The following is a 115343-nucleotide window of genomic DNA, read 5'->3' on the forward strand; positions in this document are numbered from 1 at the left end:
AAACTACCAGAACGAAGACGGAACTATTACAGTACCGGAAGCCCTTGTACCTTATATGGGTGGCCAGACCGTCATCAAATAACGGATAAACCTCTATCACTGTTCAGTGATGGAGGTTTTTTGGCATAACGACACCGTAAAAAGGTTAATAATAAAAAAAGAGATTTTGCGACTTTGCACTTGAATATAAAAAATATATCTGATATATTAAGTATATCATATAAATCAAATAAGAAAGAGGTAATTTAAATGACAAACTTCAAATTAGATCCCGTACACAGTTCAGTTGCGTTTTCAATCAAACACTTAATGGTGTCAAAAGTAAAAGGAGAATTCTCAGAATTCAGCGGTGAGCTGAGCGGTGACGTGAATGACGTTTCTTCATTACAGTTCAAAGGTGCCGTAAAAGTTAATTCAATCAACACCAAAAATGCTGATCGTGATGGCCATTTAAAATCAGCAGATTTCTTCGATGCTGAACAGTATCCTGAAATTACATTCGTCTCTCAGTCAATCACTGATTCATCTATTACCGGTGACTTAACAATCAAAGGTGAAACACATGAGGAAACATTTGACCTGGAATATAATGGTGTCTCAAAAAACCCTATGACAGGTGGAGAAGTAACAGGCATCATCGTGACTGGTAAAATTGACCGTGAAAGATACGGTTTAACTTGGAACCAAGCACTTGAAACAGGTGGCGTAATGGTCGGCAAGGAAGTTAAATTCGAAGTGGGTGCAGAATTCACGATCGAAGCATAAGAAATTTTCTTTAAGCCATGCAATCGCATGGCTTTTTTGTCGTGAAGTGACATACATTGAGCAATCGTACTAATAGTTGTAAAATAAAAGGTATGAAATTTAGCTGAGGAGTTTTTAATTTGAAGATTGATTTACTGAAAACAAGTGTCACTACGCTTATCTTGCTGGCTGTCACTTTGCTGATACACATAGTGCCAGGTCTGATTATTCTGCTCGCGCCGTTCTCGCTTATTCCGGGAACATACCTCTATATGAAGAGTCGTCCTTCCTTCTATGTGATGACCGCGATGATAACGGTTGTGTCGATGATCTTCACTTCCATCATCGCCTTCCAGCTTATTCTCGCTATACTGGTTATGAGCTATGTGCTCGGGTATCTGCTGGCAGGACGCGCTTCACGTGAGATCATGCTCTTTATCATGACGGTTCTGCTCAGCATGTACACCCTGCTCTCCATCATCTTTCTCCAGCTGGCAGGTATGATGCCAACGACAAAGGAATGGTTCAGCGAACTGAAAGAGACTTACGGTATGCTGGTCAAAAATGAACTGGAAGCTGGCACAGTGACTAAGGAAAGTGTCGCCTTGTTCAATTCATCGCTCGATGCGATGCAGATACAGGTTCCCGGTCTAATTGTTCTCAGTCTGTTCCTGCTCATCCTGCTGACCCTGGTCATCACGCTACCCTTACTGCGTAAATTCAAGATTGCGACACCGAATTTCCGACCGCTTTATTTCTGGGAATTTCCGAAAATAGCACTCTATCTTTATTTTGCAGTGAGTATCATCAGCTGGTTTCTGACTCCTGGAGACGTCGTTCTTCTAGGGATAGTCGCTAACTTAAAGTATGTGTTAGAATGGATTATGTTCATTCAAGGTTTGTCACTTCTTAGTTTCTTGCTGAAAATCAAACGAATTCCAGCTGCATTCGGTGTGCTGCTCTTTATTCTGGCGTTTCTGCTTGCGCCGGTGACACAGTTATTCGGTGTACTGGATTTAATTCTCAGAATGAAAACTAAAATCAAACCGTAACAGGAGGCAGAAAAATGGACCGCAGATATATGAGACAGACTTTGGTTACGCCGTTTATCGTCATGAGTATTCTGGTCATCATTCTGATTGGACTGCTTTTTACTGTGCATCCTCTTATGGCAGGACTGGCCAGCTGTATTGTCATCTTCATCATGGTGATGACGGGACTCATGCTCAAAAAGAGTCTGATTCGCAGTGAGTTCTATTTCGATAATATTGCGGTGAAAGTAAGTAGAGGCAATACTATTGCCATCAATGAGATCCCGGTCGGTATGATCCTGCTGGATGATACTGATAAGGTCGAGTGGTATAACCAGTTTATACGTGAGAAAATCGACCGTCCCATACTGTCAGACTCCATCCACGAAATCTTTCCCAATCTACTGAATCAGTTAAAGATTGCGGGTGTGAATGAGGTTCAAGCCCAGTATAAAGAAACAAAGTTCAAAGTTCGTTATGCTGCAGAGACGCATATCCTCTATTTTCTCGATGAGACAGAACGCGTTGAAACATTTGAAGTCTTTGAGGAATCCAAGCCGGTCGTAGGTATGCTCTTTCTCGATAACTATGATGAGATCACCCAGAATATGAGTGACGCCAATCGCACAGAGATGAACAGTATGATGACGAACGAAATCAATCAATGGGCTGCAGAGAATCATATCTACATGAAACGGTTCTCATCAGATCAGTTCGTTATCTTTCTGAATAACCGTATCCTTGCTGAACTGGAGGAGACGAAATTCAATCTGCTGGACCGTATCCGCGAGAAAAGCCGTGACAAGAAGACACACCTGACACTCAGCGTCGGTATCGGCGAAGGGACGGATGACCTGATTACACTCGGTGAACTGGCACAGTCCAGTTTGGACCTTGCACTCGGTCGGGGAGGTGACCAGGTGGCAATCAAGAATACTTCAGGCGGCGTGCGCTTCTTCGGCGGCAAGACCAATCCGATGGAGAAAAGAACACGTGTCCGTGCACGGGTCATCTCACATGCGCTCCGTGATATTCTGATCGAAGGAGATAACGTCATCATCATGGGGCACAAACGCCCTGATATGGATGCAATCGGCGCTGCCATCGGTGTGGCCCGGTTCGCCCGCATGAACAATCTGAATGCGTATATTGTTCTCAATTCCTATGATATTGATGAGACGCTCAGCCGGGTGATGCTTGAGATTGAGGAGAAACCCGAACTGAAGGAAGTCTTCATAACATCAGATGAAGCATGGTCACTGATGACGAATCGCACGACACTAGTCGTTGTTGATACGCATAAACCGAACATGGTGATCGATGAGAATATACTGAACAAAGCATCACGTAAAGTCGTCATCGATCATCACAGACGGGGGGAGGATTTTATATCGAGTCCGCTTCTTGTCTATATGGAACCTTATGCAAGCTCAACTGCTGAACTGGTCACAGAGTTACTCGAATACCAGCCGGAAGAGCATAAACTGACACGACTCGAGTCGACTGTGATGCTGGCCGGTATCATCGTCGATACACGGAACTTTACACTCAGAACCGGTTCTCGTACCTTTGATGCAGCAAGCTATCTTCGTAGTCACGGAGCGGATACGATTCTCTGCCAGCATTTCCTGAAAGATAATATAGAGACCTATCTGCAGCGCAGCGAACTGATCAAGACCGTGCAGCTTGGTCACGATGGTATCGCAATCGCGAATGGTGATGATCTGACGATTTATGATCCCGTGACCATCGCGCAGACTGCGGATGAACTTCTCAGTATTAATGGTGTTGAAGCAGCCTTCGTCGTGGCTCGACGTGCAGATGATAAGATCGGTATCTCGGCGCGATCACTTGGCGAGATCAATGTACAGCTCGTGATGGAGGCTTTAGGGGGCGGCGGACATCTGTCCAATGCCGCAACACAACTAAGCGGTATTTCAGTGGAGACGGCTATTCTGGACCTGGAAGATGTCATCGACGAACAATTTAAAAGGAGTGAAGGATAATGAAAGTTATATTTACACAGGATGTTAAAGGTAAAGGTAAAAAAGGTGAAGTAAAAGAAGTACCTGTAGGGTATGCGAATAACTTCCTCTTAAAAAATAAATACGCAGTAGAAGCAACACCCGGGAATCTTAAGCAGCTTGAAGCACAGAATCAGCGTATCGAGAAAGATAAAGAACAGCACCTGCTCGATGCACAGAACTTGAAAGAACAGATTGAACAACTTGAAGTAGAAGTAAAAGCTAAATCAGGTGACGGTGGACGTCTGTTCGGTTCAGTGAGCACTAAACAGATTGTTGAAGCCTTGAAAGAACAGCACGGCATCAAACTGGACAAACGGAAAATGGATCTGCCGGACGGCATCAGAAGCCTGGGCTACACAGATGTACCCGTTAAACTGCATAATCAGGTTTCTGGCACGCTGAAAGTACACGTCACAGAGATGTAAGAAGGAGGCGCATAGATGGAAGAATATAATTCACTGCAGATGCCGCATCATATGGAGGCAGAGCAGTCTGTCCTCGGTGCCATTCTGCTGGATCCTGAGCTTCTGATTCCAACACTCGAGAAGCTCTTGCCGCAGCATTTCTATCGCAGAAGTCATCAGCATATCTTCCAGGCTATGCTCTCTCTGTCAGAAAAAAATTCAGAAGTTGATATCGTGACACTGACGGATCAGATGACAAAAGAAGGCACACTTGATGAATCAGGCGGTCCTCAATATCTGATCGAGCTGTCAAGTGTCGTACCGACAACACGCAATATTGACTTCTATACCGATATCGTCTTCCATGATGCTGTCAAACGCCAGCTTATCAATGTCGCGGACTCCATTGCAAAGGACGGATATAACAATGAGCTGGAACTGGAGTCACTTCTGAGTGACGCTGAGAAGCGGATCATGAACATCTCCTCTGACCGTGGTACGGATGGTTTCCAGAATATCCGGGACATTCTGCAAGTCGTCTTCGAGAATGCGGAGAATCTGGACCGCAATCAGGGACAGACGCCTGGCATTCCGACGGGTTACCGTGACCTCGATAAGATGACAGCGGGTTTCAACCGAAATGACTTGATCATTATCGCGGCCCGCCCTTCTGTCGGTAAGACAGCCTTTGCGCTGAATATCGCGCAGCAGGTCGCAACGCATGATAATAATTACTCGGTCGCTATCTTCTCACTTGAGATGGGCGCGGATCAGCTTGCCACCCGTATGATCTGCAGCACCGGTAACGTAGATTCGAACCGGCTGCGTACAGGTACGATGGAGAACGAGGACTGGAACCGGTTCACGGTGGCTATAGGGAAGTTATCACGCACGAAGATATTCATCGATGACACGCCGGGCATCCGTATCACGGATATCCGGGCCAAATGCCGGCGTCTGAAGCAGGAATACGGTCTCGATATGATACTCATTGACTATCTGCAGCTTATCCAGGGCTCAGGGTCACGCAGTTCAGATAACCGTCAGCAGGAAGTCTCTGAGATCTCCCGTATGCTGAAGTCACTGGCGCGTGAACTGGAATGCCCAGTTATCGCCCTCAGCCAGCTGTCGCGTGGTGTTGAGCAGCGTCAGGACAAACGTCCGATGATGAGTGATATCCGAGAATCCGGTTCGATTGAGCAGGATGCGGATATTGTTGCCTTTCTGTACCGGGATGATTATTATAACCGAGGAAATAGTGAAGACGGCGAAGAAGTCATGGATGCCGGTGTACAGGATGAGAATGGTGAGATTGAGATCATCATTGCCAAACAGCGTAACGGTCCGACAGGTACGGTGAAACTGAACTTTATGAAGCAGTACAATAAGTTCGCTGATATCAGCTATGAATATGACGGCTTTGAGGCCTGATAAGATGAAGTAAAGACGTACATTACTATTGATTATTATATAAATGTACGTCTTTTGTTCTGTTTATGCTTCATTACTGTAATGGATGTCTGTATAGGATGACTTCAGATAAATACGCTCAAATACTGATATCATCAGGTTAGACTGTAAAAATCACCGTCATTCAGCTTCGGCTTCATGTTAAGAAATTTACATTTTAAACGTTCGGATTTCGTTTGATTTTTAGCGCATATATTGTTAAAATGGCTAAGGTTATTAAATTTGGAGGTGCACGAATGTCATCTATCGTAGTTGTTGGTACACAATGGGGAGACGAAGGTAAAGGTAAAATCACAGACTTCTTAGCAGAGCAGGCAACAGTTATCGCAAGATTCTCAGGTGGTAACAATGCAGGACATACCATTAAATTCGGCGGAGAAACATACAAGTTACACTTAGTGCCGTCAGGAATCTTCTATTCAGATAAATTATCAGTAATCGGTAATGGGGTCGTTGTGGACCCGGTTGCTTTACTTAAAGAACTTGATGCATTGAATGAACGCGGTATCAGCACAGATAACTTACGTATCTCAAACCGTGCACAGGTGATTCTGCCTTATCATCTGAGACAGGATGAGCTGGAAGAGGAGAAACGCGGCGATAACAAAATTGGTACAACGAAAAAAGGCATCGGTCCTGCTTACGTGGATAAAGTTCAGCGTATCGGCATCCGTATGGCTGATTTATTAGACAAAGAAACGTTTACAACGATGCTTAACCAGAACTTAGCAGCGAAAAACGAACTGTTCGAGAAAATGTTCGGTGCTGAAGGTTTCACTTTCGATGAGATCTTTGAAGAATACTATGCAGCAGGCCAGCGTTTAGCTGAGTATGTAACTGATACTTCAAAAGTCCTTGATGATGCATTCCATGCAGACGAAAAAGTATTATTTGAAGGTGCACAGGGTGTGATGCTTGATATCGACCACGGAACTTATCCGTTCGTGACATCAAGCAATCCGATAGCAGGTAATGTGACAGTCGGTACAGGTGTCGGTCCGACATTCGTTGACCGTGTCGTCGGTGTATGTAAAGCCTACACATCCCGTGTCGGTGATGGTCCGTTCCCGACTGAATTATTCGATGAAGATGGACATCATATCCGTGAAGTCGGCCGTGAATATGGTACAACAACGGGTCGTCCGCGCCGTGTCGGCTGGTTTGACTCAGTCGTGCTGCGTCACTCACGTCGTGTAAGTGGTATCACTGATTTGTCAATCAACTCAATCGATGTCTTAACAGGACTTGATACAGTGAAAATCTGTACAGCTTATGAGCTTGATGGCGTAGAGATCACGGAATATCCGGCGAACCTGAACAACTTAAAACGCTGCAAACCGATCTTCGAAGAGCTGCCAGGCTGGACAGAAGATGTGACAGGATGCAAAACGATGGAAGAACTGCCGGATAACGCACGTCGTTATTTAGAACGTATTTCAGAACTGTGTGACGTGAAGATCTCGATCTTCTCTGTCGGTCCTGACCGCACACAGACAAATCTGCTGGAAGATTTATGGCAGAACTAAAAAAAGAGCCTTCGGGCTCTTTTTTTAGTGGATATCGCGTTTCTTGAAGTGACCGCCTTTGACTTCCGATACATTCCCGATGGCCACGAATGCAGATTCATCATAATGATTGATGATATCTTTCAGCTTGTACTCCTCAAGTCGTGTAATGACGACAAAGATGACCTTCTTGTCCTCTCCTGTATAGGCGCCTTCACCGGATAGGTACGTTACACCACGACCGAGCCGTGCATTGATGGCATCACCAATTTCTTCATACTGATCACTGATAATCCAGACCGATTTTGATTCATCAAGTCCCAGCTGGATGATATCAATCGCTTTGAAGGCGATGAAATAAGCGATAACTGAATACATCGCGGATTCCCATGTAAAGACGAAGCCTGCGATAATAAATATAAAGAAATTGATGACCATCACAATTTCACCGACAGAGAACGGTGTCTTACCACTGATCAGAATGGCGAGAATCTCAGAACCATCCAGTGACCCGCCGTAACGGATGACAAGACCGACGCCCACTCCAAGTATGGCACCGCCAAAAATAGTAACGAGGAACTTCTCCTCAATAAAGGGTGGAACCGGATGTAAAAAAGCTGTGCCTAATGATAGGATGATGATTCCATAAAGGGTGGATAATGCGAAGGACCGACCAATCTGCTTATAACCGAGGAAGAAGAACGGTAAGTTGAATATAAAGATGAAAAGTCCAAGTGGTAAACCGATCAAATGACTGGTGATGATTGAAATGCCGACGATTCCTCCATCAAGGATGGCATTCGGTACTAAAAATAATTCAAGTGCTACAGCCATAAGGAGTGCGCCGATAGTAATCATAATAAAACGCTTGATTTTCTCTTGGAGCGGCAGCTTCTTATGGATTTTTTCCATGGATATATCTGACATAGCATCCCTCTTTTCATATTAATACTTCTATTATACTATAAATGACTAAATTGAAATTTCAGAATGCTCAAAAATCAATATAATTTAAAATTTTTTTCGAATTATAGTTGTCAAATGATAAATAAGCATGCTATAATCAATCTTGTGCTAAAAAAATTACGGCCCCTTGGTCAAGCGGTTAAGACACCGCCCTTTCACGGCGGTAACACGGGTTCGAATCCCGTAGGGGTCACCATTCAAATAGCTTTAGGTCCCGTGGTGTAGCGGTTAACATGCCTGCCTGTCACGCAGGAGATCGCGGGTTCGATTCCCGTCGGGACCGCTCTTAAGACATGCAGTTACTGCATGTCTTTTTTTGTTTTAATTCAGTAGATAGAAATAAAGACTTAAAAATGGTAAATTAGAAGATAGTAGATGAAACTCTAAAGAGAAGAGGTTGCATATGGCGCGAAAAATAGTCGTAGTGGATGATGAAAAACCGATTGCAGATATTCTGGAATTCAATCTGAAAAAAGAAGGTTACGATGTACACGTCGCTTATGACGGTGATGATGCAGTTGAGCTGATCTATGACGTGCAGCCGGATATCGTCTTGCTTGATATCATGCTGCCAGGTCGTGACGGGATGGAAGTCTGTCGTGAAGTCCGCAAGAAATACGATATGCCAATCATTATGCTGACAGCAAAGGACTCAGAAATCGACAAAGTACTCGGCCTTGAACTCGGCGCGGATGACTATGTCACAAAACCCTTCAGCACACGTGAACTCATCGCCCGTGTCAAAGCGAACCTGCGTCGTCATTATACACAGGCGCAGTCAGAAGAAAAAGAAGAAACAAACGATATCGTCATCAAGGACATCACGGTCTATCCGGATGCCTATTCCATTAAAAAGCGCGGTGAAAGCATCGAACTCACGCACCGTGAGTTTGAGCTGTTCCATTACCTCGCACGACATATCGGTCAGGTGATGACACGCGAACACCTGCTTCAGACGGTCTGGGGTTATGATTACTTTGGAGATGTAAGAACGGTCGATGTAACCATCCGTCGTTTAAGAGAGAAGATTGAAGACGATGCTTCACATCCTGAATACATCGTTACTCGGCGTGGTGTGGGCTACTTCTTACAGTCACAGGAAAAATAATGAAATACATTCAATCCCTCATAAAAAAACTTCAATCGCTTCATATCAAGCTCGTTGTTGTCTATGTGCTGCTGATTATTATCGGTATGCAGATCATCGGCCTCTACTTTACTAATAATCTGGAAAAAGAATTGACCGAAAATTTCAAGGATAATGTGGAACGTCAGGTCAAACAGGTCGCTTATGACATCAACGAAGCCTATACAGAGAATAACGATGACAATACAGAGCGGAAGATACAGTCTATCATCGATGACTACACTTCGCGGTCAGGTGTCGGTGAAGCGCGGTCTGATATTGACGAAATCCGTTTTATCAATTCGAACGAACTGATCATTGCGACGAGTAAAGTCTCGGATAATGTCTCAATCGATCAGAAGAACAAGGATACACAGATTCAGAAGGCACTGTCCCTTGGGCAGAGCAATGACCAGGTGCAGCTGAAAGAAGAAGGGTCCAATAAGAAACGCGTCTGGGTGAAGAATGAAACAATTAAAGCGGGTGATGAGGTCGTCGGCGTCATTCATGTTGAATCAAGCATCGAGACCGTCTATCAGCAGCTTGATAAGATCAACCAGATCTTTATCATCGGTACCGGCCTCTCGCTGCTGATTACCGTGCTGCTCGGCTTCTTCATTGCGCGTACCATCACGAAGCCGATCTCTGATATGCGGAATCAGGCGCTTGAGATGTCGCGAGGGAACTATACAAACCGCGTAAAAGTATACGGTAGCGATGAAATCGGTGAACTCGCACTGACCTTCAACAACCTCGCCAAACGTGTGCAGGAAGCACAGGCCAATACGGAGAGTGAGAAACGGCGTCTTGATTCTGTCATTACTCATATGTCAGACGGCGTCATAGCGACTGATAGGCGAGGACGTGTACGTATTGTCAATGATATGGCACTGCGTATGCTGTCTCTCAATCACGATGAGATTGAAGGCCGTCACGTGCTGGATGTCCTGAAGATGGAGGAACATTACTCGCTTGATGAGCTGCAGGAGAACAGCGGTGGCGTCATTATTGATATCGATGGTGAGTACCCGCTGATTGTCCGTGCCAGCTTCTCGACCATCATTCAGGACACGGGCTTTATCACCGGTTATATTGCGGTGCTGCATGACGTCACTGAACAGCACCACGTGGAGAATGAACGCCGCGAGTTCGTCGCGAACGTTTCGCATGAGTTACGTACACCTCTGACGTCGATGAGAAGTTATATTGAAGCGCTGGAAGAAGGTGCATGGCAGAACCCTGACCTGGCACCTCAATTTCTGAGTGTAACGCGCGAGGAGACGGATCGTATGATTCGACTCGTCAATGATCTGCTGCAGTTGTCTAAGATGGATAACTCGAATGAATCACTGAACCGTGAGCTGATCGATTTCAATATGTTCATTCATAAGATCATCAATCGTTTCGAGATGAGTGAAGGGAAGTCGGCAACATTTGTCCGTGATATACCGAAAGCAGGAATATTCGTTGAAATCGATCCGGATAAGATGACGCAGGTATTTGATAACGTGATTTCAAACGCGCTGAAGTACTCAAAGGGTAAGAAAAAAGTGGAATTTCATGTGAAACAGAATCTGCTGTTCAACCGCATGACGATTCAGATCAAAGATAACGGGATCGGTATTCCGCTGACTAAAGTGGATAAAATCTTTGACCGTTTCTTCCGTGTCGATAAAGCCCGGACACGGAAGATGGGCGGTACAGGTCTCGGACTTGCTATCAGTAAAGAAATTGTCGAATCCCACAACGGCCGAATATGGGCGAACAGCCAAGAAGGACACGGGACATCAGTCTATATCACCCTGCCTTGTGAACTTCTGGATGACGGTGATTGGGATGTATAAGGATATGATCAAAAGCATCGTACTGATTATATTGGTCTTCAGCAGCATGATACTGACCTATCAGATATGGAACTTTAAGCCTGAGCTGACGAACGTCGATAGCCCGGTCCAACAGAAGAAGACGATCGGTCCACGCTTTGTTGATAATATCAAGAACATTTATATGCCTTACCAGGAAATCTCCTATAAGGAAAGCAGTATCAAAGGAACGACAGACAGCCGTATGATTATGGACGTCACTGACTATTTAAGTGAGAGTAAGATACTCTCTGCTTATCAGATTGATAATAATGGTAAGTTTCAGGCCAAGGATATCGGCGGCAACTTCACTATCTTTGACTTCACAGTTGATATCCCACAGACGATGTATATCACGAACATTCTGGATATGACCTACAAATCAAACGATACACACACATTCAAACGGATTCTGATCGACAGTGAAAGCCGAAACAGCATCAACCTTTATTTAGTCGGTAAAGATAAGGTACTTAAAATAGAGACCGATGCAAAAAGTGAGCCGTTCAATGAACTGGTCAAGCAGCAGAGAAATGAGATGGTGAACTACTCCGGTCTGGTGACGAATGAGAATACATCAAGCGATAAAGCACAGCTGTATATGCCGGCGAATGCCAAAGACATCAAAGCCTACCGGTTTATCGCAGACCGCATCGATGTCAGAGATATCAATGATGCAGTACTGGATGATCAGGATAATATCATCGAACGTGAACGCAAGGAAGGCACCACCTTTTTTAGTAATACGGGTGTCGTGTCAGTCAATGCGAATGATATCTATAAATATAACAACCTATCTGAAGCGAATGAAGCAAGAACATTGCCGCGCGAGACGCTGGTCAAGTCATTTAAATTCATCAGCAGTCACGGTGGCTTCACAGATGACTATCGTCTCTTTGATATCGAGGACGATATCAGAACCATCAACTACCAGATGTTTCTAAGCGGCAGACCGGTCTTTAACAAAGACGGTCTGTCTGATATCTCTGTCATCTGGGGTAAGAATGAGGAGTATGAGTACAGACGCGGCCTACTGTCAACCAGTGTCGCTGTCCCTTCTACACAGGAAGTGGAGAAGCTGCCAAGTGCTGAGAAAGTACGATTTGACATCGCCTCGTCCCGGAGCTATCAATTCGAGAAGGTGAGCAATATGCTGATCGGCTATGAGATGAAGAAATCAGCAGACAGCGAGATTCAGGCGAATCTGCTGTTTGAACCGTACTGGTATATCGAATATAATGGCAAATGGCTGAAGTATGACAGAGGGAGGCTGAAGTAGTGGATTGGAAACATGCAAGTTCACTGTTTATATTCGTTTTTCTGATCATCAACATCTGCCTTGGATTCCTGTACTATCAGAAAGTTGAACGCTCAAACAAGATTGATACAGCAAATGAAAAAGTACTGTCATTTGTAAACGAAAATATCAAGCTGCCGAAAGAACTGCCGGAGGCTGATGGTGTGAAACTGAACTATCTGTCAGGACGCAGCAAGAAATTCATAGCGGATAACACAAAACGTCATGATACAGTCATCAAAGACCGCATTGCCACCAATCTGCCGCTCGGTGAAATAGAGCCGAACGCACTGATAGAAGATCTGGGACCCTTCATGGAAAGTGTCCCTTATCGTGGCAAGGAATATGTCTTCAGTGGAATTGACCGCAAGAACAGACGACTTATCTACGAACAGACATTCAATAAATATCCGATACTGAGTAATGATACTGCTAAAGTGGTCATCAACTATAACGATGTAAACGAAGCGTACAGTTACGAGCAGTCTTATATTGAGAACCTGCAGGAAGGTATCGGCAAGAACAACAAGAAGAAGCAAGTTGTAGAACCGAGACGTGCTCTTGAAATTCTGTATTATCAGAATGAACTGAAGCCGGGTGATGAGATCACAACAGTCAGACTTGGCTACTACTCTGTCGTGCCGAATATCGAAGGACAGGTCCTGAAACCCACATGGCAGGTCGCCGTCCTGCATGAGAACGGCAAACGTGAAACCTTCTATGTGGATGCACTGAATCCACAGGAACCGATACTGAAGTAATAAAAGAGAGTGATAACATGATTAAAATGTCCGTACTGGCAAGCGGCTCAACGGGGAACGCGACCTATGTCGAAAGCGATAAAGGTTCGCTTCTGGTCGATGTCGGTCTGTCAGGTAAGAAGATGGTTGAACTGTTCGATCAGATCGACCGCAAAATAGAAGATCTGGATGGCATCCTGGTGACACATGAGCATGTCGACCACATCAAAGGACTCGGTGTCCTTGCACGAAAGTATAAACTGCCAGTCTATGCCAACGAGAACACCTGGAAAGCGATTGACCGTGCAGATAAGAATATTCCCCAGGACCAGAAGATGATCTTCAATCCATACGAGACAAAAAGTATCGCAGGCTTTGAGATCGAATCATTCAACGTCTCACACGATGCGATAGACCCGCAGTTCTACATCTTCCATAACGACTACAAGAAGCTGACGATGATCACAGACACAGGCTATGTGTCAGACCGTATGAAAGGCATGATACATGGTAGTGACTGCTTTATCTTCGAGAGCAATCATGATGTCGATATGCTTAGAATGGGACGCTACCCGTGGAAGACGAAACAGCGTATCCTGAGCGACATGGGACACGTCTCAAATGAAGACGCGGCCTACGCGATGCGGGAGGTCATCACCGGCTCGACAAAACGTATCTACCTCTCCCACCTATCGCGCGATAACAACTTGAAAGAACTCGCGCGAATGAGTGTGGAACAGGTATTGAATGAGCATGATATCGACACGCAGAATGAAGTGACGCTGCACGATACGGATAAAGCCATTGCGACGAAGATTTATGAACTGTAGTTTACACAATTTACAGTAAGTTCACACAATTCTGTGGGTAACTATGAATAACTTTGTGGATAGAAATAAAGTTATCCACAATTGAATAAGATGTCTTGGAAACAAAGCATCTTTTTTTATGTTTATACATTAATATTTGGAAGAAAAAATGCAGAAAAAGTCAAAATACGATAAAATGAGGCTTGTGAAATGTTAACAAGTTAATAACATGTGGATAACTAGGATAAGTCATACATAAAGGATGAATATATATGAAGATAACAATCATTACTGTGGGTAAGTTGAAAGAGAAGTACTGGAAGCAGGCTGTGGATGAGTACGTGAAGCGACTCGGTGCTTATACGAAGATGGAACTGATAGAAGTGCAGGACGAGAAAGACTCAGACAATATGAGTGACAAGGATATTGAAATCGCGAAGCAGAAAGAAGCGGAGCGTATCCTGTCAAAAATCAAAGACGACAGCTACGTCTATACACTGGAAATCGAAGGCAAGCAGCTGAATTCAGTCGAATTATCACGACATATCGAGAACAACATGAACATGGGCAAAAGCCACCTCACCTTCATCATCGGCGGCTCAAACGGCCTGCATAGTAGTGTCAGCGCCAGATCCAATTATAAACTCTCCTTCAGCAAAATGACCTTTCCTCATCAGATGATGAAAGTGATACTGTTGGAGCAAGTGTATCGGAGTTTTAGGATTATGAAAGGGCAAGATTACCATAAATGATGAGGTTTTTAACAATCTTCAATAACATTTTTTGAGTACACTTTACATAAATTATTGAAATAGAGAGTGTGATTTTTATGACGATACTAGAAACAGAACGTTTGATTTTAAGAGAATTACGAACAGAAGATAAATACTCTCTTTCTAAAGTATTGTCTGATTATGACTCTATGTAATACTATGATCATCCGTTTAATGAGCATGAGGTTGAAGAATGGATTAAGTGGAATATCGAAAATTATGCTACATATAATTGTGGTCTATGGGCGGTTATTCTGAAAGAAGATGGAACTTTTTTAGGCGACTGTGCTATAACAATGCAAAATATTGATGGAGAGGTTCTACCCGAGATTGGATTTCATATTATCAAAGAATACTGTAATAAAGGTTATGCATCAGAAGCGGCAAATGCATGTATGGAATATGCTTTTAATGTTTTGGGGTTTGAAAAGATATATTCATATTCAACTATAGATAACTTGCCATCTCAAAAAGTAGCACCAAAAATAGGAATGAAAAAACATAAAGTATTTGAAAAGAACGGGTTACAACATGAGTTATTAAGGTTATGTTGTGTCTATATTTAAGAAAAAATTTATAGAAGGGGTATGACTTATGAATAAAATAAAAATTATCATTTACTGGCTAATTTTCCTTGGTATGTTGACAATCAATTATCTTTCTTCATTCAATGTTGGTAATGAAGCAGACAAATATCAGCCACTGATTCAGCCTGCAGGATGGGCATTTTCCATTTGGGGGCTAATTTATGTGCTGTTGTTAGTATGGTTGGTTCTTCTTACAATTGATTTATTTAAAACAGATTATAAAACTTCTTTTGGCTACTGGCCAGCTGCAAACTTTGTTCTGAATGCTTTATGGATTTACGTATTTTCAGAGTATTCTAAATGGCTATCCACATTAGTGATTATAGGGTTATTAATTACTTTAATAGTACTTTACAGAAAAGTTCAATATCGAAGTTATGATAAAATTGTCTTTGGTATTTATTTTGCCTGGACTACTGTTGCCACTATAGTTAATATCTTCAACTGGGTGAAGTCAAGTGGAACGTCGACAGTATTCAGCTTAAATGAACTGACATGGACGCTAATTATGTTGATAATAGCTACATTACTTGCTGTATATATTTCTGTAAAATATCGTGATTTTATTTATCCGATGGTTTTTATCTTTACTTTTATTGCAATCAGTATAGAAAATGGAATTAGTAAGGATGTTCTAAGTATTGTTATAGGAATTTGCATAACTATACAGTTAATCGCAGTTATCTATACCATGGTTAGAAACGTGAAAATCATTAGAAGCTAAACATATTATTTGAATATAATCATAATTTATAAAGATAGCGAAGACATACAGAACACCTCTAAATTTGAAATCAATCAAATTTAGAGGTGTTTTATAATGAACTAAAAGAATGTGGAAGAGGCCACCAAGCTCTACTCGAATGCGAATGAAGAGACCGGACTCGTCTATCCGACCTATAAAGACGCGAAGAAGAAGTTCGAGAAGACTAACCGTGAACTTCAATCATTCATCAAGAACCATCCGAATATTGATGAACATACAGATGAGTCTGTCCAGATTGAGTATGTTAAAGCCTATCAGAAGAGCATGAAAGCTTTTGAGGAGCTGATCACCTATGATGAATTCAATGATGATATCCAAAGTGAGAAAGCACTTAAGGATAAGATGTCTACATTGGAGAACCATCGAGGCAACTATGAGAATGTGAAGGCACATCTGAAAGAGCGATTGACAGGTCCAGAAGATAGTGCGACATCACTGAGTGAGATAGAGTTCTTCTCAGATGACAATAACAAGATGTACAACATTGATTCATCTTATATCGATCAGCTGTTAGGGAACTACCAGGCAGATAACCTGACCATCAGAGATGAGATTGAGAAGGCTCTTCAGAAATTGAATAAACCGGCGCATGTCAGAATGGTCTATCAGAATATTCTTGATGAGATTGACCGAGAGAAGAATGAGATGAAAGAAGATATCTTCAGTCTGAAACGTAATTTCTTTTCACGTGAAAAAAATCAGATTATTGCTGAATTTGCGGAAGAATATAAAGTAGAACTATATGAACTTCATTCATCAGCAATACAGTATACGGCAGGTGCTGATGAGATTCCGAACATGAAGAACGTCATGAATAAGATTGACTTTGAATCTTACAAGAAAGAGCATCCGGAGGTCAATCCTTTTAAATATCGTCAGATGATGAAGTCAAGATGGAAAGAAGTACTGAACACTGAGATTATTCCACTGGAAGATGAATTACGTTAATGTAATATTTAGGCTAATTACTTTTTAAGTAGTTAGCTTTTTTAAAAATGGAATAACAAAAGGAGATAAAATAATGAAAAAACTTTTTAAGTGGCTAATTATAATAATAGTAATTATTATTGGATGTTCTCTACTCTTTGCAGGACTTAAAGGGGGATTTGAAGCTATTAACCAAAAAAAAGCGAGTAGTAACTTTTTCTTAAAGGGCGATAATCGTTACTATATAAATAATGATAATAATGCTGATATAAAACCAGGTAGATATAGAATTAAGGGAATAGGACGAGGCACTATACGAGTAGGAGATAAAGGCCAATTTATCAATGATGAATACTTGATAGATGAAAAAATTGAAGATGAAAACAGTGAAATTTACGCTATTCTACCTAAAGACGCTAAACTTGATATTATTGGTTTAGATGAAGTGGAATTAAAGCCTGTACAACAGTTTAAAGACATGAACTTTACAGATTTAGTCCCAGGTTTGTATATTGTAGGAGATGAAATAGAGAAAGGTAATGTGGAGATAGGTGCTGATGACTACGCATTAGCCCTCATAGATATTTATGAAAGTAATGGAAGTAGAAAAGATGGAGCATTAATAATCAGTCCTTTACGGTCTGATTATGAAAAAATGATGGAAGACTCAAATAAAATAATGCTCGATATTCACACTCATTATGATACTAGTCTCTCAGAAGGAGATATTGTAATTGTGAAAGGCGGAAGTGTCTATTTACGTCAATCTTCTAACTAGTGAAATTTAGATTTAATGAGAATAAATATAAAAATATTGGAATAAATCATTAAGAATTATTAAAAATAGGAGAGTTTATATGAAGCATTGGATTATTCCATGCAATGTTAAGGCATATGATGTTAAAAGTGCTTTTGAAAAATTAGATGTCCTAGATTGGAAGCAAAGTAATAATTTAAAGTCAGCCATGATTGGTGATATTGTCTTGATTTATCTTTCAAGTCCCTACTCATATGTCAAGTATGTATGTGAAATAGCTGCCGTAAATAAACCCCGAGTTACAATTGATGATAGTGATTTTATTATAAAAGGCGACAATTATGAAAAGTATGGTAATTATATGGAGTTAAAATTGATTTCAGAAATTGACGACACTATGTTGACGTCTCCAATTTTGAAACTGAATGGAATGAAAGGCAATGTTCAAGGACCACGATCATTAAAAGGTGACTTGTTAGACTTTGTCTTGGAATGTATAGATCCGTGTTTAAATAGTAAAATTACCGATGAGTCGAAACTTGAAAATACTGAATATAAGGAAGGAAAAATTATCGTTCAATACGGAACTAAGTTTGAACGTAATCCTAAATTGAGAAAAAAGGCGATTGAACTTCACGGAGTGACATGCAAAGTATGTGATTTCAATTTTGAAAAAGCATATGGAAAGTTAGGAAAAGACTTTATTGAGATTCATCATATTAAACCTATGTATCAAATAAGAGAAGAGATTGCAATGAATCCTGAAACTGATTTAGTTCCACTTTGTTCGAATTGCCATAAAATGATTCATAGAAAAATAAAGAGACCGTTAACTATCCAAGAATTAAAAGAAATAATAGATGTTGAAGGAAAGGAGTAACACTTTGATGAATAGTATTGAAGAGTACTTTGACTTTCTCAGTAACGTTCCTGACATTAAAAAAGAAGATATTTCGGAGTCTATTGCCAAAATATTTGATGTTGAATCTAAGGAGAACACAATCAGTAACTGGCTATCATTTCTTTTGGATTCTAATAGATATAAGGATGATGGCCCTTTAAAAGCATTACTTGGTTTATTTTTAGAAGCAAATCAATTTGAAGAAACTGATACAGATACTGTAATAGTTTCAAGAGAATATACTTTATTAAATAGAAGAAGAGTGGACTTATTAATAGAGACTGATGATTTAATAATCGGTATTGAAAATAAAATATTTTCGTCTATTCACAATGATCAGTTGAATGATTACTATGATAAATTAAGAATTCAACATGAGAAAAATGATAGAGATAGAAAAATAATGACAGTATTGTTGGCTCCGAGTTGGAGTGAAGATGTCATACAAACTAGAATGAAAGATGTTAAACAAATTGTCGTTACATATGAGGAGCTTGCAAATGCTTTCGCCGAAATACCGCAAAAGAATATAGAGTATAGAAATTATTTTATACTAAATGAATTCGTCAAATATGTAAATGACTATATTAGAGAGGGAGCGATGGAGTTAAATAATGAATGGGCTGTCTTCAATAGTAAGCATTCAGCAGAGCTAACTGAAATCGTAAAGAATGGTGAACAGCAGTTAGAAATTCTATCGAATAAAATAGAGAAGACATTAAATGACGTGGGAAATAAGATTTTCACATCTTCAGAACAGCAAATGGATAACTTTCATGTGTACAAGAAAGTGACGTCTAAAGCTTTTTATTTTCAACTTTTCCATACTACCTGGGAAAAATACAAAATTCATTATGAGATCGGTGCAGGTGATTATGAATCAAGAGGATTTATACTGCCTGCCATACTCCACCTTTTAATTGATGTAGAAGATAAAGAAACAAGAACAATGATGAACAGTAATCCTGATGTGTTTACTGACTTTAAGCATATACAAATTCATAACCGTATAAAAGAATTTATTATTGATTATTCAAGTCAAGAAGCTTTTAATGCTACATTTCAAAATATAGAGAATGAGTTATATAACTGGCATAAAAGTAATAAAGATGCACTGTTAAATGTTATACCTAGTATAAAAGTGTAAGGCTCATGATTAGTGCAATTAGAATACTTCATATTTGAATAATGATAAAGCAAGAACATTTAAGCCATGACATAAGAATAAGATATCAATGTTTTATTGATATCGTTTTTTAGCAATATCACTAGTAAGGGCAGGCGTATCACAAATAATGCGGTTTATAAAACATATAAAAGAAGCTATCCTTAACATGGTTAGCTTCTTTTATGTGATTAATTAGAATTATATCCAAATTGTCTGCTTCCCAATGCTTCTTTCCAGTAACTTTCTCTTTGCAACACTAATTTGTCATCAACTTTCCCGTTATAGTTCTCCAGGATTGTATATTGAAAATACTGCTTAACATACTCAAATCCTTTTTCTTCTACAAGTGCCACTAACTCCTTATTACCTCCATGGCCATTGCTGACATAATTAGACCACCTCGTCAGCAACATCTGACTGTTACTTGTTGCAGATCCCACATAGAGTTTACCGTTATATGTATCAGTGATGAGATAGACGGCCTTCTGGTTTTCGAGCGCAGCAATCCAGTCTCTCTTACCACGCAGAATGATGGTGGCTAACTGCTGATAAGATAATTTGACTTTATCGTATCCTGGAGAATCATCCCCATCGAATGTAGTAGGAAGTATCTGCTGAACCACTAATTCTTTATGTAACCCTTCATAAAAACGACCTTGAGATTGAAAGGATTTTCTGAACTTTATAATGACACGACCATAATATTGAGAATATTGTTCTAATTCTTCACCTGCATAATTGACACCATTTAGTACACCGAGTTCTTTAACTACTCTTTTCACAGTTGATAATAGCCAAGTATCATATGATAAACGGACCAGACATACAGCGATCTGTCCCACTCTAAAATACCGTGTTTTTGTGCGCCAGAAAAGCCATTGATTATTTAGTAAATCTGGGTTTTCTTTAAAGAGATCAATGGGGTTTTCAATACCATTCGATTGATTAAATTTTATTTTGACATTCTTCATCTCTTCCTCTGAAAAGCCGAGTAAGTCATTAAGCAATATTTGTCCCACGCTGTAACTCTCCTTAAAATCTTTATTAACTAGATAATAACAAAACTCCCGTTATGTGAGATAATTTAATTGAATATTTCTATAAAATGTATGATGATTCTCTGATTCTTTAGCGTTAAAATGAGTAACAAAAAATATACTGGAAAGATTGATAGTTGTGAAAGTTAAGTGTTTTGATCTTTGTGAGGAGTTATGGACTAAGTCTAGAACTGCTTATATTACAGAACATGAAGCTGAGTTCGAAAGCCTCAAGCAGGCTATCAAGGAACATGATATACCTATGCCGACATCTAAGTATATGTATCAGTATAATAAAAGAAATGTATTACCTAAAGATAAGATTACAGGCGAAAACTATGATATTGAAATACAGGACAGACAAAGTGACATAATTAGCATAGATTGTAAGGATGTATTATTGAAACTATGAAATTTGAAACTAAATAAATTAGTTATTCTATATCTCATTACAAATATAATAAAAATCCTATGCTACCTGGAGGAATATAATGAAAATAGATGAAATCGTCATACCGCAAAAGATAGCAACTCATATTAAAAATCAGAACTATACAAAAGATACTATTGGCCGATCTCATTCATCTGTTATTTTATTTGACAATTATGTATTGAAGATAGAGTCATTGTCATTAGAGTCAAAAAATGAATTGATTTTAATGAAATGGTTAAAAGGACGTTTACCTGTTCCTGAGATAATTGCACATTGTGAAGAGGATGGTTATAACTTTTTACTGATGTCTCGACTACAGGGTGATATGCTGTATGAAGTTGATAGTTCTATTGAATTATATGTCAAGTCCTTAAAACAACTGAAAGAAATAGATTATAGAGACTGTCCGGTTGATAATCGCTTGGAGCACTATCTGAAACAAGCACAGTATAATGTTGATAATGACTTAGTGGATTTAGATAATGTTAACCCTGACACATTCGGACCAGAGGGATTTAAAGATTCTCAAGACCTCTTACAATGGTTGAAAGATAATCAACCTGAAGAGGAGCTAAGTTATTCTCACGGTGATCTGTGCATGCCCAATATCTTAGTGAAAAATAATGAGATAATAGGATATATTGATTTAGGACGTGGTGGAATCTGTGATCGTTATCGGGATATTGCACTTTGCTATAGAAGTTACCTCTATAATACAGAAATAACTGAAGAGAAATTACAAAGTAAACTTGAACAGCTTTTAGATTTTAAATTAGATATGGAAAAGATAAGATACTATATCTTAATAGACGAACTCTTTTAAATGAGGAGATGGAGATAAGTTATGAATATTGAAGAAAAACTATTTGAAGAAGCGAAATCATTCATTATGAAGCGTTTTCCCGAAGGTTGGGGAGGAGCTGCTGCAATGTACTCTAAAAATAAACAGATTTATGTTTCCATTGCTCCCGAAGTAATAAATGCCTCTACAGAATTATGCATCGAAACAGGCGCAATTTTACAGGCGCATAAAAATGATGATGTTATTACGCATAGTATCTGTGTGGTCAGAGATGATGAAAATAGTGAATTTAAAGTGCTGACGCCATGTGGAACTTGTCAAGAGCGATTACTATATTGGGGAAATAAAGTAAGTGTTGCAGTCACGAATAACGAAAATAAACTTCATTATAAAACCTTGCGGGAATTACAGCCCTATCATTGGACGAACGCTTATGAAGATATCGAGTATAAACAAAATTGAAATTAAAAATGTAAAGAGGAGAACAATATGAAACTAAGGAGAGCTAGTGTCGAAGAAGCAGAAAAAATCTTGCATATGCAAATAGAGTCATTTCAAGAGTTATTGGATAAATATCAGGATTATGATACTAATCCAGCAAGTGAAGATATAGACATAGTAAAGCAACGGCTGAATCAAAATTATACCTATTTTTATATTATTACTGATAATAAGGAGGAAGTAGGCGCAATCCGAGTGGTGGATAAAAAAGATGGCAGTAGAAAAAGAATTTCTCCGCTTTTTATTTTGCCTCAATATAGAAACAAAGGCTTAGCGCAGAAAGCGTTGCAAGAAGTGGAAAGAATGCATGGTATGAAGCACTGGCAGCTGAATACCATTCTTGAAGAAGAAGGCAACTGTTATCTGTATGAAAAACAAGGATATATTCAGGATGGGAATCGGCAGATGATTAATGAAGGAATGACGCTTGTCGACTATATTAAAGATTAGAATTGAGTATCAGGAATTATATTCTTATGGGAGGAACCAATGATTGATATTTTGATAGAAAGGGAAAGTAAATTATTTTCTTATGAGTTCTGTAATAATATTGAACAAATAAATAATATATTACATCAAGATTTTATGGAATATGGGACAAGTGGTCGTATCTATAACAAACAGCAGTGTATTAATTTTCTAAAAGATTTAAAAACTGATAGAAATATCGAAATACATCATGCAAGTTATCGTGAATTAAGCGATAATTCATGGATTCTTAATTATATTTCTAAAGACAACGACAATAATATTGTCAGCAATAGAACTTCTATATGGATCAAAGAAGAAAATACTATTCAGTTATTATTCCATCAAGGAACTGAAGCTTTTTCTTAAGATAGACACATTTATGTATTTAATACCAAAAGCCTCAACATCAAGAGAAAATGTTGGGGTTTATCTATTATAAGATTCATATGCTTTTAATCTCCACACTAGAATGTAAGCAATTAAAAGGCGAAGTGAGACATGATGAAAAACCGCACTCTTAGCTGATACGCTCAGGCTTATCATAAATGATGAGGTTTTTGATGTAACAAAGCTTTAGAAATGTTATTGGAAAAAATATTAAATCTCATTAGATTCTATGTTGATACTAAGATTTATTAATCTTTTTCGTTTGTCAAAATAAGCTAGACAACTTCTCATCTTCGATGAAACTCATAAATACTTCCAATGGTGTCCTATAACCAAGAGATTTTCTAGGTCGATTATTTAGCGAATGTGCAACTTGGATAATATAGTCATCCGTAACTGTGTTGAAATCCATATCTTTGTCCAGGCCATTTCTCCTGAGCATTCCATTTGAATGTTCATTTAGACCACGCTACGAAAGTGTCCCTGGATCAGCAAAAAAGATAGATATATCGTGCTGGTTACTGATTGACTTCCAGCTGGAAAACTCTTTACCGCAGTCGAATGTAATGGATTTAAAGAGACGATAAGGTAAAGCCGGAAACATACTGTTTAATGCTTTTTCAATGTCGGATGCCTTGCGACCTTCCGGTCGTAGGGTGATGATCATCTTAGAAACACGTTCAACAAGGGTGATGACTGCGCTGCCATGACGACGACCGACAATCGTATCTCCTTCAAGATGACCGAACTCTCTATCAAAGTCAGGAAATTCAACTGTTCTTTCTGAAATGTAAAGTCTGACGACCTCTTTTCTCATGATGACCGTTAGGTTTTCTTTTCCCTTTCATTGGAAGTGATTGAACAGGAAGAATATCTTCCCGGAACATTCTGTACAGAGTTTTAACAGAACAGCTGATAGATTCTTCATTTCTGCCTATGATTGTGTCAGGTGTTCAGCCGTCGGCTATCTTTTCGCGAGTATAACTGATCTGATGCTTAGGAAGGACGATCTTACGTCTTCCGCAACGGGATTTTCTTTTCTTATAGTTCTGATAGAATTCCAGTGCAGATATACCTGCTTTAAATGCATTAATTACATTATAGACGGTCTGTCTTGAACGCTTAATTCTCCAGCAGATCTCACTGACCGAAATTTTCTGGTAGTAATATGATTCTATGAACGCAAGTTCATCCGTGGTAAGATGTGTATAGGCCATTTGTGCTAACTCCTTATGTTTTCTTTGGACGGAAATACATATTGAGTTTAGCAGAGAAGGCTTTTTTAGTTGTCTAGCTTAATTTTACAATCGGTGTTATATAAAATAAATATAGTTATAGTACATGCTAATATACACATTAAGTTTAATTATACTTCAAAATTTACTTAATGATATACAGATATTTATCGCTTCAATAATCTATCACCTCATTTTCTTGCTTATCATAGCAAAAAATATAACAGCTGAGTGTTTTCTTGCAGATATAAAAAATTTTAATAGAAAATATGATCATTTGCGCCAATGATACCACCATATACATGAATATATAAAAGACCGCTTCTTCTAACGGAGAAACGGTTGTTTTTATTATCATGATTAACTAATCTTAAATCTACCTTAAAAAGGAAGGAAATCTATTTACTATAATTTTGAAATATTTTACTGTTATAAAGTAAAGAGTGTATACTTATCTAATTAAAGAAATCGTATATTATAAAAATGGGGGTATTGCTATGAAACGAAAAATACTTTGGCTGTTCTGCACATTGTTAAGTCTGATTTTTTTAGTTAATACGGTCAGTTTTTGGTTGGAAAAGGAAGCAACAGAAAAAGTGATTCAAGAGGCACTCGACAAAAGAGGGTGGATAGATAGAAATGAAGATCTCAGTTATAACACGAAGTTTGGTAACTGGGAAATGTTTGTCCGTTATGATTCATTTCCTGGGGAACAGTATGTTTATCAAGTGGACAAAAAATTGTCAGTCAAGGATAAGATACAGTCACTATTCGGTAAGCATCTTAATTATGACATCTTTGGAGAGGGTCATTGTGATGAACATGTGAAGTGCGAAACAAAGCGTAAAAATCAGAAATATAAGAAACGACTTGAAAACGATGCAAAAGGTGGTATGGTACATAACCGTTCTACTGGACTTGGTTCTTATAGAGAAGGAGAGTGGTTAAAGCAAAAAAAATAAGCTGCTAGGATACAGTATATAAATAAATGACCGCTTCTTCACACAGAAGAAACAGTCATTTTTGATTATTTGATTAACGAATCTTTCTTCTTCCATCGTGGTGAAACAAAACCTACATAGACAATCGTAAACAACAAAAATGACCAGAATAAAATGTTCATAAAAGAGAATCCGACCATTGCTAAACCGATTTGAGTCACAATAAATACACAAAGGAACTGCAGCAGCAGTAACTTAATAATTTTAGATGACATAATTTCTTCTCCAGTCTTGATTTAAAATCCGAATATTGTTTTATAGCGATCCTGTAAGCGACCATCCAGTTCTCGCATTTCTTTGTTGCTCATACTATCTTGACCGCTCAGTACTGAGATAGTCATTGAGTCATACATAAGTGGAATCCAGATGAGCAACATCATAACGAATGTTGCAATCAATACTGGAATAGTATCTAAACGTTTCAATCCATCAATGAATTTGCTGAAAGCGCCGGATGCATTGTTTTTTAGGTCCTTATCTTCAGCGAACTGTTTTGATTTTGTGACGTATGTTTTTGCTTTCTCATCAAGCTTTGTGTCTCTGATTTCATCCTGCATTATCTTTTTATAGTCAGCCATTATTATCCTCCATTTATTGAACTTCTTCGGGTGATACCTTATATTCGTAAATCTTATCTTTGAAAAATCTTTTATCGATAATCTGAAATGCTATACCGACTACGGACGACATATGACGTTCGGTAAAGAGATTTTCATTAATAAAAATGTCACGTTTGTAGATTTAGGTGGTATTGAAATCGAAGATCATGTGTTGATCGGACCATCGGCTAGAATCATTTCAGTCAATCATATCGTGGACCCTGCAAAGCGTCGCGGATTTGTCGTAAATAAAGTGGTCATTAAAAAATGCCTGGCTAGGTGCAAATGTTACTGTGTTGCCTGGTGTGACGGTTGGAGAGAATTCTATCGTTGCAGCAGACTCAACGGTTACAAAAGATGTTCCGCCAAATACGATTGTAGCAGGCACACCAGCGAAAGTGATTAAAGCAATTGAATAGAAGCTGATTCAATAAATACACTTGTGGTGATGACGCATCCAGAGATTAATCATTCACTGGTTAATCGGATATGGAACGATGCTTTAAAGGACCAATATATTGAATGTGTAACGCAATCATTTATGTTCAAAAAAAGACCTCAAATGAGGTCTTTTTTATAGCGTGTCCGCATCATATACTTTTCTGTTCATTGCGACGATATCTTTATGCTGCATGTCAGGTCTGAAATGATTCATTACTTCATCACGATGAATCGGTGCAGCAGCTTTGTCCGCTAGTTGTAATGCACGTTCTAATTGTGACTTATTAAGTTCAGTACAATATGCAGGAGAACCTGGTTGATGTCTCCAGGAGTTGTTTAAATCTCCATTATCAACCACATCAATGCCGATTGCATTAATCATTTCTGCAATTACATCTTTATGGCTTTGGTTATCTCCAGAAATCGCCATGGCCATTTTTGAACCATCAGCTGATGTAATAGTTTGTAGTGTCCTTGCAAGCAAGTTGTTAAATGCTTTAATAACAGGTTTTTCGATTTGCTCAGCTATCCAGACACTTTCAACTTTGCCATCTTCAATAGGCTGGATGTTGCCATCTCTGAATGGGTAATAGTTTGTAGTATCGACGATGATAGTATTATCATCAAGTTGTGATAATTTTTCTTTAATTGTAGGTACAACATGGAAAGGTAGAGAGATGATTAACACATCAATATTTTGAATCACTTCCTCAAAAGTTACTGCTTTACCTTTAAAGTCTTTACCTTCTAATTTTTTAATCGATCTAGCGTCAGCAATTTTAACGTCATGTCCTGTGTTAAACAAATGTTGAGAGAGGGTTGTGCCGATTGGCCCAGCACCGATAATTCCTATGTTCATATTCATTCTCCTAGCTCATATTATTTCTTAACGATTATATTAATAAGTCAATCCATATTCATACGACACGCCTAGATGGTCTCTTAATGTTTCGCCTTCATATGTTGTATGGAATAATCCACGTTCCTGTAAAATAGGCACCACAAGTTCTACGAAATCTTTAATACCATCATGTGAGGAGTCAGGGACTATTGAGAATCCATCTGTCGCATCGGCTAGATACCATTCCTCCAAGAAGTCAGCTACCATTTCAGGTGTACCGACAACAACTGGATGGTAGTTAATCACACCATTCGCGAGTACATCTTTAACTGACATGCCTGTCTTTAATAATTCGAATGCTTTTTCTGAACGAGGGTCCATGGGTGATGGGTACATTTGATTGATTAAACCTTGAGGTAACGGTTTTGTGATATCTATTGTATCGACACTCAACCCTAAACCGACCATATATCCTAAATATTCAACATGATGGGCTGTTTCTTTCGGCGCGAATTGCTGCATCATATAGCGTCGTTCCATTGCTTCTTCTTTTGTCTTACCAATTGAGAACATAAATCCTGCAAACATTTTAATATCATCAGCTTTACGGCCATGAGCTTCAGCACTTTTACGCAACATCATGCGGTGGAGCTTAGCATCTTCTTTCGTAAATGGATTGGCATAAACGCCTGAAGCGAATCGACCGGCTAGTTCCAGACCTTTATCGCCACCGCCTGCTTGAAAGATAGGGGGCTGCCCTTGAGGCGATGCCGGAATGGGTAAGGGTCCTCGTGTTTGATAGTGTTTACCTCGGTAGTTGGCAAGTTCAACTTTTGACATATCTACATATTCACCCGTTTCCTGGTTATGAATATAAGCATCCTGACCAAATGTCCCCCATAGTGTCTGGACAGCTTCAATGTGTTCTTGAGCCATTTCATAGCGAGTATCACGATCTGGCAGGGGTCTTCCGAAGTTGGCAGCAGCTTCATGATTAGAAGTCGTCACAGCATTCCACCCCATGCGTCCGTTACTGATAATGTCTAATGTCTTTAATGTACGTGCTAAGTTATAAGGTTCAGTATATGTGGTTGAATAAGTAGATACGAGTCCGATATGACTTGTTTCACGTGCAACAGCAGCTAACGCGATTGTCGGGTCCATCGGGTGCATCGGAGAATTCGTTGATAGATCATTCGGTAATGCGGGTGTATCAGCAATAAACAGCGTATGGATTTTACCTTTTTCAGCCATTTTCGCATTTTCCACATAATAATCCATATTCGTATAGGCATCTGCCACAGCACCCGGCATACGCCACGTCTTAAATTCACCACCATATCCTGATACCATCTGTAAAGCTAGTTTCATCTTGCCATCTCTTTGATTAATGGTCATAATAAAGCTCCTTCTTTGTTTGAGTTATCGTAGTATAAATTATATACTGATAGATAAGTTTGAGAAGACGGCAATAAAATATGAGTAAGTACTATTTTTAGTACTATTGTATGAGGACGAGGTTTGAATGGCGAAAATTTGTAAGTATGGATTTGATGATACAATGATTGTAAATAAGAGAGACTTGTACGGGATTGGATTCACGCAAAACCTGCTATCCGGACGGTGGAAATACTTTATTTTATGGTTTTTAAAAGATGAGAAGAAACGCTTTAGTGAAATTAAAAAGTTTCTATCCGGTATTTCGCAAGGATCACTTACGAAACAATTAAAGGAATTAGAAAATGACGGCCTTATTCATCGTGAAGTATATCCGGAAGTACCGCCACGTGTGGAATATTCATTGACTGAAATGGGGATGGAAATTTTACCGATATTAAGAATGATGGAATCATACGGCAAGAAACATGGAGAACAAGCCGAAGATTATTTGTCATGATGAGCGTTTGACTTAGCGTTCACTAAAAATGATGAAATAAATTATGAGAAATATCTTCGTCTCAATTGATCCATTCAAGCTTACCATAAATAAAACTAAGTACATTCGTTTTGAATGTACTTTAAATAGTTATTTTAGAATCACTAACTGCCACATTTATCTTAATTAGTAAGACGAAAGAAGAACCCATCCAATAGATTTAATAAATGAGGTAAACTTATGAGAAATAACTATTTAAGTGAGTTTATTTTTATTGAACATATTCCAGAACCCGCTGACATTATATTAATTCCTGGTAGTACTGAAATCGCTCTTGCAAAAAAAGCACTCGAACTTTATCGAAAGAGATATGCTGATTGTATTCTTATCAGTGGCGGATATAATAAAAAACTTGCATATAAACAAACTGAAGCTGGTTTTCTTGCAGAATATCTTTATGAAAATGGAATTTCTCCTTCTGCTATTTATTTGGATCATTTTGCTCAAAATACACAACAGAATGCGGAATTTAGCAAGAACATATGTAATAAAAATAATTTGGGTATAAAAAAAGTAATAATAATCTGTAAAAATTACCATGCTAAACGATTTATATTGTCTTACCAAAGATATTTTTGCAATGATTGCAAGTTTATTATCATTCCAGTAGTTGATAGTAGAAATATTTCTAAGTCGACCTGGGAGAGTACCGACAAAGGGAAAGCGCTAGTCTATTCAGAGATTGAAAAAATAAAAAAGTATTTTAATCAATATCCAAATTGCTGATTCATAATTAAGGCCAAGACATGAAGGAGTACTAGTAGTGAATATAATTGAAATTAATAATTTGTCTGTAAACTTGGATTTGACAAAAGATATTTATGAATTTCTAAATGAATACTATGGAGAAGAAGTAGTTTATGACTGAGATAATAAATATTTATCATGACAACTATAAGTTCAAAGGAACGATGGAAAGACGAGAAGCTCATCAAAATGAAGAGTGGCATGAAACTTTTCAATGTATTTTCATAAATGATGAATATATATTTTTGCAAAAAAGAAGTTTGGTTGTCAGAGATTATAAAGGTATGCTCGATGTAACAGTGGGCGGTCATTTACTCAGTACTGAGATAGTCGAAGATGGTGTTCGTGAGATTGAAGAAGAGATGGGCATTAAAGTGACTTTTGACAGATTGAACTTCCTTTGTACGATTCCTGAAGAGTTAATAACTCTTAGTATAGTTGATAAGGAATTTATTAATGTCTATACTCTCGAAATTTCAGAAGAAGAACGTAAAAAAATTAACCATGATACTGAAGTTGATCAATTGATAAAAGTAAACAAGATGGATTTTTATAATCTTTGCTTAGATTATTCTAAAATCTGTGTAGGCTATCAAATATCTAATGATGAAGAATTTATATTTACTAAAGATGATTTTTTACCTTATAGCAGAGCTTATTTTGCATGTCTAGGTGTATTATTAAACAAAATCTAGCTGAATCATTCAATGAATAGTCAAAAAAGACGGAGGTATTATGAAAGTATATCTTCTGAGACATGGACAAGATACATTAGACAAAAGAGGGGGATGGTCCAATGAACCATTGACTTCAACTGGTGTAGAACAAATTGAAAAGGCAGCTTATTTATTGGAAAGTATAAAATTTGATGCTGTAATCAGTAGTGATTTACTAAGAACAGTTGAAACTACTGCGATTTTAAGGAGTTTATTAAATTTAAATAATATTAGTTATTGCCGACAACTTCGAGAAGTAAATAATGGATTATTAGCTGGAATGGATAATAAAGTTGCAGAGAAAAGATTTCCGAATCTTTATTGGAATACTTTGAAATGGGATGAACAATATCCAGAAGGTGAGAGCCCTAAAGAATTCTATGAAAGAATCCAGCAATGTTGGAATAGAATTATAAAAGAAAATGACGATAAAACTACTATTTTGATTGTGGCACATTCAGGTGTATTCGAAGTTATTCAACATCTTATCTATAGAACAGATTACAGCAACAAAGAACAAAGTTATAAAATAAAGACAGGAGAATTTGTAGTTATAGAAAGTGAACAAATCTGACCAATAAAACTGATTAAGGCATTTTTCTCAACTAATTTCTATGAGGATAGATGAAACGATTTCATCAATTTCTTTCTCACTAGTATCAATCACGTGATATATCTCTATTTGATCAAAGGCTTTAAGACATCTCTCGATTTGTTGATGGGGCCATGAACCTACGTTGTCACCACGTTCAATTAACCTGTTTTCCAGAGTATCTCTGTCTGCTACTAATAAGAATTTTTTAATAGCAGCAGAATCAACGTCTTTAGTTATTTCATAGAAATAGTCTTCATTTGTTATAGTCATAGGAATAATAATGATTCCTGTATATTGTTGTAGAATTTTGTTTAACATTATACGATTAATCATTCGCCATTCATAATGATCTTGAAAATCTGAACATTTTATATCCTCAGGTATAATGTGATTGATATAAATTCCTGCATGCTCAGGGTCGAAAAGATGAGAATTAGGAATAGCTTTTAATAGTGCATTTGCTACTGTCGTTTTTCCTGCTCCAAAAGCGCCATTCAGCCAGATGATTCTTGTCTTATTTATCATGTTAATACTCCGTTAAAAATATTTTATATTCTTCAACGTCTTGTTTTCTATCTCATAGCTGTATAGATCAGGCATTTTCATTCGTTTCCAGTCTTCAAAACCAAATTCTCCGTCTGTCAGGTAATGAAATAGGACTGCAAATGCTGTTCCATGTCCACAAATGATGATATCACTTTCTATATTATTAGTTATCCCTTTATAAGCAATTAACAATCGCTCAGCAACTTCGTTTAATGATTCTCCATTCAGTCTTTTATAATCAAAATCTTCCCATTGCTGTTTAGAATAGCAAGAGAAATCATCTATCCAGGATCCGATTTTTCTCTCATGTAAATCGTTCACCTGCTGGATAGGTAAATTTAACTTGTCAGCAGTAGGTCTAATAGTCTCGATAGTTCTAAGATAGGGACTGCTGTAGATAGTATTAATATCTTTTTCTGTGAAGAAATATTTAAGTTTTTCTGCATCTTCATATCCTTTCACAGTTAACGGTGCCTCCTGATCCGTGTGGATAGTAGTATCTCTTTCTGCATGTCTGACAAAATAAATGATAGCCATCAAAATCACCTCAATTGTATAAATTCGTTCCACAAGAAACGTTATAATAATCATACTATTTATACTTTATCTATTATAAATATTATCGAAGACTCGATATTTAGAAGCCTTGTAATAACTACTATATTAAGGAGGGATTAATAAGGAGTAAAGGAATATTTTTAAACATCAAGCCGGAATACACTCAATTAATTGAAGTTGGAGAGAAGCCGTATGAGCTGAGAAATTTTAATCCTAAATATGAGATTAGTGAATTTTATATATGAATCAGCACCTCTGTCATAGATACATATATGGCAGTAGTAGGAAAGCCGATATAGCTGGAAGGTTATTTAAATTACTTTTTATGATAAAATATTTTTAATCTACTAAAGGGTGATTATAATGAGTAACGAAGTGCTAAAAGTATTAATTGATGAAAAAGCTTCAAAAATCGTTGAATTAACAAAGCATGAGCCAAAGACTACAAAAGAATTAGCCAAACTTCTGAATGTCAAAAATTCAAATTTATATTATCCTATCAAGAAATTATTAGAAGTGAATGCACTGAAAATTACAGAAGAACGCCAGATTAAAAATATGACCGAGTACTACTACTCGAGTGCTCATTTAGCTAATGAAGCTATTAATTTCGATTTCCCTTTTATTACTGAAAACTTCGACCAACTTGTCGCTTTAAACATGCTTAATGTCAATAAAGTGTTTGATGCTATGGCTTATGATATTGAAGCTAATATGGGGAAAACTGAAGAAGAAATAAAAAACTTGGATGAACCTAATACTGCTACGTTCTCAAGTATGGAAGTGAATATTCCTTATAAAGAATGGATTCATTTACTAGCCGAGATGAGAAAATTGGTAAGTGATTATAAAGAAAAATATGAAGATGAGACACTTCCTTCTTACTCTATTTATCTTGCTAGCTGCAAAAATATCTCAGAAGACAATGAATCTAAATAAGTTCATTGTCTTTTTATTTTATTGACAAATTACTATTTATCGTTAAAATATATTTTAACGATAAATAGTAATTGGAGATGATATTGTGAAAAGTAAAGATTACCTGTTAATAGGTCGTTTGATTTCTTGTTTCGGAGACTCTCTTTATTCTGTTGCTATTATGTGGTATGTATTTGAAGTTACGAAAGATTCTTTAATAACTGGTCTTGCATCATCAATATTAATGCTGCCTATGGTCTTTTCAGTATTTGCTGGTCCTATTATTGATCACTTCAATCGTAAATACTTAATGTTAACAGCGCAATTTGCACAAATGATATTAATGGCCACTATTGCTCTATTGTTTTATTTTGAATTAATGCCTCTCTCTTTGCTTATTTTTAGTTTCTTTATCATTGGTATGCTTGAAATTTTTGAAGGAAATGCCGAGCATGCTCTTTCTCCAACCATAATGAATGAAAAAGAACTCGTGAGATTTAACAGTATAGTTGTAACAGGGAATCTATTAATCAGTTCTATCGCTAAAGTTGTCTGTGTATTTATTATACTTTCGGCAGGCATCGAGAGTATCTACATCATTAACTTTATTACTTTTTTATTTGCAGTGTTATTATTCTTTAAAGTGAAATATAAACATGAAGCACAAGGGGCCTTCAGTCCAAAGAAATATAAAAAATCTATAGTAGAGGGCATCAATTACTTTAAACGATTTGGTTTAATCTGGTTAGCTTTCCCTGCTATGATAGCCAACTTTACAGGTGCAATGAGTCAGGCTATACTGCCTGCCTTTACATATGAAATAGGAGGAGATCACGCATATGGATATTTCCTTACATCTTCAGTGATCTTTGGCGCGATAGCTTCTTTGCTAACACCTAAATTAAAAAATATAGATATCAATCTAAAAATTATTATTGCCCCTCTACTATCCGGTTTATTCATATTTCTATCAGCTCATTTTGATTATTATTACTTATCAATAATAATGTATGGACTGTGTGCACTGCCTCTTGTAATCATGAATATCAGTACTTCTACTTATATCCAGACTCATGTAGACAACCAGATTCTTTCACGAGTCGGAACTATTATTAATGCTATCTGTACTGTTGTAATGCCTGTGGGTGCTATACTTGGCGGATGGCTAGGAAAAGCTACAAGTCCTGAAGTCCCCTTGTATATCACAGCGCTTGGTTTTTTTATCCTCGGTTTCATCTTTATGATAAGAATATCAAGGGGTAAGGACGTAATTGCCATACCCAAAGATGCTCAGTATTAATATGTTCTATTAAAGCAGATAAACACTGTCTGTGCAGCCCGTATTATTCAGAATGATCTCAGAGTAAATGGGACCATAATAATCCATATAATGATGCTAGTATGATTACAATAGATTCAAAAGATAATAAACGAATTGCTAAAAGTCTTTCACTCGAAGGTATGGATGTAACAAAGAAACAATAAAACAAATTCTTGATGTTATAAATAAAAAGCAAAATATTACGAATGAGCTAATTCGTAATATTACATTCAAATAATGAAATATAAAGCAACTTTTCAAGATGAATATCTTTTAACTTCTAGTTTGCTTGGTGCAGCAACAATAGGGAAATTAGAGCAACTTGAGAAAGTTGCTTTTTATATTTCAGAAGGACTGTTGCATCTGGAATAAAAGGTATTTTAACTAGTTGGTTAAGCATTCTACACTTCGTAGAGTGCTTATTTGTTTTTCTTCTACATCTGCTAGATCGCTAAAGTGTATAGTAAGAGTAATAATTGTTTCAAGGAGGTCACCTCAATTGGAAATCAATAAAGCGATTAAAGAAAATCGTATGACAAAAAAACTAACGCAAAAAGAACTAGGGGAATTGTTGAGTGTTTCTGATAAAACAATATCTAGTTGGGAAACTGGGAGAACATATCCTGACATTTCTATGACCATAAAACTAGCAGAAATATTTGATTTATCTCTAGATACTTTTTTAAAAGGAGACGATGAAATGGTTAAGAAAATTGATAAGGATTTACGTTTCAAGAATATTTATAAGTATCTATTAATAATGAGTGGTTTATCAGTAGTAGGATTATTTATTCTCTTCAGTGTCTATCAGAATAAGAATCAGATGATAGATCGAATCAATCCATTAATGGAAACTCAAATTGGTTACGCAACGTTGCCGAGAGAAATTACTTATAACAATGGAAAAACGTACGAAGAGAATAGCGAAAAGCCTCAGTATCCAGATCCATATAAAGACATTATCGTTTTAGATACGCCTTTTGGTGATACAACGACTTTAACTTTTTATGGTGGTAAAGCACCTGAGGGGAGAAATTATGCGATTGTTAAGCATAAAGGACAATATGTAGAAAAAATAGCATTTATCAAAAAAGAAACAATACCAGAAATATACCAGCAATTTATGGTATCTAAAGATTTTGTTGGAACACCGTATTAAGTATATATTGCTGGGGAAATAAAAAAATTTAAATAACTTAATTGGCTGTGATTATGACTAAAAAAGATAACCAGCAGAATATAAACGAAAATAACTGTAATATCGATCGATACGCTCAGAGTTATCATAAATAAAACTAAGTACATTCATTTTGAATGTACTTTAAAAAGGTATTTTAGGATCATTAACTGTCAAAATTATCTTTATTAGTAAGACGGAAGAACAACCTATACAATAGTTTTAATAAATGAGGTAAACTTATGAGAAATAACAACTTAAGTGAGTTTATTTTTATTGAACATATTCCAGAACCCGCTGACATTATATTAATTCCCGGTAGTACTGAAATCGTTCTTGCAGCAAAAGCGCTGGAACTCTATTAAAAGAGATATGCTGATTGTATTCTAATTAGTTGTTAGATTTGCTTGTCGATAAAATAATAGTGATTGTGGTATAATATTACTATTAGGAGGCGATGATATGATTACAATTGATTCAAAAGTTAATAAACAAATCGCTAAAAATCTTTCACTTGAAGGTATGGATGTAACAAAAAAACAACAAAAACAGATTCTTGATGTTATTAATAATAAGAAAAAAATTACGAATGAATTGATTCGTAAAATTGCATTTAAGTAATGAAATATAAAGCAAATTTTCAAGAAGAATATCTTATAAATTCAAATTTACTCGGTGCTAAAACATTGAATGAATTAGAACAGCTTGAAAAAGTTGCTTTTTATATTGCAGAAGGGTTAATGGAACAAGAAGGATACGAATTTTTATTTCCATTAACAATAAGTTCAATTAAGTTGTTACATAAAAAGTTATTTGAAAGAGTATATAGTTTTGCTGGGGAATTTAGAGATGTAAGTCTTATGAAAGAATGTACAAGGTTTTGTGAACCACAATATATTAATACGAATTTAAATTTATTAATCAATGAGTATAGGTTAGAAAATGAATGGTCAGATGTAAAAACTGCCGCAGAGAAATTGGCATATTTCAAAACAGAATTGAATATGATTCATCCATTTCGTGAAGGTAATGGGAGAACCATAAGAATAATCATTCGAGAAATGGCCAAGCGAAAAGGGTTTGAATGGCGTACTGATTTATTAGATAGAGAAAATTATTTAGATGCTATGAGAATATCAAGTTGGGATGAAAAGCTCTTAATAGTAATATTTGAAAATACATTATTCCCGTCAGATTAAATAATTGAAGATAAGCAACATTTGTATTCTTGATAAAAATAAGGGAAGTCCTACCTTGTTGCGTCTAACTACGCAGATAGAGCCGAAAGACATGTCAAATTGACGTGTCTTTTTTAATTTTATAAAAATGCAATCTTAAATGTTATTTACAAAGAATGCGTTATTTTCTTCTTAAGACCACGCATTTTTTATTAAATTTTAACGAATTACAGAATAGAGATAAACATCATATATAATACCATATTATGTAGTCTTTTCTGACTCACTCACATGTTTTATTAAGGCTTTTAATTGATCATTAACCGTTTCATCCTGGAACCATCCGTCTGCTCTTTCAATACGTTTATTGTAACTAATGAGCAGCTGCCATTCTTCCTTTAAGTCAGCGCCCATAATACGTAAATGTCTGTTCAATGCTTCAAAAGCATGTGTTCCGATGGGTGAATGTATTACAAATGCAACGGGTTTATGCATCAATGTTGCTTCAGATAACATCCATTCCAGCGCATTCTTCAGGATAGCGGGTACACCGCCCATATATTCGGGACTGACGATGACGACAAAGTCAGCAGCGTTGATTTTATTTCTCATCTCGTTGACGATCTCATAATGATTTTGATACGCCGTCTGCGGATTAAATAATGGTAAGTCCTTCACTTCATGAATCACTTCAAATGTATGTCCGTTATTGACGAGTTCAGCACCGATTTTTTCAAGTACTTTTAAATTGGTTGAAGCTGCATAAGGATTACCGCTGATTCCTGCTATTTTCATTTTTTCATCTTCCGCATATTATAATGTCATTTATTTAGACCTTAATTGAAAGTAGAACATTAAACAAGGAATTGATGCTGATGACACAAATTCATTAGTCATAAGTAAAAGATATGGATACTTTTTCTAACATGATACATAGAACGAGTGCTGCACGTGCAGATTGAAGGGTCAGCTATCATCCAATATGGTAAAGTAGAAATATTAAAAATTATGTTTATAATCAAATAGTGCATAACTGTTATCGTATTTAACTTTCAGTAAACAAGCAGTGATATAAGACTATAATACGTTTCTTTGTAGTCTGATCATATACAGAAACTCCGATTTCTCTTCATGAGAAATCGGAGTTTTTGTTAGGCTGGTACTTCTGCACGTTTGTCGCTATGCTTGCGCAGTACAGCAGCGAGTAACGTAATCACCATACCGAATGTTGCAAGGCCGGTCATAACGATGATCGGTGTATTGAGTGTCAGATCTTTATGGAGATATATCAGTTCACGTAAACCATCGACATAGAAACCAAAAGGAATCCAAGTCAGGACATAGGTCTGGTAGAAATCATTCAGCATTTGTTTAGGTAACGTCAGCATCTGCATGCTGAAGAATAACAGCAGCACAAACAGCGGAATGGCTTTCATGCCGAGCCATGACATGACTCCAAGGATCAGCATAATGAAGCCGAACATTGAAATTGCGATGAATATCGTTGTCTGCGTGATGTTTGGCATATAGAAGTCGAGAACTTGCGTGATAAACCATACGCCGAGCACACTTGAGACAATGGCCGCTAAAGCCGCCATCGCAAACTGCATGAATGTCGCTTTCAGGCGTTCACCTTGTGTCACAAGATGTGAAGTACGGAAAGCAAAGAATAACACAACTGCTGATACAAGTGAACCCATCCAGATAGGTGTGAAGAGCAGCATGCCGCCCATACCATTTCCCTGATGGTCGTGAATTTTGTTCATTGTTGTATGTTTCACTGTCACAGGATTCATCAGTTGGTCCATGTGATCAGCTGATACTTTAATTTGATTGTCGGACAGATTTTTTACAGCCTGTTTGCTTAACATGATATTGATATTGTTACCCATACTAGACAGCATTTTGTCACTAATCTGTGCCGCCTGTACTGAGGCACCTTGATTGATAATAACTTCCAGCTGACCTTTTTCAACAATGATCGGTTTTAGCAGGTCTGCGTTCTTTTTCTGCATTTCTTTCATTTTCGCCTGCATCTGCTGGACGATGACTTGTGCCTGCTGCGGCGAGATGACGCCACTTGCGACTTTAGCTTTTAAATCAGTCTGAGATTTTTTCGCCTGCGCCGCTGCTTCAGCTTTTTTCGCAGTCTGTATTTCGTGACGCATAGCGCTTGTGGCATTCTCAGTGAAGTTCGCTGGAATTACAAGAGCACTGTAATATTTGTTGTTGTCAAAACCGTCTTTCAAATCTTTCTCGCTCTTTACAGTGACAAAATCAACTGTTTCATTTAAGTCTTTGTTATCTTTAATTTTATCGGTAAAAGTCTCGCCGATGTTCATCTGCTTACCTTGAATCAGCAGTCCTTTATCCATATTGACGACAGCAATCGGCAGGTCTTTTGGCTTCGGATTGAAAGCTGGGGAAAAAGCTAATGACATAATCCAGATGAGCAGTGAGCCGGTAATAAGCGGTAAGTAAAATAGTTTATTTTTTAAAATATTCATATGTTTTCTCCTTATTGAACATAATGTTGATTAATAATTACAATGTATATTATAATTCGAATAATAAAGAACACAATAACCAATAATATATAATGTGATGATTAGTGAACATTTCATTATTATATGTTTGTTATCTTCAGAAAGAAGGAAAAATAATGTTAGACAGACGCGTCAGAAAAACAAAAGAAAGTATTAAACATGCTTACTTCAGCTTATTAGCGGAGAAACCATTCAAAGATATCACGATCAATCAGATTACAGAGAAAGCAGACATCAACCGCGGTACTTTCTATCTGCATTATCTCGATAAGTTTGATTTACGTGATCAGCTGGAAGATGAAGTGATGCGTGAACTGGAGGAAGCACTGCAGGACCGCAAATATCCTCAAGTTGATGTTAATCTGGAGCAGCACTCAACACAGCTGATTGAGATCATCCTGCAGGTCATCATCAATCATAAAGAATTTTTCAATGTGACGTTAATCAATCAAGATGCAGGACTGCCGCAGAAATTTTCACGTATCATCAGAAGTTATGTACAGAGTAACATTGATCTGCCTGAGCAATTGAACATCGTGCCCATTGAATATTACTTTGCTTTTATTGTCAATGCACAGACAGGGCTGATTAAAGAATGGGTGAAAAATGGCATGCAGGAATCAAAAGAGAATATAGCCAAGTACGCATTCACACTTGCGTATAATGGCCCGCTTAAACTTATGCACCAGCACTTAAAGGAGCAACAGCACTAAATCAATAAGCCGGTTATCATTGATGGATGTTGATATAAGGAGGATTTTATGAAGAATATATTGATTACAGGTGTCAGTCGCAAAGGCGGAATCGGTGCGAATTTAGTCCATCGTTTCTTGAAGGAAGGCTACAAAGTTTATGCGCATGGTTCAAGTGACTATGACCAGAAGATGGGTTATGCTGATGCTGGAGATTTGTATCAGGGTCAGTTTGTTCGCCTGAAAGATTGTGATCTATCTATAGCGGACAACGTACAGTCACTCATTAATGAATTAGCGTCATACGAAATATCACACATGATCATTTGTCATGCTTATAGTACACAATGTGGGCTTGACGACTGGAATGCAGAAGAGATTAATAAACATCTGACAGTGAATGTAACAGCTGCTATGCTGCTGATTAAACACTTCAAGGCACAATTACAAGCAGAAAAAGGATGCATTACTTTGTTCACGTCAGGTCAACACCTAGGACCGATGACTTCTGAGATTCCTTATGCAGTATCAAAAGCAGCTGTCACAAACCTAGGCATGCAAAGCTCATATGCACTGGCACAACGGAATATCAGAGTGAATGTTGTTAATCCAGGGCCGACAGATACAGGCTATATCGAGCAGAACAGTGAAGTCTATCATCAGATTTCGAATCAATTCAATGACAAACGCTGGGGGCAGCCTGACGATATTGCTAACTTAGTATTATTCCTGCACAGTGATAAAGGCCAGTGGATTACTGGTCAGCTGATTAACAGCGAAGGCGGGTTTAATAGATATCTTTAATAAGAAAGAAGCGTATTGAATTTATAATTCGGTTACATCTTTCGCTGTAATATCTTTAATCACCTTTATTTCCAGCAACACACCGCCAGTTCAATTCAATAAAAAGTAAATAGTTATAAAATTAATAATTTTATTCCAATTCCTCACTTTACATATTATGATATAATTATATATAAAAATTAGAATATTGTAATATTTCTGTTAAATTAAATCATGGAGGTGTGGTGATTAATGAAGGGATTAGTTGTCCTCATCATATTACTGATATTTATAACAGGCTGCAGCCAGCATAAGGAACATGCTAAAGTTCAAAAACAACAAGAAGAGGTAACAACTGAGCAGACCGAAAAAGCAGAGAAAACTCCTGCAGTTAACAGAGCATTAACAGTAGAAGACTTATTTATTCAGCCGCACTTTGTGATTAAAGATTTTAATGTTAAAACAGCAAATAACAATGTGCAGTACATTATTAAATATGTTATAGATCCAAGTGCTAATAATTACATAGAAAAACATCATCCAGTGCTATATTTAAATATTTTGTATCCGGATGAAATACTAAAATCCAGTCATAAAAGCACGTCGAAAACGCTTAAATTAACACCTACTGCTGGTGATGTACTGGACAAGGAAATGATTATAAATGATACGTTTAAACCGGAATTTAATGTCAATACATTAACAGCTTCTTCTCATCAGCTGCAGTTACAAATCTTTAAAGAAAATAAACAACTGATACATGTGTTCGAGAATCTAAATGATTATAGACGTCACTAGTATTGTGAGTGGATCCATATGAAAGATACACGTTTCATTTCATCGATAGTTGTAAGTAATCATATATTTTTTAAATAAAATATTAGAGGTGACGAGATAATGATAAAAACAGCATGTAAAATAAAAACTTTTAATTTTAGAATCGTTAATTTTCCAGGTGAGTTAATATTAGATACAACGAGCCAATTAATTATTTTTAATCCATTATTAGAAGCAGCAGTTAATTCTCACAGCATTCCGATTGATGAGATTGAAACATATCGATTTAAAAAAAGTATATTAAAAAGTAAATTTGAAATATATTATCGTTCAGAGTGGTATACATTTACAGATTTTACTGATGAAAATTATTTAAAGATTATCAGTTATTTAGAAGAAATAAAAGATGAAAGACATTTGAGGATGACATAATAGGAGTGGATATACATGCTTTCATACAAAGTTGATGATGAAATAGAGCTTGCTCTCCCTCGTCCGGAAATAGATGGTCCGGTCGTCTATCGTTTGATTGACAAACAGCGTGATTATTTGAAAGAATTCCTGCCGTGGCTTGATCATCTTCAAAACGAAGAAGAAGAGATTATTGCTTTTAAAGAAATGATGAAAAATTTCGGTGCAGGAAAGTCGGTGACTCTCGTTATCCACTACCAGCAGAAGGCAGCCGGAATGATTGATTTTCATAACATTAATCCATCTAATCGGTCTGCTGATATCGGTTACTGGTTGTCTGAAGACTTGCAGGGCAAAGGAATTATGACTAGAGCCGTGACTGGTATGTGCAGTCTTGGTTTTAACAGCTTTAATTTCAACAGAATTACTCTGACAATAGAGTGCGATAATCTTCCAAGTCAAAAAGTAGCTGAGAGAAGTGGGTTTATGCTGGAAGGAAAGCTGAGAAGTTATTTGAAAAATAGAGATGACTATAAGGATGCTTACTTTTATTCACTGTTAAAGCATGACGGCCAGTCCAGTTAATGGGCTGGCTTTTTCAGTTGTATTGAAAGACGAGTGCATGGTTGATTGTAATGGGTGTTAATCATGGCGGCATCGTTTATAATGATAAGCAGTGGAAAGAAGAGCTTCACAATATAATAAACAAAATGAATTAATAGCACGGTCATCATCTGACCGAAAGGACGTATATAATGAACAGAAGAAATGGCAGTGACGCCACATGGGAAGTACACGAAGCAACAGAACTGCTCAAATTTTTATTTGAAGTAATGCCGGAGAGAAGTAAGAAATCAGTCAAAACTGTGCTTGGAAGAGGGCACGTCTTTATCAATGACTAATCAATCAGTCAGTTCAACGCATCACTTGCACCGGGGGATATCGTCGAAATCAGGACGAGTGCAGTGAACAAGAAAGCGAAAATCAAAGGGATTGAAATACTCCATGAAGATGCAGACGTCATCGTAGTGAACAAAGAAGCGGGGCTGTTATCTATTGCATCAGAAAAAGATAACGAAAACACAGCATTCCGCCTGCTGTCAGACTACGTTAAAAGAGCACATCCACAGAACCATATATATGTTGTCCACCGGCTTGACCGCGAGACGTCCGGTGTCATGATGTATGCGAAAAACAAAAAAGTGCAGCAAGTGCTGCAGAACAACTGGAAGCAGTTAGTAAGTGAACGGACTTATATCGCGCTTGTAGAAGGCCGCATGACAGAAGATGGGACTATTACAACTTGGCTCACTGAAGACAAAACGTTGACCATGCATTCCAGCAAAACTCCGAATAATGGCAAAAAGGCTGTGACGCATTATAAAGTGCTGAACACCAATCGCACGCAGACGTTATTGAAAGTCAATCTGGAGACGGGACGCAAAAATCAGATCCGGATCCATATGAAAGAGCTCGGGCATCCGATTGTCGGTGACAAAAAATATGGAGCTGTGACAAACCCGTTCAGACGTATCGGCTTACATGCAAGCGTTCTTGCATTTACACATCCGACGATGAATAAAGTAATGCGCTTTGAGGCAGAACTGCCGAAAGTGTTCAAGATGTCGTTTAATAGATAAAAACGGTTGAGAAACATATTGATAATAGGATGAACAATCATTGTTACAGACATAAAGATAAGAAAAATAAAGGAGAAAACTTATGAAGAATCAAGTGATTCATAATAGTAAAGCGTATGACATATTTGAACTATTCAAACAAAAAGGGTCTTTAAAACAAAGGATGGCAAGAGTAATTGATTACTTGAAACATCTTCATGACAAACAAAATGATCTATAATTATATAGTTGTAAACATGAGTCCTGTGTGTTTAATTACGAACTGCTAAAAGAGTGTTATCAAAATTAGGAGGTCTTTTATGGATAATTTTGAACGATTTATTTCGACATTCAATCAGCTGCATGAAGCAATGAAAGATGAAACGAAGCGGGATGACAGTTTTGGCTCATTATTTTACCAGCTGAAAGAAAAACATCCAGTAGTGAAGGCGTTTAAAGATGAAATTGATCTCGCAAGGCAGTTAAGAAACTTACTGATTCATGAGAAAAAAGATGCATTTAATATCGCAGAACCAACGACTGAATTTATCAATCAACTCGAGTCGATTCGTCAACAAATTGCGAATCCTGCAACGGTAAAACAATTCAATAAACCAGTGGTGTGTTTAAATATTGACGATTCGTTAGTGGATACACTCGCTCATATTAAGCAGCATCAATTATCACAATATCCGATATTTGATGGTCAGCGTTTTCTCGGTATTTTGACAGACAATGGACTGACGAACTGGCTGGCTTCAGTATCGACTAAAGGAACAATCAACTTGATGGATTACCGAGTGAGAGATGTTCTCCCAAATGATGAGAAAGGTGCCTCGTTTATCATCGTTAAAAATGACATGCCGTTACACGAAGTAGAGCAGACGATGATAGATGAAATTAATACAAAAGGACATTCTAAACTGGTCATTTTAATTTCCGATTCTGGAAAAGTAGAAAAACCACAAGACATTCTAGGGATTATCACGCCTGGGGACATGCCCAAAGTGTTAGAACAATTATAAGGAGAAGTTATGGCATATGAAGTAAAGCATTTAGAAGAATTGACTGTAGTTGGGGAAAAAAGAAGTTATGACAGTATCGAAGATGCACAGCAGAAGTCACAGCAGTTCTGGACTGGATTTAAGCAGTCAGATCAACGCGCGCGCTTAACAATTGAAGCAGATGACCAATTTCAAGGATTTTTCGGTATATATTTCCCTACTGATAACGGGGTCGATTATATGATTGGAGTGAGTTCTGCACGGGAAACGTCAGAATGGACTTCTCATCACATTCCAGCAGGTAACTATTTAGTATTTGAAGCAGGAAGACCCGTTTCACGTGAAATTCAACGCATTACTAACGAGGCTTATGAAGTGATTATACCTGCTTCCCAGCATGATTTAAGAAATGCTCCAGAATTTGAATACTATCCCTTCGGTAATGTCACAGCAGCTGACTATACAGCTGAAATGTGGATACCGGTTGAATAACGTAAAGATGAGATTAAATCTCATCTTTTTTATTTGCTGAATGATAATAAAATCATTTTAGCAGTTGTTTTGTTTTTCATCATTGATAAATAAGCTTATACCATAATAAGCAAATGATTTGAAATTGATAGGGTTTTTAGTATAATAATTATATCAAGTATAAAATATATATAAAGGTGGCTAGTTTTATGGCTCAATTAACAGGTATTCACCACGTAACAGCAATCACAAGCAGTGCCGAAAAAATTTATGATTTCTTTAATGATGTACTCGGTATGCGACTCGTCAAAAAAACAGTCAATCAGGATGATATTCAAGCCTATCATCTTTTTTTTGCTGATGATATCGGAAGTGCAGGGACAGATATGACCTTCTTCGATTTCAATGGCGTACCTCAAGGACAACATGGGACAAATGAATTACATCGTACTTCTTTCCGTGTACCAAGTGATGCAGCATTGGAATACTTCTTAGAGCGTTTTAAAAAATTCCATGTGAAACATGGCGGTATCTCTGAGATGTTTGGCAGAAAGGTACTGCCATTTGAAGACTTCGACGGCCAGTTATATCAGTTGATCTCTGATGAGTATGACAGCGGTGTCGCGCCAGGCACACCTTGGCAAAACGGACCGGTTCCAATTGAATTGGCTATTTATGGGTTAGGTCCGGTTATCATTAAAATCAGTCAGTTCGTTGCATTCAAGGAAGCATTTGAGACAGTTTATCAGTTCAAAGAAACAGCAACTGAAGGTGATATGCACTGGTTTGAAACGGGAGAAGGAGGTAACGGTGCTGCTGTCATTATTGTAGATGACTCAACAAGCATGATGGCTCAGCAAGGTGCAGGTAGTATACACCATATCGCTTTTCGTGTGCCGGATGAAGCAGAATTGCGAGAATGGATTAATCGTATTGATAGTTTTGGTCTGCCGAATTCAGGTTTTGTCGACCGGTTCTTCTTTCAATCCCTTTATGCCAGACTTGCAATGCCGATTCTATTTGAAATTGCGACAGATGGCCCTGGTTTTATGGGTGATGAACCATATGAAACATTGGGCGAGAAATTATCATTACCACCGTTTCTTGAATCAAAACGTGAAGAAATTGAAAGTGAAGTTCGTTATATCGATACAATTAGAAGTAGATAGGAGGAGTAAAGATGCAATACATTATTAAAAATCAAGAGAATCTGGCTCACCCTCATACACTGGTGATGCTCCACGGAACAGGCGGCAATGAATATGATATGCTGCCAATCGCGGAGATGGTAGATGCAAAAGCATCTGTTATCAGTGTGAAAGGGACTGTTATGGAAAACGGTATGTCTCGCTTCTTCAGACGATTGTCAATGCATCAGTTTGATGAAAAAGACTTAGTAGAGCGTACGCATGAACTGAATCAGTTTGTATTAGACACGATAATGGAAAATAAATTGAAGCAAGATAAAATTGTTGCAATTGGCTATTCAAATGGTGCTAATATCGCTGCAAGCTCACTGTATCATACAAATGAATTATTCAATGCAGCGATTCTGTTCCATCCGAAGGTGCCGCTCAGAAATATTGATCTTCCAGATTTAACAGGTAAACAAGTATTCATTGGCGCTGGAACAGGTGATCCATATGCATCTGAAGAAGAGATTAATGAACTTCAGGAGACACTTGAACAAGCAGGAGCTGAGGTCACTGTCTTCTGGCATGACAAGGGGCATTCGTTAACTAGTGAAGAACTAGAAGCGGCTATTCAGTGGTATCAATCTTTATAAAATATTTAAGGACGCAAAAACCCATCTAACCGTCTAGACTAAGACTGACAGATGGGTTTTTGAGTTATTGCTGCATGTAGATAAGAGAGATATAAATTACAGTCTCAATATAATTCAGTAATAATTATAGTATAATATTCTATTTTTAATATGCCATCTAAAGAGAGAGGAGCATTATTATGCATATTGATCCATTAAAGCAGAAAGAACGTGATAATTATAAAATGATGATTGGCTCTATTATTCCCAGACCGATCGCATTTATTACTTCACAGTCAGAGGAAGGGGTCGTGAATGCAGCACCTTTTAGTTACTTTAATATTGTAACGGCGAATCCTCCAATGATTGCTGTCTCCATTCAGCGTAAAGAGGAAAAGATGAAAGATACTGCACGGAATATCATCAATAACAAGGAATTTGTCGTCCATATTGTGTCTAAATCATTTATACGGGAAGTCAATAAGACTGCAGCGGCACTACCTTATCATGAATCAGAAATAGAACTGACTGATCTTCAACTGACTGAAAGCAAGAAGATAAGTGTACCCACTGTGGAAACAGCGAAAGTAGCTTTTGAATGTATCCTGGAGAAACATGTGATACTGGGTGATGAAGAAAAAGCAGTCGATCATATCATCGGACGAATAGTGAACTTTAATATTGATGACGAGCTGATTGATAATTACAGAATCGATCCCTATAAACTGGCGCCTATCAGTAGGCTAGCCGGTCACAATTACAGTGAACTCGGCGAGATCTTTGCATTGGAAAGACCTGAATAACCAGTCAGACTCTAAAAGGTATGCATCGGATTTCCATAGGACAGAAGTGGTATTATTCGCTGAGGATTACATTATTACTATAAAGGGTGGCATAAATAATCCAGATAGATGGTGTGGACCATGAGTTAAAACGATTGCAAGAATTAAATCGTTAAGAATGATAAGAAATGATTGAATCAGTAAAGCCAATACCCGTATATTTTAAAAGCTGGTATTGGCTCTTTTTATTTCTTGATTTTTTTCAATACGGGAAAGAGTACCATAAAAAGAATCGGCAGCATGATAATAACCCAGAAATAATATTCCATTACTATTCTCCAGTCCAGTATGACTTCTGTTCCACTCCAGTATATACCGGCTATCAGTTTTTTATCAATAGGAAGGGGCTTTGGTGATGATAAATAAAAAAGGCTGTAGACATGAGCTCTTGAAGAGTAAGTCTATAGCCTTTCATATCATCTTAACTGTTTTTCTGTTTCATCTTTCCGCCAGCGATACCGGCAATAGCCATACCCAGCAATACTGTCCAGAAGATAATCTGCCACTGCCATGAGTGCGGAAATTCGTGCGGCAGGATACCGATTTTATCGTGTGCAAGGACAAGAACGAACAACTTCACGCCGACCCAGCCGACAATGGCAAATGCTGCGAGTTCCAGTGACGGATATTTCTCGAGGATTGCGACGAAATAATTCGCGGCAAATCGCATCAACACGACCCCGATGATACCTCCTGTGAACATGACAAGGAACTGACCTAAGTTCATGCCAGCAAAGTCAGGACCGACCTCTGGGAGTGTGATCGCAATGGCGATGGCTGCCAGCATGGAATCGATTGCAAATGCGATGTCGGCAAGTTCAACTTTCAGCACGGTCATCCAGAAGCCATCTTTTTTAGCGTTTGAGGCTTCTGCTGCTCGTTCGTCTGGCGAGGCATTCTTATGTTTGAAGTAACTGCGTATATTCTTGATCGACATAAACAGCAGATAAGCTGCACCCAGCGCCTGAATCTGCCAGTAGTTAGCAAGGATACCGATGATAAACAGGGAGATGATACGGAATACAAATGCACCGACTAAGCCATAGAATAGGGCTCTCTTTCTCTGTTCGGGTTCAAGATGCTTAACCATGACAGCCATGACGATAGCATTATCAGCCGCAAGCAATCCTTCTAAAATAATCAACACGACAATTACCCATAAATAGGCGAATAAAATACTTGGATCCATTCACGGAACCTCCTTAAAATTTTCATTAAAAAAGACCCATACCAAATAAATTTGGCAAAGGTCTCACTAGGCACATAGCCCTATAACCCCGGAAATAAAATTATTTCGTAATGACGAGATTATACTAGAGTTACTCCCCTTCGACAGCAGTCGTGGGTATTTAATTACTATGATTGTAACATGAAAAAGTTCATTTGAAAAGGAGATGATAGTGCTTTAAACTATAAAGTTCTGAAACATAATGATATAATAACTATACTTAATATATTTATTATACTTAAGGAGTGAGTGAAGTGAAAACGAAAGGCATCCATCACATTAGTGCCATTGTCGGACATCCTCAGGAGAACGTCGATTTTTATGAAGGAATCCTGGGTTTAAGGTTGGTTAAGAAAACTGTTAACTTTGATGATCCGAAAACCTATCATCTGTACTTCGGTACAGATGCGGGAACGCCGGGTTCAATTATCACTTTTTTTCCGTGGCCAGGTGCAAGACAGGGACGGATTGGTACAGGACAGGTAGGCGTGACAGGCTATGCGGTTCCGGTCGGAGCTTACGATTTCTGGAAAGAACGCTTAGAATCTTTTGATATAGAAGTTCATGAAGAAGAACGCTTCGGTGAAAGATATTTAACATTTGAAGATGTTCATGGCTTAAAACTTGAAATCGTTGAACGTGAGAAAGGTGACAGTAATCCGTTCCAGCATGAGGCTATCCCTCTGGAATATGCAATCAAAGGTTTTGCAGGAGCTGTCCTCTATTCGTCAGATATTGAAGCGACTGATAAAGTGCTCACTGAAGAATTAGGCTTAGCTAAAAGAGCTGAAGATGAGACTTATTTCAGATATGAGGCGGAAGGAGAGATGGGTAATATCGTCGACATCAAAAAAGAGGTTAATGCCAGAGGATTAATGGGTGCTGGGACAGTCCACCATATTGCATGGCGTGCACAAGATGATGCTGAACAGATGATGTTCTCGAATCAGTTGAGAGCTGATGGTTATCACGTGACAGATATCAAAGACAGAAACTATTTCAACGCTATTTACTTCCGCGAACACGGAGAGATATTATTTGAGATTGCGACAGATTCACCAGGTTTTGCGCACGATGAGCCTTATGAAACGATGGGTGAATCGCTCATGCTACCTGCTCAGTATGAGCCTCATAGAGCACAGATAGAGGCGAACTTGATTCCGATTCATACATCAAAAAAATAGGTTATACTGTTATATAAATCGCGATGCTTATGGCTGTCAGTAAGGAGAATCTTATTTTTCTATGTATTGCTCAAAGAGAGGCGTGTTATCATGCACATTGATCCTCGCCTATCAGCAGGATTGCCGGCAGAATGATAGTACGCTTGTTAAGATATTCAGCATAGAAAGACCTGCATAAAGTCATGATAATGCCCTGATCGGCAAAGATGCAGAGAGAAGATAATAAGTATGATAAACATATTTAAAGTGAAAACGGACAGTCTTTCAATTGAAAGGCTGTTTTCTTATTCAATAGAACGCCTGCTTCCTTGTCATAAGACTTCATATCTTTATGTAAGCGCTTAAATTAAATATTGACAATATTCTGACAAATTAATAAAATATTCATTAGAGTGAATATTAATTAATTGGGGGGGTAGAGAAATGAGTTCATTGGATTATGAGAAAATCTCAAGAGATAAAGATTTTATTGCACTGCAGCATCATCGTAATCAATTTATTTTTCCGATAACAGTATTTTTTGTTTTAGCCACATTATTATTTCCGATTTTAACAGGTTACACAGATATTCTGAATAAAGAAGCTTTCTGGAATATCTCCTGGGCGTGGATTTATGCACTCGCACTCTTCATCATGGTCTGGACACTCGTGACACTCTATATGAGCCGCGCCAAGACATTTGATCAGGAATCTGAGCGTATTGTAGAACGTTATAAGGGGGGCGCTCAATCATGAATATCACGGTTATTGTTATGTTCCTCTTTTTCGTCAGTTTGACTTTGCTCATTACTTTCTTTGCTTCGAAACGTACTAATTCTGCAAGTGATTTCTATACAGCAGGCGGGGGCCTGACAGGCTGGCAGAATGGTCTCGCGATTGCAGGTGATTATCTATCTGCCGCAAGTTTTCTGGGCATTGCAGGAGCTATCGCATTATGGGGATTCGATGGCTTCTTCTACAGCATCGGTTACCTGACTGCCTATCTGGTTGTGTTATATATTGTGGCGGAGCCGTTACGTAATCTCGGAAAGTACACGCTTGCCGATATGATTGCCGCACGGTTTGAACTGAAGAAAGTACGTGCAGCAGCTGCCGTCTCGTCCATCACCATCGTCATCTTCTATATGCTGGCACAGCTCGTCGGTGCAGGGGCATTGATCCAGTTATTATTCGGCATTCCCTATACAGTGGCAGTCATCATTGTCGGTATTATGATGACCATCTATGTGCTGTTCGGCGGCATGACGGCAACAAGCTGGGTGCAGATGGTCAAAGCGGTGCTGCTGATGATCGGGACGGTGATTATCTCAGTCATGGTTCTGGCGCATTTCAACTTCAGCATTTCCGAGATGTTCGGTGCAATGAAGAACATCAAGTCAGCAGATTTCAAAGGGGAATTCATTAATCCCGGCTCGAAAGGCAGTTCGCCGCTTGATAATATCTCCCTGATTATAGCGTTATTATTCGGGACAGCAGGGCTGCCGCATATTCTTATGCGCTTCTTCACGGTAAAAGATGCGAAAACGGCACGTTCCTCTGTGATGTGGGCGACCTGGATCATCGGTATTTTCTATATTCTGACCATCTTCCTTGGCTTTGGTGCTGCTGCACTGCTGACACGTGAAGAGATCATTGCAGCGAATCCAGCCGGCAATATGGCCGCACCGCTGCTCGCTGACAAGTTAGGCGGCGACTTCCTGATGTCCTTTGTCTGTGCCGTTGCTTTTGCGACGATCCTCGCTGTTGTTGCGGGACTGGTCTTGTCCGGTGCTTCAGCATTCGCACATGATATTTACGGTGAAGTCATCAAGAAAGGAAAGGTCACGGAACGTGAGCAGATGAAAGCAGCGAAACTGGCATCACTGGCTGTGGCTGTCCTTTCCATCATCTTAGCTCTGTTCGCACAGAATATGAATGTTGCGTTTCTGGTGTCACTCGCCTTCTGCGTGGCAGCGAGTGCGAACTTACCCGTTATCTTCTTCACGATCTTCTGGAAACAATTCAATACGCAGGGCGCACTGACAGGCATCGCGGTTGGCTTAGTGACATCACTCATCCTTGTGATCTTAAGTCCGAATGTCATGAATCCGGCAGGGACGGCCTTTATTACGGCGAACCCACTTTTCCCGCTCTCCAATCCGGCTATTATCTCCGTACCGGCAGGCTTTCTCGGGGCATTTCTCGGGACGTTCCTCGGCAAACAGGAGTCGCTGGAGAAATACAGAGAAGTACAGGTGAAATCCATTACGGGCATCTCGACTTCAGATGTCACACACTAACAGAAACGACCGTTATGAGCGGTCGTTTCTGTCGTTTATTGTCTGAATCAATGCTGTTATCATTTCTGAGTAAAAAAAATTATTAAAATAAGTAAGCATAACATTTCTTTACACGAACATACGTTCTCATTTACACTGAATGTAAATGGGGTGGAAGCATGTATGACTATTATCAATGTAGTGCTCGTGATGTACTTTGTGTGGATCTTAAGAGTTTCTTTGCATCGGTCTCTTGTATCGACAAAGGACTGAATCCACTGACCACTAAACTCGCCGTTGTCGGCGATACGAAAAGGCAGGGCTCTGTCGTCTTAGCTGCAACACCGCCTCTGAAGGCGCTTGGCATCAAGACAGGATCGCGGTTATTTGAAATACCGCACCGGCGGGATATCTACATCATCAATCCTTCCATGCTGAAATATATAGAGGTATCCAGCCGGATCTCAGGTATTGCTCTTCGTTATGTGGCTCCTGAAGATTTCCATCAGTACAGTATCGATGAATTCTTCATGGATATCACAGATTCCTACCATCTTTTTGCACAGTCACCTTATCAGCTGGCAAGAATGCTGCAGCAGGAGATTTACCGGGAGACACAGATATTCAGTACGATTGGCATCGGCTCTAATCCGCTGCTGGCTAAGCTGTCGATGGATTTAGAGGCCAAACGCTCACATGACGGCGTCGCTGAATGGCGCTATCATGATGTGCCGCAGAAACTGTGGGATGTTGAGCCGCTGACGGAGATGTGGGGCATCAACCGGCGGACAGAGATGAAACTGAACAAGAAAGGAATCTTCAGAATCGGGGACCTCGCGAATTATCCGGTAGAATACCTGAAGCGGGATTTCGGCATCATCGGTGTCGACCTGCATCTACATGCGAACGGCATCGATGAAAGCCTCATCAGAAAGCCACATATCATCAAAGGGAAATCATATGGCAAGTCACAGATATTGATGCGGGATTATCGGTTCCATGAACTGAAGACCGTTATCAGTGAACAGATAGATGAAGTGTTATACAGAGTCAGAGAGAAGAACCTCTATCCGACGACAATTGCTTTCACAGTAAGCTATGCAGACGGCGGGGGTCTACATAAACAGTTCACGAAGAAGGATTATTTCACGTCGACCATGCAGATTGTAAAGCTGATCTGGCAGCATTTAGAAGAACATGCAGAGACAGACCGGCTGTTCAGGACAGTCGGCGTGTCATTCAGCAATCTGCGGGACAGTCGTATCAGACAGATGAATCTCTTTGAATCAACTGAAGAAGTGAAAAAGGAAGTGGTGGAAGACTATCTGGACCAGCTCAGACGAAAATACGGTAAAGATGTAGTCATGCGGGCATCCTCTTTATCGGATAGCGGGACAATTAAGTCAAGAAAAGGCCTTTTAGCAGGTCATAAAGGCTAAGCATATGACAAGAAAGACATATACGAGCTACTGCCTGCCCACTGTCTCATGACTATTCCTCCTTAAAACAAGCTAAATAGAGATAATTATTCTGATAAAGTTAAATAGATGATTTTAATTGAATAAATATCTATAAATGATATAATAGTATAATTTTAAGGGGGGATAAAAAGTGTTTAAATATTTTCAGGCGCTGCTTAAGCACCCATTTCTGCTGGTGGCGTTAACCGTCTTATTATTTTTACCGATCATCTATAGTGCGGTCTTTATTTATTCGATGTGGGATCCCTATGGTCAGACTGAGGACTTGCCGATTGCGATTGTCAATCATGACGCAGGTGCGCCGAGAATACCTGATCTACGACTCAATACAGGAGAACTGGATTAGAGGCTGGTAGATTGCCTGTCGAATAACTGATAAAAAACCGTAAAATCATTTCGATTTTACGGTTTTTGGTATCTTCTATTCTATTCAAGGTTGGCATGTTTGCCGTACATGGTATTTGAATCCAGCTGTTTAATCTCCATAAAGCGTAGAATCACTGCATCAAAGAATAAGAGCATCGTCTGTTCGAAGAGGGAACCCATCGGCTGGATAGTCTGATAGCTGCCTGCTGATCCATCTTTTGTTATTCCTGGCAGCTGAATGATTCTATCAGCTATTGTGCTGATGGTCGATTGCGGATTAATAGTGACTGTAACAACTGTACCGCCCAGTTCCTTTGCTTTTTCAGCGATAGGAATCAGTGTACGTGTCTCACCTGAGCCGGAACAGACAATCAGGAGATCACCTTGCTCTAAGTTAGCCGTGACGGTTTCACCGACCACATAAGCATCAATGCCCATATGCATCATTCTCATAACGAATGCTTTGCCTGCCAGACCGGACCGCCCAGCACCGGTCACAAAGACTTTCTTGGCGTTCAGCAGAGCTTCCACCAGCTGATCGGCTTCAGAATCAGAGATTAGAGTGGCCGTCTGCTCCAGTTCCTTGATGATGAGTGATAAATAGTCAGTCGTCTTCATTCTATGATTAACCCTGTTTGATCAGTTCGTGCATTTGACGTGCTGTCGCTGCTTTATCTTCCTGAGAAGTAATGCCGCCACCGACAATCACTAAATCTGGTTTCTGTTCGATGACCTCAGCAAGTGTTTCTGATTTAATTCCACCCGCTACTGCTGTTTTGGCATTCTTAACAACACTTTTAATTGTTGCCAGATCTTCGAATGAGTTTTTGCCTAACGCCTGCAGGTCATAACCTGTGTGAACACAGATATAATCCACACCTAACTCATCGAGCTCTTTTGCGCGAATTGCGATATCTTTGACAGCAATCATATCAACCAGAATTTCTTTGCCTTGTTTTTTTGCTTCTTCAACAGCACCGCGAATCGATTCATCTTCTGATACGCCTAAGATGGTGATGATATCTGCACCTGCTTCAGATGCCTGACTTACTTCATAGCCGGCTGCATCCATAATTTTTAAATCAGCCAGTACAGTCAGGTCAGGGAATGTTTCTTTAACTTCCTTTACCGCTTTTAAGCCTTCATTGATGACGACAGGTGTACCGATCTCTACTATATCGATATGGTCCTGTACTTCTTTGATGACTTCAATTGCGCCTGGAATATCGACGAGGTCTAATGCGAGTTGTAATTTCATTTATATAATCTCCTTTTATGATGAGTGTTATCTTGTATCTTCAGCATAAAGATCCATTAATTATGTGCTATGCCTATAAAGACACTCTACCATAATAACAGCGATTCTAAACATGTTATGCTTCTTACTGATAAGAGAGAGACTGAAGATTATTTAAAGGCGAGCATAAAAGGCTTCGGTATTTCTGATTCAAACCGCAGCTGCTGACCGGTTATAGGATGATTGAATGCGAGAACATGCGCATGTAAACCGATTCTGCGGAACGGATTGGTTATAGCACCGTATTTCTTATCACCGACAATCGGATGTCCCAGTTCTTTCATGTGAATACGGATCTGATTTTTACGGCCCGTTTCCAGATTGACTTTCAGCATCGTCTGTTTACGATTAGTCTTAAAGATCTCGTAACGTGTCGTCGCCTTTTTGCCATGGTTTTCAGTTTTGCTTGAATGCATCGTCAGTGTCTTGTCTTCAGTCAGCCAGCTGGTGATGCTACCGTCTTTTTCTACGCGTCCCTCCACAAGGGCAATGTACGTACGTTCAGTGACGATACGTTTCCAGTTGTTCTGCAGGGTCTGCTGCGCCTTTTTATTCTTAGCGAATACCATGACACCTGACGTCTCGCGGTCAAGGCGGTGAACGATAAACACCATATTTCTTGGATATGACTGCTTCACATAATCTGACAGATAACGGTAGACTGTTTTATCATTTTCATTAGTTGTGGAGATAGAGAGCAGACCTGCATCCTTTTCTACCACGATCACATCGCTATCTTCATGCAGAATCTTGACGCCGCGAAGCTCTGCTTTCTTATTAGGTGCACTTAAACGGATCGCGACGGTATCACCTGGCACGACTTTATCATTGAACTGGCTGGTCGAACGGTCATTGATGAACACCTGTCCACGCGCGAGAACCGCCCTCACTGATTTCTTACTTCTATCCGGCATCACTTCGAATAGGAACTTTAATAGTTCATTTTCTTCTTTGACAATCCACTGTTCATTGTTTTCTCTTGAGTTTTTCATATTAACATCCTTCTCTTTGATTCCCTCAAGCATAGCACAGGCAGTAGGGATTATAAATAAAATTGAAAGACTGCACACTATCATGGCAGGTAGCGAGATGTTCGACGTGAGCGCCATCGAAAAGATGATGAGAGTCATAGGCCCCCGTGAACTCGAGCAGCACTAGGCAGTGACAAAATCCTATCATGAGAGTTCGACAACGATTAATCCCGCAGTTATCGAGGGCGGCATCCCGACGATTCTATACATTCTTGAGGGATTGGCATCAGCATCCTGTAAGTGCAGCAGAATAGGGGTATATAATAGGAGAAGATAAGGAGGAATGAAAATGTTTCACGTTAAACAGTTGACAGTCAATGACGTCAACTATGAAATAGTAGATGAAGGACAAGGCATGCCGCTATTACTACTGCACGGCTTTCCAGACTCTAAAAAACTGTGGTATCAGATGATTCCGGAACTTACAGAACAAGGTTACCGCGTCATTGCGCCTGATTTAAGAGGTTACGGCAATACCGATATGACGGTTTCCTATAAGATAGAAGATTCAGCGAGAGACATGTTCGACTTATTAGCATACCTTGACATTACAAATGCGCATGTCATCGGTCATGACTGGGGCGCATTTCTTGGCTGGTATCTGGCCGCCCAATATCCGACTTTAGTGGATAGTTATGTGGCGTTAAGCGTGGGCCATCCAAATGGTTACTTAAGAGGAGGTGGAGCTAGACAGATGATGAAGGGCAGCTATATCGGTTTATTTGTGACGCCAGGTATTTCTGAAAAACTCATTTCAGCAGGAGACTTCAGGATACTTGGAGAGATGGCTGAAAATGAAAGACTGCGGCAGAACTGGTATATGGATCTGGCGCGACCAGGCAGACTGACTTCAGGATTAAACTGGTATCGACATAATATATCAGCGATACTGGGCAGTAAGCTGGATTCGGTGATGGTTCCAGTCATGGGAATCATCGGTAAGCAGGACCCGGCACTGACAACAGCTCAGATGAAAGCATCTGAACGATACGTCTACTCATCATTCGACTATCACGAAATTGATGCGGGACACTGGATGCCGGAGACTCATCCGGAAGTCATCACGAAATTAATTCTCGACTTCCTATCGCTAGCTGATCTGAAGAAAGTATGAACCGCATTACTTTGTAATCTGGATACGAAGGAGTAGCCTTCATCAGTCATTTCATCAAATCTGTTGAGCTGTGCATATTTAAACGATCATTTATAATGATGAAATCCCTTGTATTGAATCTAGATGCGTATTACTGTCTCCAACCCTTATAAAGGACTTTACTGTACAGAAAATAAAGTTTTAGAATATTCCGTTTAAAATCGCACGTTGAAATATTTTTATGTAACACCAGTGGGCCCTTATTATAATTATATTTTCAGTTTTCTGACACTTATACTATAATGGGATGATAATTATCTGTGACTCTTTAAAGGGTGAAAATCTCGGTAATCAGATAGTTGAATACATCTCAGGAGGAATTGTTATGAAATCTAAACTTACTTTTAAAGAGAATCTATTTATCGGTTCTATGTTATTTGGTCTGTTCTTCGGGGCAGGCAATCTGATTTTCCCGATTCATCTCGGGCAGACAGCTGGCTCAAACGTTTTTACTGCAAATTTAGGCTTTCTGATCACAGCAATCGGTTTACCGTTTCTCGGCATAATAGCAATCGGTATATCGAAGACAAATGGTCTATTTGATATTGCTAACCGTGTGAACCGGTCTTATGCGTATATCTTTACGATTCTGCTCTATCTTGTAATCGGACCCTTTTTTGCGTTACCCAGACTCGCTACCACCTCATTTGAAATCGCCTTTGCATCATCTCTTCCAAAAGAATCAATCGGCTTCTATTTAGCGCTCTTCAGTGTAGTTTTCTTCTTAACCGCCTGGTTCTTCGCTCGTCGGCCCTCAAAGATTCTTGATTATATCGGTAAGTTCTTAAATCCTGTCTTTTTAGTGTTGTTAGGTCTTCTGATTCTACTTGCAATGATTCGTCCGATGGGTGATGTGAGCGGCGCTGCTGTGTCACCTCATTATCAGGATTCTGTCCTGTTAAAAGGATTTGTCGATGGTTATAACACACTTGATGCACTCGCATCACTGGCGTTTGGTATTATCATCGTCACAACCATTAAGAAACTGGGGATTACAGATCCTAAAGTGATCGCTAAAGAAACCATTAAATCCGGGCTGATCAGTGTAGTGCTGATGGGTCTGATCTACACGCTTCTTGCCTATATGGGTGCAATGAGTCTTGGGAAGTTTGAGGTCAGTGATAACGGTGGTATTGCACTCGCCCAGATTGCAAACTTCTATTTAGGAAAATACGGAATTATCTTACTGTCTCTTATCATTATCGTTGCATGTCTGAAAACAGCGATTGGCTTAATCACCGCATTCTCAGAGACGTTCGTTGAGCTGTTTCCGAGTCAGAAATACATTATGTTCGCGACAGTCGTCAGTATTGCTGCCTTTATCATTGCAAATGTCGGATTAACACAGATCATTGCTTATTCCGTTCCGGTGCTGATGTTTTTGTATCCATTAGCCATTGTACTGATTCTCTTAACGCTGTTCAGCGGTCTCTACCAAGATTCAAATATCATCTATCAGACAACGATTTACTTTACGTTAGTTGCAGCACTCGTAGATGGTATTAAAGCAAGCCCTGAGTTCTTAGTGAACACCGGCTTTGCTCAAGGACTCATAGCATTAGGTGAAAAGTATCTGCCGTTCTTCTCAATCGGCATGGGCTGGGTCGTACCGGCATGGGTCGGCTTTATCATCGGCTTTATCATTTATAAAATACGCAAACCTGTTCGCGCTGCATGACGGTTTATCTGAAACGACTTACCTTAAGGGGATAAGTCGTTTTTTATTCCAGTAACGTTCAGCCTCTCCTGGTTCATCTCAACCACGTCCGGGATGAGCCATCATAATAGGCAAATGGAGTTGAAGTCTGCGGGTCATGACTTCATTTCAACCGGATAGCTATCGTCTGTCCTACCTGGATTGAGCAAACTGTCCATGTACTTCTGTTGTTTCATAAACATTGATGAAACAGTCAGGGTCTGCTTCTTTTGCGACACGTATGGCCTCCTGTAATTCATAACGCGTCAGCACCATCATAATCATCTGCGTAGGTTGTCCAGTATAACCGCCGTAAGAATCACTGATAGTCATGCCACGCGTGATAGAAGCTATAAGAGCCTGTCTGACTGCCTCACCTTTTGAAGTCACGATATTGATAGTCAGTTTGATATGAGAAGTGAAGATGGTGTCAATCGCTTTGCCGGTAATATAAATAGATAATAACGTGGTCAAGGCATTACTCCACCCTAAGAAGAATCCGGAACATAGGACAACAATGCCATTCAGGATGGTCATGATCATACCGATTGAAATATTGCTCTGTCTTGAGATGATCATCGCAATAATATCCATGCCACCGGTAGTCCCTGAATACTTCAGGATAGTACCGACACCAATGCCACAGAGTACACCACCGAATATCACATCAACTACTGGCTCTGAAGAAATTTTAGTGATCGGGATGAGAGTCAGAAAGATTGATATAATACTGACACTCAGAATAGTCTGTAACATGACTTGTCTGGGTAAATTCATAAAACCCAGTATGAGAAGAGGCAAGTTGATGAGCAGGTTGACCAGTCCGGTATCCCATGACGTCAATAGATGAATGAGAAGCGCTGCACCGCTGAGCCCTCCACTGAGAACGTTATGAGGGAGTAAAAAGAGATTAAAGCTGACCGCAATGATTAAAGAACCGATGACTGTAACGAGTAACTTGAATATAAAATGATCTTGTAAGCGCATTGTACAGCTCCTTAGTAAACAATAATGATAATATTATATCAGAGTCACTGTGCGAAGGGGGATAACGATGAAAAACAATGAGGTGATTTATTGAAGGTGAATCGTTATGTTTTATTGATTTTAGGGGTATTCTTTTTATCTTCCTCTGCTATTTTCGTTAAATTAGCCGCAGCGCCGCCTGGTATTACGGCTTTCTACCGTATGTTGTTCTCATGCTTGCTGTTATTGCCATTTGCTGTAATGAACAAAGGTATCAGGGAAGAAATCAGGGGGATTGACCTGAGGAGAGGGCTGCTTATATTTACAGGCGGAATTCTGCTTGCTGTGCATTATATCCTGTGGTTCCAGTCCCTTGACTATACATCAGTCGCAAGTTCCACAGTCATCGTGACGCTGCAGCCATTGTTTGCCGTGATAGGTGGTTACTTCCTCTATCATGAACGGCTGAATCCGAAAGCGGTTCTTGGCATTGTTATTGCAATCATCGGCTGCTTTGTAATCGGTTATCGTGATATGCGGCTCAGTACCCTGGCACTGATAGGTGATAGTCTGGCGTTGATTGCAGCGGCAGTCATTACTGCCTACTTCTTTATCGGACAGGGGATACGTAAGGAATCTGGCCTCATCGTATATTCTGTTCTAGGTTACGGCAGCAGTGCGTGTTTTCTTTTCTTATACTGTCTTATTCAGGGGAATGACTTTATTCATTATAGTTCTGAGACATTTCTGTACCTGATTGCGCTCGCATTGTTTGCGACGATACTGGGTCAGACTATATTTAACTTTCTGCTCAGATGGCTGAACACAACTGTAATTTCGATGGCCATTCTGGGAGAGGTCATCGGCACCTGTCTGCTGGGGTATATCTTTTTGCATGAGAGGATTTCAGTCACACAGTTTATCGGCATTGCAATTATTCTGTTAGGGCAGGCGGTTTTTATTTTATACAGCAGAGAAACGAAGAACCCGTAAAGTCTATGACTTTACGGGTCGTTATTAACGATTGGTTATCGCATGTTTTTCTTTATATTTTAGCCAGAAGGGTGCTAAGCATATGATGATAACTAGCAGGTAATTCAGGTTACCGAGTATCGGATAGACTTTGCCGACCAGCTGGGTGAAGCCGACAAAGCTTAATGCGAAACCTGCGATAGTGGCAAGTGTATAAAAGATTTTAAATTCCTTTGTATTTACAGGCTTAAAGCGCGCTGCAAATGAATAGAACATCCCGATGGCTGTATTGAAGATCATACCGAATACAATGACGGACATCGCGATACCCAAGATCGGCGAGATTTCATTGACGATGCCAAGCATCGGGAGCGGTAAATCTTTTACGACGTCAATCTGAGAGAAAATAGCTAAGTGACTCAGTATAATCATCACACCTAATACTAATCCGCCGACAAGACCACCGGTAGCCGCAATCTTACGGTTCTCTTCAGCACCGCCCATCACGATAGCCATCGCTGCGCCTAAACCGATATTCATCGAAACATAGTTAAGAGCTGAGACAATGAAACTTGAGAACGGTGATTTCACGTCTGTTGCAATATGGTTAAGCTTTTCAAAAGGGACATCTAATGTCATCAGACAGTAAACTGAGATGATGAGTAAGAAGATGATAAGGAACGGTGTGATATTGGCAATCAACTGAATGACTTTATCTACATTCATCATACCGCAGATAATGACAATGATAGCCATCAATAATGTACCTACGTATGAAGGCAGTCCAAACTGCTGTTCTAAGTTAGAACCGGCACCTGCAAGCATCACAACGCCGAAACTGAAGAGCGTGATAATCAGGACGATATCAATAATCCATGCCAGTATTCGGCCGATGACCGGATAATCTGTAATCTCTTTAATGACGTTCTGATGGTCAACTGCTTTGTACTTACTACCTAGCCATACTAAGTTCATACCAATATAACTGAATAATAGGGTCGAAATGATGGCTGCAGCAATTCCCAGCATCCCGTAACTGGTAAAGTACTGGAGGATCTCCTGACCCGAAGCAAATCCTGCTCCTACAATAATTCCAATAAAGGCACTACTCATGATCAATACTTTTTTCATACAATCTCCTTTTCATTATCAGAACTTCAATCATATGATTAGATATGTCAGAAAATTCTGTTCATGCTTTTATTTTAACTTAAATAGGATAATTTTTTAAGGGGTTATGGAAATTAAATGAATGATATTGCAAATGTAATTCTTTAAGTGCATAAATAGGAAGCATTAAGACAGCAGATGCGGTGCCAGTTAGTAAACCGGGTTTTTCTCAGTGTGACGATTTCGTTATATTACTGAATATCATGAAGGAGATACGATTATTCTTATAAGTAATGAGAGCAGGGCAAAATAAAAAATTGATAGAATAAGGAGGATGTAATGAAACGTTTCGTCTATGCTGTATTATCAAGTCTATTGCTTTACAGTATTCTCTGGGTGCTCGATCAGTTCTTTCAGACAACAACAGCCTTACTACTGCTTAACGTTGATTTTATATACAGCAACCTGCCTTTTGTGCTGGAACTCTCACTGCACGTACTGGTAGGCATAGTTGTTTATTATGTGTTGAGTTCTTTTTATCGCTATATCACTCTCTATCAAATTTCATTCATTATATGTCTGGTGGTCTTTGCCGGGCTTTATTTTCAGTTGACACATCTCGCGGTCACAGATGTATTAACGCTTTCAATCAATGGGTATATCATTTGGCTGATAGGACACTTTTTCTACTTGATGGTCGTTCATCTATTGATCAGAAGCGGATAGCTGAAGAAGATTCAGATTATATTTATAATTTCTCTTCTTGCTTAAAAGGGAAAGTGGTAAGATAGAGGTGTCTTTATAATGTTAATTTTTTCACAAAAATGGAGGTCATTACATGAAAATTGAAAAACCGGTCAAAACAACAGAGGAAACATTTAGTAACGCCGAGAATATCGCTGATATTCTCAACCAAGTCGCAACAAAAGAAGCTTCAGCAGATCATGAACCAGGTCGATTTATGCTGAAGTCCATTATATCTGGCTTTCTGCTCGCTATCATGGCCGTATTCATGCTGGCAGTTAAAACGCAGTTTGAAGGTGCGAGTCATGGTCTTATTAATATTTTAGGTGCACTTGCTTTTAGTATCGCTCTCATTATGATTGTACTGACTAAAGCGGAGTTACTGACGAGTAACTTTATGTTCTTTACAGTAGGCTTATATTACAGAACGGTCTCCATGAGTAAAGTCGCTAAGATTTTTGCTCTTTGTTTCTTAGGAAATATCATCGGTAGTTTTATTTTATTCGGACTGATGACAGGGACTAAAGTTATGACGCCTGAGATGGTCGCAGCTTTAACAAAAACGGTATCAGCCAAAACCGTTGAGGCTACTTGGTTAGCTATTATGATCAAAGGTATTTTCGCCAACTTCTTCATCAATATCGGTATTTTCATTGCGCTTCAATGTAAGGAAGCATTAGCAAAAGCATTCTTCATCGGTATCGGTGTTGTCATCTTCGTCTTCATGGCTTATGAGCACGTTGTGTACAATGCTGGCTTATTTGCAGCGATGATGTTCTATAATCCTGATGCGATTTCGTGGATGGATATTCTGAAAAATATCGTCTGGGCTTTTATCGGTAATTATATCGGAGGCGGCATCTTCGTCGGTTTGGTCTATGCTTACCTGAATGGTAGAAGAGATGACATTGTAAAGGGTTAATAAAGATGAACGGGGACCTCAATCCTAAGGTCCCCGTTTTTTATTCGGCTTTTTTATTTAAATCAAGAATATCCTCTTGCAGTGAGAAGTTGAACTCCGTGACATCAGTCTCAATCTGAAGTTCCTCTGTCAGCCTCTTTTGGGTTTTTCTTAGGATGGATGAACTGATAACGTTTAATATCCTTCGTTGTTAACTGCCGTGATGTTATTTGATAAGGCTGGGTATAGTTCATCTCTGTTATCTTTATATTACCATTGCGGTAAACTTTTTCAACGTAAGCCACATGGCCTTGTTTTCCTCGAGGCGACTGAAGCAGAGAACCTGCTGCTGGTTTCTGATTGATCTGATAACCTTCTTCCTTGGCGCGGTCTGCCCAGTGCTTGGCATCATGCCATGAACGGCCGATCATATTGCCGTCCGCCTTTACTTTATTGAAGGCGTAATAAGTACATTGTCCTTTGTCATAAGGGTTATATGCCATCGGGTCGGGCGTCATCTTAATGATAATAGTGTTCTTAAGGTGGACACCTTCATCGGCGTATTGATATAGACCTATACTGACAGCAAGAAACAGGACAGTCAGAATTTTTTTCATCGAGCACTCCTTTAGTAAAAATAATCATTAAGGTAATTTTATTTTTAATAGTCGCATGCTATTCAGCGTGACGATTAATGTCGCACCGATATCTGAGAAGATGGCAATCCATAATGTCAGCCAGCCTGGAATCACGAGAAGCAATGCGACCAGCTTGATTATGAGTGAGAACGTAATATTCTGCTTGATGATGGCGGGCGCAGTTCACACAGGATAGATTCTGAACTCTGTATGTTTGACGTTCACTCATCTTTTTTCGCTATATGTGCCAGTGACATTTCCATTATTGTTCTGACATGATGATCCTGTAATGAATAATACACCTGCTTGCCTACTTTACGGGAACTCACTACATCTTCCTTGTATAGTTTGCGCAGATGACTGGACGCATTAGCCATACTGATATCCAGAAGGGCAGCGATGTCGCAGACGCATAAGGCTTCTTCCAGGCAGAGCGCATTAACAATCTGACTGCGGTTATGGTCAGCGATTGCTTTAAGAAAGCTCGTTGCTTCAGCAATCGGTAACTGATCCAGCTGCTGTCTGATATCTGCTACTTTCTCCTCATTGATAGAACTGACTGCATACATAGAATAGCTCATTAAATTCCCTCTCATTCAATTATATAATTGAATATAGTATAAAATGATTTTCTTATCACGACAATGAATATGCTGAACATTATTGATAGATAATGATAGTATCAAAGTGAAGGAACAGATATAATATAAATGAAAGCGCATACATAAGAAGAGGGGTAACTAAATGATTACTATTGCTATTCCGGGAGGCTCCCGGCCTGAAATCGTCGAAGTTATTATAGAAGCATATAAGAAATATCAGGATGACGTGCAATTTCTTATATTTGATACCACTGAAGACCTTGCACCAGAGCATTGCTCCTATCAGTACTGTGAAGATGAGGATGCGAGTGTCGCAGCAGCTGTCCAGGCAGTCGTACAAGGTGAAGCACAGATATTGATGAAAGGCAATGTTCAGACGCGTACAGTGCTGAAGGAAGTCCTGAAAAGTGAGAATCAGCTGCGTGATAAGAAGCTGCTATCGCATGTGACTTTAGTGAATCTGCCTCAGATCGGTCGTCAGATTATGCTGACGGATGCGGCGATGAATATAGAGCCGACAGCAGAACAGCTTGTACAGATTGTTGAGAATGCAGTCGAAGTCTGTCACAGTATAGGTATTGAGAAACCGAAAGTAGCGCTGCTCAGTTCCGCAGAAAAGTATAATCCGAAGATGTCTTCATCTGTACTTGCTGCTGAAGTGATGGCACTGACAGAGGGGCGCGATGATGCTATGATTTATGGTCCGCTCTCCCTCGATCTTGCTATCTCTGAGGAGGCAGTGAGACATAAGGGGTTCACCGGACCGATTGCAGGAGATGCTGATGTTATCGTTGTCCCTACGATTGATGTCGGTAATGCTTTATATAAATCATTTGTGATTGTCGGTAATGCGGTCAACGGCGGCACTATTGTAGGCGCTAAAGTACCGATTGTTCTTACATCGAGAAGTGATACATCGGAAAGTAAGCTGTTCGCCCTTGATTTCGCCATGCAGCAGGTTCAGTCATAGAAAGGAGCAATGAAATGACCCGAAATTTAGTATTAGTCATTAATCCAGGCTCGACTTCTGGAAAAGTCGCACTTTTCAGTGAGGGTAAACTGATCAGTGAGAAAGTCATCCGCTATACCGTGGAAGAACTGGCGGCGTTTAAGACCATTAATGAACAGCAGCCGTTCAGAAAAGTAAAAATTGTGGAATATCTGAAAGAAAATAATGTCAGGCAGGGTGATCTGATAGCAGTGGTCGGTAGAGGAGGATTATCAAAACCGATTGTCGGCGGCACCTATCTCGTCACCGGTGAAATGCTGCACGACCTTGCGTCAGGCGAATATGGCATGCACGCATCCAATCTAGGCGCAGGACTCGCTAAAGAATTTGCGGACGAATACGGGGTGAATGCTTATACCGTTGACCCGGTGGTTGTTGATGAAATGCAGGATGTGGCGCGTCTCAGTGGTCTCGCAGGCATCGAAAGACGAAGTGTCTTCCATACATTGAACTCAAAAGCGGCTGCAAGAGCTGTACTGGCAGAACATCATCAAGTTTATGAGGAATCAAATGTCATCGTTGCGCATATGGGCGGTGGCGTCAGCGTCAGCGCCCATCATCACGGCAGTGTCATCGATGTCGTCAACGGCATAGACGGCGAAGGGGCTTACTCGCCCGAACGGACAGGTGGCCTCCCGCTTGTGATGTTTGCGAAGAAGATCATCGATGAGCGGCTGGATATGGAGCAGGTGAAGAAGATTCTGGCTGGTGACGGCGGCATCAAGTCCTATACAGATGAAATTGATTTACGTATTGTTGAGAAAGAAGCGCTCAGTGGTAACGCTGCTTACCGGAACTATCTGGATGGTATGTGCTACCAGGTGGCGAAGTGTATCGGTGAGATGGCAGTCGTGCTGAAAGGGCAAGTCGACTATATTATCCTGACAGGCGGCATCAGTTATTCTGATTATGTCGTCAGTTATATCAAGGATTACGTCAGCTGGATTTCTGAGGTTGAAATTGTCCCGGGTGAAAAAGAAATGGAAGCACTGTACCAAGGGGTCATGCGCGTTCTGAATCATGAGGAAGACGTTAAAATTTATTGAGGAAGGTTGTTAGGACATGGCGATTGAAACAGATTTACTCATCTTAGGTGGAGGGACAGGTGGTTATGTAGCGGCCATCTATGCAGCAAAGAAAGGTCAGGACGTCATCATTATTGAAAAAGGAAAAATGGGTGGTACTTGTCTGCACCGCGGCTGCATCCCGACAAAAGCACTGCTTCGTAGCGCGGAAGTTTACGAAACCGTTAAGAATGCCGATGAATTCGGTATCTCAAGTGCGGATGCGGGATTTGATTTCCTGAAAGTACAGGCGCGCAAAGAGAAAGTCGTTGAACAGCTGCATCAGGGTGTTGAGGCACTCTGTAAAAAAAATAAAATCAAGATTTATAATGGTGAAGGTGCCATTCTCGGTCCTTCAATCTTTTCACCTGTTTCAGGTGCCGTCGCAGTCACATTTCCGGATAGTGACGAGGAGGAGATGATCATCGTACCGAAGAAACTGATTATCGCGACCGGTTCGTCTCCGCGCAGTCTGCCGAATGTGACGATTGATGAAGAATTGATTCTCTCATCGAACGGTATGCTTGAGCTGGAGACACTTCCTGACAAGGTGGCGATTATCGGTGGCGGTGTCATCGGAGTAGAATGGGCATCCCTGTTGAACAGCTTCGGCGTTGAGGTCACAATCATTGAATATGCGGATCGCCTTGTCATCAATGAAAGTGAATCCGTGTCGAGAGAACTGAAGAAGCAGTTCAAAAAACGGGGCATCAACATCATGACTAAAGCGGCGGTCGAATCTGCTGAAGTGAGTGATGGTAAAGTAACCGTCAGTGTGAAAGGTCAGGAACATATGACGTTTGATAAAATCATGGTCGCAGTCGGTCGTACACCGAATGTCAATGGTATCGGTCTGCAGAATACTTCTGTTCAATATGATGATACAGGGATTCATGTCAATGAGAATTACCAGACAACAGAAGGTCATATCTACGCAATCGGCGACTGTATCAATACGCTGCAGCTGGCGCACGTTGCTTCTAAAGAGGGAGAGCTTGCTGTCGACCATATATGCGGAGAAACGGTGGAACCCCTGAATTATAACGATGTGCCGAAATGTACATACACACATCCAGAAATTGCAAGTGTAGGTTATAACGCCTCAAATTTCCCGGAAAATATGACAGTTAAAGTCGGCAAGTTCTATTTCAAAGGAAATGGAAAATCTCTGATTCATGGCGATGCAGACGGATTTGTGGAAGTTCTGCGCGATGAAGAAACAGATGACCTGATCGGGGTCACCATCATCGGACCGAATGCCACGGATCTGATCGGTGAGGCCAGCACAGCTATCTATCTCAACGCTTCAGCTCTGGAGCTCGGGGAAGCGATTCATGCTCATCCGACTATCTCAGAATCAGTGATGGAAGCAGCACTTGATGCATATGGTCTTGCGATTCATAAATAAGAAAGAGAGTGAATAGATTATGAAAAAACTCAAAGAAACAGGACTTAATAAGGAAGAACTCATTGCAGCGTTCAAGCATGTCCTGAGAGGACGTCGTCTTGATGAACGTCTATGGCAGCTGACCCGTATCGGCAAAACATCGTTTAATATTTCAGGGCAAGGAGCAGAAGTCGGGCAAGTGGCGATGGCGATGGCTTTTGAACCTGAGAAAGATTACTTTCTTCCTTACTACCGTGATATGACAGCGTGTCTTACATGGGGTATGACAACAAAAGACATCATTCTCGGCTCATTCGGTAAAGAAGCTGACCCTTCCTCACATGGTCGTCAGATGCCGAACCATTATGGCTCTAAAGAACATAATATCGTCTCCCATTCATCTCCTGTATCCACCCAGATGAACGTAGCGACAGGTGTCGGCTACGCCGCACTTCTGGAGGAATCTGATTCAGTGACTCTGACGACGACAGGGGAAGGGTCTTTCAACCAGGGTGAAGTCGCTGAAGCGATGAACTTCGCTGCCATCAAGAAGCTTCCGATCATCTTCGTCGTGGAGAACAATCTATGGGCGATTTCCGTTGGCGTCAAAGAACAGTACGCAAACGAGGAGATGGCTGATCGTGCCGGGGCATACGGCTTCAAAGGGATTCGCGTAGATGGTAACGACTTTGTCGAGTGCTATCTGACATTCAAGCATTTTGTTGAAGAGGCACGTGCAGGTAAAGGGCCGGCTCTTGTCGAACTCATGGTGTCTCGAATGACTTCGCATTCTTCTGACGATGACCAGTCCTTATATCGTTCAAAAGAGGAACTGGAAGAGATGAAGACGAAAGACCCGCTTGCAGCCTTCCAGAAACAAATGATTGACGAAGGTTATCTGACGCAGGAAGAGATTGATGCAATTGAAAAAGAGCTGAAAGCTGAGATCAATCAGGCGACAGACGAAGCGGAAGCGATGCCTGATCCGGATCCGGCTGAAATATTGGTCGGCGTATGGGCCGAAGACGATAAATAGAAGGGAAGAAGAACGATGATCATGACATATTTAGAAGCGATTAACCGCGGTATCGCAGAAGAAATGGAACGAGACGAGAAAGTCGTTATTTTCGGAGAAGATGTCGGGGGAGATAAAGGAGGCGTATTCGGCGTCACTAAAGGACTTGCATCCCAGTTTGGTGATAAGCGTGTCTTCAATACACCGCTGACAGAAGGATTGATCGGTGGCCTGGCGGTCGGTCTTGGTGTGAGAGGATATCGTGCAATCGGTGAGTTCCAGTTCGCTGACTATATCCTGCCGGCAGTAAATGAAATCATGTCTGAAGCAGCACGTATGCGTTACCGGACTAAAGGAGACTGGACGACACCGATTGTCTATCGAACGCCATACGGGGGTGGCGTGCGCGGCGGATTCTATCATTCACAGACAACAGATAAGATCTTTGTGGGGCAGCCGGGACTTCGGGTTGTGACGCCATCATCAGTATATGATGCAAAAGGACTGATTAAAGCAGCTATCCGCAGTAATGATCCTGTCCTCTTCTATGAACATAAGCGTCTGTATCGTCTATTAAAAGAGGATGTTCCTGAGACTGATTATGTGGTTCCGCTTGATCAAGCGAATGTCGTCAGAGAAGGAGAAGACGTCACGGTCATTGCTTACGGTATGGCACTGCAATTCTCTCTTAAAGCGGCTGAAGCACTGGCGAAGGAAGGCATCGATGCTGAAGTGGTTGATGTACGTTCACTGTACCCGCTCGATAAAGAGACGCTTGTCGCTGCAGCGAAGAAGACAGGTAAAGTCCTCCTTGTCACTGAAGACAACAAGGAGCAGAGTGTGATGAGTGAAATTGCGGCCATTATCGCAGAGGAAGCATTATTCGATCTGGACGCCCCTATTCAGCGTCTTGCAGGACCAGATTCACCGAGCATGCCTTATGCACTGTCTCTTGAGCGTGAATTTCTGATCAACGAAGAAAAAGTCAAGAAGGCAATGAGAGACCTCGCTGAATTCTAGTAATCCACTTATAAAGGAGAAGAATCATGGTTATTAAAACGATCACATTACCCGGGTTAGGTGAAAGTGTCACAGAAGCATCGATTTCGAACTGGCTGGTTAAACCGGGGGATAGTGTTGAGCGATATCAGCCGATCGCAGAAGCGACTTCTGACAAAGTAACAACGGAGATTCCTTCTGATTTCGAAGGAACAGTCAAAGAACTGCTCGTTGAACTGGATACTGATATTCCAATCCATGCGCCAATCATGACGATTGAAGTGGCCGGTACTGATGGTGAGAAAGCAGTAGTCGCCCTTGAAGAAGAACCTGACATACAGGAAGAGACTGTAGAAGCACCTGTAGCATGCATGTCAGGGGCCATTGCATCAAATATGGAAGCAAATAAGGACGTTGAGACATCTGATAAGGTTGAGAAGATAAGTGGTGAAGGTATGCGCTATTCGCCAGCCGTCCTGAAGATCTCACAGGAAAAAGGCATCGATCTGTCTCGGGTTAAAGGAACAGGCCGTAATGGTCGAATCACCCGGAAAGATGTACTGAACTATACACCTGCTGAACAACCTGAAGCAGTGCAACCCGCGCAGACCGGGCAGCCAACTCAGCAGATTACGGATGAAAAACCATCTGTTCAACTGAACGAGCAGCACGAAGGACAGAATACAGTTGTTCAGCCGGACGGTGTCAGAAAAGCGATTGCAAAACGGATGGTTCAGAGTGTCAACGAGATTCCCCATGCATGGCTGATGGTGGAAGCAGATGTGACAGAACTTGTGAAGCTGCGTAATGCATATAAAGAGAACTTTAAGAAACAAGAAGGCATCTCACTGTCATTCTATCCGTTCTTCATTAAAGCGGTTGTCCAGGCACTGAAGAAACATCCGAAGATGAATGCATCATGGGTCAACAATGAAATCACATACTTCAAAGACATCAATATCTCAGTTGCAGTAGCGACCGATGAGCATCTATTTGTACCGGTCATCAAACATGCTGACGAATATTCTGTGATGGGCATCGCAAAAGAAGTGAACCGCTTAGCACAGGCTGCTCGTAATAATACGCTGAAACCAGAACAGATGCAGGGTGGTACTATCACCGTCAATAATACCGGCTCATTCGGCTCCGTCATGTCTCAAGGTATCATCAACTACCCACAGGCAGCCATTCTTCAGATTGAAAGTATCAACAAACGTGTGGTACCGACAGATGACGGCGGTTTCAAATTTGCGGATATGATCAATCTCTGTCTGTCGATTGACCACCGCATTCTTGACGGCCTTGCTGCGGGTCGTTTCCTTGCTGAGGTAAAAGAAAATCTTAAACAGTTTAAAAACGAATCAGATATTTACTAACGGATGATTAATTCATAATGAAGCACGCCAAATCTTGGAGATTTGGCGTGTTTTTTAGAGTTTTTAAAATTGTAAGTATATTAAATAAGACGGTATTTTGTCAGCCATTAAGGGTCAGAAAAATGCGTATAGGAATCGATTAAAATGTAAAATGATAATTAAATTTAAAGCATTTTCTTTATTTGTTCACATTTATATTGTTAATACTTTAACGCTTTGAGGTATGATAGTGTTATTGAAAAGTCAGGATAGAAAGGCGTGAATGTAAACAAAAAAGAAGAAGAATTAAAAGATGTGATTGTTCTTGCTGGTCAGATTTTAGTTGAATCAGGTGCTGATGGTTTCCATATTGAAAATGCAATGAATGTGATTGCATATCACAGGTCAATAAAGTTTCCCGTCAGATTACTGGTGGCCATCTTGGGCTTCAGAATGCATTCAGTAAACTGAAAGCAGTCAAGTTCAGCCCTAGAAATTAAATTACTTGCAGGAGCGATTGCTTCAGGATTGCTAATCTCCGACTATTTGTTTCGACTCCTCATGAAAGGCAGCCTGGATAGATAAGGTGTTACTAGTGAAGATTTTGTATTAAAAACATGCAGTTAAAAAATAAAAAAAGGTGATTTAAAATGAATCAGACAAATCAGACGTACAAAGGTGACAATAAATTAATTTTTGGTATTGTATTAGCAGTATTAACATTCTGGTTATTTGCCCAGTCGCTTGTTAATATCGTGCCGACATTAAAAGATAGTTTTGATACAAGCATGGGTAATATTAATGCAGCGCTTAGTTTAACAGCACTTTTCTGTGGGATGTTCGTCGTAGGTGCGGGTGGTATCGCAGATAAATATGGTCGTGTAAAAGTGACGCAGATCGGTCTTATTTTAAGTATTATCGGTTCGGCACTAGTGATTGCAACAGACATTCCTGCTGTCCTGATGATTGGTCGTGTTATTCAAGGTCTATCAGCAGCAGCGATTATGCCTGCAACACTGGCAATTGTTAAAGCATATTATCATGACGCAGATCGTCAGAGAGCACTCAGCTTCTGGTCAATCGGTTCATGGGGTGGCTCAGGTATCTGTTCATTCTTCGGTGGAGCAGTCGCGACTTTTATAGGATGGAAATGGATTTTCGTATTTTCAATTGTTTTATCAGTTATTGCATTCTTCTTAATCAAAGGAACGCCTGAAACAAAAGCAGATCAAGAAACGCGTACACGCTTTGATGTACCAGGTTTAATGATTCTTGTTGTATTTGTTCTTGCACTTGAACTCTTCATTACTAAAGGTGGAGAATTTGGCTATGCTTCCCCGATTTCAATGGGCTTAATGGCAGCTATTGTGGTTTCATTTATCGCTTTCTACATGAGAGAACGTGTTTCTAAAAACCCGTTGATTGACTTCCATCTCTTCGCTAATAAACCTTATACAGGTGCAGTGGTCTCTAACTTCTTGTTAAATGCAGTCGGCGGGACGTTAATCGTTGCAAACACATTCGCTCAGCAAGGGCTTGGCTTCTCATCTTTTAAAGCAGGTCTATTATCACTGACGTATTTGGTGATGGTCCTTCTTATGATTCGTGTCGGTGAAAAAATGCTTCAGAAAATGGGCGCTAAAAAACCGATGATGTATGGCTCGCTCATCGTGTTAGTAGGGATTGCATTAATATCACTGACATTCTTACCTGACACACTTTATGTCATCAGTTCTGTAATTGGTTACTTGTTATTCGGTCTTGGTTTAGGTATTTATGCGACACCATCTACAGATACAGCAGTTTCAACTGCACCGGCTAATAAAGCAGGGGTAGCAGCAGGGATCTACAAAATGGCTTCTTCATTAGGGAATGGTTTCGGGATGGCAATCAGCGGAGCAGTATATGCAACAGCTATACTCAGCATGGGTCTAGCAAATGGTGCAATGATTGCACTCTGGGTGAACGTTGCGATGGCACTGATTTCATTCCTGGCTATCTTCTTCATGGTACCGAATGATGATAAACGAGTGAAATAGCGGGTATAGTAGGTTACCTGATTTAAGGAGATGACAGAATGATAGACCAATTAATCAAAGCACTTGAAGAAAAAGAAGGCATGATGATTGAGATCAGACGTCATTTACATGAGAATCCGGAGCTTTCCTTCCAGGAAGAACGGACTGCACAGTATATTGTAGATTTCTATAAAGGGAAAGAGGTACAGGTAGTGACGGATGTCGGTGACCGTGGTGTTAAAGTGATAATTGATTCCGGTAAGCCCGGTAAAACACTTGCTATCCGTGCTGACTTCGACGCACTACCGATTCAGGAAGATACAGGTCTCCCGTTCGCTTCTAAAAATCCAGGCGTGATGCATGCATGTGGACATGACGCGCATACGGCCTATATGTTAGTGCTTGCTGAAACACTCGCTGAAATGAAAGATTCATTCTCAGGCAAATTAATCGTGATTCATCAACCGGCAGAAGAAGTACCACCAGGTGGGGCACAAGGCATGATCAAGGACGGAGTTCTTGAGGGTGTCGATCATGTCGTAGGTGTTCATGTTATGAGCACGATGGAAGCAGGGAAGGTCTTTTATAGAGCAGGCTTTATACAGACAGGACGCGCTTTCTTCAAACTAAAAGTGATCGGCAAAGGTGGACATGGTTCTTCACCTCATCTGGCGAATGATGCTATTGTAGCGGCCAGCCACTTTGTCACGGCAGTTCAGACAGTTGTTTCGCGTCGTCTGAATCCATTTGAGACAGGTGTAGTGACGATTGGATCCTTTGATGGTAAAGGGCAGTTTAATATTATCCGTGATAATGTGACACTTGAAGGTGATGTTCGTGGTCTGACTGAGGAGACGAAAAAGACGATTGAAAAAGAAATCAAGCGTCTGACAAGTGGACTTGAAGAGCTGTTCGGTGTTACATGTGAACTTGACTATAACGATGACTATCCAGCGCTCTATAATGACCCTGAATTCACAGACTATGTCTCTTCAACACTGAAAGAACAGCTTGAAGGAATCCCGGTGGAAGAATGTGAAGCGCAGCCGCCTTCAGAAGACTTCGCTTACTATGCAAAAGAGAAGCCAAGTGTGTTCTTTTATGTGGGTGCAGCGCCAGAAGATGGAGAAATCTTTCCGCATCATCATCCGAAATTCGATATCAGCGAGAAATCTTTGCTTATAGCTGCGAAAGCGGTGGGTACTATCGTGCAGGATTATTTAAAAAATGAATAATAATAAATAGAGACAGTGACCGGGGTCACTGTCTTTTGGCTGTTTTTTGTGTTCAATCACTAAAAGAGGGTAAACGTATTCAAAAGTATGTCTGGAGGAGACAGTAATGCAGAATGGAACTTATATGAAAGAGCATAAATGGTCAGGGTTTATCTTCGGTGTCGGTCTGGCAGGATTTATCGATGAGATTGTTTTTCATCAGTTTCTTCAGTGGCATCATTTCTATGATCAGATGACCAAGGAAATCGGTCTCTTATCGGATGGCGTACTCAATGCCATGTGCGGTTTCTTTATTATATTTGGGTTGTTTCTGCTGGCTGATGCCAGACGTAAATATCCGACTGACTGGGTATTCTGGATAGGGCGAGTACTGATGGGGATGGGTTCGTTTCAGGTATATGATGGCATCATCAACCATAAGGTCCTGAAAATGCACCAGATCCGCTATGTCGATAATGTACTGACATACGATATTATCTGGATGATCGCCGGATTATCACTTATTGTAATGGGTTATCTCATGTCACGCAGAAGAGGGATGATGAAGTAATGCATATGCATCATCAGGCAGCTTTCTCAGGGATGGATGGTCTGATTATTTTCAGTGCTGTCCTGCTGATTGGCAGCTATTTATATGCTGCTGGCAGAACAGGATGGTCGTTCCTGCGGATGTTCTCATGGGTCCTGGGTATACTATTAGCTGTTCTGGTGATGGTAGGGCCGCTGGCAGAACAGATGCAGCGTAACTTTATTTCACATATGTACGGCCATCTTCTTCTTGGCATGCTATCACCGCTTCTTCTCGTACTGTCAGCACCGATGACGCTGCTGCTCCGGACATTACCGGTAAAATATGCACGTAAAGTCTCTCAGCTGATGAACAGTCGCTATGTACAATTGATTTCTCATCCCGTAACCGCACTTTTACTGAACGCAGGAGGGTTATGGCTGTTATACCGTACCGATTTATTTATGATGATGCATCATTATACATGGCTGCATTATCTTATCCATTTTCATATTTTTGCTGCCGGCTATCTTTTCACTGCCGTTATGGTCGAAATTGATCCACTCAGACATCCTTATTCTTTTAAATATCGGTCAATAGTCATGATCGTTTCAATTGCGCTCCATCAGATACTTTCAAAGTCATTCTATCCTTATCCCCCGGCAGGAGTCTTGCCTGAACAGGCTCAGACCGGTGCTATGGTCATGTATTACGGCGGTGATATCATTGAACTCACTATCATTTTTGTCATGTGCCTGAAATGGTATCGATCAGTTCGTCCGGGAAAAAGACAGTTTGCTGCATAAAGACGATATTCGGCTGAATATCGTCTTTATCATCAGTGTGCCATCATTTCTTCTGCAATTTCCTCACCTGACAGGTCACTGAAGTAATAAGTTGGCCAGTGTTCCATCTCTTTCAGGAGTGCTGCACGGTCATCGCCCATATAGATATGAAAATGATCGGCAAGTTTAGGGGCGATATTATGGTCGCTGAACTGAATATATTGAGGGGCTTCTGAGTCTCCGGCTGTTTTCTTGAAAATAAAACGAACACCACGATTCCCTTTTTTATAGTTCAATATTTCTTTACCATCGTATGTATATTTCCCGGAGAATTTCCTGTCATCTCTATAGAAATCTATCATTTCTTTACCGATAACGATACGGGAGATATCCGTTTTATAGCCGGTTGTGTAGTAATCTTTGTATTCTGAAGCTGTCATTTCAGGTTTTTGTTCAGCTTTATGCTTAAAGACGTCATCCAGTGTGCCATCTTTGAGCAGTGGATAGACAGACTGCCAGTCGCCTTCCCAGTCAGTGAGTGCTCTATCTTTGACTTGGTTGTCTTTAAAGTAACCGTCATAAACTTTTTTCTCGGCATCTGTCATATGGTGATGATCGTGATTATGTTCATGACTATGCTGGTGCTCCTCTGTGGAGATTTTCTCCTGCGCCTTGTCAGGTGTCTGAGTGCCACATGCTGTCAGAACTGATGCCAAAGAGACAAGGCTTAGGCCTTTAATCAAATAATTCATATATCCTCCTATAAAACGTAATAGTTACGATTTATAATTATAGTGAAGGACAACAGATTCGTCAATCATAAACTCATAAAAAAAGGAAGATATGCGATGCAGATATTTCGTATTGATGCTGATCACATTATCAGTGCGCGTTATTTAGATAACAGAAGACTTTCAAAACAGGTACTTGAACTCTATCAGATCATTCGTGTCTGTCTGGCAGAAATGAAGATCATCGAAGGGAACACGCGTTATTTGCATCATCCAATTGTCAAGCATGCTTACAACGGCGGAAAACCTTATATCATGGATCTCTATCATATGCTGGTGGCGATGGATAACGAGCACCAGCGAAGAGGAGGCAAGCGTTCTGATGCATTTAAAGAAGATCTGAGACTTCTCGGTGAAATCATCGCAGCTCATCAGTCGCTATTCTCTCATGAACTATTGCCGCCTTATTATGTTTATGGAGATGCAAAGCTGGAAGGGGAACAGGTTTATGAGGCCTATCAGAAGCTGCTGCAGGAAAAATGGCAGAATGATACGATCAGTCCGCGCTGTGGATGGAAAAAACGACTCCCATAAGTTAACGGGAATCGTTTAAAATGCTGCTATCCTTTAAGTATTGCACGTCATACTGGATAGCGAGTTCATATAAGTAACTGATTATTCTCTCGGCTGTCGCCGGGAGGTCATCCAAAAGGTTCATGAAATGTGCTTTTTCCTGTGATGTGGCTTTCTTCTTGAAATACCCCCATATATGCTGGAAGGTGTTGATCATTGAACCGCGGGTCGGCGTGAGAGTATACGCGCTGTTTATTTCTGCATCGAGAATCCTGATATCCGTCAGCGGTTCTTTCATCAGCTGGCGGATATGGTTATAGTGATGCTGACTATGATACATCACTTTATATTTTTCTTCGCGCCAGCGTTTTTCCACTGCTTTCTTCTGTTCTTTCTGGTTATCCATATAGATCTTCCAGTGCTTTTTCTATTGTCGGATACTCAAATTTAAACCCTGCCTGTTCTAACTTTTCCGGCAGAACGCGTTGTCCGTCAGTCACCATCACGGCCTGCTCACCGAGTACAGCATCAAGAGCAGCTTCGGGCACGGGCAGTAAATGAGGCTTATGCAGTGTTTTCGCGATAGCACGACCGACCTGTTCCTGCGTAGCAGGATGAGGTGCGGTCATATTATAGACACCTGTCAGTTCATTGTCAGCGATATAGAGCAGGCCATGAATCAGGTCATCGATATGAATCCATGAGTAGACCTGCTGGCCATCGCCGATATTGCCGCCGATGAAAAACTGATAGGGTTTGACCATAATCGGTAGTGCACCGCCGTTGTTCGAGAAAATAACGCCGAACCTGCCGTAAGCCGTTCTGACATCATTCATCTCTATTTTATGTGCTTCCTGTTCCCAGAGATGAACGGTTTCAGATAAGAAATCGAATGGCTTAAACTGATGTTCTTCTGTGTATGTGAGGTGCTTTGCAGGTGGATAATAACCTACTGCACTTGCCGAGATGAAGAATGGTTTCGTTTGCTGCTGATCAATGATTATTTTTAACTTGGCTGTAGATTCAATACGACTTCTTACAATGGCTTCTTTGTGCTTTTGTGTCCATCTGTTACTGAGACTGGCACCCGCAAGATTGACGACTATATCCACTTGAGGCACTTTACTTATGAAGCCTTCCTGCTCCCAGTTGATATATTTGATTCGTTCGGTGTCCTGCTTGTCGCTTCGTGTCAGAATATAGAATTCATAAGGCAGTTTCTTTGTTAATTCAATAAAGCGTGAACCTACCAGGCCGGTTCCGCCGCTCATCAATATCTTCTTCATAATTTCATCTCCCTGCTCGTTTTCTATATGGTTTCACTATACCCTAGTCCTGTACTTTAATACCCAGAAACTTGATTCAAATTCTATAATGTCCGGCACGCGGAAGTAGCGACCCTGGCAGCGGCCAGCTAGACAAATCTGGAAGAAGGCAAACTTGAAAAATGCTGCCACTTAAAAACTGATCAGACGTGTGCGTTAATATGTATGACGGAAATCAGAATTACGCCTCTGATTTTTTTATTTCATAGAAAAATCCGCTTGCTATATTTTCAGAATAATTAAATAATTCATTGCTTATATAGAGGGGGGTACGTATAATGAGGATAACAATTAACACAAAAAAAATATATTAACTGTAAAGGGGTACAGGGGATGGAGAATTTAGTCAGTACTTTAATGGATTTGGTCTGGAGTAAACCGCTTGTATATGGCTTGCTACTGACAGGTATTATCTTTTCATTTATGATGAGGTTTTTCCAGGTCAGACATTTTTCAGAGATGATCAGGCTGATGTTTCAGGGGGAAAAGTCGCCGACAGGAATCACGAGTTTTCAGGCGATTGCTTTATCATTGGCAGGACGTGTCGGTACAGGAAACATTGTCGGTGTTTCCACAGCGATTTACATCGGGGGTCCCGGTGCGGTGTTCTGGATGTGGGCGACAGCTTTTCTCGGCGCAAGTTCAGCGTTTATTGAGTCAACATTGGGTCAGATCTACAAACGTGAAGAAAATGGTGAATATCGCGGGGGACCTGCATACTATATCGAACAAGGCATCAAGGGGCGCTTTGGTCGCATCTATGCCATTATTTTTGCGCTTGTCACTATTCTGTCATGTAGTTTATTATTACCAGGCGTCCAGTCAAATGCGATTGCCAACTCCATGAAAAATGCATTTGGTATTGAAGGATGGATTATCGGTGCGATTCTTGCTGTTGTTTTAGCGGTTATTATTTTTGGGGGTGTTAAATCAATCGCAAACGTTGCGACAGCTGTTGTACCATTTATGGCAATACTGTATATCCTCATGGCGCTGGTCATCATTGTACTGAACATCAAGGAAGTACCCGGACTATTTGCTTTGATCTTTAAATCAGCGTTCAATATGGAATCTGCTTTCGGCGGTATCTTTGGTGCCATGATTGAGATTGGTGTTAAGCGGGGCTTATACTCAAACGAAGCAGGACAAGGGACAGGACCTCACGCCGCAGCTGCAGCTGAAGTTTCCCATCCGGCTAAACAAGGTCTGGTACAAGCCTTCTCGGTATATGTTGATACATTATTTGTATGTACAGCAACCGCATTGATTGTCTTATTGACAGGGACATACAATACGACTGATGGTACTGTCGGTAAGGACGGTGCGCCGCATTTGATCAAGGATGGCGGCGTCTATGCAGAATCAGCCGGCGAAAAGGACTATTCCGGTACCGCGATGTATGTGCAGTCAGGTATTGATAAAGCCTTTCATGGACCGGGCTATCAGTTTGACCCGGCCTATTCAGGATTTGGTTCTTACTTTGTAGCTATTGCACTGTTCTTCTTCGCATTCACGACTATCTTAGCTTATTCTTATATCGCAGAGACGAATGTTTCGTACTTAATGCAAGGACAGAGCAAGTCAGCTATCACTATCGGTTTTAATATCGCACGTGTTCTGCTTATTGCCGCAACAGTATATGGCACGGTCAAAACAGCTGACTTAGCATGGCAGCTCGGTGACTTAGGTGTCGGACTGATGGCATGGCTGAATGTGATTGCGATATGGATTCTGCATAAACCGGCTGTAAAAGCATTAAAAGATTATGAGCGTCAGAAAAAAGAACTCGGTTCTGGTCGTTATGCCATCTACAGACCAGATCCAGAGGAACTGCCGAATGCTAAATTCTGGCTGGAAGATTATCCGGAACGACTTAGACAAGAGAACATTCAGTAAAATGTAGTAGAGGAAATACTTTTTCATAAAAGTATTTCCTCTTTTTTATTTGTCCTTTAAACAGATGAAAAAATCTGTTATATAGCAATAAACAGACATTAAGTAACCTTAAAATATATTATAGTTTACATAAAAACTACATTTTAAAAGGAAATTTCAGGTTTAATGGAGTGATGCGTTAACGCTTAAACGCTTTCAATTTGTGATTTACTAATTCAAATTTTGCTGTATAATAACAGTAGAATTTAAATATAACTCTATAACTTATAGAGGGAATGGGGAAGTAAGATGGAAGAAAATCAGTTACACAGAGGCTTGAGTTCTCGTCAGGTTCAGATGATTGCTCTGGGAGGGACAATTGGTGTCGGTTTATTCATGGGGGCATCAAGCGTTATCAACTGGGCAGGACCATCAGCACTACTCGCGTATTTAGTAGCAGGTATTTTCTTATTTTTCATTATGCGTGCAATGGGTGAAATGGTTTACTTGTACCCGACAACAGGATCATTTGCCCAATATGCAAATGACTATATTCATCCGGCAGCAGGATATGCAACAGCATGGAGTAATATATTCCAGTGGGTTGTCGTCGGTATGAGTGAAGTAATCGCAGTAGGTCAGTATATGCAGTACTGGTGGCCGGAATTACCGACATGGATTCCTGGTCTCATCGTGGTCGTGACACTTGCCCTTGCTAACTTAGTCTCAGTCAAAGCATTTGGTGAGTTTGAGTTCTGGTTCGCGATGATTAAAGTCGTGACAATCATCTTGATGATTATTGCCGGTGTAGGCGTTATCTTATTCGGTTTCGGTAACGGCGGTAACCCGATTGGTTTCGGTAACTTAACAGAACATGGCGGGTTTTTCCCGAATGGTCTCACAGGATTCTTATTTGCACTGTCTATTGTAGTAGGTGCATACCAGGGGGTTGAATTAATCGGTATTACAGCCGGTGAAACGAAAGATCCACAGAAAAATATCCAGAAAGCAGTGAACAGCATTGTCTGGCGTATTCTTATTTTCTATATCGGTGCAATCTTCGTAATCGTAACTGTTTATCCGTGGGATCAGTTGGGCAGTATCGGCAGTCCGTTCGTTGCCACATTTGCTAAGATCGGTATCGCGGTTGCAGCTGGACTCATCAACTTTGTCGTGATTACTGCAGCAATGTCGGGCTGTAATGCAGGTATCTTCAGTTCAAGCCGTATGGTCTATACGTTGGCGCAAGAAGGCAAAATGCCTCGTATCTTCGGTAAAGTCATGAAAACAGGTGTACCGTTCTACGCTGTACTTGCTATTTCAATCGGTATTTTCTTAGGTGTTATCCTGAATGTGATCATCCCAGGTGCAGACAAGATATTCGTCTATGTCTACAGTGCTTCAATTTTGCCGGGTATGGTGCCGTGGTTTATGATTCTAATCAGCCATATGCAGTTCAGAAAGAGACATCCTGAATTAATCGAGAATCATCCGTTCAAAATGCCGGGTGCGCCAGTCACTAACTGGTTAACTATCGGCTTCCTGGTACTGGTTCTTATCTTCATGCTGATTAACCCGGACACTCGTATATCCGTTATTATCGGTTTTGTTTTCCTTGCTGTTGTCACAGCCGCATACTTTATGCTGGGCTATAACAAAATGGATAAAGCGAGAGGCAGACAGGAAAGAACCATCTATCACGATTAATCAATAAAGGTGATGCTCAGGCATCGCCTTTTTATTTTTCAGCAAATAGTGTTGACTTTAATTTCTGACAAGTATACAGTTTTAATACAAATACATAACAGAAACACTAGGGGTGTTTTTAAAACTGAGACGAGAAGACTCGAACCCTTTGAACCTGATCTAGTTGATGCTAGCGGAGGAAAGTGTAAAGATAGCAATATCTCTATGTCTTTTTTGACACGCAATCATCTCGTGATGGTCGCGTGTTTTTTGTTGCAGGAGGATCTAGTGATGAAAAAAGGTTTGACGTTATCGGATATTTTAGTGACGGTATTAGTAGCAGTGATTTTTGGTTTTATTTATAACTTATGGTGGCTTCCATATGAAGCAGTTAAGCCGCTGGGTCTGCATTTCGATCAGTTGGCATACGGCATGTGGTTTGCGGCAGCGGTTGCCGCGTACCTGATTGTACCTAAATACGGAATTGCCTTGCTCGCAGAATTCGCAGCGGGTGCCGGTGAGACCATTGTAATGGGAAAATTTGATATTGTGACATTAGTCTATGCATTCCTGCAGGGACTGGCATGTGAACTTGTTTTTATGGCGTTCAGATACAAATCGCGGCGTGCAGCAGTCTGTATTTTAGCGGGCGTTGCTGCAGCTTTAATCAGTCTGCCGATTGACTACTACTACGGTTATATGAAAGAGGTCGCAGCGTGGAACTTGATGTTATTTATTCTTTTTCGTGTCATCAGTGGTGCTGTCCTTGCCGGTATCATGCCGTATCTGCTTGTCAAAGCACTCGACCAGACAGGTGTAACGAAACTATTCCGTTCAGCATCTCAGGAAGACTATGATGCACTCTAATTCAATCAAAGTAACAGACTTAAGATTAAAATATCCAGGGAGCAAAGAGAAGATATTCAACCATCTGAACATAGAAATAAAAGATAAAGAGAAAGTATTGCTTCTTGGACCATCAGGTTGCGGCAAAAGTACATTGCTGAATGTACTGGCCGGCATCGTGCCGGAGCTGGTTGAGCTGCCCATGAAATACGATGAACTGGAGATAGATAAAGAGGCTGCTGTGATTTTCCAGGATCCTGACAGTCAGTTCTGCATGCCGAAAGTATACGAGGAAATGGCCTTTATTCTGGAGAATCAACGGGTGCCGGCCGCAGAAATGAAGCCGCGTATAGAGAAAGCCTTAAGAGCTGTGGGACTTGATGTCGATGAATCGCAGTATATCAATGCGCTGAGCGGAGGTATGAAGCAGAAGCTCGCTATTGCAGGCACGCTCCTGCAGGATGCACACACCTTATTTCTGGATGAACCGTCAGCAATGCTTGATTCAGAAGCGACCAAACAGCTCTGGCATCTTCTGATTGACATATGGCATGAGCAGACGGTTGTCATCGTTGAGCACAAGGTTGAATATATATGGCAGCATGTGGACCGTGTGATTGTCATGAGTGAGCAGGGTGAAATCATCCAGCAGGGAACACCTGCCTATATTCTCGAACATCATGCAGAGCTGCTCAGCGATTATGGAGTATGGCATCCGGGAGCCTGGGATTATGCGCCGGCTAAGCTCACATTTGAACAGAGGACTGAACCGGTATTCGAGTTCCAGAAAGGTATCGTCAAAAGAGGAAAACGTGACCTCTATAGGGTGGATGAACTTGCAATAGGGCTCGGGGAATGGATCGTGATCACAGGCCATAACGGCGCAGGTAAGACCACCCTGCTGGAATCCATGCTGCAGATGGTCCCTTATAGCGGCGAGATGTATTACGAGGATAGAAGATTGACCAAAGTCAGAGACGCTGCTAAGCATCTGTATCTGGTCTATCAGAATCCGGAACTGCAGTTCATTCAGAACAGTGTCTATGATGAGATTCATGTCAATTACTATCATCAGCATAAAAAGACAGCTCAGGAGAAGACGACGGCGATGCTCGAGATGTTACAGCTCGCTCATGTCAGTGAACAGCATCCATTCGAACTGTCAATGGGTCAGAAGCGCAGACTGAGTGTCGCAACAGCACTCAGCTCACCGGCCGATATGATACTGCTTGATGAACCAACGTTCGGACTTGACAGCCGTAATACATTTCAGCTGATAGAACTATTTAAGAGGCGGGTTCAAGAAGGGCAGACGGTTATGATGGTGACGCATGACCCTCATATCGTGGAACGTTATCCGTCCAGACGACTGCACGTTGAGAACGGCATACTGACGGAGGTGCCTGTTAATTATGTATGAGAAATTTAAAATCCGCATCACCTTCATGGATCATGTCAATATTCTCACGAAGATGATCATCGGGGTTCTCCTGTTTTTCTTCGTGATCTTCGTGCACCGGTTTGACATAATGCTGTATATGGCAGCCCTCATGTTTCTTTTTATGCTGCTGTTTTCTGGTACAAGAATGAAAGTTGTACTGCTGCTGTTCTCCATCATTGCACTATTCAGTGTGACATCATCACTCTTTATGATTTTCTACGGAGAAGGTATGCACACCTTGTTCAGGTGGGGGATTATTCATATCACGACCGAAAGTCTGTTTCGGGGGCTGCATCTATCTCTTAGGACCATTACAGTCAGCAGTCTCGGTCTCTGCATTGCTTTCACTACACAGATTGTCATGGTTTTCTACAGTCTGATGCAGCATCTTAAGGTGAAACCCAAGTTTGCCTATGCTTTTATGGCAGCGATTCGGATGGTCCCATTGATGATAGAATCATTCTTTCAGCTGAGAAATTCGCTCAGGATGCGCTATCAGATGATTGATCCTGGTCAGTACCGGGGCGTTAAGCGTATCAAGCATCTGCTGATTCCCTTGATGAGTCAGAATATCCGAAAAGCCCATAGGCTGGCTGTTGCGATGGAGAAGAAGGGATTTAAGGATGGACCGAGAACTTATTATTATCATGTACCGTTCAGCTGGTATGATCTGCTTTTTGTTATCGTCATTGTAGTGCTCACAAGCTCGGCATTTATGCTGGCTGACGCACTACCGGTCACGGGTTTAGAGGATGTCCGATAATAAACCAGCTGCTATTTTTTATAGCAAGAGGTTTTCATTCTTTTAAGGTGTACTTTATCTTTTTGACTTCAGGTATTATGATGGAACTAGATGAAGGAGGTAAGGGGATGGAAGGATTATGGCAAAGTGCAGAGGCCCGAGAGGCACTGCTGAAGGATATTGTGAAGTTTGATAGTGTGACACTGTCTCAGGGTGAGAAAGCGTTTCCGTATTTTATACAGCAGATGCTGCTGGAACTGCCTTATTTCAAGGAGCATCGTGAGCAGCTGGTACTGGCACCGACTGGTGACGGAAGACATACGCTGATGGCACATTACACGGGGCAGACGTCTAAAAAGACGATTGTACTGATCAGTCATTATGACACAGTAGGTATTGATGATTTCGGTGATTATGAACAGGCGGCCTTTGATATGGAGGCGATTACGGCGCTCTTTAAAGAAGACGACGCCTATCTGAACGAGACAGCGAAAGATGACCTGACTTCAGGCGGCTATCTTTTTGGACGGGGTTCCATGGATATGAAACCGGGCCTGATGCTGCACCTCTCTTTGATTGAGAAAGCGATTCTTGAAGAGTGGGATATCAATCTGATGCTGATGACCGTGCCGGATGAGGAAGTGAACTCGCTCGGTATGCGCACGGCGATGGTGAAATTAAGTGAGATTGCTGCCCAGCAGAATCTCGACATCGTTCTGCATTTAAACAGCGAACCGACTTTTCAGCAGCAGGCTTCTGACAATGCACATTATGTCTACTCAGGTTCTATCGGTAAATTGATGCCAGCCGTGCTTTGTTACGGAGAGGAGACGCATGTCGGTACACCGATGAACGGTGTGAGCTCGAACTTTATGCTGAACTTCATCAATCAGTCTATGGAATATAACCGAAAATTCAAGGAGACCTTTGAAGACGAAGCAACGCCTCTGCCGGTCGCACTGATGAATAAAGACATCAAAGATTATTATGACGTGCAGACGCCGTTCCGTTCAGTGGCCCTTTACAATGTCTTCTCATTCAAACAGACCGCTGCTGAAGTATTCAGTCAGTTCAATGCTATTGTCCGGGAAGCGAAAGAGAAATGTGAAGCGGCATACCACGCTATATTCGAACAGGAAGGTGTCGATAGAGCACTCGACATTAAAGTTCTGACCTATGAAGAACTGCTGATAACAGCAAATGAACAGTTAGGTCATGACAAAGTGGAGGAGATTATCAGCGGGTGTACGGCTGAGCCTGCACTCTACTTGCAGAACATTCATATAGTAGATGAGCTCATAAAGAACTGTAAGGCAATCGGCCCTGCTATCATCACTTTCTTTGTGCCGCCTTATTATCCGGCTGTCAACGCCTCCTACGAAGAAGACATTGAGGAACTGGTGAAGCGGGTAGGTGAGAAAGCACGACGTGAATTCAACAGGAAGAGCAAGCGACTGCATTATTTCAACGGAATCAGTGACCTCAGTTACTGTCTGGCTGATAGTGCGGGCAGCGGCAAAATATATGCTGATAATACGCCGACATTCAGGCGGACCTATCATATTCCTTTTGACGAGATTCACAGTGTGCAGGCCCCTGTCCTCAACTGTGGTCCAATCGGCAAGGATGCGCATAAGGTGACGGAACGACTTAATATGAAGAGTGCGTTCGAGGAACTGCCTGTTCTGCTTGAAACCATTATCCGTTATTATCTGCAGCAGACAGAAAAACATCTCTGAAAATTTTTCAGAGATGTTTTTTGTTAGTTCAGTCCTGACACCTTTCTGACTGACATCCAGTCCGCCTTCAATGCGATTTTTGACGGCGACATCGGTATAGACAGCAATATGGGGCGTGACGATCACTTTCTTATCATCGGTTAAAAGTGACAGCACTTTATACTCTATTTCTTTATCGCTGAAACCCTTAGTTAAATAGTTGCTTTCAAGCTCATACGTATCAAGGTCTGCTGTCATTTCTGGTGTCAGAATATCATTCACTCCTTAAGCTTTCAGTGAGAATATTAAGGAGTGAATGATAATATTCTTTATATAGATACCAATTATATACGTTTTCTCCTGTCTTGAAATCGTCATATAATAACTAAGTTTTCTTCGTTGACTTCAGCGTGTAAACATGTAACAATAGAGAAGTGCTAGATTATAATAATTATAATCTAAAAATTATTTAACCATATGGAGGATTTATTCATGTCATTAATCAACAAAGAAATCTTACCGTTCACTGCCAATGCTTATGATCCTAAAACGGATCAATTCATTGAAGTATCCAATGAATCGATGAAAGGTGACTGGAGCATTGTCTGCTTCTACCCGGCTGACTTCACATTTGTCTGTCCGACTGAATTAGAAGATTTACAAGATCACTATGAAACTTTACAAGGCCTCGGTGTCAATGTTTATTCTGTTTCATGTGATACACACTTTACGCATAAGGCGTGGCATGATCATTCAGATGCTATCTCTAAAATTCAGTACACAATGATCGGCGATCCTTCTCATACAATCGCGCGTAACTTCGATGTTTTAGAAGAGTCAGAAGGACTTGCGCAACGTGCGACATTCCTGATTGACCCTGATGGCGTTGTGCAGACAATGGAAATCAACAATGACGGCATCGGTCGTGAAGCAAGCGTTCTTGTAGATAAAGTGAAAGCTGCTCAATATGTACGCTCTCATGACGGTGAAGTATGTCCTGCTAAATGGAAAGAAGGGTCAGAGACATTAACACCTGGTCTTGACTTAGTCGGTAAAATCTAAGCAGAAATCAAGTCAATAGCTATAAAAAACACCACAACGTTCTATAGACGTTGTGGTATCTCATTTAAGGAGGAACAGCTATGTTGAACGACACTTTAAAACAACAGCTAGCTCAATATTTACAGTTACTTGAAGGTGATGTGGTTATCACGGCAAGTATTGATGAAGGTAAAGCTTCAAAAGATATGATGGAGTTACTGAATGAAGTATCAGAAATGTCATCTCGTATTTCATTGCAGAAGGCTACATTAAAACGTACACCAAGCTTCACGCTATCCCGTCCAGGTGAAGAGGCACGTATCACGTTTGCAGGTACACCGCTTGGTCATGAATTCACTTCATTTGTGCTGGCACTCCTGCAAGTGAGCGGACGCCCGCCGAAAGAGGAACAATCAACGATCGACCAGATCAGCAAGATTGAACAACCCTTACATTTCGAGACTTATATCAGTCTGACATGTACAAAATGTCCGGATGTGGTTCAAGCGCTGAATCTGATGTCAGTCTTAAATCCGAATATTACACATACTATGATAGATGGTGCGGTGTTCCGTGAAGAATCGAAGGATATCATGGCAGTTCCAAGCGTCTTCTTAAACGGTGAAGAGTTCGGCAGTGGACGCATGACGGTTGACGAAATTGTTGCTCAAGTGGGCGGCGGCTTGGATGCGTCTGAATTAAATAGTAAAGAAGCATTCGAAGTCCTCGTAATCGGTGGTGGTCCTGCCAGTGCAGCAGCAGCAATCTATGCAGCACGTAAAGGTCTGCGTACAGGTATGGTTGCTGAACGTATTGGGGGCCAGGTTAATGATACAGCAGGTATCGAGAATCTGATCGGCGTCAAAGAAACGACGGGACCGGCGCTGTCACAGAACTTAAATGACCATATCCGTGACTATGATATCGATGTCATGACAGCAGTCCGTGTAGCTGCCATCGACAAAGTTGATGACAAGGTTGAAGTTGAACTGGAGAATGGTGCGAAGCTGTCATCTAAGACACTGATCATCGGTACGGGTGCTAAATGGCGTAATATGAATGTACCGGGCGAAGCAGAATTTAAAAACAAAGGTGTTGCCTACTGTCCGCACTGTGACGGTCCGCTCTTTGAAGGTAAACGTGTCGCTGTTGTCGGTGGCGGTAACTCAGGAGTTGAGGCGGCCATTGACTTAGCGGGTATCACAGAACATGTGACATTGCTTGAATTCGGCGAATCTTTAAGAGCAGATGCGGTTCTGCAGGAACGCCTTGCATCACTTCCTAACTCAGAGATCATTACGCAGGCAGCGACAAAAGAACTTACAGGCACTGATAAACTGAAGAAACTGACTTATACAGAACGCCATACAGGTGAAGAGAAATCAATTGATCTGGAAGGTGTCTTTGTACAGATCGGTTTAGTGCCGAACACCGAATTCGTCGGTGATACAGTTGCCCTTAACGAACGTGGTGAAATCATCGTTGACCGCAACGGCGCAACGAATGTACCAGGTATCTTTGCAGCAGGTGACTGTACAGACCAGACATTCAAACAGATTATCATCTCCATGGGATCAGGGGCAACAGCTGCACTTAGCGCGTTTGACTACTTGATCAGAAACTAATATTAAAGCGTCTATTTCCTCGGAAATAGACGCTTTTCTTGTTATAGCATCTGATTGACTATATGTTCTGCCTGCTGCTGGTTGGCTGCTCCACTGATGATGACACGGCCATCATGGAAGAAGCTGATCTGATACTGCTTATCTTGATAATATTTGAAGTGCAGGGATGATTTCTGGAAGTTAAGCTTCGTGCTGGTGAAACGTTCAGCATTCAGTCTGATCATATATTTACCGCCGCATAGCTTTACAACGTTCTCGAGCTGTCTTTGCAGAAGATGGTAACGATCTTGGCCGCATGTTTCGCAGGCAGGGTTCTTCAGTCTGTCCGCTTTTGTCTGCTGAAAGCGCATCGTCTGTGTATCAAAGGTGATGAGCTGTTGTGAGAACTGACCCGTCGCCATATAGTTCATGATTTCAGCGACCTGCATGCTTGCTGACAGATGAGCGGCGGGGGGCAGGATACCGGCGATGGAGCAGTCCTGACCCGTTGATTGATCTTCAAGTAGCAGACATTTAAGACAGGGTCCACTGTGGTCGATACCCAGGACGGTACCTTTTGTGCCGAGACATGCACCATAGACCCAGGGAATCTGATGCTTATGACAGGCTTCATTGATTAAAAAGCGTGTACTGAAAGCATCTGTCCCGTCGATGACAATGGTCGGAGTGTAGCGTCTGATAAGTGCTTCTATATTAAGAGATGTCACTTCTTCAGTGTGAGTAAAGATCTCACTGTCACCGTTAATGTTCTGAAGGTGATTCTTTAAAGCAATGACTTTAAGGAGATGGTCCGCTGCATCTGCTTCCGTGTAACAGCTCTGGCGATGCAGGTTGGAGACTTCAACAATATCCATGTCACAGATAACAAGGCGCCCTGCTCCGGCACGAGTCAGTTGTTCACTGACAGCACTGCCGAGAGCACCCGCACCGATAACTAAAAATGTAGCCTGTTCCATAAGCTGCTGGCCCTTCTGACCGAAAGCTCCACACCTTATCTGACGCTCGTAACGACTCACAGGAACTGCAGGCCTTCCACCGGGCTTGACGGATTGGCGACATATTGTTTAGGAATGCGGCCTGCTTCGTAGCTGAGTCTACCTGCCATTACGCCGTACTTCATGGCTTCGGCCATTTTGACAGGATCTTTCGCACCGGAGACAGCTGTGTTAAGTAAGACAGCATCTGCACCGAGTTCCATCGCATATGCAGCATCTTTTGCCGAGCCTATACCTGCATCAACGATAACAGGAATACTGACGCTTTCGACCATATAGCTGATGTTCAGCGGGTCATTGATGCCGAGACCTGTACCGATAGGGGCACCGAGCGGCATCACTGCATGGACCCCGAGTTTCTCCAGCTTCTCAGCAAGAACAACATCACAGTTGATATAAGGACAGACGGTATAGCCTTTTTCCAGCAGGCGTCCGCAGGCTTCATACGTTTCTAATGAATCAGGCAGCAGCGTACGGTCATGACCGATAATCTCTACTTTAATCATATCGCACATGTCGGCATGACGGGAGATGTCCGCGATTTTAATGGCTTCTTCAGCCGTTTTAGCACCCGCTGTGTTCGGAAACGTGCGATAACGATTCAAATCAACATCTGCTAATGGGTTAGGAAGTGACTGATCAAATAAGTTCATACGACGCACTGCGAACGTAAGCGCTTCTGTGCCGCTTGCTTCAATCGCCTTCGTCTGAACTTCTGCATCCTTAAATTTACCTGTACCGAGAATCAATCTTGAGTTAAATTCATAGTCACCGATTTTATACATATTATCCGCCTCCGACAAATTCTAGTAATTCTAATCGCATCGCCTGAACCAGACGAGTTGTTGCAAATGCTGTTTCTTTGATGGGTTCATCGTCTATCAGGACGACAATCCTTCTGTCATCAATCCTCAGTTCCCTGATGAGTGCCTGCAGTGTTTCTGCCTGCGTTGTATAGTTTTCACCATTTAAAATAATAATCATGTAGTGAACTCCTTTAATTTGAAATGATTAAGTACCGGGTCGCGCCTGCCTTGAATGAGTTCAGCCATATAACGACCTGTAATGGCAGATAGCAGAATACCATTCCGATAATGACCGGTCGCAATATAGAGGCCGGGTCTGCATTCATCGAGATAGAGCGCATGATTCTCCGTAAAAGGCCGGACGCCGCTGTAGGTACGGATGATTTCTCCATCTTTCAGGGCGGGTATCATGTTGCTGCTTTCAGTCAGCAGCCAATCCTTGCCTTCGTCTGAGACAAAGGTTTCGCGGTCAGGATGACTGGTCGCACCGATCAGGTAATGATGGTCATGCTTCGGGACGATATAGCAGCCGTTAGTACCGAAGAGGGAAGGACCGAGTTCAAGCGTCGGATGATACATATAGCAGACTTCTCCGCGCATACCTGACACCGGCAGATGGATATTCAGCATGGCCAGTAAATCCTGTGACCACGCACCGCCAGCAATGAGCAGTTTCTCACATACAAACTGATTGCGGTCCGTTCTGATTCTATAGTGAGAGTCGTGAGTCAGACTGATGACTTCCTCCTCGTAGAAATCTATATGAGCTAAGGATGCTTTCAGTGCCATCGTGTAACAGGCAGCATCAATCTGACCATCATCCGGTATATATATCCCTGAAGTTCCTTCTATACCAGCGTGAAGCTTCTTAAGGTCATCCTGCTGCAGTAATCTCACCTTTGAATCTGTCGAAGAAAGGAATTGATACTGACGGTTGAACATCCCTATATCTTCCGGTCTGCTTAAGTATTTAATGAGGCCCTGCTGGCTGAAATGTATCGGATGACCTGTCTCTGACTCAAGCGCTGCAATGACTTCAGGCATCATCGCCCGGCCTGCCATCGATAATCTGTATAGCGCATTATCCTCGTAGAATTCATTCTGGGCTCCAAGCATGCCGCCTGCTGCATATGACGCACGCTGCCCCGGCTGATTCCGATCGATGATTGCCACAGAAAGCGATCCGGGTAAATTTCTTGCGATAGACATGCCGATGACACCGGCTCCGATAATGACTAGATCATATGTCTTGATACGAACACCTTCTATTCCTGAACATTTGAATTTTCAAACAATCGAATTCCTGCATATCCTATGAAGCCTTGCGGGATAAGTGGAAGTGTTTCGTGCGTAATTCCCCCTAACGCGATGAGAGGTAGACCCACTGCCAGAGCCGCATTCATTTCCTCGTCACTTTTAGGTGCGAGCCCTGGTTTAGAAGGGGTCGGGAAGAGATGACTGTATAGACCGTAGTCCAGCTGATGCTGTCTTGCTTCAGCACAGGCTTCGGCACTATGTACGGCCATACTGATAGAAAGATGAGGCTGTGCAGCCTTAAGCTGATAAGCGGCCCCATCACCTTGACGAAAATGAATGTGGGTCAAATTGAAGTGTCTCAGCAATCCGACATGACTATGGATGATCAGCTTATCCGGATTGAATCCTGTATTTAATAAATCGTGTATTAAACTATAAAGTTGATCTTCTGTCCATTCCAGACGTAAAATGACGCCATCTATGTCATTTTCTATCTGGAACAGAGAAGGAAGCAGTTCGTCGGCGGGCTTATCAGGTGTAATCGCTATTCTTAACAAAGGCCTTTCCTCCAATAAAAAAGGCCTCCAGCATAAGATGCTGAAGGACCTTGAAAGTCTCACATATTATGCTTCCCTACGTTGGCGTTAACCATATCAGGTTCAAAGAGTTAGACTTATGTCCTCTCAGCTCGTTCAGAGCACCTCCAGCAAATCTATTCAGTTATGATTTCAGATTATCATTTATTATATAGAAGTGCAATGTAAGTTGTTTCAGAGTACGCTTAATGTGGAACTACTATAGTGAACATAAAAGGAGGTTCATCATGTTACTATTGCAGTTTTTACAGAGCGAACTGACCATGGACGTGGGATTATTTGAAAGTGAAGACCAGATCAAAGAATGGCTTGAACAGCTACCTATTTATGAGGAAGACGAGGTCTATTTCCTGGATGGGGATAAGTTGAATGACTATATTGAAATTTCGTATCAGAATAGCCGTTATCCAGTCACATCGTTCAGCTTTGATGAGTCTGAATCTATCTTGATCAGCTGGACAGAAGTACCCGTTATCAGTCAGACAGATGGCCTCGTTGATGGCGTGACTAAAGTGGATGCCTATATGATTGACAATGCAGATCTGAAAGATTATATCTCAGCTAGAGAAGAAGCGGTATCAAGTTTGATGAACCATTACAGAGAAAAGGGTCAGCAGGTTGACCGGGCAGGACATGCGTCAGAGGACGGTGAGTACCTGCTGCTTGATGGGGAATTGCTGACGCACCTCGATCCGATGTTCGTGGATCAATGGAAGAAAAGCGTGTCTGTTGATTCATTCACTGAGCAATTTGAGGAAGAATAATCAGTTGCCAATCATTTGATTGGCAATTTTTTGTGGAATCCATTCACCCTGTGCTGCATCCAGTCCACCGTCCACGAGGAGCAATATCTGTAAACGATATGAGGGGTGAGGATGATTCAGGCTCAATCAAGTTCTTCAGAAATAAAAAGATGCCCGCTCTCTTATTCAGAGAGTGGGCATCTTTTACATTATTTCAAGCAGCATCTTCACTGCAGCCGCTGCAATAAGAGCAGCGAGAATGTAGCGGAGCACTGACTGATTTGTTGCTTTGGATACTTTTGTGCCAATAGGAGCCATAATCAGACTCGTCACGACAAGCGGAATCATGAGCATGAAATCCACATCGCCGGTCACTGATTTCATGATGAATGTTCCGATGGATGAGATAAAAGCGATAAAGATACTGCTGGCCACAACGCTTCTGAAAGGGGCCTTAAAAAGCGCGAGTAGCACGGGCACGATGATAAAAGCACCGCCTGCACCGACAATACCTGATAAAACACCGATCATCACAGCAGTGATAAAGAGCAGAACTGGATTGAAATGTTCTTTTGTATGTTCTGGTCTCACTTTGACGAACATGAGCATTACGGCCAATATTGCGAGTCCGGTATAGACGATATTGATGATAGATGCATCAAAAAGGGATGCACTATACGCACCTGCCAGACTGCCGACCAGGATGCCGCTGCCCATCGGTATAATCAGTCGTCGATTGACAGCTGGATTATGATGTTGACTGATGCTGCCGCTCAGTGTGCTGAAGAAAACCTGGGCAGCCGTCAGTCCGCTGGCAAGGTGAGGCGTGATTGTCTCTATCCCGAATAACGGCGGTATGAAGAGCAGCATCGGAAATATAATGATAGCACCACCGATGCCGACAAGCCCTGAAACAAAGGCGCCTACTGCTCCTATGACCAGGAGAAGAATAATCAGCGTCACAGCCTGTTCCATTCAATCATGCCACCTTGGACATTGGTAGTCTGAACACTGCGCTCATCTAAATAGTGACATGCCATACCACTGCGATTGCCTGACCGACAGATGATGATATAATCATCTGTCGTATTGAACTCATCTGCACGTGCTTCCAGTTCTGATAGCGGAATGTTCTGTGCCTCTTTAATACTATCTTCTGTATATTCGTCTACTTCTCTGACATCAATGAGTTTAATGTCGGCTTTTTGGTCAAGTAACTGTTTCAGACTCTTTACTGTAATTGTATTCATATTCTACCTACTTTTGATCAACAGATTCACTGCTTCTTTCACAAGCTCATCTGTATCTTCATTATTTTTGACGTTCTTTTTGACGCATTCCGCTAAATTCTCGCTGACGATAACACCGATCAGTCGCTCAATTCCACTGCGTGAGGCGCTGAGCTGCGTGACGACTTCCCGGCAATCTTTTTCTTCCTCCATCATTTTGAGAACACCATTCAATTGACCCTGCAGCCTTTTCAGACGGTTGATTGAATTTTTATCATATTTCATATGCTTCCTTCCTTTCTTAATGGTTCAGTGCTATTACTATATACCCCCACCCGTATGAAAGTCAATAAAAAAATACTGTGTGGGGTATTTGACATTTCTGATTATTCGTATTATGATACCCCCATAGGTATTAAAAACAGGAGGAAATAACATTGAGAAAAATAGTGATTGTCGGTGGTGTCGCAGGCGGCGCTTCCGCTGCAGCAAGACTCAGAAGATTAAACGAACAGGACGATATCACATTAATAGAACGCGGCACATATGTATCGTTTGCAAACTGTGGTCTTCCATATTACATCGGCGATGAAATCAAGGACAGAAGTAAATTGCTGATTCAGACACCTGAACTGATGGAAGAGCGGATGAATATCAATGTACTGACAAGTACAGAAGCTGAGAAGATCGACAAAGATAAACAGCAACTACTGATTCGTTCAAATGGGCAGGAGAAAGTACTGGATTATGATGTGCTGATACTGTCGACAGGTGCAAAACCGATTGAAATTCCAGTTGAGGGTAAGGAACAGAATCATGTCTTCACATTAAGAAATATCCCGGATATGGATAAAATCAAAAGCTATATTAAAGATAAAAGTGTCAAGACAGCAACAGTTGTCGGTGGGGGATTTATTGGTCTCGAGATGGTAGAGAACCTGCACGCGTTAGGTATTAAGGTGTCACTTTTCGAACTCGGTGACCAGGTCATGCCGGGTGTAGACCCGGAAATGGCAGCACCGTTACATGAACATCTTGTGCAGCAAGGTGTAGATTTAAGATTGAAACAGTCTATTACAACGATTGATAAATCAACTGTTACCACAAACACGAATGAAACATTGCCGGCAGATATGGTCATCATGGCGATCGGCGTGATGCCTGAATCAACTCTTGCAGAAGAAGCAGGACTTGAACTCGGCATTAAAAAAGCGATCAGAACAGACGAAGTCTTCCAGACGTCTGACGCCAATATTTATGCAATCGGTGATGTGGCTGAAGTCACACACAAAATCAGTGAGCAGCCGACCCATATACCGCTTGCCTGGATTGCGAACCGTCAAGGCCGCTTACTGGCTGATCACTTGAATGGTAAAACATTCGAACCGCTTAAACCACTCGGCACTGTAGTAGCAAAAGTGTTTGATCTGAATGTTGCCAGTACAGGCTTAAATGAAAAGACGTTAACACAGCTCGGTAAGAAGTATCATGTCATTCATGTTTCAGGTCAGTCGAATGCCACTTATTACCCAGGTGCTACTCCGATGACAATCAAGGTCATCTTCAGTCCGGACGGCCAGATTTACGGTGCACAGATTGTCGGCCGGAAAGGTGTCGATAAACGAATTGACTTAATCGCCAGTGCGATGACATTCAATCAGTCTGTGATTGATCTGCAGAAAATCGAGATTGCTTATGCACCTCCGTTCTCGTCAGCAAAGGATCCGGTCAATATGGCTGGATATATCGCAGAGAATGTGCTGAACGATGCCATGAAAATGATGCAGTACGATGAAGCAGAAGCATATAGTCAGCTTATTGATGTACGTGAACCGATAGAATATGAGATGGGAACAATCGGTTCTGCGAAGAATATTCCTCTTGGCACATTAAGAGAACGCCTGGATGAACTGGATAAGTCAGAACCGGTCGCTATCTTCTGCCAGGTCGGACAGCGTGGTTATAACGCAGCACGTATTCTGAAGAATAATGGCTTTGATGTCATCAATGTGGACGGTGGCTATAAGCTCTATAAACAAGTGAATGCAAGTCCACAGACCAAGACAGTAGCACAGAAAGAATCGAAAGAAGAGGGAGAAGAAGTGAAAGAGAACAGACGATTTATAGAGGCGAGCGGCCTGCAGTGTCCAGGTCCTATCCTGAAAGTAAAAGAAAATATGGATGAGATGCAAGACGGCGAGCAGCTCGAGATTCATGTGACAGACTTCGGCTTCTGTACAGATATCGATGCCTGGGCAAAAGCGACGGGTAATACAGTCATCAGCAATCAGACTGAAAATGGCAAAGTGAAAGCAGTCGTGCAAAAAGGAAAGAGTCTGCCGGTGAACGTCATGGATGACTCGCAAGGTCATCAGCTTGTTGAAACGAAAAACGGTGCGACAATGGTCGTGTTCAGCGGCGATCTGGACAAAGCACTCGCATCTTTCATCATCGCAACAGGTGCTGCGTCATATGGTAAGGAAGTCACGATGTTCTTCACTTTCTGGGGACTGAACGTCATCAAAAAACCAGGTATGAAAGCGGCAAAAGAAGGACTGGATAAAGCATTCAGTCAGATGATGCCTAAACATGCGGGTAAATTACCGATCTCTAAAATGAACATGGGCGGGATGGGTGCACGTATGATCCGTCACGTCATGAACAAGAAGAAAGTGGATTCACTGGAAACAATGATCGAGAAAGCACAATCAATGGGTATAAAAATGGTTGCCTGTACGATGAGTATGGATATTATGGCCATCTCAAAAGAAGAATTGATTGATGGTGTGGAATATGGCGGCGTTGCAACCTATCTCGGTGATACTGAGAAATCGAATTTAAATCTATTTATTTAAGGAGAGATTATATGTATTTCAAATCATTTTTTAATCAGCCACTTGCACAGATGTCCTATTTAGTCGGTTGTCAGAGGACGGGGGAAGCAATCATCATTGATCCATTGCGTGATCTGACCCCATATATTGAAACAGCTGAAAGTGAAAACTTAGCAATCAAATATGTCACAGAAACACATATCCATGCAGACTTCGCATCAGGACTGCGCGAGACGGTCAGCCGTCTCGGCGCGAAAGCTTACGTATCAGGTCTCGGTGGTGACGACTGGCAATACAAAGAAGTGGAAGCAGAGCGTTTATCTGAGGGGGATGTCATCGAAGTCGGTAATGTAAAGCTGAAAGTGATACACACACCAGGTCACACGCCTGAGAGCATCAGCTTCCTGCTGACTGATAATCAGTCCGATATTCCGATGGGCTTATTCACAGGCGATTTTATCTTTGCCGGTGATGTCGGCCGTCCCGACTTACTTGAGACAGCAGCGGGTATCAAGAACTCTACTGAAATCGGTGCGAAAGAGATGTTCCGGTCATTGAAGAAGACAGACGAACTGCCCGATTACATTCAGATCTGGCCAGGCCATGGTGCAGGAAGTGCCTGCGGGAAGTCACTCGGTGCAGTGCCGATGACAACATTAGGATACGAGCGGATCAATAACTGGGCCTTCCAGTATGCCGATGAGGCAGCATTCATCACAGCGCTGACAAGCGAGCAGCCGGAACCGCCTCACTACTTCAAGGAGATGAAACGCATCAATCGCGATGGTGTCGCGCCTTACTCTGAAGAAAAAGTGATGCCGTTATCAGCGCTTACAGATGATATGACTATTGATCTGCGTACGAAGGAAGTATTTGCCGAGAATGAGAGCAAGGGCATCAACGTCCCTTACAATAAGAAATTCCTAAGCTTTGCCGGCTGGTATCTGGATTACACTCAGCCGCTGCAGCTTATCGGTAATTTCGAGGACGTACAGCAGGCAGCAGATGAACTGAAGATGATTGGTTTCGACAATGTCGCGGGTTATTTACCAGGTAATAAAGTAGAGGGAAAAGCCTACAACCAGATTGAAGCTGAAGACTTCAAAGTCCTTGATAAGTCTGAGTTGAATATTCTCGATGTCCGCACGCAGAAAGAATGGGACGCGGGTCATTTTGACCAGGCGGTACACCTTCACTTCGGCAAACTTCTGACAGAAGAAATTCCTTTCAATAAAGAAGAGGAAATTTACGTTCACTGTCAGTCAGGTGTCCGCAGTGCAATTGCGATGAGTATACTCGAAAATCAGGGTTATACGAATACAATTAATATTAAAGGTGGCTATGCTGCAGCCAAATAAAAACAGAAGACTTGAAGAACACCTTTTCAGGCATATTCTTGATATATGAGAAAAACCTCACAATTTATTTGTGTGGTTTTTTTATGGGAAGGTGGAACGGCTTTATTTTTTTATCTAATAATCTATAATGAAAGAGATTATATAACGGTATAAAAGGAGCCTTTATGAAACGTGACATTAAATTACTGCTCTCCATTCCGGTCTTGAGCTGGGCGCTTTATGATTTCAGCAACACGATTTTCAGTGCGAATATCATTACTTTATTCTTCCCGCAGTTTGTCACTGAACAATTAGGTGTCAATCCAGTTCAGGAACAGATTGCCTCCACCTGGATTGCCTATGCGTCAAGTATAGCAGCCTTCTTCCTGATTTTACTCAGCCCGCTCTATGGTGTTTACATCGACCGTACCAACAAAAAGAAGAAGTGGATCATTATCTTCACTCTGATTGTCTTTAGCTGTACATTTCTGATGGGTTACCTGAATCAGCTGGAAATGCAGGAGACGCTGTTCGGTCTGCCGTTGCCATTTCTGCTGATTATCGTGCTCTTTACAGTTGCAAAATTCACTTATAATTCCAGTCTTGTTTTTTACGATGCGATGATGAGCAGCCTTGCGCCGAAAGAAGATCACTCAGTCATCTCAGGCTTTGGAGTGGCGCTTGGTTATCTCGGGACACTGGTCGGTGTGCTCAGTGTGATGTGGCTTGTCGGCACCAAACATCCAGCTGAGACGTTTATTCCGACAGCAATCATGTTTCTGGTCTTCAGCATCCCGATATTTATTTTCGGTAAAGATGGCAGTAAGCAGGTGAAGCCTGTTAAAGGAAATGGTTATCGCGAAGTACGGGAGACCTTTCAGCTTGCTAAGAAAGAACCAGCTATCTATATCTTTTTAATCGTCTATTTCTTTCTGAATGATGCTCTGGCGACCGCCATCAGTATGATGCAGCCGTATGCGACAACTGTCATCGGATTCTCAAGCAGTGCATTTATCGGTATCTTTATGATAGCGACGGTATTCAGCATTATCGGTGCATTTATCTTCGGCTATATCGCAAAGCATATCGGTTCAGCAAAAGCACTGCAGTGGGTGGCACTGGTTCTGATGATTGCGCTTATCCTTGCGAGCTTGCCGTTACCGAAGGAATGGTTCTATCTGTGTGCAATATTATTTGGTATCGCCATGGGTTCCATCTGGGTCATTTCACGGACGCTTATCATCGAACTGTCGCCTGCAGAGCATGAAGGACAGTTCTTCGGTCTCTTCTCTATGAGCGGCAAGTTATCCGCTGTCTTCGGTCCCTTTATGTATGGCACGATTACATGGCTGCTGAGTGATTATGGCCCGTTAGCAAGCCGTATAGCGATCCTCTCCCTTTTTGTGATGGCATTAGGTGCCTTCCTGCTGCATTTCCGGGTGATTAAATTATTAAAATAAATCGTACTGTTTGAAGGGAGAGCATATGCTTCTCTCTTTTTTTTTATGGATTTTTAGTTATAATGAGCAGAAAAGGAGGACAGATACTGAATTCATTTATTCTGCTGAATGATGTCATTAAAATTACTTCTATTATACGGTAAGTCAGATATGTTTAATCACATGATTTTATAGGAATAGTTACGGAAACAGGAGGTAATAATATGGATATTGAAAAATATAGAGTACCGGTTAAATCTGAAATTAAACTTAAAAGTTATCCGACTTCTGAAGACAAGAAGAAAGATAATGATGATATAAGAGATAATGTCATACCTGGCCTGGTATCTGAATTAAAAGAATTACATCTCAAACTTCATGCTGAAGAGAAAAAAGGGATACTTGTTGTCCTGCAGGCACTTGATGCAGCGGGTAAGGATGAAACAATCAGCTATATCTTCTCTAATCTTAATGCACAAGGGCTTAAAACGACATCCTTCAAAAAACCATCCGATGAAGAAAGTAAACATGACTATATGTGGCGGCTGCATGATGGACTGCCGGCACGTGGTGAAATCGGTATTCTGAATCGTTCGTATTATGAGGAGGTCATTGTGACACGAGTGCACAATCTGATTAAAGATTTCCATGTACCTGATGATAAAAAGAAAGAGGAAATATGGGACGTGCGTTATCGTCAGATTAATAATTATGAACAATATCTTCATGAAAACGGTTTTCATGTTGTCAAGTTCTTCTTCAATATGTCGAAAGATGAACAGCGTGAACGTCTGCTTGAACGTATGAAAGATCCGAAGAAGAACTGGGAGTTTTCTTTCAATGACGTTAAGGAGCGAGAATACTGGAATGAGTATCAGCAGACTTTTGAACATATGCTGAACCAGACTTCTACGTCTCATAGCCCGTGGTATATATTGCCCGCTGATGATGAATGGCATGCAAGACGCCTGGTCTCAGAAATTATGATCAGTGTGCTGCAGGAAATCAGTCCTGAATTTCCAGAAATCACAGGTGAAGATAAAGAAACACTGAAGGAATATATCAAAAAGCTGGAAGATGAAAAAAATGAGGAGGTTCCTGAATGACGTTCAAGGGTTTTCTTACAGATTTACCTGATGATCAAAGAAATCAGCTAAATGAAATTATTAGCTGGATTGAATAAAATGATTCAGAACTTGAACGTGTCGTCAAATGGAATCAGCCGATGTATCAGCATCATGGTACGTTCATTAACGGTTTTAGTGTCTCAAAAAACACAGGGCCGTTGTGCCTGAAAAAGTAACACTCGCTCGTTTTAATGAAGAAGTTCAGGCTGCCGGCTATTCCCGAACCGTAACGTTGTTCCGTATTAAGTAGGATGAACCTGTGAACTATGTGCTGCTGGACGAGCTGATAGATGATAATATTGAAGATAAAAAGGATGGTCAGACATTCTGGCGAAAATAAAATTGTATCCGCTGCAGGATACGATTTTTTCTGTCAGGAAAGATGACGGTAATGATCAGAAAAGCAGGGCCAGATGACCAGAAGGGTGGTGGGCTGAACTATGAGGTACTGCAGGATATGAGTGAACGCATGCTTGGCGTCCGCACGCAACAGGAAGCGGTTAATCAAGGATTCCTTCCAGTTCTATCGGATGAAAAATCCATTAAAATAAAACCTTCGAATTGAATTCGAAGGTCTGGTGATTATTTTCTGTTTTTAGCGTGTGTTGATCTCTTAAGCCTTAACCCCTTATGTGCCGCAGAAAGTCTGAAAAACTTGCTCAGAATCTTCAGCTGGTGTCTTGTAAATCGCAGGATGCTGGTCGTTATATGGGTCTTTAACGACACGCAGCAGTTCCTTGAAGAACATCAGATCCATGCTGTTCACAGCTTTTTCAACGAGATGATTTCTCGGTATAACAGCTGGATTCACTTTTTTCATCAGTTCATACGGCGAATCCTCATGCTGAATACGTGTCCGCCAGTTTTCTTTCCAGCTATCCAGCGCTGCATCAACCGGTTCGTGAAGAGATAGTTTTCTGAAAGTCTGAGTGAAGTCCAGTTCAAGGTCCTCCATGACTGCGAGCAGCTCGCCGATCAGTTCGCGGTCCTCTTTCAGAGGGTCAGCAATGCCTATTTTTGCTGCCATTCCTTCAGTCCAGTAGCGGTCAAATGCAGTTTCGTACGAGGAGAGCGCCTCTTTGGCTATTGCGATGGCTTGCTCAGTATCTGTGTTCAGTAAGGGCAGCAGACATTCAGAGAATCTGGCCAGGTTCCACTGGCCGATTCCCGGCTGGTTATAATAAGCGTATCGACCTTGCCGGTCTATTGAACTGAAGACAGCTGCACGGTCGAATGCGTCCATAAAAGCGCAAGGACCATAATCAATCGTTTCACCGCTGATCGCCATATTGTCCGTGTTCATCACGCCGTGGATAAAACCGACGCATTGCCACTTGGCAATCAGTGCCGCCTGCCGGTCGATAACTGCATACAGAAAATCGATATAAGGTGTCTCTGACGACTCAAGTTCGGGATAATGGCGCTGAATCGTATAGTCAGCGAGTGCCTTCACCTGGTTGATACGGGCTGCGTACTCAAACGTTCCTACCCGGATATGACTAGCTGCGACGCGAGTAAGCACAGCACCTGGAAGACGTGTATCGCGCTGAACAGATTCACCTGTTGATGTCACAGCAAGGCTTCTCGTTGTTGGAATGTGCAGTGCGTGCATGGCTTCACTGATGATATATTCTCGCAGCATCGGACCGAGCGGTGCACGACCATCTCCCATACGCGAGAAAGCGGTGCGGCCGGAACCTTTTAACTGTATATCGAAACGTTCACCACTCGGCGTGATATGTTCACCGAGCACAATGGCTCTGCCGTCACCGAGCATCGTGAAATGACCGAACTGATGACCTGCATAAGCCTGAGCAAGAGGTTCTGAATGAGGTATCCTGCTGCTGCCAGAGAGCTCTTCGGCACTGCGCTCGACCATCTCAGCATCCAGACCTAACTGGGCAGCCAGTGAATCATTGACAAGCAGTACTGCTGGTGCTGACACCGGATTCAGTTCAGTCAATTCGTAGAAGTCTGTCGGCAGCAAAAGGTAAGAATTATCAAAATTAAACTTCATATTAATGTTCACTCCTTATAGTTATCATGACAATGTTTGAGGGTAAAATAAAGTAATTCAGAATATAAACGTTTAAAATAAACTTGAAAGGATACAAAGGTGAAATTATTCAGATTATTTATCCGTAATATGTTTGCCTGGTTCACTATTCAGATGACAATATCTTATCTGATGATGAAGCTTCCTGTATCTTATTTCGTAAGAATGTCTCCGCTCTTCAGGTCTTTCAAATGGGAGCAGCAAGGTGAGGTATGGCACAAGCTATTTTCAGTGAAAAGCTGGAAAGCTCATCTGCCGGACAGCTCCATTATTTTCAGTGCCAGTTATAATCACCGGGAAATAGGGAATACAGCAACAAAAACACTTCAAAGTTTTAACGGCGAGACAAACCGTGCTGAACTGACACACTGGCTCTCCCTCTTGTTATTCCCTTTATTTTATTTATGGAACCCTAAATGGGCAGCCCGCATCAATGTTTTATATGCGCTGCTCAGCAATCTCCCGTTTATTATCATACAACGCTATAATCGACCCAAAGTCCAGCGTTTACTTGCTAAAAGGAAAGGAAGAGGATATGACACAACGTGAACAACGAAAAGATGATCACATAAGGCTCGCTCTGAATCATCCTGAGTCCCCCTCAAGTTTCGATCAGATTCATCTGGTTCATCGTTCTATTCCATCTATCAAGCAGACGGATATCTCATTGCATACCCATATTTCGTCACTATCATTTGAGCATCCTATTTATATCAACGCCATGACCGGTGGAAGTAAGTGGGCTGGTGAAATCAACCATAAACTGGCAATCGTTTCACGTGAAACGAATATCCCGATGGCAGTTGGATCCATGCATGCTGCTCTTAAAAATCCGGCGCTCATACCTACTTATCAAGTCATCAGAGAGGTCAATCCGAACGGTATCGTCTTTGCAAATATAGGCGCCGATGTACCTCTGGACTTTGCACAGAGAGCGATAGATATGATACAGGCTGATGCGCTGCAGATTCATCTCAATGCGCCGCAGGAAGTGGTCATGCCGGAAGGTGGACGAGATTTCGCTGACTGGCTGTCCAATATAGAGGCAGTGGTGAGAACAAGTGAAGTACCTGTCATCATTAAAGAAGTGGGCTTTGGGATGAGCAGTGAAACATTGGCGCAGCTCAAAGCTATCGGCGTAAAAGCAGCAGATATCAGTGGGCGCGGTGGTACTAACTTCGTTTATATTGAGAATGAACGACGTCCTGGAAAAGATCAGTCCTATTTGAACGACTGGGGGCAGACAACACCTGTCTCCTTGATGGAAAGTATGCCTTTTCAGCATGAGATGGATATCCTCTCAAGTGGTGGAATCCGGACACCGCTTGATGCGATTAAGTCATTTGTCCTCGGTGCAAAAGCAGCAGGTCTATCGCGCACAGTTCTGAATGAACTCGAACTGAAAGGTGTAGAACCGACGATAAAAATGATTGAACGTTTTAAAGCCCATTTGACGGATATCGCTCTTATACTTGGCGCAAAAGATATGACGGCATTAAGAGAGGTACCTTATGTATTATCACCTGAACTGGAATCATGGCAGAGACAACGTAAACAGAGAGGACGGAATTTATGAAGAAAATCATTGTCATTGGGGCAGGCGTTGCAGGACTCGCGTCTGCAATCCGTCTGCAGCACGCAGGCTATGAAGTCGAGATATTTGAGAAAGAAGGCATGCCGGGCGGTAAAATGCATCGTATCAGACAGAAGGGTTATGAGTTTGACCTGGGGCCGACAATCGTGATGATGCCGGAACTGTATCGCGAGGTATTCGAACTTGCAGGTCGGAATGCCGATGACTACATCCCGATGCAGAAGCTGACACCGATGTATAGCGCCTATTTCAAGCAGGGAACAGAGAAACTGGATGTATCAAACGACCTTGTCCAGCTGATGGAACTGTTTGAAGGCGTTGACGAAAAAGATGCAGAGGGATTCCTGAGGTATATCAGTGACCTCTACCAGCGCTTTAATATTGCAAAACATCACTTTCTGCAGCGCCCTTTCAGGGAGGCGAAGGATTTCTATAATCTTTCGACCTTGAGGCAGGGACTGAAGCTGCGGACACTCGGCAGCGCTGAGAACAGTATGTCAAAATACATTAAGGATAAAAGGCTGCGGGACATCATCAGTTTCCAGACGTTATATATCGGTATATCACCGGCCAAGAGTCCGTCATTATACACAATCATCCCCATGATTGAGTTTTTATATGGCGTCTGGTTCATTGAAGGGGGCATGCACCGCATGGCGACTGCGATGGAACAGCTGTTCAGAGAACTGGGCGGCACCATTCACTACCACACTCCTGTTGAAGAGATCATGATTCATAACGGGCAGGCGACAGGCATCAGAACGGCTGCCGGCATGTTCCATGCAGATTATGTGATGTGCAATGCCGATTTCCCTTATGCCAAAAAACATCTTGTCCAGAATCAGTCGGCAAAAGGTAAATATACAGATGACTATATTGATAAAATGGCTTATTCCTGCTCGTGCTTCGTCCTGTATCTCGGCATGGACAGAAAATATGATGAAGTTGAAAATATGCACAACTTTATTTTCTCAGAAGATCTGGATGATAATATCGAGCAGATTTTTGATGGACGCAAACTGACAGATCCGTCTGTTTACATGTACATCGCTTCCAAGAAAGAACCGGCGATGGCACCTGCCGGTAAAGATGGACTCTACATTCTGATGCCGGTATCTGAGCTCTCAACTGCGAAGTATGATTGGGACGATGATACGGTCTCCTATTACCGTGAGCAGGCACTTTCTAAAGTAGAGAAGCTGCCGGGCATGCATAACATCAGAAATGAGATTGTGACTGAAACATATGTCACCCCTAAGGAATTCAGAAAGAAGTTCAATGCTTATAACGGTGCGACGTTCGGTCTGCAGCCGACACTTCTGCAGAGCAATCATCTTCGTCCGCAGAGTAAAGCAACAGACTGTGAGAACTTATATTTCACAGGCAGCAGTACGCATCCTGGAGCAGGCGTACCGATTGTTCTCCTGTCCTCTAAAATAGCGGCAGGTGAACTGATGATGGATGATGAGTGAAGGAGAGAGGGTATGCAGATAAATGAGGATTATGATTACTGCAGACAGATTATTAAGAGTCATTCAAAGAGTTTCTATTACGGTTTCAGTCAGCTGCCGGAGGACGAAGCGAAAGCAGTCTACGCTATTTATGCATTCTGTCGTACAGCGGATGATATCGTAGATGGAAATGAATCTGAAGCAGAAAAAAGAGAAGCACTTCAACTCTTGCTGCAGCAGATTGATTCATTTGAACACGGAGAGCAGATTGACCATCCAATGTGGCGTGCACTTGCTGACGTCCGAAATAAATTTCCCCTTGACCTCGCCATGTTCCGTAAACAGGTGACAGGTCAGATGATGGATCTTGATTTCAGACAGCCGGCTACGATTGAAGACTTGTATCACTATAGTTCTCACGTTGCAGGATCAGTTGGAGAGCTTCTGTATCCGATACTGGCAGGTCAAGACACTCAGGCAGGCAGAAAAGCAGCAGATAATTTAGGTATAGCGATGCAGATAACGAATATATTACGCGATATCGGTGAAGACCATCGTGAAAAGCAGCGTATTTATATACCGAAAAGTATGATGCAGACCTATCAGTACACGGAGCAGAATCTGATCAATCAGGAAATAAATGAGGCATTCATCGTGATGTGGGAAGCGCTGGCGCAGGATGCAGAGGACCGCTACAATCGTTTTTATCCACACCTTATTGATTATAACCGTGAATCAAGACAGCCCCTTTTAGTGGCCGCACTTATCTATGCGGAGATATTGAACGAAGTCAGACGGAATAACTATAACTGTCTGACTCGACGTAATAAAGTCAGTCTGATCAGCAAGAAGAAGATCAGCACCATCGCCTTGCAGATACTGAAGGAGGAGCACACATGAAGAAAGTGATTGTCATAGGAGGAGGGCTCGGCGGATTGTCTGCCGCAATAACACTGAGGCAGCAGGGGTTCAATGTCGAACTATATGAAGCAAATGCCCATTTAGGAGGTAAGTTGAATCGCCTCGAACAGGATGGCTTCGGCTTTGATCTCGGTCCGTCCATCCTGACGATGCCCTATATATTTGAACGCTTGTTTGAGCGCAGTGACAGACGTATGGAAGATTATCTTACAACAGTCCGTCTCAATCTTGAATGGCGAGGCTTCTTTGAGTCAGGACATGTGTACAACCTGTATGGTGACCTCAAGAAGATGAAGGAAGAAAATAAACATCTAAGCAGAAAAGATATGAAAGATTACCGCCGATTCCTGAAGTATGCCGGAAAAATACATGAAATGACTGAAATCAGTTACTTCGACAAAGGTATCGATTACACTTGGCCGCTTATTAAACACCATGGGCCTATTCAGGCATTAAGAGGCTTCGATTATTTCCATACGATGCAGGAAGGGATTAATAAACGCGTGAAGAATGAGGAGTTCCGAACCATGCTCGGTTACTTCATTAAGTATGTAGGTTCATCATCATATGACGCACCAGCTGTTCTCAATATGATGATTCATATGCAGCATGAACAGGGCGCATGGTATGTACCGGGCGGTATGCATAAAATAGCAGAAGCACTGGTCAGACTGGGTAAGGAAATCGGGGTCCGCTTCCACACAAATACGAAAATTATCAGAGCAGAAGTAGCCAAAGATCGAATTTCCAGTGTCATAACGGATAAGGGTGAGCAACTGTCAGCAGATTACTTTATCTCCAATATGGAAGTGATACCGTTCTATGAGAAAATGCTGGCAGCTCCCCCTGACATCAGAAGACAGAAAGAAAAGTTCGAACCTGCAAGTTCAGGTATTGTCATGCATATCGGTGTTGACCGTGAATATCCGCAGCTCGCTCATCATAACTTCTTCTTCTCAAAGGACTCAGAAAAAAATTTCAGACAAGTATTCCACGACAGAATACTGCCAGATGATCCGACCATCTATCTGGTCAATACAAATAAGACTGACCCTGACCAGGCACCCTCGGGACATGAGAATATCAAGATTCTGCCACACGTCCCGTTCATCCAGGATACACCCTTCAGTCAGGATGATTACCTCGCTCTACGGGAAAGAGTGCTGATCAAGCTGGAGCGTATGGGCCTGACCGATTTAAGAGAGCATATCGTCACAGAAGATTTCTGGACGCCGGTGGAAATTGAAAAAACGTACGGTTCAGATAGAGGTGCCATATACGGGACGGTCTCAGATAAGAAGAAGAACAAAGGATTTAAGCATCCTAAGAAAAGTGAGCACTTTGATAATCTGTATTTTACAGGCGGTACCGTCAATCCAGGTGGTGGCATGCCGATGGTAACGCTGAGTGGTCAGCAGGTCGGTCGAATGATTCAGGAGAAAGAAGAGCAGTGATCATCCCTGTACTGTTGATTATTCTTTCAGTGTGTGCCGGGCACTTTGTCTTCAGCCGGAAACCTTATATCAGTCAGAAAGAGCCATATTCAGCCGCTGTGACAATCATTATTCCCGCTAGAAACGAAGCTCATAATCTGCCGCATCTTCTGACATCGTTGTCCCGGCAGGAAACGGACTATCAATGTCTCGTCATAGATGACGGCTCCACGGATAATACGGTAGAGGTCGCCCGGCAATACGGAGCCAGGGTCATCCCTTATGACCATTCCCTGGCCTGGCAGGGCAAATCAGCGGTCTGTTATTTCGGAGCAGGTTATGCAGAGGCCGACCTTCTCTTGTTTCTTGATGCAGATATTACTTTAGATCACGAACATGCCCTGAGGGATATCATTTCTACATATAACGGTGGACTTATCTCAATCCAGCCTTATCACAGGACAAAGCAGCTATATGAACAGCTGTCAGTATGGTTCAATGTGCTGACGATTGTCGGTCTCAATAAGTTTGCTGCTATTCAGAACGATGACGCAGCTGCATTCGGACCTGTCGTCCTTTGTTCAAAAGCACACTATTTTATGACGGGTGGACATTACGGTGCGCGTCACCATATTATTGAAGGGTTCGGTCTGGCACATCTCTTCAAGCAAGCGGAACGACCTGTCACTGCATTACTTGGTAAAGAGACAATCAGCTTCCGCATGTATCCGGAAGGACTCCGGGCGATGTCAAAAGGCTGGGCGAAGCACTTCGCGTCAGGGGCTCAGGCGACAAAGCCATGGGTGATGGGTGCCGTTGTGATCTGGATGCTGGGCAGCGTCTGCAGTATGCTTTTTTTCGCCTGGAGCATCACTCAGTCATTCTCTGCAATGCTTTTTGCTGGCCTTCTTTATCTTTTCTATACAGTTCATTTCCATATACTTAGCAGAAGGACAGGGACTTTTACATTCATGACAGCCCTTCTCGCGAGTGTCGCTTTCTTTTATTTTATCTATGTTTTTACATGCTCCTGGATCAATACGTTCATCCTGAAGAAAGTGGAGTGGAAAGACCGTAATATCAAGCTATAAAAAAAGAGCCCGAGGGCTCTTTTTATAATTCTACTGTATCATTCATGCTTTCATCTTTTTCTTTATCTTCGCCCTGGAAGAGACGCTTGAAGCCGTCAATCACAGTTTTAGCTGTCTGATCAGTACTCCAGTATTCTGCTGATTCAGCTTCCACTTTGAGTAAAATCACGTTCGGGTCATCATATGAAGTGTGAAGGAAAGCTTCCATTGCCTTGCTCCAGTATTCTTTCTTCTTCGCATCATCTTCAACGATATGAATCGTACCGGAGATTGAAGCGTAGCCTTCTTTAGCAAAAGATACATTAACACGGTTATCTTTTTTGATTTCTTCAGCTTTTTCCGTATCCTTCATTGTAAAGAACCAGAGATCAGCATCCTGTTCTAAATGCTTGTAACCCATCGGACGCGAAACCAGCTTGTCACCTGAGAGAGTTGTTAACATTGCAATATCATTTTTCTCAAGCAATTCGTATAGACGTTGACGTTTTTCCTGATTTGAAAGTTGTTCTGTCATACTAACACCTCCGTAGTTGATACTATAAGGTTAAAGTATTTATACGTAAGATTCAATTGATATGCTATTTGATGGAAGACTTGAACAAGTCTGTCATCGCCTGAATCCCCGGATATTCAAGGTGTATTCCATCATAGGCGAAGTATTCCGGGTGATTCGTCGATACAGCATACCAGTCAAGAACTTCAACATTCTTACGGGAAGAAGCAGCTTCTTTCATCAGACTATTAACGTGAGACTCATAATCACGTGGTACACGCGTTGTCACTAAATAGATCTTCGTCTTATCAAATTTATCGAGTAGCTGGTTCAGCTGTGCTATCTCGAAGTCACCATTTGTCCCAATAAAGAGAACAACAATCTGTCCTTTTTTATTCAAGTAGCTGTACTGGTTGGCTAGTGGGATTGCTTTATAGATGCTGCGACCTACTTCACCGTCCACTGTTGCGTTCGGGTACAGCTCTTTAAGATTAAGATTGATATCCACGAGAATGGAATCGCCGATGAACAGAGGTGATAAGTATTGAGTGTCAGGCGATTCAGCGGTTTCCTCAGTCCATTTGACCGGAGCTAGAATTTTGGGACTGGATAGATTACCGGTTGTCTGTGCTATGTAGACTTTTGGTTCGATGGATGTCTTTTCAGAGAAGAAATTAAATCCGGCAAAACCTAGTAAAGCCAGCAGTATTACAACAATAGGCAATCGGTTAACCATTCTATTGAAGCGGAAATAGGAAAGTCCTTCTCTTCTGAACGGCGTTTCTATGAAGTGATAACTGAACCAGGCGAACAGAACAGTTAAAGCAATTTCAATGACATAAGCATATGCAGGTAACTGGCCTTTAACAAAATGATGTTCGACCAGAACAATGATCGGGTAATGCCATAAATAAAGACTGTATGATAAACGTCCGATTGCCGTCAGTAATGGCAGACTGAGCAATGATTTCAGCAGACTATCAGGATGAACGCATGAAGCTATCGTTGAAATCGTCATCAGACCCAGCATAAAAAAGCCGCCCTGATAGAGAAATCCACTAGATTCAGAAACCAGATTAAAACTGAACAGCAGAATGACAAAGTTGAGAATACCTACGATTGAAATAGTCGCTTTCATGGATAAAGGCGGATTTTTCTTCAGCCGGCTGGCCGGCCAGATAAAGGCAAGTAAGACACCGAGCAGCATAGTCTGCAGCCGCGTGTCGGTCCCGAAGTAGAGACGAGACACTTGAATACCGGGATAGTAAAGTGTGGCCATCCAGACAGCAGAGATGATTGCCAGTACTGAAAAAGTAATGATTGCAGTACGTCTGGAAAATTTTTTAAGCAGCAGAAGCAAAGCGACCGGGAAGAAAATATAGAACTGTTCCTCGATTGCCAATGACCAGAGATGCTGCAGCGGCCTCGGTTCAAGCGCCTGGAAATAATCCACATCATCAAAGATATACCACCAGTTAGAAACATAAAAAAAGGCAGCGATAATATCTTTTTTTAGCTGAAAAAGAATAGACTGTTCAAATAACACACAATAAGTGAACAGTGTTATCAGCAGAAACCAGATCGCTGGAAACAGCCTTTTGATACGTTTTGAATAAAACTTGAACAAATTGAGTGAACCAGTTTCCTCGTACTCTCTCAGCAGGATGGAAGTAATTAAATACCCTGAGATAATAAAGAATGTGTCAACGCCTAAAAAGCCGCCCGGCAAAAATTTCGGATTTAAATGATAGATGATAATGGAAATGACAGCAATAGCCCTGAGACCGTCAAGTCCTGGTAAATACTGAGTCTTCTTCTTTAATGTAGTCATCTTAACGCCTCTTTTAACATAAATGTAATGCTATTGTAATATAAAAGGAATTTTTTGTTAAGACTTAAAATTAAATTTCTTAAATTATTCACAAAATGCATCTATTATGAAGTTAATTAAAAAAGGGTATAGATATAAAAATCAATAAAGGAGGGAATAGAATGAAGCCTGTATTGGCCTATTACCTACTGCATACGATTCAGCTGCATCACCGGGAACCTTTGACATATGAACAGCTGAAAAATCTTACCGTCAATCCTCTATCTGAGATAGAGGAACAGCATTTTGACGCTGAAATAGCACGCTTGAAGCAGGAAAAGCTGATAACTCTCGATTCTGCTATCACGTTAACTTTCACAGGAGAAGCGGTCCTTCAGCAGCACAAGGCAGACTTGAAGTTTAATGAGGAAGATTGAACTGAGCGGCTGTTAAATGAGTCAGCTGTTCACTCAGTTCTTCTACAGGTATATCATAACCGCTATAAATCCATTGCTCATACGTCAAAAATAGACCGGACAGAAAAAAATTTGCGGCATACTCTTTATTGATGACAGGGTTATAGTTTATCTGCTCAAGTTGATTGATAAAATCAGGCTTTGATAACGCAATACCATTTCTGATTGCGACCAGTCTGCTTTTAGCTGGAATTTGTGCAAAAACGTGATGGTGATCATTAAGAACATACAGGGTCTGGCTGTAATTCTTCTTCAGCTGTTCCAGCCATTCCTGGTGATCATCTGTAACTTTTTCTAAGACTAAGGGTGTAAAAGCAGTCTTGCATAGATAATACACCAGGTCTTCAAAGAGCATGTATTTATCGTGATAATGAGTATAAAAAGTAGAACGTGTGATGCCGGATTTCTGAACTAATGCAATGATGGTAATATCTTCTATTGAAGCTTCTTTTAACATATCATTTAAAGTATTGATCAGCAGAATTTTAGTTTTAGGTAACGATTGAGATGAAGAGATCATAGATATATTCCTTTCATGTGAACTTTTAGCTATTATATCGCAGACAGTCATGCTTTAAATGAGTTTCATATAAGAAAACAGCTCTCAGAAATTTTATGAGAGCTGTTTTGAATTTTTGATTATTGATGGCTTTTCTTTTCTTTTAATTTACCGATTAAGAAGCCGGTAAGTGCAATGGCAATTAATACGGACCAGAAAATCAGCTGCCACTGCCATGAGTGCGGGAAATCATGCGGTAAAACATGGATCTTTTCATGTGCCAGTACAAGAACCACTAACTTAACACCTACCCAGCCGACAATTGCGAACGCTGCTGCTTC

The 115343-nt window shown here is 41.1% G+C and carries 124 protein-coding genes, 2 tRNA genes, 3 pseudogenes and 2 riboswitches (2 of these 131 cut by a window edge); of the genes and pseudogenes, 95 read left to right on the plus strand and 34 right to left on the minus strand.

Annotated elements, in window-relative coordinates; all coding sequences use genetic code 11:
• The 7 genes from serS to ERX40_RS06375 all read left to right on the plus strand — a co-directional run.
• Positions 1–82, plus strand: the final stretch of a protein-coding gene (serS, locus tag ERX40_RS06345; RefSeq protein ID WP_133417667.1) for a serine--tRNA ligase. The gene continues 1193 nt to the left of window position 1, outside the view; 82 of the gene's 1275 nt are visible here — the last part of the coding sequence; its start codon lies off the left edge, out of view; it ends in the stop codon at positions 80–82.
• Between the two features lie 167 nt (positions 83–249).
• Positions 250–765 (plus strand): YceI family protein, encoded by a 516-nt coding sequence (locus ERX40_RS06350; RefSeq protein WP_133417668.1) that lies wholly within the window; start codon positions 250–252, stop codon positions 763–765.
• Positions 766–884: 119 nt separating this feature from the next.
• The gene (locus ERX40_RS06355; RefSeq protein ID WP_133417669.1) at positions 885–1796 is read left to right on the plus strand and encodes a DUF2232 domain-containing protein; all 912 of its coding nucleotides are present in this window, start codon (positions 885–887) and stop codon (positions 1794–1796) included.
• Positions 1797–1810: 14 nt separating this feature from the next.
• Positions 1811–3781 (plus strand): DHH family phosphoesterase, encoded by a 1971-nt coding sequence (locus ERX40_RS06360; protein ID WP_133417670.1) that lies wholly within the window; start codon positions 1811–1813, stop codon positions 3779–3781.
• On the plus strand, positions 3781–4227 hold the full coding sequence (gene rplI, locus ERX40_RS06365) for a 50S ribosomal protein L9 (RefSeq protein ID WP_133417671.1): 447 nt from the start codon (positions 3781–3783) through the stop codon (positions 4225–4227). Before ERX40_RS06360 ends, rplI begins: the two co-directional genes overlap by 1 nt.
• A gap of 15 nt (positions 4228–4242) precedes the next feature.
• Positions 4243–5637, plus strand: coding sequence for a replicative DNA helicase (dnaB, locus tag ERX40_RS06370; protein ID WP_133417672.1), 1395 nt, complete (start codon positions 4243–4245; stop codon positions 5635–5637).
• Between the two features lie 275 nt (positions 5638–5912).
• Positions 5913–7202 carry an adenylosuccinate synthase gene (locus ERX40_RS06375; protein ID WP_133417673.1) on the plus strand — a complete coding sequence of 430 codons (1290 nt, stop codon included), beginning with the start codon at positions 5913–5915 and terminating at the stop codon, positions 7200–7202.
• Positions 7203–7226: 24 nt separating this feature from the next.
• Here the strand turns inward: ERX40_RS06375 and ERX40_RS06380 are convergent, their stop codons facing one another.
• Positions 7227–8108, minus strand: coding sequence for a YitT family protein (locus tag ERX40_RS06380; RefSeq protein ID WP_133417674.1), 882 nt, complete (start codon positions 8106–8108; stop codon positions 7227–7229).
• Positions 8109–8268: 160 nt separating this feature from the next.
• Here ERX40_RS06380 and ERX40_RS06385 point away from each other — a divergent pair.
• From ERX40_RS06385 to ERX40_RS06450, 14 genes and pseudogenes are all read left to right on the plus strand, one after another.
• Positions 8269–8343 (plus strand) — tRNA-Glu (locus tag ERX40_RS06385).
• 14 nt (positions 8344–8357) lie between these two features.
• A tRNA-Asp gene (locus ERX40_RS06390) sits at positions 8358–8430 on the plus strand.
• Between the two features lie 120 nt (positions 8431–8550).
• On the plus strand, positions 8551–9255 hold the full coding sequence (gene yycF, locus ERX40_RS06395; RefSeq protein ID WP_133417675.1) for a response regulator YycF: 705 nt from the start codon (positions 8551–8553) through the stop codon (positions 9253–9255).
• A complete protein-coding gene (walK, locus tag ERX40_RS06400) occupies positions 9255–11117 on the plus strand; it encodes a cell wall metabolism sensor histidine kinase WalK (protein ID WP_133417676.1) in 1863 nt (620 codons plus the stop codon). Before yycF ends, walK begins: the two co-directional genes overlap by 1 nt.
• Positions 11083–12414 carry a YycH family regulatory protein gene (locus ERX40_RS06405; protein WP_165980684.1) on the plus strand — a complete coding sequence of 444 codons (1332 nt, stop codon included), beginning with the start codon at positions 11083–11085 and terminating at the stop codon, positions 12412–12414. Before walK ends, ERX40_RS06405 begins: the two co-directional genes overlap by 35 nt.
• Positions 12414–13193 carry a two-component system regulatory protein YycI gene (locus ERX40_RS06410; RefSeq protein ID WP_133417678.1) on the plus strand — a complete coding sequence of 260 codons (780 nt, stop codon included), beginning with the start codon at positions 12414–12416 and terminating at the stop codon, positions 13191–13193. The genes ERX40_RS06405 and ERX40_RS06410 overlap by 1 nt, the downstream gene beginning before the upstream one ends.
• Before the next feature lie 17 nt (positions 13194–13210).
• On the plus strand, positions 13211–14002 hold the full coding sequence (locus ERX40_RS06415) for an MBL fold metallo-hydrolase (protein ID WP_133417679.1): 792 nt from the start codon (positions 13211–13213) through the stop codon (positions 14000–14002).
• Between the two features lie 251 nt (positions 14003–14253).
• On the plus strand, positions 14254–14733 hold the full coding sequence (rlmH, locus tag ERX40_RS06420; RefSeq protein WP_133417680.1) for a 23S rRNA (pseudouridine(1915)-N(3))-methyltransferase RlmH: 480 nt from the start codon (positions 14254–14256) through the stop codon (positions 14731–14733).
• A gap of 188 nt (positions 14734–14921) precedes the next feature.
• Positions 14922–15320: pseudogene (locus ERX40_RS06425) on the plus strand (GNAT family N-acetyltransferase); the annotation flags it as partial.
• A gap of 28 nt (positions 15321–15348) precedes the next feature.
• A complete protein-coding gene (locus ERX40_RS06430; RefSeq protein ID WP_133417681.1) occupies positions 15349–16065 on the plus strand; it encodes a tryptophan-rich sensory protein in 717 nt (238 codons plus the stop codon).
• A 111-nt stretch (positions 16066–16176) separates the two neighbouring features.
• On the plus strand, positions 16177–17055 hold the full coding sequence (locus ERX40_RS06435; RefSeq protein WP_133417682.1) for a type I restriction endonuclease subunit R, EcoR124 family: 879 nt from the start codon (positions 16177–16179) through the stop codon (positions 17053–17055).
• 73 nt (positions 17056–17128) lie between these two features.
• Positions 17129–17812 (plus strand): hypothetical protein, encoded by a 684-nt coding sequence (locus tag ERX40_RS06440; protein WP_133417683.1) that lies wholly within the window; start codon positions 17129–17131, stop codon positions 17810–17812.
• Between the two features lie 79 nt (positions 17813–17891).
• Positions 17892–18671, plus strand: coding sequence for an HNH endonuclease (locus ERX40_RS06445; protein ID WP_133417684.1), 780 nt, complete (start codon positions 17892–17894; stop codon positions 18669–18671).
• 7 nt (positions 18672–18678) lie between these two features.
• Positions 18679–19839 (plus strand): PD-(D/E)XK nuclease family protein, encoded by a 1161-nt coding sequence (locus tag ERX40_RS06450; RefSeq protein ID WP_165980685.1) that lies wholly within the window; start codon positions 18679–18681, stop codon positions 19837–19839.
• A 209-nt stretch (positions 19840–20048) separates the two neighbouring features.
• Here ERX40_RS06450 and ERX40_RS06455 read toward each other — a convergent pair whose 3' ends face one another.
• Positions 20049–20879, minus strand: a complete 831-nt coding sequence (locus tag ERX40_RS06455) for a GIY-YIG nuclease family protein (protein WP_208001667.1) — start codon at positions 20877–20879, stop codon at positions 20049–20051.
• Positions 20880–21388: 509 nt separating this feature from the next.
• On the opposite strand from ERX40_RS06455, the gene ERX40_RS06460 reads away from it, so the two are divergent.
• The 4 genes from ERX40_RS06460 to ERX40_RS06475 are packed head-to-tail and all read left to right on the plus strand — an operon-like array spanning position 21389 to position 23470.
• Complete coding sequence (locus ERX40_RS06460) at positions 21389–22153, plus strand: APH(3') family aminoglycoside O-phosphotransferase (RefSeq protein ID WP_133417686.1); 765 nt, start codon at positions 21389–21391, stop codon at positions 22151–22153.
• A gap of 21 nt (positions 22154–22174) precedes the next feature.
• Positions 22175–22594 carry a cytidine deaminase gene (locus ERX40_RS06465; RefSeq protein ID WP_133417687.1) on the plus strand — a complete coding sequence of 140 codons (420 nt, stop codon included), beginning with the start codon at positions 22175–22177 and terminating at the stop codon, positions 22592–22594.
• Positions 22595–22621: 27 nt separating this feature from the next.
• Positions 22622–23083, plus strand: a complete 462-nt coding sequence (locus tag ERX40_RS06470) for a GNAT family N-acetyltransferase (protein ID WP_133417688.1) — start codon at positions 22622–22624, stop codon at positions 23081–23083.
• A gap of 39 nt (positions 23084–23122) precedes the next feature.
• Positions 23123–23470: a nuclear transport factor 2 family protein gene (locus tag ERX40_RS06475; RefSeq protein WP_133417689.1), complete on the plus strand. Its 348-nt coding sequence runs from the start codon at positions 23123–23125 to the stop codon at positions 23468–23470.
• Positions 23471–23756: 286 nt separating this feature from the next.
• On the opposite strand, the pseudogene ERX40_RS06480 reads toward ERX40_RS06475, so the two are convergent.
• Positions 23757–24708: pseudogene (locus tag ERX40_RS06480) on the minus strand (IS30 family transposase).
• Between the two features lie 515 nt (positions 24709–25223).
• On the opposite strand from ERX40_RS06480, the gene ERX40_RS06485 reads away from it, so the two are divergent.
• Complete coding sequence (locus tag ERX40_RS06485) at positions 25224–25688, plus strand: hypothetical protein (protein ID WP_133417690.1); 465 nt, start codon at positions 25224–25226, stop codon at positions 25686–25688.
• Between the two features lie 275 nt (positions 25689–25963).
• Here ERX40_RS06485 and ERX40_RS06490 read toward each other — a convergent pair whose 3' ends face one another.
• Positions 25964–26305, minus strand: a complete 342-nt coding sequence (locus ERX40_RS06490; protein ID WP_133417691.1) for a hypothetical protein — start codon at positions 26303–26305, stop codon at positions 25964–25966.
• A gap of 79 nt (positions 26306–26384) precedes the next feature.
• Here ERX40_RS06490 and ERX40_RS06495 point away from each other — a divergent pair.
• Positions 26385–26745: pseudogene (locus tag ERX40_RS06495) on the plus strand (DapH/DapD/GlmU-related protein); the annotation flags it as partial.
• Positions 26746–26900: 155 nt separating this feature from the next.
• Here ERX40_RS06495 and ERX40_RS06500 read toward each other — a convergent pair.
• Both ERX40_RS06500 and ERX40_RS06505 read right to left on the minus strand, forming a co-directional pair.
• A complete protein-coding gene (locus ERX40_RS06500; protein ID WP_133417692.1) occupies positions 26901–27626 on the minus strand; it encodes an NADPH-dependent F420 reductase in 726 nt (241 codons plus the stop codon).
• Between the two features lie 39 nt (positions 27627–27665).
• Positions 27666–29006 carry an NtaA/DmoA family FMN-dependent monooxygenase gene (locus tag ERX40_RS06505; protein WP_133417693.1) on the minus strand — a complete coding sequence of 447 codons (1341 nt, stop codon included), beginning with the start codon at positions 29004–29006 and terminating at the stop codon, positions 27666–27668.
• A gap of 127 nt (positions 29007–29133) precedes the next feature.
• On the opposite strand from ERX40_RS06505, the gene ERX40_RS06510 reads away from it, so the two are divergent.
• The 4 genes from ERX40_RS06510 (at position 29134) to ERX40_RS06525 (ending at position 31581) form a co-directional block, all read left to right on the plus strand.
• Positions 29134–29505, plus strand: a complete 372-nt coding sequence (locus ERX40_RS06510) for a winged helix-turn-helix transcriptional regulator (protein WP_133417694.1) — start codon at positions 29134–29136, stop codon at positions 29503–29505.
• A gap of 219 nt (positions 29506–29724) precedes the next feature.
• Complete coding sequence (locus ERX40_RS06515) at positions 29725–30270, plus strand: YdcF family protein (RefSeq protein ID WP_133417695.1); 546 nt, start codon at positions 29725–29727, stop codon at positions 30268–30270.
• 134 nt (positions 30271–30404) lie between these two features.
• Positions 30405–30986 (plus strand): NUDIX hydrolase, encoded by a 582-nt coding sequence (locus ERX40_RS06520; RefSeq protein WP_133417696.1) that lies wholly within the window; start codon positions 30405–30407, stop codon positions 30984–30986.
• A gap of 40 nt (positions 30987–31026) precedes the next feature.
• Entirely contained in the window at positions 31027–31581 is a 555-nt protein-coding gene (locus ERX40_RS06525) for a histidine phosphatase family protein (RefSeq protein WP_133417697.1), read from the plus strand.
• Between the two features lie 27 nt (positions 31582–31608).
• Here the strand turns inward: ERX40_RS06525 and ERX40_RS06530 are convergent, their stop codons facing one another.
• On the minus strand, positions 31609–32127 hold the full coding sequence (locus tag ERX40_RS06530; RefSeq protein ID WP_133417698.1) for an ATP-binding protein: 519 nt from the start codon (positions 32125–32127) through the stop codon (positions 31609–31611).
• Positions 32128–32139: 12 nt separating this feature from the next.
• The gene (locus tag ERX40_RS06535; RefSeq protein WP_165980686.1) at positions 32140–32685 is read right to left on the minus strand and encodes a histidine phosphatase family protein; all 546 of its coding nucleotides are present in this window, start codon (positions 32683–32685) and stop codon (positions 32140–32142) included.
• A gap of 384 nt (positions 32686–33069) precedes the next feature.
• Here ERX40_RS06535 and ERX40_RS06540 point away from each other — a divergent pair, with 384 nt between their 5' ends.
• The 7 genes from ERX40_RS06540 (at position 33070) to ERX40_RS06555 (ending at position 37321) form a co-directional block, all read left to right on the plus strand.
• Complete coding sequence (locus tag ERX40_RS06540) at positions 33070–33645, plus strand: winged helix-turn-helix domain-containing protein (protein ID WP_133417700.1); 576 nt, start codon at positions 33070–33072, stop codon at positions 33643–33645.
• Positions 33646–33730: 85 nt separating this feature from the next.
• Positions 33731–34924: an MFS transporter gene (locus ERX40_RS06545; protein ID WP_165980687.1), complete on the plus strand. Its 1194-nt coding sequence runs from the start codon at positions 33731–33733 to the stop codon at positions 34922–34924.
• A gap of 258 nt (positions 34925–35182) precedes the next feature.
• The gene (locus ERX40_RS11570; protein ID WP_279488239.1) at positions 35183–35317 is read left to right on the plus strand and encodes a hypothetical protein; all 135 of its coding nucleotides are present in this window, start codon (positions 35183–35185) and stop codon (positions 35315–35317) included.
• Between the two features lie 127 nt (positions 35318–35444).
• Entirely contained in the window at positions 35445–36104 is a 660-nt protein-coding gene (locus ERX40_RS06550) for a helix-turn-helix domain-containing protein (protein ID WP_133417702.1), read from the plus strand.
• A gap of 260 nt (positions 36105–36364) precedes the next feature.
• Complete coding sequence (locus ERX40_RS11575) at positions 36365–36487, plus strand: hypothetical protein (protein WP_279488240.1); 123 nt, start codon at positions 36365–36367, stop codon at positions 36485–36487.
• A 97-nt stretch (positions 36488–36584) separates the two neighbouring features.
• Positions 36585–36743: a hypothetical protein gene (locus tag ERX40_RS11250; protein WP_165980688.1), complete on the plus strand. Its 159-nt coding sequence runs from the start codon at positions 36585–36587 to the stop codon at positions 36741–36743.
• A complete protein-coding gene (locus tag ERX40_RS06555) occupies positions 36743–37321 on the plus strand; it encodes a Fic/DOC family protein (protein WP_133417703.1) in 579 nt (192 codons plus the stop codon). Before ERX40_RS11250 ends, ERX40_RS06555 begins: the two co-directional genes overlap by 1 nt.
• A 243-nt stretch (positions 37322–37564) precedes the next feature.
• Here the strand turns inward: ERX40_RS06555 and ERX40_RS06560 are convergent, their stop codons facing one another.
• Both ERX40_RS06560 and ERX40_RS06565 read right to left on the minus strand, forming a co-directional pair.
• Positions 37565–38095, minus strand: a complete 531-nt coding sequence (locus ERX40_RS06560; protein ID WP_133417704.1) for an NADPH-dependent FMN reductase — start codon at positions 38093–38095, stop codon at positions 37565–37567.
• Positions 38096–38451: 356 nt separating this feature from the next.
• Complete coding sequence (locus ERX40_RS06565; protein ID WP_133417705.1) at positions 38452–39807, minus strand: YhgE/Pip domain-containing protein; 1356 nt, start codon at positions 39805–39807, stop codon at positions 38452–38454.
• A gap of 155 nt (positions 39808–39962) precedes the next feature.
• Between ERX40_RS06565 and ERX40_RS11255 the strand changes: the two genes are divergently transcribed.
• The 13 genes from ERX40_RS11255 to ERX40_RS06620 all read left to right on the plus strand — a co-directional run bounded on the left by ERX40_RS11255 (position 39963) and on the right by ERX40_RS06620 (position 48171).
• A complete protein-coding gene (locus ERX40_RS11255; protein WP_243712983.1) occupies positions 39963–40559 on the plus strand; it encodes a TetR/AcrR family transcriptional regulator in 597 nt (198 codons plus the stop codon).
• Between the two features lie 48 nt (positions 40560–40607).
• The gene (locus ERX40_RS06575) at positions 40608–41342 is read left to right on the plus strand and encodes an SDR family oxidoreductase (protein ID WP_133417706.1); all 735 of its coding nucleotides are present in this window, start codon (positions 40608–40610) and stop codon (positions 41340–41342) included.
• Positions 41343–41573: 231 nt separating this feature from the next.
• Positions 41574–42119 carry a hypothetical protein gene (locus ERX40_RS06580; protein ID WP_133417707.1) on the plus strand — a complete coding sequence of 182 codons (546 nt, stop codon included), beginning with the start codon at positions 41574–41576 and terminating at the stop codon, positions 42117–42119.
• A gap of 99 nt (positions 42120–42218) precedes the next feature.
• Complete coding sequence (locus tag ERX40_RS06585; protein WP_133417708.1) at positions 42219–42530, plus strand: PH domain-containing protein; 312 nt, start codon at positions 42219–42221, stop codon at positions 42528–42530.
• A gap of 15 nt (positions 42531–42545) precedes the next feature.
• Positions 42546–43094, plus strand: coding sequence for a GNAT family N-acetyltransferase (locus tag ERX40_RS06590; RefSeq protein WP_133417709.1), 549 nt, complete (start codon positions 42546–42548; stop codon positions 43092–43094).
• 170 nt (positions 43095–43264) lie between these two features.
• The gene (locus ERX40_RS11600; protein WP_341777477.1) at positions 43265–43411 is read left to right on the plus strand and encodes a hypothetical protein; all 147 of its coding nucleotides are present in this window, start codon (positions 43265–43267) and stop codon (positions 43409–43411) included.
• A gap of 63 nt (positions 43412–43474) precedes the next feature.
• Entirely contained in the window at positions 43475–44149 is a 675-nt protein-coding gene (locus ERX40_RS06595) for an RluA family pseudouridine synthase (RefSeq protein WP_341777478.1), read from the plus strand.
• An 82-nt stretch (positions 44150–44231) separates the two neighbouring features.
• On the plus strand, positions 44232–44369 hold the full coding sequence (locus tag ERX40_RS11260; protein ID WP_165980689.1) for a hypothetical protein: 138 nt from the start codon (positions 44232–44234) through the stop codon (positions 44367–44369).
• A gap of 79 nt (positions 44370–44448) precedes the next feature.
• Positions 44449–45153, plus strand: coding sequence for a CBS domain-containing protein (locus ERX40_RS06600; RefSeq protein ID WP_133417710.1), 705 nt, complete (start codon positions 44449–44451; stop codon positions 45151–45153).
• A 9-nt stretch (positions 45154–45162) separates the two neighbouring features.
• On the plus strand, positions 45163–45624 hold the full coding sequence (locus ERX40_RS06605) for a GyrI-like domain-containing protein (protein ID WP_133417711.1): 462 nt from the start codon (positions 45163–45165) through the stop codon (positions 45622–45624).
• 188 nt (positions 45625–45812) lie between these two features.
• Entirely contained in the window at positions 45813–46772 is a 960-nt protein-coding gene (locus ERX40_RS06610; protein WP_133417712.1) for a ring-cleaving dioxygenase, read from the plus strand.
• An 11-nt stretch (positions 46773–46783) separates the two neighbouring features.
• Complete coding sequence (locus ERX40_RS06615; protein WP_133417713.1) at positions 46784–47389, plus strand: alpha/beta hydrolase; 606 nt, start codon at positions 46784–46786, stop codon at positions 47387–47389.
• 176 nt (positions 47390–47565) lie between these two features.
• Entirely contained in the window at positions 47566–48171 is a 606-nt protein-coding gene (locus tag ERX40_RS06620) for a flavin reductase family protein (RefSeq protein ID WP_133417714.1), read from the plus strand.
• Positions 48172–48631: 460 nt separating this feature from the next.
• Here the strand turns inward: ERX40_RS06620 and ERX40_RS06625 are convergent, their stop codons facing one another.
• Entirely contained in the window at positions 48632–49399 is a 768-nt protein-coding gene (locus ERX40_RS06625; protein WP_133417715.1) for a TerC family protein, read from the minus strand.
• 284 nt (positions 49400–49683) lie between these two features.
• On the opposite strand from ERX40_RS06625, the gene ERX40_RS06630 reads away from it, so the two are divergent.
• From ERX40_RS06630 to ERX40_RS06650, 5 genes are all read left to right on the plus strand, one after another.
• Positions 49684–50622, plus strand: a complete 939-nt coding sequence (locus ERX40_RS06630) for a ring-cleaving dioxygenase (RefSeq protein WP_208001668.1) — start codon at positions 49684–49686, stop codon at positions 50620–50622.
• Between the two features lie 423 nt (positions 50623–51045).
• On the plus strand, positions 51046–51357 hold the full coding sequence (locus tag ERX40_RS06635; RefSeq protein ID WP_133417717.1) for a DUF485 domain-containing protein: 312 nt from the start codon (positions 51046–51048) through the stop codon (positions 51355–51357).
• Positions 51354–52901: a solute symporter family protein gene (locus ERX40_RS06640; RefSeq protein ID WP_133417718.1), complete on the plus strand. Its 1548-nt coding sequence runs from the start codon at positions 51354–51356 to the stop codon at positions 52899–52901. Before ERX40_RS06635 ends, ERX40_RS06640 begins: the two co-directional genes overlap by 4 nt.
• A 158-nt stretch (positions 52902–53059) precedes the next feature.
• Positions 53060–54319, plus strand: a complete 1260-nt coding sequence (locus ERX40_RS06645) for a Y-family DNA polymerase (RefSeq protein ID WP_133417719.1) — start codon at positions 53060–53062, stop codon at positions 54317–54319.
• 172 nt (positions 54320–54491) lie between these two features.
• Positions 54492–54707, plus strand: a complete 216-nt coding sequence (locus ERX40_RS06650; protein WP_133417720.1) for a YhgE/Pip domain-containing protein — start codon at positions 54492–54494, stop codon at positions 54705–54707.
• An 80-nt stretch (positions 54708–54787) separates the two neighbouring features.
• On the opposite strand, the gene hxlB is transcribed toward ERX40_RS06650, so the two are convergent.
• The 3 genes from hxlB to ERX40_RS06665 all read right to left on the minus strand — a co-directional run bounded on the left by hxlB (position 54788) and on the right by ERX40_RS06665 (position 57016).
• On the minus strand, positions 54788–55345 hold the full coding sequence (gene hxlB, locus ERX40_RS06655) for a 6-phospho-3-hexuloisomerase (RefSeq protein ID WP_133417721.1): 558 nt from the start codon (positions 55343–55345) through the stop codon (positions 54788–54790).
• Positions 55346–55352: 7 nt separating this feature from the next.
• Positions 55353–55985 (minus strand): 3-hexulose-6-phosphate synthase, encoded by a 633-nt coding sequence (gene hxlA / locus ERX40_RS06660; RefSeq protein ID WP_133417722.1) that lies wholly within the window; start codon positions 55983–55985, stop codon positions 55353–55355.
• A 149-nt stretch (positions 55986–56134) separates the two neighbouring features.
• Positions 56135–57016: an RluA family pseudouridine synthase gene (locus ERX40_RS06665; RefSeq protein WP_133417723.1), complete on the minus strand. Its 882-nt coding sequence runs from the start codon at positions 57014–57016 to the stop codon at positions 56135–56137.
• A 328-nt stretch (positions 57017–57344) separates the two neighbouring features.
• Between ERX40_RS06665 and ERX40_RS06670 the strand changes: the two genes are divergently transcribed.
• Together ERX40_RS06670 and brnQ are read left to right on the plus strand one after the other, a co-directional pair.
• Entirely contained in the window at positions 57345–58169 is an 825-nt protein-coding gene (locus ERX40_RS06670) for an alpha/beta fold hydrolase (protein ID WP_165980690.1), read from the plus strand.
• A gap of 364 nt (positions 58170–58533) precedes the next feature.
• A complete protein-coding gene (gene brnQ, locus ERX40_RS06675; RefSeq protein ID WP_133417725.1) occupies positions 58534–59886 on the plus strand; it encodes a branched-chain amino acid transport system II carrier protein in 1353 nt (450 codons plus the stop codon).
• Positions 59887–60057: 171 nt separating this feature from the next.
• Here brnQ and ERX40_RS06680 read toward each other — a convergent pair whose 3' ends face one another.
• A complete protein-coding gene (locus tag ERX40_RS06680; RefSeq protein ID WP_133417726.1) occupies positions 60058–60891 on the minus strand; it encodes a YitT family protein in 834 nt (277 codons plus the stop codon).
• A gap of 90 nt (positions 60892–60981) precedes the next feature.
• On the opposite strand from ERX40_RS06680, the gene ERX40_RS06685 reads away from it, so the two are divergent.
• On the plus strand, positions 60982–61863 hold the full coding sequence (locus ERX40_RS06685) for a DMT family transporter (RefSeq protein WP_424960723.1): 882 nt from the start codon (positions 60982–60984) through the stop codon (positions 61861–61863).
• A 24-nt stretch (positions 61864–61887) separates the two neighbouring features.
• Here ERX40_RS06685 and ERX40_RS06690 read toward each other — a convergent pair whose 3' ends face one another.
• Complete coding sequence (locus ERX40_RS06690; RefSeq protein ID WP_133417727.1) at positions 61888–62973, minus strand: YkvI family membrane protein; 1086 nt, start codon at positions 62971–62973, stop codon at positions 61888–61890.
• Between the two features lie 318 nt (positions 62974–63291).
• On the opposite strand from ERX40_RS06690, the gene ERX40_RS06695 reads away from it, so the two are divergent.
• Complete coding sequence (locus ERX40_RS06695) at positions 63292–63678, plus strand: hypothetical protein (protein WP_133417728.1); 387 nt, start codon at positions 63292–63294, stop codon at positions 63676–63678.
• A 112-nt stretch (positions 63679–63790) separates the two neighbouring features.
• Positions 63791–64618, plus strand: a complete 828-nt coding sequence (locus tag ERX40_RS06700) for a formate/nitrite transporter family protein (RefSeq protein WP_133417729.1) — start codon at positions 63791–63793, stop codon at positions 64616–64618.
• A gap of 110 nt (positions 64619–64728) precedes the next feature.
• On the opposite strand, the gene ERX40_RS06705 is transcribed toward ERX40_RS06700, so the two are convergent.
• Positions 64729–65214, minus strand: a complete 486-nt coding sequence (locus tag ERX40_RS06705; RefSeq protein ID WP_133417730.1) for a CHAP domain-containing protein — start codon at positions 65212–65214, stop codon at positions 64729–64731.
• 55 nt (positions 65215–65269) lie between these two features.
• On the opposite strand from ERX40_RS06705, the gene ERX40_RS11265 reads away from it, so the two are divergent.
• On the plus strand, positions 65270–65431 hold the full coding sequence (locus tag ERX40_RS11265; RefSeq protein ID WP_165980691.1) for a hypothetical protein: 162 nt from the start codon (positions 65270–65272) through the stop codon (positions 65429–65431).
• A gap of 25 nt (positions 65432–65456) precedes the next feature.
• On the opposite strand, the gene ERX40_RS06710 is transcribed toward ERX40_RS11265, so the two are convergent.
• On the minus strand, positions 65457–65816 hold the full coding sequence (locus tag ERX40_RS06710; RefSeq protein ID WP_133417731.1) for an ArsR/SmtB family transcription factor: 360 nt from the start codon (positions 65814–65816) through the stop codon (positions 65457–65459).
• A gap of 163 nt (positions 65817–65979) precedes the next feature.
• Here ERX40_RS06710 and ERX40_RS06715 point away from each other — a divergent pair, with 163 nt between their 5' ends.
• From ERX40_RS06715 to ERX40_RS06765, 11 genes are all read left to right on the plus strand, one after another.
• Positions 65980–66807, plus strand: coding sequence for a phosphate acyltransferase (locus ERX40_RS06715; RefSeq protein WP_133417732.1), 828 nt, complete (start codon positions 65980–65982; stop codon positions 66805–66807).
• Between the two features lie 14 nt (positions 66808–66821).
• Entirely contained in the window at positions 66822–67892 is a 1071-nt protein-coding gene (buk, locus tag ERX40_RS06720) for a butyrate kinase (RefSeq protein ID WP_133417733.1), read from the plus strand.
• 16 nt (positions 67893–67908) lie between these two features.
• Entirely contained in the window at positions 67909–69318 is a 1410-nt protein-coding gene (lpdA, locus tag ERX40_RS06725) for a dihydrolipoyl dehydrogenase (protein WP_133417734.1), read from the plus strand.
• 19 nt (positions 69319–69337) lie between these two features.
• Positions 69338–70333 carry a thiamine pyrophosphate-dependent dehydrogenase E1 component subunit alpha gene (locus tag ERX40_RS06730; RefSeq protein WP_133417735.1) on the plus strand — a complete coding sequence of 332 codons (996 nt, stop codon included), beginning with the start codon at positions 69338–69340 and terminating at the stop codon, positions 70331–70333.
• Positions 70334–70348: 15 nt separating this feature from the next.
• Positions 70349–71332 carry an alpha-ketoacid dehydrogenase subunit beta gene (locus ERX40_RS06735; protein ID WP_133417736.1) on the plus strand — a complete coding sequence of 328 codons (984 nt, stop codon included), beginning with the start codon at positions 70349–70351 and terminating at the stop codon, positions 71330–71332.
• Between the two features lie 26 nt (positions 71333–71358).
• Entirely contained in the window at positions 71359–72687 is a 1329-nt protein-coding gene (locus ERX40_RS06740; protein ID WP_133417737.1) for a dihydrolipoamide acetyltransferase family protein, read from the plus strand.
• Between the two features lie 258 nt (positions 72688–72945).
• Positions 72946–73137: a hypothetical protein gene (locus ERX40_RS06745; protein WP_133417738.1), complete on the plus strand. Its 192-nt coding sequence runs from the start codon at positions 72946–72948 to the stop codon at positions 73135–73137.
• A gap of 179 nt (positions 73138–73316) precedes the next feature.
• Positions 73317–74705, plus strand: coding sequence for an MFS transporter (locus ERX40_RS06750; RefSeq protein WP_133417739.1), 1389 nt, complete (start codon positions 73317–73319; stop codon positions 74703–74705).
• A gap of 38 nt (positions 74706–74743) precedes the next feature.
• Positions 74744–75919: an amidohydrolase gene (locus tag ERX40_RS06755; RefSeq protein ID WP_133417740.1), complete on the plus strand. Its 1176-nt coding sequence runs from the start codon at positions 74744–74746 to the stop codon at positions 75917–75919.
• A gap of 106 nt (positions 75920–76025) precedes the next feature.
• Positions 76026–76469, plus strand: coding sequence for a DUF2243 domain-containing protein (locus ERX40_RS06760; RefSeq protein WP_133417741.1), 444 nt, complete (start codon positions 76026–76028; stop codon positions 76467–76469).
• A complete protein-coding gene (locus ERX40_RS06765; RefSeq protein ID WP_243712985.1) occupies positions 76469–77233 on the plus strand; it encodes a cytochrome c oxidase assembly protein in 765 nt (254 codons plus the stop codon). The genes ERX40_RS06760 and ERX40_RS06765 overlap by 1 nt, the downstream gene beginning before the upstream one ends.
• Before the next feature lie 32 nt (positions 77234–77265).
• Here ERX40_RS06765 and ERX40_RS06770 read toward each other — a convergent pair whose 3' ends face one another.
• Complete coding sequence (locus ERX40_RS06770; protein ID WP_133417742.1) at positions 77266–77964, minus strand: metal-binding protein ZinT; 699 nt, start codon at positions 77962–77964, stop codon at positions 77266–77268.
• Positions 77965–78060: 96 nt separating this feature from the next.
• On the opposite strand from ERX40_RS06770, the gene ERX40_RS06775 reads away from it, so the two are divergent.
• Entirely contained in the window at positions 78061–78537 is a 477-nt protein-coding gene (locus ERX40_RS06775) for a pyrimidine dimer DNA glycosylase/endonuclease V (RefSeq protein ID WP_133417743.1), read from the plus strand.
• 1 nt (position 78538) lies between these two features.
• On the opposite strand, the gene ERX40_RS06780 is transcribed toward ERX40_RS06775, so the two are convergent.
• Together ERX40_RS06780 and ERX40_RS06785 are read right to left on the minus strand one after the other, a co-directional pair.
• Positions 78539–78922, minus strand: coding sequence for a YbgA family protein (locus tag ERX40_RS06780; RefSeq protein ID WP_133417744.1), 384 nt, complete (start codon positions 78920–78922; stop codon positions 78539–78541).
• Complete coding sequence (locus ERX40_RS06785) at positions 78915–79802, minus strand: TIGR01777 family oxidoreductase (protein WP_133417745.1); 888 nt, start codon at positions 79800–79802, stop codon at positions 78915–78917. Before ERX40_RS06785 ends, ERX40_RS06780 begins: the two co-directional genes overlap by 8 nt.
• Before the next feature lie 372 nt (positions 79803–80174).
• Here ERX40_RS06785 and ERX40_RS06790 point away from each other — a divergent pair, with 372 nt between their 5' ends.
• From ERX40_RS06790 to ahpF, 8 genes are all read left to right on the plus strand, one after another.
• Positions 80175–81737 carry an alanine/glycine:cation symporter family protein gene (locus ERX40_RS06790; RefSeq protein WP_133417746.1) on the plus strand — a complete coding sequence of 521 codons (1563 nt, stop codon included), beginning with the start codon at positions 80175–80177 and terminating at the stop codon, positions 81735–81737.
• A 288-nt stretch (positions 81738–82025) separates the two neighbouring features.
• Complete coding sequence (locus ERX40_RS06795; protein ID WP_133417747.1) at positions 82026–83423, plus strand: amino acid permease; 1398 nt, start codon at positions 82026–82028, stop codon at positions 83421–83423.
• A gap of 98 nt (positions 83424–83521) precedes the next feature.
• Positions 83522–83621, plus strand: a riboswitch (TPP riboswitch).
• 72 nt (positions 83622–83693) lie between these two features.
• A complete protein-coding gene (locus ERX40_RS06800) occupies positions 83694–84269 on the plus strand; it encodes an ECF transporter S component (RefSeq protein WP_133417748.1) in 576 nt (191 codons plus the stop codon).
• Positions 84259–85668: an ABC transporter ATP-binding protein gene (locus tag ERX40_RS06805; RefSeq protein ID WP_133417749.1), complete on the plus strand. Its 1410-nt coding sequence runs from the start codon at positions 84259–84261 to the stop codon at positions 85666–85668. The genes ERX40_RS06800 and ERX40_RS06805 overlap by 11 nt, the downstream gene beginning before the upstream one ends.
• Positions 85661–86452: an energy-coupling factor transporter transmembrane component T family protein gene (locus ERX40_RS06810; RefSeq protein ID WP_133417750.1), complete on the plus strand. Its 792-nt coding sequence runs from the start codon at positions 85661–85663 to the stop codon at positions 86450–86452. The genes ERX40_RS06805 and ERX40_RS06810 overlap by 8 nt, the downstream gene beginning before the upstream one ends.
• Before the next feature lie 107 nt (positions 86453–86559).
• Complete coding sequence (locus tag ERX40_RS06815; protein WP_133417751.1) at positions 86560–88170, plus strand: M20/M25/M40 family metallo-hydrolase; 1611 nt, start codon at positions 86560–86562, stop codon at positions 88168–88170.
• 471 nt (positions 88171–88641) lie between these two features.
• A complete protein-coding gene (gene ahpC / locus ERX40_RS06820; RefSeq protein ID WP_133417752.1) occupies positions 88642–89211 on the plus strand; it encodes an alkyl hydroperoxide reductase subunit C in 570 nt (189 codons plus the stop codon).
• 80 nt (positions 89212–89291) lie between these two features.
• Positions 89292–90815, plus strand: coding sequence for an alkyl hydroperoxide reductase subunit F (ahpF, locus tag ERX40_RS06825; RefSeq protein ID WP_133417753.1), 1524 nt, complete (start codon positions 89292–89294; stop codon positions 90813–90815).
• A 41-nt stretch (positions 90816–90856) separates the two neighbouring features.
• On the opposite strand, the gene ERX40_RS06830 is transcribed toward ahpF, so the two are convergent.
• The 5 genes from ERX40_RS06830 to ERX40_RS06850 are packed head-to-tail and all read right to left on the minus strand — an operon-like array spanning position 90857 to position 94430.
• The gene (locus ERX40_RS06830) at positions 90857–91831 is read right to left on the minus strand and encodes a ThiF family adenylyltransferase (RefSeq protein ID WP_165980692.1); all 975 of its coding nucleotides are present in this window, start codon (positions 91829–91831) and stop codon (positions 90857–90859) included.
• Positions 91828–92595 carry a thiazole synthase gene (locus ERX40_RS06835; protein WP_133417755.1) on the minus strand — a complete coding sequence of 256 codons (768 nt, stop codon included), beginning with the start codon at positions 92593–92595 and terminating at the stop codon, positions 91828–91830. Before ERX40_RS06835 ends, ERX40_RS06830 begins: the two co-directional genes overlap by 4 nt.
• A 1-nt stretch (position 92596) precedes the next feature.
• The gene (gene thiS, locus ERX40_RS06840) at positions 92597–92794 is read right to left on the minus strand and encodes a sulfur carrier protein ThiS (protein WP_133417756.1); all 198 of its coding nucleotides are present in this window, start codon (positions 92792–92794) and stop codon (positions 92597–92599) included.
• Entirely contained in the window at positions 92791–93885 is a 1095-nt protein-coding gene (locus ERX40_RS06845; protein ID WP_341777482.1) for an NAD(P)/FAD-dependent oxidoreductase, read from the minus strand. The genes thiS and ERX40_RS06845 overlap by 4 nt, the downstream gene beginning before the upstream one ends.
• On the minus strand, positions 93882–94430 hold the full coding sequence (locus ERX40_RS06850) for a thiamine phosphate synthase (protein WP_165980693.1): 549 nt from the start codon (positions 94428–94430) through the stop codon (positions 93882–93884). Before ERX40_RS06850 ends, ERX40_RS06845 begins: the two co-directional genes overlap by 4 nt.
• Before the next feature lie 56 nt (positions 94431–94486).
• A riboswitch (TPP riboswitch) is annotated at positions 94487–94588 on the minus strand.
• 108 nt (positions 94589–94696) lie between these two features.
• On the opposite strand from ERX40_RS06850, the gene ERX40_RS06855 reads away from it, so the two are divergent.
• Positions 94697–95233, plus strand: coding sequence for a hypothetical protein (locus ERX40_RS06855; protein ID WP_133417759.1), 537 nt, complete (start codon positions 94697–94699; stop codon positions 95231–95233).
• 183 nt (positions 95234–95416) lie between these two features.
• Here the strand turns inward: ERX40_RS06855 and ERX40_RS06860 are convergent, their stop codons facing one another.
• Genes ERX40_RS06860 through ERX40_RS06870 form a run of 3 tightly spaced genes read right to left on the minus strand, consistent with a single transcriptional unit; the run spans position 95417 to position 96726 of the window.
• Positions 95417–96187, minus strand: a complete 771-nt coding sequence (locus ERX40_RS06860; RefSeq protein WP_133417760.1) for a sulfite exporter TauE/SafE family protein — start codon at positions 96185–96187, stop codon at positions 95417–95419.
• The gene (locus ERX40_RS06865) at positions 96172–96462 is read right to left on the minus strand and encodes a rhodanese-like domain-containing protein (RefSeq protein ID WP_133417761.1); all 291 of its coding nucleotides are present in this window, start codon (positions 96460–96462) and stop codon (positions 96172–96174) included. Before ERX40_RS06865 ends, ERX40_RS06860 begins: the two co-directional genes overlap by 16 nt.
• A 3-nt stretch (positions 96463–96465) precedes the next feature.
• Positions 96466–96726, minus strand: coding sequence for a metal-sensitive transcriptional regulator (locus ERX40_RS06870; protein WP_133417762.1), 261 nt, complete (start codon positions 96724–96726; stop codon positions 96466–96468).
• Positions 96727–96878: 152 nt separating this feature from the next.
• Between ERX40_RS06870 and ERX40_RS06875 the strand changes: the two genes are divergently transcribed.
• The 5 genes from ERX40_RS06875 to ERX40_RS11270 all read left to right on the plus strand — a co-directional run bounded on the left by ERX40_RS06875 (position 96879) and on the right by ERX40_RS11270 (position 103743).
• Positions 96879–99296: an FAD-dependent oxidoreductase gene (locus tag ERX40_RS06875; RefSeq protein WP_133417763.1), complete on the plus strand. Its 2418-nt coding sequence runs from the start codon at positions 96879–96881 to the stop codon at positions 99294–99296.
• Between the two features lie 11 nt (positions 99297–99307).
• Positions 99308–100633 carry an MBL fold metallo-hydrolase gene (locus ERX40_RS06880; protein ID WP_133417764.1) on the plus strand — a complete coding sequence of 442 codons (1326 nt, stop codon included), beginning with the start codon at positions 99308–99310 and terminating at the stop codon, positions 100631–100633.
• A 164-nt stretch (positions 100634–100797) separates the two neighbouring features.
• Entirely contained in the window at positions 100798–102072 is a 1275-nt protein-coding gene (locus ERX40_RS06885) for an MFS transporter (protein ID WP_133417765.1), read from the plus strand.
• A 203-nt stretch (positions 102073–102275) separates the two neighbouring features.
• Entirely contained in the window at positions 102276–103157 is an 882-nt protein-coding gene (locus ERX40_RS06890; RefSeq protein WP_133417766.1) for a PPK2 family polyphosphate kinase, read from the plus strand.
• Positions 103158–103569: 412 nt separating this feature from the next.
• Positions 103570–103743, plus strand: coding sequence for a hypothetical protein (locus tag ERX40_RS11270; protein WP_165980694.1), 174 nt, complete (start codon positions 103570–103572; stop codon positions 103741–103743).
• 63 nt (positions 103744–103806) lie between these two features.
• Here ERX40_RS11270 and ERX40_RS06900 read toward each other — a convergent pair whose 3' ends face one another.
• Entirely contained in the window at positions 103807–105195 is a 1389-nt protein-coding gene (locus tag ERX40_RS06900; RefSeq protein WP_133417767.1) for a protein adenylyltransferase SelO, read from the minus strand.
• 129 nt (positions 105196–105324) lie between these two features.
• On the opposite strand from ERX40_RS06900, the gene ERX40_RS06905 reads away from it, so the two are divergent.
• Genes ERX40_RS06905 through ERX40_RS06930 form a run of 6 tightly spaced genes read left to right on the plus strand, consistent with a single transcriptional unit; the run spans position 105325 to position 111724 of the window.
• Complete coding sequence (locus tag ERX40_RS06905) at positions 105325–105783, plus strand: glycosyl-4,4'-diaponeurosporenoate acyltransferase CrtO family protein (RefSeq protein WP_165980695.1); 459 nt, start codon at positions 105325–105327, stop codon at positions 105781–105783.
• A complete protein-coding gene (gene fni, locus ERX40_RS06910) occupies positions 105770–106810 on the plus strand; it encodes a type 2 isopentenyl-diphosphate Delta-isomerase (RefSeq protein ID WP_133417769.1) in 1041 nt (346 codons plus the stop codon). The genes ERX40_RS06905 and fni overlap by 14 nt, the downstream gene beginning before the upstream one ends.
• Complete coding sequence (locus ERX40_RS06915) at positions 106807–108300, plus strand: phytoene desaturase family protein (RefSeq protein ID WP_133417770.1); 1494 nt, start codon at positions 106807–106809, stop codon at positions 108298–108300. Before fni ends, ERX40_RS06915 begins: the two co-directional genes overlap by 4 nt.
• Before the next feature lie 12 nt (positions 108301–108312).
• Positions 108313–109179: a phytoene/squalene synthase family protein gene (locus ERX40_RS06920; protein WP_133417771.1), complete on the plus strand. Its 867-nt coding sequence runs from the start codon at positions 108313–108315 to the stop codon at positions 109177–109179.
• Positions 109176–110654 carry a phytoene desaturase family protein gene (locus tag ERX40_RS06925; RefSeq protein ID WP_133417772.1) on the plus strand — a complete coding sequence of 493 codons (1479 nt, stop codon included), beginning with the start codon at positions 109176–109178 and terminating at the stop codon, positions 110652–110654. The genes ERX40_RS06920 and ERX40_RS06925 overlap by 4 nt, the downstream gene beginning before the upstream one ends.
• A complete protein-coding gene (locus ERX40_RS06930) occupies positions 110651–111724 on the plus strand; it encodes a glycosyltransferase family 2 protein (RefSeq protein WP_133417773.1) in 1074 nt (357 codons plus the stop codon). Before ERX40_RS06925 ends, ERX40_RS06930 begins: the two co-directional genes overlap by 4 nt.
• A gap of 22 nt (positions 111725–111746) precedes the next feature.
• Here the strand turns inward: ERX40_RS06930 and ERX40_RS06935 are convergent, their stop codons facing one another.
• Entirely contained in the window at positions 111747–112238 is a 492-nt protein-coding gene (locus ERX40_RS06935) for a pyridoxamine 5'-phosphate oxidase family protein (RefSeq protein ID WP_133417774.1), read from the minus strand.
• A gap of 64 nt (positions 112239–112302) precedes the next feature.
• Positions 112303–114048: an acyltransferase family protein gene (locus tag ERX40_RS06940; RefSeq protein WP_133417775.1), complete on the minus strand. Its 1746-nt coding sequence runs from the start codon at positions 114046–114048 to the stop codon at positions 112303–112305.
• A 161-nt stretch (positions 114049–114209) separates the two neighbouring features.
• Here ERX40_RS06940 and ERX40_RS06945 point away from each other — a divergent pair, with 161 nt between their 5' ends.
• Positions 114210–114464 carry a hypothetical protein gene (locus ERX40_RS06945; RefSeq protein WP_133417776.1) on the plus strand — a complete coding sequence of 85 codons (255 nt, stop codon included), beginning with the start codon at positions 114210–114212 and terminating at the stop codon, positions 114462–114464.
• On the opposite strand, the gene ERX40_RS06950 is transcribed toward ERX40_RS06945, so the two are convergent.
• The gene (locus ERX40_RS06950; protein ID WP_133417777.1) at positions 114448–115023 is read right to left on the minus strand and encodes a TetR/AcrR family transcriptional regulator; all 576 of its coding nucleotides are present in this window, start codon (positions 115021–115023) and stop codon (positions 114448–114450) included. The genes ERX40_RS06945 and ERX40_RS06950 overlap by 17 nt on opposite strands.
• 119 nt (positions 115024–115142) lie before the next feature.
• A protein-coding gene (locus tag ERX40_RS06955; RefSeq protein ID WP_133417778.1) for a TerC family protein crosses the window boundary here: on the minus strand, positions 115143–115343 show its end. 585 nt of this gene lie beyond the right edge of the window; the window shows 201 of its 786 coding nt (coding positions 586–786); its start codon lies off the right edge, out of view — the gene reads right to left on this strand; the stop codon is at positions 115143–115145.

The organism is Macrococcus carouselicus (assembly GCF_004359515.1).
GTDB lineage: Bacteria > Bacillota > Bacilli > Staphylococcales > Staphylococcaceae > Macrococcus > Macrococcus carouselicus.

Coding starts and splice junctions, on each gene's coding strand:
- ERX40_RS06350 (WP_133417668.1), top strand. CDS start 250: ATGACAAACTTCAAATTAGATCCCGTACACAGTTCAGTTGCGTTTTCA.
- ERX40_RS06360 (WP_133417670.1), top strand. CDS start 1,811: ATGGACCGCAGATATATGAGACAGACTTTGGTTACGCCGTTTATCGTC.
- rplI (WP_133417671.1), top strand. CDS start 3,781: ATGAAAGTTATATTTACACAGGATGTTAAAGGTAAAGGTAAAAAAGGT.
- dnaB (WP_133417672.1), top strand. CDS start 4,243: ATGGAAGAATATAATTCACTGCAGATGCCGCATCATATGGAGGCAGAG.
- ERX40_RS06375 (WP_133417673.1), top strand. CDS start 5,913: ATGTCATCTATCGTAGTTGTTGGTACACAATGGGGAGACGAAGGTAAA.
- ERX40_RS06380 (WP_133417674.1), bottom strand. CDS start 8,108: ATGTCAGATATATCCATGGAAAAAATCCATAAGAAGCTGCCGCTCCAA.
- yycF (WP_133417675.1), top strand. CDS start 8,551: ATGGCGCGAAAAATAGTCGTAGTGGATGATGAAAAACCGATTGCAGAT.
- walK (WP_133417676.1), top strand. CDS start 9,255: ATGAAATACATTCAATCCCTCATAAAAAAACTTCAATCGCTTCATATC.
- ERX40_RS06415 (WP_133417679.1), top strand. CDS start 13,211: ATGATTAAAATGTCCGTACTGGCAAGCGGCTCAACGGGGAACGCGACC.
- rlmH (WP_133417680.1), top strand. CDS start 14,254: ATGAAGATAACAATCATTACTGTGGGTAAGTTGAAAGAGAAGTACTGG.
- ERX40_RS06430 (WP_133417681.1), top strand. CDS start 15,349: ATGAATAAAATAAAAATTATCATTTACTGGCTAATTTTCCTTGGTATG.
- ERX40_RS06440 (WP_133417683.1), top strand. CDS start 17,129: ATGAAAAAACTTTTTAAGTGGCTAATTATAATAATAGTAATTATTATT.
- ERX40_RS06445 (WP_133417684.1), top strand. CDS start 17,892: ATGAAGCATTGGATTATTCCATGCAATGTTAAGGCATATGATGTTAAA.
- ERX40_RS06450 (WP_165980685.1), top strand. CDS start 18,679: ATGAATAGTATTGAAGAGTACTTTGACTTTCTCAGTAACGTTCCTGAC.
- ERX40_RS06460 (WP_133417686.1), top strand. CDS start 21,389: ATGAAAATAGATGAAATCGTCATACCGCAAAAGATAGCAACTCATATT.
- ERX40_RS06465 (WP_133417687.1), top strand. CDS start 22,175: ATGAATATTGAAGAAAAACTATTTGAAGAAGCGAAATCATTCATTATG.
- ERX40_RS06470 (WP_133417688.1), top strand. CDS start 22,622: ATGAAACTAAGGAGAGCTAGTGTCGAAGAAGCAGAAAAAATCTTGCAT.
- ERX40_RS06475 (WP_133417689.1), top strand. CDS start 23,123: ATGATTGATATTTTGATAGAAAGGGAAAGTAAATTATTTTCTTATGAG.
- ERX40_RS06485 (WP_133417690.1), top strand. CDS start 25,224: ATGAAACGAAAAATACTTTGGCTGTTCTGCACATTGTTAAGTCTGATT.
- ERX40_RS06490 (WP_133417691.1), bottom strand. CDS start 26,305: ATGGCTGACTATAAAAAGATAATGCAGGATGAAATCAGAGACACAAAG.
- ERX40_RS06500 (WP_133417692.1), bottom strand. CDS start 27,626: ATGAACATAGGAATTATCGGTGCTGGGCCAATCGGCACAACCCTCTCT.
- ERX40_RS06505 (WP_133417693.1), bottom strand. CDS start 29,006: ATGACCATTAATCAAAGAGATGGCAAGATGAAACTAGCTTTACAGATG.
- ERX40_RS06510 (WP_133417694.1), top strand. CDS start 29,134: ATGGCGAAAATTTGTAAGTATGGATTTGATGATACAATGATTGTAAAT.
- ERX40_RS06515 (WP_133417695.1), top strand. CDS start 29,725: ATGAGAAATAACTATTTAAGTGAGTTTATTTTTATTGAACATATTCCA.
- ERX40_RS06520 (WP_133417696.1), top strand. CDS start 30,405: ATGACTGAGATAATAAATATTTATCATGACAACTATAAGTTCAAAGGA.
- ERX40_RS06525 (WP_133417697.1), top strand. CDS start 31,027: ATGAAAGTATATCTTCTGAGACATGGACAAGATACATTAGACAAAAGA.
- ERX40_RS06530 (WP_133417698.1), bottom strand. CDS start 32,127: ATGATAAATAAGACAAGAATCATCTGGCTGAATGGCGCTTTTGGAGCA.
- ERX40_RS06535 (WP_165980686.1), bottom strand. CDS start 32,685: ATGGCTATCATTTATTTTGTCAGACATGCAGAAAGAGATACTACTATC.
- ERX40_RS06540 (WP_133417700.1), top strand. CDS start 33,070: ATGAGTAACGAAGTGCTAAAAGTATTAATTGATGAAAAAGCTTCAAAA.
- ERX40_RS11570 (WP_279488239.1), top strand. CDS start 35,183: ATGAAATATAAAGCAACTTTTCAAGATGAATATCTTTTAACTTCTAGT.
- ERX40_RS11575 (WP_279488240.1), top strand. CDS start 36,365: ATGAGAAATAACAACTTAAGTGAGTTTATTTTTATTGAACATATTCCA.
- ERX40_RS11250 (WP_165980688.1), top strand. CDS start 36,585: ATGATTACAATTGATTCAAAAGTTAATAAACAAATCGCTAAAAATCTT.
- ERX40_RS06555 (WP_133417703.1), top strand. CDS start 36,743: ATGAAATATAAAGCAAATTTTCAAGAAGAATATCTTATAAATTCAAAT.
- ERX40_RS06560 (WP_133417704.1), bottom strand. CDS start 38,095: ATGAAAATAGCAGGAATCAGCGGTAATCCTTATGCAGCTTCAACCAAT.
- ERX40_RS06565 (WP_133417705.1), bottom strand. CDS start 39,807: ATGAATATTTTAAAAAATAAACTATTTTACTTACCGCTTATTACCGGC.
- ERX40_RS11255 (WP_243712983.1), top strand. CDS start 39,963: ATGTTAGACAGACGCGTCAGAAAAACAAAAGAAAGTATTAAACATGCT.
- ERX40_RS06575 (WP_133417706.1), top strand. CDS start 40,608: ATGAAGAATATATTGATTACAGGTGTCAGTCGCAAAGGCGGAATCGGT.
- ERX40_RS06580 (WP_133417707.1), top strand. CDS start 41,574: ATGAAGGGATTAGTTGTCCTCATCATATTACTGATATTTATAACAGGC.
- ERX40_RS06585 (WP_133417708.1), top strand. CDS start 42,219: ATGATAAAAACAGCATGTAAAATAAAAACTTTTAATTTTAGAATCGTT.
- ERX40_RS06590 (WP_133417709.1), top strand. CDS start 42,546: ATGCTTTCATACAAAGTTGATGATGAAATAGAGCTTGCTCTCCCTCGT.
- ERX40_RS11600 (WP_341777477.1), top strand. CDS start 43,265: ATGAACAGAAGAAATGGCAGTGACGCCACATGGGAAGTACACGAAGCA.
- ERX40_RS11260 (WP_165980689.1), top strand. CDS start 44,232: ATGAAGAATCAAGTGATTCATAATAGTAAAGCGTATGACATATTTGAA.
- ERX40_RS06600 (WP_133417710.1), top strand. CDS start 44,449: ATGGATAATTTTGAACGATTTATTTCGACATTCAATCAGCTGCATGAA.
- ERX40_RS06605 (WP_133417711.1), top strand. CDS start 45,163: ATGGCATATGAAGTAAAGCATTTAGAAGAATTGACTGTAGTTGGGGAA.
- ERX40_RS06610 (WP_133417712.1), top strand. CDS start 45,813: ATGGCTCAATTAACAGGTATTCACCACGTAACAGCAATCACAAGCAGT.
- ERX40_RS06615 (WP_133417713.1), top strand. CDS start 46,784: ATGCAATACATTATTAAAAATCAAGAGAATCTGGCTCACCCTCATACA.
- ERX40_RS06625 (WP_133417715.1), bottom strand. CDS start 49,399: ATGGATCCAAGTATTTTATTCGCCTATTTATGGGTAATTGTCGTGTTG.
- ERX40_RS06635 (WP_133417717.1), top strand. CDS start 51,046: ATGAGTTCATTGGATTATGAGAAAATCTCAAGAGATAAAGATTTTATT.
- ERX40_RS06640 (WP_133417718.1), top strand. CDS start 51,354: ATGAATATCACGGTTATTGTTATGTTCCTCTTTTTCGTCAGTTTGACT.
- ERX40_RS06645 (WP_133417719.1), top strand. CDS start 53,060: ATGTATGACTATTATCAATGTAGTGCTCGTGATGTACTTTGTGTGGAT.
- hxlB (WP_133417721.1), bottom strand. CDS start 55,345: ATGAAGACGACTGACTATTTATCACTCATCATCAAGGAACTGGAGCAG.
- hxlA (WP_133417722.1), bottom strand. CDS start 55,985: ATGAAATTACAACTCGCATTAGACCTCGTCGATATTCCAGGCGCAATT.
- ERX40_RS06665 (WP_133417723.1), bottom strand. CDS start 57,016: ATGAAAAACTCAAGAGAAAACAATGAACAGTGGATTGTCAAAGAAGAA.
- ERX40_RS06670 (WP_165980690.1), top strand. CDS start 57,345: ATGTTTCACGTTAAACAGTTGACAGTCAATGACGTCAACTATGAAATA.
- brnQ (WP_133417725.1), top strand. CDS start 58,534: ATGAAATCTAAACTTACTTTTAAAGAGAATCTATTTATCGGTTCTATG.
- ERX40_RS06680 (WP_133417726.1), bottom strand. CDS start 60,891: ATGCGCTTACAAGATCATTTTATATTCAAGTTACTCGTTACAGTCATC.
- ERX40_RS06690 (WP_133417727.1), bottom strand. CDS start 62,973: ATGAAAAAAGTATTGATCATGAGTAGTGCCTTTATTGGAATTATTGTA.
- ERX40_RS06695 (WP_133417728.1), top strand. CDS start 63,292: ATGAAACGTTTCGTCTATGCTGTATTATCAAGTCTATTGCTTTACAGT.
- ERX40_RS06700 (WP_133417729.1), top strand. CDS start 63,791: ATGAAAATTGAAAAACCGGTCAAAACAACAGAGGAAACATTTAGTAAC.
- ERX40_RS06705 (WP_133417730.1), bottom strand. CDS start 65,214: ATGAAAAAAATTCTGACTGTCCTGTTTCTTGCTGTCAGTATAGGTCTA.
- ERX40_RS11265 (WP_165980691.1), top strand. CDS start 65,270: ATGCTATTCAGCGTGACGATTAATGTCGCACCGATATCTGAGAAGATG.
- ERX40_RS06710 (WP_133417731.1), bottom strand. CDS start 65,816: ATGAGCTATTCTATGTATGCAGTCAGTTCTATCAATGAGGAGAAAGTA.
- ERX40_RS06715 (WP_133417732.1), top strand. CDS start 65,980: ATGATTACTATTGCTATTCCGGGAGGCTCCCGGCCTGAAATCGTCGAA.
- buk (WP_133417733.1), top strand. CDS start 66,822: ATGACCCGAAATTTAGTATTAGTCATTAATCCAGGCTCGACTTCTGGA.
- lpdA (WP_133417734.1), top strand. CDS start 67,909: ATGGCGATTGAAACAGATTTACTCATCTTAGGTGGAGGGACAGGTGGT.
- ERX40_RS06730 (WP_133417735.1), top strand. CDS start 69,338: ATGAAAAAACTCAAAGAAACAGGACTTAATAAGGAAGAACTCATTGCA.
- ERX40_RS06735 (WP_133417736.1), top strand. CDS start 70,349: ATGATCATGACATATTTAGAAGCGATTAACCGCGGTATCGCAGAAGAA.
- ERX40_RS06740 (WP_133417737.1), top strand. CDS start 71,359: ATGGTTATTAAAACGATCACATTACCCGGGTTAGGTGAAAGTGTCACA.
- ERX40_RS06750 (WP_133417739.1), top strand. CDS start 73,317: ATGAATCAGACAAATCAGACGTACAAAGGTGACAATAAATTAATTTTT.
- ERX40_RS06755 (WP_133417740.1), top strand. CDS start 74,744: ATGATAGACCAATTAATCAAAGCACTTGAAGAAAAAGAAGGCATGATG.
- ERX40_RS06760 (WP_133417741.1), top strand. CDS start 76,026: ATGCAGAATGGAACTTATATGAAAGAGCATAAATGGTCAGGGTTTATC.
- ERX40_RS06765 (WP_243712985.1), top strand. CDS start 76,469: ATGCATATGCATCATCAGGCAGCTTTCTCAGGGATGGATGGTCTGATT.
- ERX40_RS06770 (WP_133417742.1), bottom strand. CDS start 77,964: ATGAATTATTTGATTAAAGGCCTAAGCCTTGTCTCTTTGGCATCAGTT.
- ERX40_RS06775 (WP_133417743.1), top strand. CDS start 78,061: ATGCAGATATTTCGTATTGATGCTGATCACATTATCAGTGCGCGTTAT.
- ERX40_RS06780 (WP_133417744.1), bottom strand. CDS start 78,922: ATGGATAACCAGAAAGAACAGAAGAAAGCAGTGGAAAAACGCTGGCGC.
- ERX40_RS06785 (WP_133417745.1), bottom strand. CDS start 79,802: ATGAAGAAGATATTGATGAGCGGCGGAACCGGCCTGGTAGGTTCACGC.
- ERX40_RS06790 (WP_133417746.1), top strand. CDS start 80,175: ATGGAGAATTTAGTCAGTACTTTAATGGATTTGGTCTGGAGTAAACCG.
- ERX40_RS06795 (WP_133417747.1), top strand. CDS start 82,026: ATGGAAGAAAATCAGTTACACAGAGGCTTGAGTTCTCGTCAGGTTCAG.
- ERX40_RS06800 (WP_133417748.1), top strand. CDS start 83,694: ATGAAAAAAGGTTTGACGTTATCGGATATTTTAGTGACGGTATTAGTA.
- ERX40_RS06805 (WP_133417749.1), top strand. CDS start 84,259: ATGCACTCTAATTCAATCAAAGTAACAGACTTAAGATTAAAATATCCA.
- ERX40_RS06810 (WP_133417750.1), top strand. CDS start 85,661: ATGTATGAGAAATTTAAAATCCGCATCACCTTCATGGATCATGTCAAT.
- ERX40_RS06815 (WP_133417751.1), top strand. CDS start 86,560: ATGGAAGGATTATGGCAAAGTGCAGAGGCCCGAGAGGCACTGCTGAAG.
- ahpC (WP_133417752.1), top strand. CDS start 88,642: ATGTCATTAATCAACAAAGAAATCTTACCGTTCACTGCCAATGCTTAT.
- ahpF (WP_133417753.1), top strand. CDS start 89,292: ATGTTGAACGACACTTTAAAACAACAGCTAGCTCAATATTTACAGTTA.
- ERX40_RS06835 (WP_133417755.1), bottom strand. CDS start 92,595: ATGTATAAAATCGGTGACTATGAATTTAACTCAAGATTGATTCTCGGT.
- thiS (WP_133417756.1), bottom strand. CDS start 92,794: ATGATTATTATTTTAAATGGTGAAAACTATACAACGCAGGCAGAAACA.
- ERX40_RS06855 (WP_133417759.1), top strand. CDS start 94,697: ATGTTACTATTGCAGTTTTTACAGAGCGAACTGACCATGGACGTGGGA.
- ERX40_RS06860 (WP_133417760.1), bottom strand. CDS start 96,187: ATGGAACAGGCTGTGACGCTGATTATTCTTCTCCTGGTCATAGGAGCA.
- ERX40_RS06865 (WP_133417761.1), bottom strand. CDS start 96,462: ATGAATACAATTACAGTAAAGAGTCTGAAACAGTTACTTGACCAAAAA.
- ERX40_RS06870 (WP_133417762.1), bottom strand. CDS start 96,726: ATGAAATATGATAAAAATTCAATCAACCGTCTGAAAAGGCTGCAGGGT.
- ERX40_RS06880 (WP_133417764.1), top strand. CDS start 99,308: ATGTATTTCAAATCATTTTTTAATCAGCCACTTGCACAGATGTCCTAT.
- ERX40_RS06885 (WP_133417765.1), top strand. CDS start 100,798: ATGAAACGTGACATTAAATTACTGCTCTCCATTCCGGTCTTGAGCTGG.
- ERX40_RS06890 (WP_133417766.1), top strand. CDS start 102,276: ATGGATATTGAAAAATATAGAGTACCGGTTAAATCTGAAATTAAACTT.
- ERX40_RS11270 (WP_165980694.1), top strand. CDS start 103,570: ATGATCAGAAAAGCAGGGCCAGATGACCAGAAGGGTGGTGGGCTGAAC.
- ERX40_RS06900 (WP_133417767.1), bottom strand. CDS start 105,195: ATGAAGTTTAATTTTGATAATTCTTACCTTTTGCTGCCGACAGACTTC.
- ERX40_RS06905 (WP_165980695.1), top strand. CDS start 105,325: ATGTTTGCCTGGTTCACTATTCAGATGACAATATCTTATCTGATGATG.
- fni (WP_133417769.1), top strand. CDS start 105,770: ATGACACAACGTGAACAACGAAAAGATGATCACATAAGGCTCGCTCTG.
- ERX40_RS06915 (WP_133417770.1), top strand. CDS start 106,807: ATGAAGAAAATCATTGTCATTGGGGCAGGCGTTGCAGGACTCGCGTCT.
- ERX40_RS06920 (WP_133417771.1), top strand. CDS start 108,313: ATGCAGATAAATGAGGATTATGATTACTGCAGACAGATTATTAAGAGT.
- ERX40_RS06925 (WP_133417772.1), top strand. CDS start 109,176: ATGAAGAAAGTGATTGTCATAGGAGGAGGGCTCGGCGGATTGTCTGCC.
- ERX40_RS06935 (WP_133417774.1), bottom strand. CDS start 112,238: ATGACAGAACAACTTTCAAATCAGGAAAAACGTCAACGTCTATACGAA.
- ERX40_RS06940 (WP_133417775.1), bottom strand. CDS start 114,048: ATGACTACATTAAAGAAGAAGACTCAGTATTTACCAGGACTTGACGGT.
- ERX40_RS06945 (WP_133417776.1), top strand. CDS start 114,210: ATGAAGCCTGTATTGGCCTATTACCTACTGCATACGATTCAGCTGCAT.
- ERX40_RS06950 (WP_133417777.1), bottom strand. CDS start 115,023: ATGATCTCTTCATCTCAATCGTTACCTAAAACTAAAATTCTGCTGATC.